Here is a 115,343-nt window from a genome sequence, read left to right on the forward strand (position 1 = left end):
CAAAGACTTGAGTTAGTGGTCACTCCACCTAAACTTCCGTCCCCCCCAAAGATCCCCACAGATAAACTCCACACAACGTCATAAAAGGAAAAAGGGTGCCTCATAATTTTGAGACACCCTCTTCCTATTATAAACCACAAGGTTTAACGCTGGCCGCATTTATCCTTGCCGCATGCAGGCGGACAAGGTTTCGGACAGGTCTTCGGGCAAGGCTTATCACAGTTTTTCTCCGTTTTCGCTTTGCTCCCCTTGTTTTTATGCTTATTGCCCTCATTGGCATAAGTAGCCACGCTGCTCATAAGCATAGCAATGGTAGCCAATAGAAAAATCTTTTTCATATTGTTCTAATTAAATAATGAAAGTAAAATTGAATTAACCAGGCTGCTATATCCTAAGCAGCATTAGGAGGCTTCCAGTTAGAAGTATAATAGAGAAAGAAATAATCGGAATGATAGCGTGGAAACTCATTCTTGAAAACGGTCGATTCCTTTTTGTCCGGACCACTTACTGCCGTTAATGTCACCACATAACAGATCGGACAATTTAAACTACAATCAGCAGTTCGGTTGCTTTCCTTGCCCAATGGCGCCTTCCTTTTACAAGAAGAAGAGGACGAAGAAGATGAACCGCATTGGCTGGCTGCTTTGGCGCACCCGCCTTCCTTCGTCAGGGGAGCATCACAATACATGGGCAAAGCTGCCAGCTCTGCAAGGTAGACCAGCAAACACAAAAACAGTATGGTCGCTTTGAGCTTCAGAAAATGTAGATAGTTACAACCCTAATATACGGAAAATCCGCCTGAAACAGCCCCTTTTATCTTCGTCGTCACCGCATCATCGGCTCTCGTGGTGCGGTTTTGGTGCCGATAATCCTAAGCACTTCATCTTCGGAGCGCCAGCTAACACAACAGTATGGAAAACAGGACCATTATCGTTATAGGAGCTTCAGCAGGCGGGTTCAATGCAATAAAAACAGTGGTGAGCAACATACCCGTCGGCCTGCAGGCAGCCATATTTGTTGTGTGGCATATGTCGCCCGAAGTAAACAGCATCCTGCCCGAGGCGCTAACAAAATTAAATACCCTGCCCGCCACCAACGCCGAAGACGGAGAGCCCGTTAAAATGGGGCATATCTACATCGCGCCTCCCGATCATCACCTGCTGGTAGAAGAAGGGCAGGTGCGCATAACGCGGGGACCAAAAGAAAACCGCTTTCGCCCGGCCATCGATCCATTATTTCGCTCTGCCGCCTACACCTACGGAGCACGGGTCATCGGCGTCATCCTCTCGGGTGCACTCGACGATGGCGCAGCCGGCCTCTGGACCATCAAGCAACACGGCGGCCTGGCCATCGTGCAGGACCCCAATGATGCGGAAGTATCAGGCATGCCCGAAAATGCCCTTCGAACAGTAGAGGCCGATCATAAACTACCGGCATCGGAGATAGGCGCGTTGCTGGCAAACCTGGTAACACAACCGTTAACGCATAAAACCGAACCGGATATGCAAGAGCAGGAAAAGGAAAAACGCGAAGTACACATCGCCCTTGGCCGCGAGCCCCTGCAGGAGAACATTACTGCATATGGCGAATTATCGCCCTTTACCTGCCCTGAATGCCATGGGGTATTGACCAGGCTGAAAGAAGGCGACCTGGTAAGGTTCCGCTGCCACACCGGCCATGCCTTCTCGGTCGATAGCCTGCTGGCTTCCCTCACGGAGAACATAGAAGCGAATCTATGGACCGCCATCCGGAGCATACAGGAAAGCATCATCCTCCTCAACCATATGGGCGATCACTATGCCGAAGCCAATCATCCAAAGTTCGCGGCCTCATTTTTTAAGAAATCGCAGGAAGCCCAAAAGCGCGCAGGCCAGGTGCGGAAGATAGTTTTTACCCACGAGCAGCTCACCGCAGAAGGCCTCCGCCGCCAAACCGGTCAGGATGAAGCAAGGACACCTGCGGGTTAATAACATTCCGCCACCACCCGCGCGCTATACAGGGGGTTACCGTAACTTGCGCTTATGATCGAACAAAGGGAACAATCCAACTTCATGGTGGTAGGCCTGGGGGCCTCTGCAGGGGGTGTACAGGCGCTGCAGCAGTTTTTTGCCCACGTGCCTGCAGAATCAGGCATGGCCTATGTCGTCATCCTGCACCTTTCCCCCGATCATGATAGTGAGCTGGCAGGTGTGCTGCAGGTGGTGTCCAGTATACCGGTAGTGCAGGTACACGAACGGGTACAGGTGCGGCCCGATTGCGTGTACGTCGTATCCCCCAATCATCACCTAACGATGGAACAGGGCGAGCTGGCAGTTTCGGTCAATATTCATGTTGAAGAGCGTCGGGCGCCGGTCGACATCTTTTTCCGTACGCTGGCGGAAGCACAGGGTGCAAACGCCGTGTGCGTCGTGCTCTCGGGCTCCGGGGCCAACGGCTCCATGGGCTTGAAGCGCATCAAGGAAAAAGGCGGTGCTGCCTTTGTACAAAATCCGCGCGAAGCAGAGTTCAACGAAATGCCCCGCAATGCCATCGCAACCGACCTGGTAGATGAAGTACTGCCCGTGGCAGAGATCCCCGCCAAGATCATTGCCTACCAAAAAAGCATGGGCACCTTGCATATACCATTGGAGGCAGAGCAGCGGCCGGAAGATCAGCAACATGCCCTCCGCGAAATATTCACGCAGCTGCGGATACGCACCGGGCACGATTTCAGCACCTACAAACGCCCTACCCTGCTGCGCCGCATCGAGCGCCGCATCAACATCCGCAACCTGCCCAATTTAACGACCTATTCCCTGTTTATCCAGCAAAACCCTGACGAGATCAATGCCTTGCTGAAAGACTTGCTTATATCGGTTACCAATTTCTTTCGGGATAAGCGATCCTTCGATTTTATCAGCCAGGAAGTGCTGCCAGCCATCCTGCAGGATAAAAGAGCGGAAGACCAGGTGCGGCTCTGGGTGGCAGGCTGCGCCACGGGCGAAGAAGCTTATTCCCTCGCCATGCTGCTGGCAGAGCAAACACTAAGTGTCATAGACGCACCAAAGATCCAGATCTTTGCCACCGACATCGACGAGACAGCCATCAGCATTGCCCGCGAAGGTTACTACACGGTCAATGATGCGGCCGACGTTTCGCCCGAAAGGCTAAGGCGATTTTTCAATAAAGAGGGGGAAGGCTACCGCATACGGCGCGAGATCCGGGAGTTGATCCTCTTCGCGAACCACAACTTCATAAAAGACCCGCCGTTCAGCCACCTCGACATGGTCAGTTGCCGCAATGTACTGATCTACCTCAACAGGTCGGCGCAGGAGCGCGTCATGGAAACATTTCACTTCGCGTTGAATGCTGGCGGATACCTGTTTCTCGGCTCCTCCGAATCGGCCGATGGCTCCAGCGACCTGTACACCAGCTTTAACCGCGAAGAGCATATATTTCAGAGCCGCAAAAAACTGATACGCACATTTCCAGTACCAGAGTCGGTGCCCACCTTCCGCATCGAGCAGCCCAGGCTGTCGTCAACCATAGAGCAGGAGCACCTGGCAATAGAACGCATCACCTTCGGCGACCTGCACCAACGGCTCATCGAAGAGTATGCACCGCCATCCCTGGTCATCAACGAAGAGTACGATATCGTTCACCTCTCGGAGCGGGCAGGCCGCTACCTGCAGATTGCCGGCGGCGAATTGTCGCAAAACCTGTTGAAACTGGTAAGGCAGGAGCTGCGGCTCGAATTGCGCTCAGCCCTCTACCAGGCCCTGCAACGGCAAACGGCCATCGAGATCCGCGGACTCAAAGTACTCATGGAAGACCATACGGAAACCGTCAATATACACATCCGTCCCGTGCTCCAGGAAGGCGATCTGGCCAAGGGATATTTCCTCATCGTGTTCGAACCTTCTGCACAGGACGAAACGATCCAGGAAGTGGTATTGATGCAGGATGAACCGGTGGCGCGCCACCTCGAAGAAGAATTACTGCGGCTGAAAGCACAACTGCGCGCCTCCATCGAGCAACACGAATTCCATGCAGAAGAACTCAAAGCTTCTAACGAAGAGCTCCAGGCCATGAACGAAGAGCTGCGGTCCGCAGCCGAAGAACTGGAAACCAGCAAGGAAGAACTGCAAAGCATCAACGAAGAGCTGCGCACGGTAAATCAGGAGCTGAAGGTGAAAATAGAAGAAACCAGCCTCACCAGCAACAACCTGCAAAACCTCATCAACTCGGCCAGCATAGGCACTATTTTCCTCGACCGCAGCTTTCGCATAGCCCTGTTTACACCGGCCGTACGCGATATCTTCAATTTAATACCGGCCGACTATGGCCGTCCTTTGTCCGATATAACCCACCGGTTAGACTACCACGGCCTGCTCACCGATGCAGAAGCCGTATTGGAGAAACTACATACCATCGAACGTGAAGTAAGCACCACCGACGATCGGCATTTCATGATGCGGGTACTACCCTACCGCACGGCCGAAGATCATATCAACGGCGTGGTGATCACTTTCTTCGACATCACCACCCGCAAGAGAACGGAAGAATCCCTGCTGTTGTCGGAAGAACGCTACCGCGTAGCCCTGTCGTCGGCAGGCATGGCCGCCTGGGATTGGAATATTACACAAGACAGTATCGTGTGGAATGAACAACACTATACCCTCCTCGGGCTCAAGCCCGACAAGAGCGCAAAAACATCCGGATTCTTTGTACAGTTCGTACACCCCGAAGACAAAGCGATGGTTACGCAGGCGCTTCAAACAGCCATTGACAGCACAGGCGTATACCGTGCGGAATTCCGCATCATACACGCAGATGATGGACAAACATACTGGATGAGCGGTTATGGCCGGGTGGTAGAAAAGATCAATGGCCAGGCATCCCGGATGATCGGGGTCATGTACGATATATCGGAACACAAACAACTGGAAAAACAGAAAGATGAGTTTCTGGGAATAGCCAGCCATGAGCTCAAAACACCGGTAACCGGCATCAAGGCTTATACAGAACTATTGCTGAACATCTTCGAGAAAGCAGGCAATGAGGAATACATAACGTTGATGCAAAAGTTGGATGGTCAGGTCGACCGCCTCACCGACCTCATCCGCGCCTTACTCGATGCTACCCGAATTGCAGAAGAGCAGCTTCCCCTTCGTGCGGAGAGCTTTAACATGAACGAAATGATTAAAGCCAACCTCGAAACCTTACAGCAACTAACTCCCAAACACCGCTTTGTATTTCATGCAGGGGAATTGAAGCCACTGGTGGCCGACCGCGAGCGCATCACGCAGGTACTCACCAATCTCGTATCCAATGCGATAAAATATTCGCCCGACGGAGGAGAAGTGACCATCACCTCTAAAGACGAGGGCGATAAAGTGACGGTTACCATACGCGACCGGGGCATAGGGATCCCCGAAGATATGCAGTACCTGGTATTCGAGCGTTTTTTCCGCATCGGCCATGCGCAGGTCAACACCTTTCCCGGCATCGGCCTGGGTCTCTATATCAGCGCTGGCATCGTACACCGCCATGGCGGCACCATTTGGGTCGAGAGTAAACATGGACAAGGCTCCCTCTTCAGTTTCAGCATCCCTTATGTGGCCATATTCCAATCATGACGTATGAAACGGATAGTGATAGTAGATGATGACCCGGCAATACTGGATGCATTTTCCCGCATGTTGCAAAATGCAGGATATGAGGTCACCGTGTATGCCAATGGCCAGCCCCTGCTGGCCGATGATTTTCCGCTACCGGATCTGCTGATACTCGACAAACAATTATCCGGAGCAGATGGACTCGATATCTGCCGTTACCTGAAACACCGGGAGCGTACCAAAGAATTGCCGGTGATCGTGTTATCAGCCAGTCCGCATATACAAATCCTGGCTATGCAGGCGGGGGCCAACGGTTTTCTGGAAAAACCGTTCAGGTACCGCGACCTGCTCAACCTATTAGAGCGCCATTTACCCTAACCAGCCAATCGCACAAAAAAAGCTGGCAGGAAAACCTGCCAGCTTAACACTGAAATTACCACTGCGGTAGTGGTATCCTTTGACGAAAAACCAATGAAGCCCCCAAGCTTCACGATTGTATGTCCCGATCTCTGCAAAAACTGTTGGTTGTATAGCAGGGCCATGCAGGGTAATAAAGTAATATTTTGTTAGAGGTACGTTACCCGCGTCAGCAATGATCGTGACTTACACGCGGTATGATATACCGGTAACATACCCGAAAGGATAGCCTGTACCAAAAAACATAAATTAATCGTGAAAATATTGACCAGGTATGGCCGAGGAGAAGATGTATAGACAACCAGTAAATGATCTGCTGGAAGTATAATGAAGGTAACTCATTTAGGATTACTAACCAAAAGTATTTACTGACTCGCAGTACGTGGAAAATAACAGTGAAAAGCCCCTCCTTCCCCAGGCTTTCCTTCGGCTTGTATATAACCGTCATGCGCCATCATGATCTTGCGACATATCGCCAGGCCCGCTCCCGAACTCATAGATTTCAAGGTTGATGTATTCACCATGAGGAAGATCTTTTCTGCCTCCTCCTGCTGAAAGCCGGTACCGTTATCCAAAAAACTGATCCTGGTGAAAGCCAGCTCCGCCGCGGTCGGTGCGCCGGCTCCCGAAAAATCAGCAAGCTGGCAATCAATAGTCAGTGTCAGCGCTTCATCATGCTTTCTAAACCGGATAGCATTGTCAATGAGGTGAAAGAAAAGTCGATTCAACAGTTCTGGATAGCCGATAACCGTCGGAAGTGCAGCCGCGACCACCTGAACGTTATTCGATTTGATCTTTTCCGCCAGTTTTTCGCTGGCCTGTTGCAAAACCTCATTGAGGTCGGTCATTTGTCCCGCTTCTCCGGGATAATGAATGCCCGAAAGTGCCAGGATATCATCCAGCAACAGGTTCATACGGTTGAGTGCAGCCTGCGTGCGGCGCAGGTTCGCTTTGCCACCGTCGGACATAACCCGACCTTCTGCCCGTACCAGCAATTCGATAGCCGAATATACCTGGCGCAAAGGCTCTTTGATATTGTTCGAGGTAATGTAGGTAATGGTAGCCAGCTCATCTGTCGCCCTTTCCAGTTGTTCGTATTTCTTTTTAAGGGCAATATTGAGCTGATAGAGTTGCTGTTCCGCCTTTATCCTGTGCGCCACATCGTGCATGATATTCATCACGCCAAACAGCCGGCCTTCCGTGTCCCTTAGTGGGATGAAATGATTTTCATAGTGCTGCCGGTTGAACAGCTCCTTATGGAAGGGAACAAAGCTTTTAAAGCCCGAAAAGGCAAGATCGATCGCTTTGAGCATTTCATCATCCTGGGCGTATGCCGGAAAAACGGCCAGCAATTTCTCGCCCAGGATATCCTGCTTACTGATACCGGAGAGAGCTTCGGCTGTATTATTCCAGGCGATGATCCGCCAATCCTTGTCAATAGCCATGATCCGGTCAATACTGCAATCATTGAGCAGATCGGCTAACCCTGTATAGGCAAGATCGGTGGGCTGGTTCATTACTCTAAATTTAACGAAAACTTGCAAAACCAGGACCAGTAATCGGTCCACCAGCCTTGCACAAGCCTATCGTTGACGTAATTGCCGGCTTGATGAGATCCTGTTCCGTCAATTCACGAGGCCGGTTACAGACTGGAATAATTCGTCTCTCGTAAAAGGCTTTTTCAGAAAAGCATCGGCGCCGTTTTCAAACGCAACATCCATAGCTGCGGCATCCACGCCCGAGATCATAATGACTTTTGTAGTAGGATATTGCTTTTTAATGGCGCCAATGAAATCGACGCCGAAACCATCGGGAAGGCGGTTGTCTAATAATACCAGAGCAGGCTCTTGTTGTAGAAGATATTCCGCAGCTTTTTCCAGCGATGGTACATGGTCAACATCCATCCCTTTACCATCCAGGAGAATATTCAACAATAGGCACAGATCGCCTTCGTCTTCAATGATCAATACTTTGCGGGTCTCGGTTTTAGTGGCCTTTGATTGCATAAAAAGAATGGTTTGCTGGTGAACCCCTTCCCATTAAAAAGGCGTGCCACTAACATTACACGCATAGAACGCATCAATTACCCGCCACCTCCATAACAGCCTCCGCAAACGCCTGGTCGCCGGGCAATATTTACAACAAGTCGGGAAAAATGAGCATTCCGATGGCGGCAATTACAAGCCAACTTTGTCTTATCAAACAATCATCAACCATCAAAAAAAACAAGTAAAATGAAAACTTCCATCAAAAACGTAGTACTGGTGCATGGCGCATTTGCCGACGGTTCCGGTTGGAAAGCCCTTTATCAGGTGTTGACGCAAAAAGGTTATAATGTTACAATTGTGCAGAATCCCCTCAGCTCCCTCGAAGATGACGTAGCCGCCACACACGTAGTGCTGGATAAGCAGGACGGCCCCACGGTACTGGTCGGTCACTCCTGGGGCGGAGCTGTGATCACCGAAGCCGGCAATCACCCCAAAGTGGCATCGCTGGTCTATGTCGCAGCGTTCCAGCCCGACAAGGGCGAATCGGCTCTGCAATGGTTGCAAACAGCGCCTCCTGCTCCGGAGAACGGCGTATTGCCCCCTGATGAGAAAGGCATCGTGTATTATGACAAGGCAAAATACCATGCAGGGTTCTGTGCAGACATTCCCGCAGACGAAGCCGAGTTTATGTACGCCTCACAGGGGGCCTTCTTTGCAAAAGGATTCATTACCCCCATCACCCAGGCAGCCTGGAGAGACAAGCCAGTGTATGCCTGCGTAGCCACCGAAGACAAAAGTATCGCACCGGAAATACAAAGGGCCATGTACAAACGCTCCAACACCCAGGTCACCGACGTAAAAGGCAGCCATGTCATTTTTATGTCGCAACCCGAAGCGGTAGCGAAAGTAATCGACGCAGCTGCCAATTAAAACTGTTGGATCAACAAGCCAGGCTGATCATAACTGACTCAGTATTGGCGGCAACAAAAAGTCGCATGTCTATTAAAGGGCTCCGGCCCTTTTCTCTAATAAATAGCCAGCCGCCCCATCACCAAATCATTCAACGTCATTACATTTTTAAACGCATCACCAATAGTATTGTTGAAGTAAACATACACGTCTTTACCTTCCTCACGCCAACTTGAAATTTGTGCTGCCTGTTGCTTCAAATAGAAGTCTGGGTACCCACCCCGGTAATCACCCGCTGGTCCGTGAAAGCGGAGGTATACGAACGCTGCTTTATCATTAAGCCGCCGGTTGGCAGACTTCGGGATATCATGCAAAACAACACTACAGCCATATTCATCGGCCAGTTCATATACTTCCTCGATATACCACGAAGCATGCCTGAATTCGAGGGCCACCTTCCACCCATGCGCCGGAATGCCTTGAATAATACCCAGCAATGCTTCCAGCTGCCCATACTTGTCTACGGTAACAGAAGGGGGCAATTGAACGAGCAGGCATCCTTTCTTAGAGCCAGCCTGCGCTATCACCTCCATAAACCGCAGCACATCTTCCTCTTTATACGCAAACCCTTTAACATGGGTAATTTCCTGCCATAGTTTAAACGTAAAGGCAAAATCGACTGGCACAATTTCCGCCCATTTCTGAACGGTTTCCGCTTGGGGCACCTTATAAAATGAACTGTTTACCTCCAGGCTATTCAATAGGGAACTATAATAAGCAAGCCGGCTCTTGCCCCTGAACTCCAGGGGGAAAGCCTCTTTGTTAGGCACAGGCAATACCAGGCCACTGGTGCCGGCCTTGAATGACCCGGTGGTGGATGCTAAGGTTCTTTTCATTTGCGGTAACACCAGCAAAAATGCCACCACGCCTATCCCTTGTAGCAAAACACGAGGACCTATCTACCCGCCCCGGTATCTCCCACAGGCATGGTCTTTGAAAAGACTTCCGTATTATTTAACTGTTTAAACGATTCTCAATGGCAAATACGAAAACAAAGGACGGAGCTGCAAAAAAACAAGCAGTATCCGGTGCAGCAAAGAGTTCATCACCGTCGGGTGCAGCAAAAGGAAACACACAACTTGAAAAATTCTTCGAAGATTCGCTGAAAGACATTTACTGGGCAGAAAAAGCCCTCACCAAGGCCCTCCCAAAGATGCAGAAAGCGGCGACCACAGAGCAACTGCAGTCGGCCATCGAACACCACCTGGGGCAAACACAGGAACAAGTGAGCCGCCTGGAAGAAGTGTTTCAGCTATTGGGTAAAAAAGCACAGGCAAAGAAATGCGACGCCATGGAAGGTTTGCTCAAAGAAGGCGAAAGCATCGTTGAAGAAACGGAAGATGGTAGCATGACCCGCGACGTCGGCATCATTGTCGCCTCTCAAAAGGTGGAGCACTATGAGATCGCTACATATGGAAGCCTGGTTCAACTGGCACGGACCATGGGCAATGACGAAGTAGCAGAATTACTGGAAGCTACCCTGGAAGAGGAAAAAGAAACCGACCAGGCCCTTACCGATATCGCTAAAAACGATATCAACTGGGAAGCTGAGCAGGAAGACAGTAACAGAGAAGAATAACGAATCACGAATCACTAACCAATTGCAAAGGCCAGGCATTCTAAATACCTGGCCTTTTTTTATCTATATTAAAAAAACCCGGATGGAGATCCGGGTCAACTACTATCTGGAGTCTCTGAAAAACCAGGATAGAATGCAAAGCATTACAGGCAAAATGTCTTACCCGCTCATGGCAACACCCCGTAAGAAAGCCGAAAGTTTAACAGCGAGCGAGGCAATATTGTCGCCCTTTTGAATACAACCAACTGCGCCTCTTTCTCTGGCATTGGTGATGGTGCTATCATTGATAGCGGTCGAATAAATGATCTTGGGAATATTGGTCAATGCCCGTTTTTTCTGAAGTTCCTGCAAACAGCTAAGTCCATCCATACCCGGCATATTGATGTCGATGAAAATATAGTCGGGAGTCATATGATTCAATAATTGAATCGCATGTTCTCCCCCTTCCGCCCAAACGCAGGTAGCCTGGATATTCCCCAGCGAGAGCGCCTCATTCAGGATCTCCAATTCTTCCCCGTCGTCGTCAATCAACATAATGAGTTTTTCCATCAGAAGGATTTTATAGTTAAAAGGTTAGTCAACACATCGCCTGCTACTAGTGGATGTGCATAACAAAGAAGCATGATTCCTTGTGAAAAAACTGCACTTTGTTGTGTGGTAGATCGATAACAGGTGGGAAACTGAAACTGCCTCATGGACAGTCATTAAGAAATATGTAAGAACAGACGGCTAAATAGAGCGCCATTAGTTTTATAAATATACGCTTATAATCGCAGTACACCAATTAATTTAAACAACCCAACGTCTGCAGCCATTACTCGCAGCAATAACACGTTGAGTTTCCCCCGTGGCAATAACTCCCCGTAGCTATTACGGCTCTATTTATCCCCAGTTTATATCAATACTGTCCGGTTAGGGCTGGGCACACTTTTGCTGCATCTATAATATGATCCTTCCCGAATATACTCACCTATAACTTCGACTATATGTACCCGGATATAATTTGTTTCAGCCACCTCCGGTGGAATTTCGTATACCAACGCCCGCAACACCTGCTTAGTCGTTTTGCCAGGCTGGGACGCGTATATTATATAGAAGAGGCTGTTTTTGATGCAGCGCCTGGTGCTGGCTACTATCATATCACCAACGATCCGGTATTGAACCTGTCGGTCATTGAACCGCATATAGAGCCGGGCTTGTCCGGCCGTGAGATGGTAGCCGTTCAGCGCCAGCTGCTCGACAACTTTAAGAACGAACAGCACATCGACGCATTCATTGCCTGGTATTATTCACCCATGGCCATGACCTTTAGCAGTCACCTGCATCCACAGGTTACGCTCTATGATTGTATGGACGAGTTATCCGCATTTCTGAATGCACCACCGGCCATCAAAGAGCAGGAAAACCTGTTAATGCAAAGGGCTGATCTGGTCTTCACAGGCGGCAAAAGTTTGTATGAAGCTAAAAAACACCTGCACCCGCACATATATCCTTTTCCAAGTAGTATAGACCACGCACATTTTAGCAAAGCCCGGGAGCCATTGGCCGAACCTGCCGATCAGTCATCCATCCCCCACCCGCGCATCGGGTTTTACGGGGTCATAGATGAGCGGCTGCATATTTCACTACTCAGGCGCCTGGCCCAGCATCGTCCCAACTGGCATTTTATCCTGATTGGCCCCACCGTAAAGATCGATCCTGCTACACTTCCCCGGGCCGACAACCTGCACTACCTGGGCGGTAAACAATATTTGGAATTACCCGCTTATTTGAGCGGTTGGGATATAGCCATGCTGCCATTTGCCCACAATGAGGCAACGCGCTTCATCAGTCCAACGAAAACACCTGAATACCTGGCGGGCGGCAAACCCGTCATTTCTACGTCCATTCGCGATGTGGTAGATCCTTATGAACAACTCGGCCTGGTAGAGATCGCCGATACCACCGATGAGTTCATTGCCCGTGCAGAAGCGCTGCTCTCGCAAACGGATAACAGCGCCTGGCTGGCAAAAGCGGATGAATTCCTCGCCCATACCTCCTGGGATAAGACCTGGCTCGAAATGAGATCCCTGATGGAACCCCTGCTGAGTAATAAAATCAATAATAGAAAAAAAGAGGAAGCAAATGTTTGATTATTTAATTGTGGGAGCCGGCTTTGCCGGGGCAGTCATGGCCGAACGGTTGGCATCCTGCGCCGGTAAAAAAGTGCTGATAGTAGACAAGAGAAACCATATTGGTGGCAACACCTTCGACTATTATGATACAGCTGGCATACTGGTTCATAAATACGGTCCGCATATATTCCATACGAACAGCAAAGACGTATACGACTACCTCGGCAAATTCACCGAGTGGCGCCCCTATGAACACCGGGTGCTTGCCAGCGTAGATGGAATGCTGGTACCAATACCGATCAACCTCAATACACTGAACGAATTGTATGGGCTTCACCTCCAGGCCAGTGAAGTAGAAGCTTACCTGCACCTGCAGGCAGAAGAAAAAGCCATTATTAAGACGTCGGAAGATGTAGTGCTAAGCACGGTCGGCAGAGACCTCTACCAAAAGTTTTTCCGGGGGTATACCAAAAAGCAATGGGACCTCGACCCCTCCGAACTGGATGCATCGGTAACGGCACGTATACCCGTCCGCTTCAACCGCGACAACCGTTATTTCACCGATACCTATCAGGCAATGCCTGCACAGGGCTACACGAAACTATTTGAGCAACTATTGAATCATCCTAATATCAAAGTCATGACAAATGCCGACTATAAAGAAATTGAAGACAGCATCGGGTATAAAAAAATGATCTACACCGGGCCGGTGGATTACTACTTCGACTATTGTTATGGCAAGCTGCCTTACCGGTCGATCGAATTCCGGTTCACGACATTCGATATGCCCGTGTTTCAGCAAACGGGCACCATCAATTACCCGAACGAACACCCGTATACCCGCGTTACGGAATTTAAATACCTGAGCGGACAGGTGCATCCAAAAACCTCAGTGGTCTATGAATTCCCGCAAGCGGAGGGCGATCCTTATTATCCCGTGCCGCGCCCCGAAAATGCGGAATTGTACCGCAAATACCAGTTGCTGACCCGCGAACTGCCCGATGTTTATTTCACCGGCCGGTTGGCAACCTATAAGTATTACAATATGGACCAGGTGGTGGCACAATCCCTTTCCCTGTTTAAAAAGATAATGGCACAGGCAGAAGCACCTGTTACGAACGCAATTAATACCATCCGCTTTCCATCGACTAATGGCAAGGGATAGCTAACACGCTTCCACAAACACCAGCTATGGCAGGAACCAAGTTTATGTTCACGACGGGTATCGAGAACAGTTACCCCACCATTTTATTACCAAATGGAGAAACCAAAAGGGTCGACGAAATGGAAAAGACCAGTCATTATCAACACTGGGAGCTGGATTTTCAACGGGTCAATGAAATGGGGATCGAATTTCTGCGGTACGGCCCACCTTATTTCGCCACGCACATCGGCCCGGGCCGGTACGACTGGAACTTTACCGATATCACATTCCAACGACTGAACGAACTGAACATCACCCCGATCGTAGACCTTTGCCATTTCGGCGTACCGGATTGGATGGGTAATTTTCAAAACCCGGAATTCCCCTACTGGTTTGCTGAATATGCTGGCGCATTTGCCCGGCGCTTCCCTGCACTACAATTGTACACGCCAATCAATGAGATATTTATAACGGCCTTATTTTCCGCGCAATTCGGTTGGTGGAATGAACGCCTCCGGACCGATGCAACCTTTGTCAACGCGTTAAAGCTGATTTGCAAGGCCAATGTGATGGCCATGCAGGCCATTCTGAAGGTACAACCGCTGGCCACCTTTATCCAGAGTGAATCGGCAGAATGTTTTCACGCAGCCGATCCGGCGGCCGTCGTACACGCACGCTTCCTCAACCAGAAAAGGTTTCTTTCATTCGATCTTACCTATGGCTATCCGCTCAATGTGGGCATGTATGAATACCTGTTGGAAAATGGGATGACCAAACAGGAATACCGATGGTTTGTGCACAACCAGGTGAAGGCGAGATGTGTAATGGGAAATGACTATTATGTCACGAACGAACACCTCGTACATGCGGATGGATCCACGCAGGCATCCGGTGAGATATTCGGTTATTATGTAATTACAAGGCAATATTACAAACGCTATAGATTACCCATCATGCATACGGAAACCAATATCCGGATGCCTGCCTGCAAAGAATGGCTGTTGAAACAATGGGCCAATGTGCAAAGGCTCAAACACGATGGCGTGCCCATCATAGGATTTACCTGGTACAGCCTGTTGCACCAGGTCGACTGGGATTCTGCACTGCGCAATGACGACGGACAGGTAAATGAATTGGGTTTGTACGACCTGAACCGGCAACAAATGCCGGTGGGAGCAGCGTATCAGGAACTGATCAGGAACTGGAAGGACATCATTACAGAAGAAAGCTATGGTCTGGTGTTTCACAACTGGTAAGCGGCCCTACCGCACAAAAGGGGCATTTTGCAGGATGATGGTAGCGGTAAACAAGGTGAAAAGTTCATGCGCAGGAATACGTTTATCTTTTTCGGGAAGAGAAAGACACATAGGTGGTTGGGGTATACCCTCCGCAGGGTGTCTCTTTTCAGGGTCAACATAGGTAATAAGAACAGTTTTGACAGGCATAGTAATCATTTTACATAAACTAATAACAATTTGGTGCCAGGCTGCCATATCCATTATACTACCCTCTATGATGAACAATCCGTTTCATAGTTTCTGGATGGCTGGTTATGAGTGCGCCGATCAGATCAATACCCATCACCACCGGGTTGATCTTTTATCGGTCACCGGCCACCTCGCCATGATGGAAGCCGATTACCTCGGCCTGGCGGCATTTAATATCCGCACGGTGCGGGAAGGAATTCGTTGGAGCAAGGTGGAACAAAGGCCCAACCAATACAACTGGAGCGCTGTAACTGCTACGATACGCCAGGGCGGAAAGCTCGGCATACAACAGGCATGGGATATCTGTCACTTCGGTTTTCCCGATAACCTCACACCATTACACCCTCACTTTGCACGGCGCTTTGTACAGATCTGCCGTTCTTTTGTATTGCATTACCGCACCATCGAGCCAGACGCCCGGCTGATTGTAACGCCTGTCAACGAGGTTAGCTTTTTGTCCTGGCTGGGGGGCGAAGTACGTGGCACGGTACCATTTTGCGTGGCGAAGGGATGGGAAGTAAAGTACGCACTGATGCGCGCATATATTGAGGGCATATACGCCATGCGTGAGGTAGACCCCAGCCTCCTGATCATGACCACCGAGCCACTGATCAATATCGTAGCACCTGAGCAGGCAACCGGCAACCAGCTGCTCCAGGCGGCCCTGGAGCATGACGGGCAATTTCAATCCGTCGATATGCTCACAGGAAAGATCTGTCCCGAACTCGGTGGCGCACCGCAGTTGGTGGATATGCTGGGCTTTAATTATTACTACAACAATCAGTGGGTTGCTGGCGAGGGCAGAGGGCTCTCCTGGACCAATATCCCACCCGATACACGGTGGCGCTCATTGAGCAGCTTATTGGAGCAAGCCTGGCTACGTTATCGACTACCCTTTGTAGTGAGCGAAACCAGCCACCCCGGTATCGACCGTCCTTGTTGGATACGGCACATCGGCCAACAGGTGCAGATAATGCTGCAACAGGGAATGCCCCTATGGGGCGTATGTCTCTATCCGATCATTGACCGGCCCGATTGGGATAATATCGCTCACTGGCATCATGCCGGCCTATGGGATGCACAACCGGAAGCCAACAAGCCGCACGCCCGGGTACTGTACGAACCATATGCAGCAGCCTTACGCGAAGTACAGGAGTTGATCGCCCGCAGATGACTCAATTTTTGAAACAAATAGGCTAACTTCAATAGATCAGCCTATCGTGCTGAGGTCACCCAAAACCATTATTCCTGCCGATGATGAACAAAGCCATCACCCGCACTGTCTGGATATTGTCGTTGGTAAGCCTGTTCACAGACACAGCCAGTGAAATGCTGTACCCCGTCATGCCGCTTTACCTGAAAAGTATTGGCTTTTCGATTATCCTCATCGGCATCCTCGAAGGCATCGCGGAAGCAGTAGCAGGATTAAGCAAAGGATATTTCGGTAAACTATCCGATCACACTGGTAAGCGAATGCCCTTCGTCCAGTGGGGCTACGCATTCAGTGCCTTATCCAAGCCCTTGATGGCAGCATTTGTATACCCACTATGGATATTCTTTGCACGAACACTCGACAGGATGGGAAAAGGAATCAGGACCGGTGCCAGAGATGCGGTCCTCTCAAGCCAGGCAACGCCTCAAACGAAAGGGATGATCTTCGGTTTTCACCGGTCAATGGATACACTCGGAGCAGTCATCGGTCCCTTGCTGGCATTACTGTACCTGCAATGGTATCCGGAAGATTACCGCACGCTGTTCTTCATAGCTTTTGTCCCTGGCTTATTGGCCATAGGATGTTCAGGGTTGCTGAAAGACAGGCAGGTCGTTCCCAAACCAGCCACAGGATCTCCACGTTTTTTTTCTTTCCTCGGCTACTGGAAAACCAGTCCCACGAAATACAAACGTCTGGTGATAGGCTTGTTACTGTTTACCCTCTTTAATAGCTCCGATGTATTCCTGCTGCTCAAAGCCCGGCAGGCAGGTATGAATGACCAAAACGTGATCATGGTATACATATTCTACAACCTGGTGTATGCCTTATTTGCATTTCCGCTGGGAGCATTGGCCGATAAAGTGGGATTGAAACGGATGTTCATAGTGGGCTTAATGGTATTCACCATAGTCTATGGAGGAATGGCTTCAGCAACTGATAAATACCTGATCTATGGTTTGTTCTTCTTGTATGGTATTTATGCCGCCGCCACGGAGGGAGTCTCAAAGGCATGGATAAGCAATTTAGTTGACAACAAGGATACTGCCACTGCCATAGGAACATTCACTGCCTTCCAAAGTATTTGTACCTTGCTGGCCAGTTCAATGGCAGGCCTGCTATGGTACTATTACGGTGCCAATATTATATTTTGGTCAACAGCTGCCGCCGCCCTCCTGCTGCAATTTTATTTCGCACGTGTAGTAGATGAATAAATAAAACCGATGTTTCAGGCGTATTGGCCCCTCATCACCGGGCATCCTGTCTGCCCAATCTTCTCCGCCTCACCCATAGCAAATTTGCTTAAATTTGAATATATGACTGTAGGGAATTATTCTGCCGCTCATTTTCATTTCCTCGAAGGAGGAGGCGAAATGGGCCAGGTAACCAGAACCTTCGACTGGTCGGCCACATCCCTACGCTCGCCCAACCACTGGCCGCAAAGCCTTCGCACGGCCGTCAGTATCGTGCTGAACGCAAGATTTCCTATGTTTCTCTGGTGGGGGCCCGACCTTATTTGTTTTTATAACGATGCTTACCGCCCCAGCCTCGGCAATGAAGGAAAACATCCCGGCATACTGGGCATGAAAGCCATCGATGCCTGGCCGGAGATTTGGCATATTATCCAACCCCTTATTAATCAAGTCCTAGAGGAAGGAAAGTCGGTCTGGTTCGAAGATCAGCTGGTGCCCATTTTCAGGAATGGTCAAATCGAAAATGTCTATTGGACGTTTAGCTATAGCCGCGTTAGTGATGAAAATTCCGCAGCCGCGGGAGTCCTCGTCACCTGCACCGAGACCACCGATAAGGTAGTAACAGCGGCTAATCTCCGAAAAAACGAGGAAAGGTTGCGGTTTTCCTTAACAGCAGGCAACCTGGGATCCTGGACCCTCCATTTGCCTACACTCGAAATGGAGGCATCTAACATCTGCAAACAGAACTTCGGCCGGCCCGTCGACAAACCATTTACCTATCAAAATCTACAGGAGGCTATCCATCCCGAAGATCTTCTCCGGATGCAGGCAACGGTGCAGCAGGTGCTGGAATCCGGTACAGACTACTATATTGAATACAGGGTTATTTGGCCAGACAAAACAGTCCATTGGGTAAACCTTACCGGTAGGCTACGTTACGACAATGACGGCAAACCAATTGAGATGCTGGGAATTTCCCAGGAAATTACAGAACGCAAACTGGTTGAAAGTGTATTGCAGGAAAGCGAGCAGCGGTTTCGCGCCATGGCCGAAAGCAGTCCAATTTACATTGCCATGGCAGATGTTACTTCGGATGCCATTTATTTCAACAAAGCCTGGTGTGAGCTGAGCGGACGGAGCATGTCCCAGTTAGTGGCCTTTAAATGGGCCGAATTGCTGCACCCGGACGACAAAGATCAGTACCTAAATACCTATCTTGAAGCATTTGGCGAGCGAAAGCCCTATACGGCCGAATTGCGGGTGCAGAGAGCGGATGGAGAATACAGGTGGCTGCTGGCGCACGTTACACCGCGTTTTAACATGGATGCAACCTTTGCCGGATATATCAGCGCCTGCGTGGACATTACAGATCGCAAATCCATCGAAACCGAAAAAGAAAAAGCTACCGCCGAATTGGAACGCGCCCTTGAGCAAGCCCGGCTGGCCAAGGAAGCCGCAGATCTGGGCACGTTTGACTTGGATCTCCTCGCCGGCACGATGGTGTGGGACAAGCGTTGCAGAATACTTTTCGGTATCAGCCATGACAACCCCGTCAGCTATGAGCATGATTTTGTCCTTGGGTTGCACCCCCACGACCGGGAGAAGATCTTACGCATTATCGATGATGCCTTTACCAAATCCAGGACCAATGGCAATTACGATGTGCAATACCGGACAGTAGGTTTTGAAGATCAAAAAATAAGGTGGGTGAAAGCTAAAGGCAAAGTTTATTTTGATGAAGCCGAAAATCCGGTCCGTTTTATTGGCTCGGTGCTCGATATCACCGACCAGGTCAATCAACTCAAGCGCGTGGAAGAACTGGTAGCGGAACGTACGCAGGAACTCGCATTATTAAACATCGATCTGCAAAAAACCAATGCAGAGCTTGCGCAATTCGCGTACATCGCTTCCCACGACTTGCAGGAACCGCTTCGTAAGATCACCACTTTTCTCGGACTGCTTGCCCGTTCAATAGGCCCTGATATGAATGCCGACAGCAAAAATTACCTGGAGAGGATTCAAAACTCCGGCAGCAGGATGCAAAAGCTCATTCGGGATGTATTGGATTTTTCGCGTATTGCTCATGAACAGGAAGTTTTTGATAGTGTTGATCTCAATTCAGTATTACAGGATGTGCTGGGCAATTACGATCTGCTTATTGAGGAAACGGGCGCATCCATAATAGCCGACAAGCTGCCTGTAATTACGGCCAATCCGCTTCATATGTATCAGCTATTCTCTAATCTTATTGGCAACGCATTAAAATTCAGAAAAGAGGACACCCATCCTATCATAAGCATAATCAGCATGCAAGCCTCCAGGCAAGAGGTCGGCAAGCATGGCCTTGATCAGGATAAAGAATATCACCGTATTGAGATGAGAGACAACGGCATCGGAATATCTCCCGTGTTTGCGGAGAAGATATTCCTCATCTTTCAGCGTTTACACAACAGGAACGAGTATGACGGCACAGGAATCGGATTGGCGATGTGCCGCAAAATCGTAAGCAACCATCAGGGAGCTATAACAGCGGAAGGAAGCGAACTGGGCAAAGCCATAATAACAATCTTCTTACCAGCACATATTGAAGTTGAGGCATTCCTTCCCGGTTAAAGCGGAATCCCTTTCCTACTGCCGCCATTTTGCTTATCAACACACCCATAAAAAATAGCGCTGGCCCCCTCCCAACACCTCATTATCAAACAGGAGTGTATGCCCAACGCTTTGGGTCGTCGATCTCCATTTGAACCTCATAATAATTCCGGGCATAAGAATTATGACAAGTTCTAAAAATACTTATCTATGCCATCAAAGAAGGCCAAAGCACCCGCCAATACCACCAATAAGAAGATCAACGAACTTGCGCCGGATACAGAGAACAGTCAGGACGAATTCATGTCCACCAATACCGGTGTCCGCATCAACGACGACCAAAACTCGCTCAAAGCAGGCGATCGTGGCCCCACCCTCCTGGAAGATTTCATCTTCCGCGAAAAAATGACGCATTTCGATCATGAACGTATACCCGAACGGATCGTACATGCTCGCGGTAGCGCAGCCCATGGCGTATTCAGGTTATATGAACCCATGAGCAAATACACCAAAGCTTCATTCCTCAATGATACAAAGACGGAAACGCCGGTATTCGTCCGCTTTTCCACCGTCGCCGGTTCGCGCGGCTCAAGCGACCTCGCCCGCGATGTGCGCGGCTTCGCCGTGAAGTTTTATACCCAGGAAGGAAACTTTGACCTCGTCGGCAACAACATGCCGGTATTCTTCATTCAGGATGCGATGAAGTTTCCAGATCTCATACACGCCGTAAAGCCCGAACCCCACCATGAAATACCGCAGGCCGCGTCGGCCCACGATACCTTCTGGGATTTCATTTCCCTCATGCCCGAGTCAACCCATATGATCATGTGGGCCATGAGCGACCGTGCCATTCCCCGCAGCCTGCGGATGATGGAAGGGTTTGGCGTACACACCTTCCGTTTCATCAATGATCAGGGCAAAGCCAGCTTCGTGAAATTCCACTGGAAGCCCCTGCTGGGCGTTCACTCCGTAGCCTGGGACGAAGCGCAGAAAATATCCGGCAAGGATCCCGACTTTCACCGGCGCGACCTTTGGGAGGCCATTGAAAGCGGCGCCTTTCCCGAATGGGAACTGGGCGTGCAAATAGTAGCGGAGAAGGATGAGTTTGCCTTCGAATTCGACCTGCTCGATCCTACCAAGATCATCCCCGAAGAAATAGTACCTGTGCAGCGCATTGGTAAAATGACACTTAACCGTAACCCCGATAATTTCTTTGCAGAGACGGAACAAGTGGCCTTTCACGTAGGTCATATCGTACCCGGCATCGACTTCACCAATGATCCCTTGCTCCAGGGTCGATTGTTCTCCTACACCGATACGCAGTTGATCCGCCTGGGTGGACCCAACTTCCAGGAGATACCCATCAATCGCCCCATTGTGCCCGTGCACAACAACCAGCGTGATGGGTACATGCGCCAAACGATCAACCAGGGGCGCACCAGTTACAACCCCAATTCATTGGGTGGAGGCTGTCCATTTCAGGCTAAATGGTCCGAAGGAGGATTCGCCTCTTACACGGAAAAGATCGATGCAAAGAAAGTAAGAGAACGCAGCCGCAGCTTTTTCGATCACTTTAGCCAGGCTACCCTGTTTTACAACAGCCAGTCTGAACCCGAAAAAGCACACATCGCAAAAGCATTCAGTTTCGAGCTGGGCAAAGTAGAAACCGTTGCCATTCGCCAGCGAATGTTGGGCATACTTACGCAGGTAGATCGCAACCTGGCCGCTCAGGTGGCCATAAACCTCGGTTTAAAAGTGCCTGCCAAACCCGAACAGCCTATCAACCACAGCATACCCGCCGACGGCAATCCGAAAAGGTTTCAGCCGGTGAAAATTGAATCCACCCTGCAGGAATCTCCGGCACTCAGCATGGCCAACACAATAAAAGGAAAGATACAAACGCGCAAAGTCGCCATACTCGCAGCTGATGGTGTTGAGCAGGAAGCGTTGAATACCGTGAAAAACGCACTGATCGCACAGGGAGCGATACCCGAAGTGATAGCACCCCGGCTAGGAATGCTCAAAGGCGCAACAAAGGGAGAAATAGCGATCGACAAAAGTCTGCTAACCGTTGCTTCTGTTTTGTACGATGCCGTGTATGTGCCGGGCGGCGTCAACAGCGTGGCCACCATCGCAGCAGATCCCGACGCCATCCATTTTCTCAATGAAGCTTACCGGCACTGTAAACCTATCGCATTCGACAAGGAGGCACAGCAAGTGTTGGAAAGCACGTTGTTTGGTAAGATGATACTGAAAGATCCCGCGGCCCAGGATATCCGGCAGGATGAGGGCATCGTGATAGAAGCCGACCCTAAAAAACTGTCAGGCTTATTCATTGCCGCCATCGGTCAGCACCGTTTTTGGGACCGCGAAACCTACCGGGATATACCGGCGTAATGGCAATTCGGCAACAATAACTACTCCCCGGTTTCATCTTGGGGGGCATCCACCGGCCTGGACTGTGTTGAACCCTTTTTGTCAAATGGCCTGCTAAACTAGTGAAACCTGCTTCATACGTTATCTGCTTGTTTAGAGATATCGTGAAATTCTCTATAAGCGCGCCAGCAAATTACGCAGCCGGTTATCCAAAGATGTGTATTTATTTACGCAATACGATGTTTAACAGGCCGGAATAGTGCATTACTTGCCTTTTTTTGTCAAAAAAGAATAGCGGGCATGGCAGGGTTTGGGTTTTGCTATAATCCGAAAAAAGTCCATGCAAAACGGTACAATGTTCCAGTATTTCCATTGGTACACCCCTGCCGATGGCAGTTTATGGACCCAGGTTGTCAAAGAAGCTGAACACTTAGCCCAATTAGGCGTCAACTCGGTATGGCTACCTCCCGCGTATAAGGGCAAAGAAGGGGCCAATGCCAGTGGCTACGATGTATACGATCTGTTTGACCTGGGAGAATTTGACCAAAAAGGATCCGTGCGTACAAAGTATGGCACAAAAGAGCAATTGCTGGAAGCTGTGCGGGCATTACAAAGCCACGGCATTCAGGTATATATCGATATCGTATTGAACCACAAAGGAGGCGCAGATGAAACAGAACGGATGATGGTGAGACGGGTGGACCCGGAAGACCGGAACCAATTTACCAGTGAGCCTTTTGAGATTGAGGCGTTCACCAAATTTACATTTCCCGGCAGGCAGGGTAAGTATTCCGATTTCATCTGGGACCACCGCTGCTTTACGGGAGTTGATTTTGCCTATAACCTGGGTGAGACAGGGATTTTTTCGATCCTCAATGAATATGGAGAAGGTTGGGAAGATGTGATCGATACGGAAAAAGGGAATTACGACTTTCTGATGTTTGCCGATATTGAGTTCCGCAATCCTGCGGTGAGGGAAGAATTGAAAAAATGGGGCGCCTGGTTATTACAGGAAACGGGCATCGACGGGGTGCGCATTGATGCCGTGAAACATATCTCGCCTGCTTTTTACAATGAATGGCTGGACCATCTACGAAGTATTAAACCCGACCTGTTTGCCGTTGGCGAATATTGGGCTCCTGGCGAGTTGACCTTGCTTGAGCGGTACATTGAGGCCACAGGAGGACGAATGTCGCTTTTTGACGCATCGCTGCACCATAATTTCTACCACGCTTCTCTGCAAGGTAAGAACTTTGATCTCACAACGCTCTTCCAGAACAGCCTGGTAGCTTCACAACCCACACTGGCAGTAACGGTGGTGGACAATCATGATACACAACCGCTTCAATCACTGGAAGCACCTGTGGAAAATTGGTTTAAACCGCATGCCTATGCCTCTATCCTGCTAAGAGAAGGTGGTTACCCCTGTATTTTTTATCCTGACCTATATGGAGCACACTATGTAGATAAGGGACAGGATGGCATGGATCATGAAATATTCCTCGACAAATGCGCGCACATAGAGCAATTGCTGGAAGCAAGAAAACGCTTTAGCTATGGTATGCAGCGGGACTATTTTGATCACCCGAACTGTGTAGGCTGGACCCGCGAGGGTCACCTGGATGTAGAAGGATCGGGGTGTGCCGTGTTATTGTCTAACAGCGAGGATGGATTTAAAGATATGGAAATGGGGGCTCAACATAAAGGCAAAGTGTTTATCGATTTCCTGGGCAAACATCCAGCGGAAGTAAATATCAATGACGATGGCTGGGGGCAGTTTCCCGTACCTGCAGGTTCTATTGCCGTATGGGTTGAAAAGAAATGAGGAGGCGTTTCCCGAACGTGTTTGCATGAAGAAAATCGCTCAAACTGTTACCCTTCAATATTTGAAGAATTCACAGGGCGTCCTTTGATTCAAAAGATTAGTAGCAACCATGATAAAACTTACTGCACTCCATGTACTCGGCACGGCTATAAGTGTCATTACCCTCCTATTTCTGGCTTATCAGCTCAGCATGGTGATCTTTCGGAAGTCTCTGGTCAATTACGACTGGGTGCTTGCCGCACTCTTAACTGAATCACTGGCTTGGACAAGTTATGCGATCATTGTAGGTCTAAAGCTGCTGTTGGTGTTGAACGTATTGGCAGCAACAATTAATTTCGCGCTGCTTTTTTCAAGCAGTGAGTATCCTAAAAAATACTTTAAGTCAAGCAACAAGTAAACGGCTTCCATGATGTAATCAATACATATCTTGCGATACGAAAATTTGACAATACCGGTCCGCATTCCTCGATTTGAACCGTTGCGGAACGCTTTCCAATATTTAATGTGGCACCATTCATCCATTTTTAGCTCAAAAATTCAAGCGCTATCTGGGGCAAAATACCTTAAAATTGGCTAAATTAGGTTCAGCTCAACAATCCCCAAAATCTGGTCTACTTATTGTTTTCGCTATCATAAACCGTAAAAGCTGTATGAAGAAATACGTCTTTTTGTTCCGGTTTGAAGAAGATTCTATAAGTGTCTATCGGCGAATAGATGTTGAAGGCCTTTCGCCCGCTTCCGCGCATGCAGCATTCCTTGAACGGGTCGAAGCGCTAAGCGCATTAGAAGGAGGCACATTTTCATTGATGGCCGAACAGGAGATGTTCGAAAACCTGATAATGGTATCCGAACTCATTGGCATAATAGACCATAACACAATGAGTCACCACACCCACTCCATCACCAAAACATCAAAAACCCGTCCCGCAAATTAATGCGGCATGCCGGCCCTGCCCCCCTCCCCTCCCCTCCCCTCCAGCCGCCAAAATGGCTCGGCATAAAGCTTCAGCAATACCAATTAACAGCATCGCCCGCACCAGCTATTACAAGCCAGTTATCTACATCCATCCGCGCATTTATTCCGCATTCCTTTTTTGCCTACGCCTATGCCGCATTGAAGCTGCGGCCAGCTTTTGCTGTTATTTTTAAATGTTTTGTTTATGAAGTATTATCTGGTGGCTTCCTTGCCTCGCTGTATGGTAGGTATTGAGCAGTGCGTCGTCTACATCGTTTGCCGGTCGCAGCAGGCAGCCTTCAAAAAGCAGTATGCCGGCCGGCACGCCCCGGTTGTGCCACCATAAAACGATGACTTAATAATTAATAATAAACCTGTTAATTCTAAAATCTCAAGAAACTGGAGGAGGAAATGTGACGACATGTAATAAATTAGTCTACCAAATGCATTATTGACATAGATCAAACCTATCATTCATATTCCGCTAACTGTCGGGATTCTACCTTAAATTGATGACATGAAAAATCATGATGCGTCCCGTTTGCATCATTAATCACATTTAATTTGTAACAACCCTTATCTATGAGAATGGGAATCAAATTGACCGACAACGATCGGGAGAAACTTGATTGGATAAAAAGGTCCATACTCCAGGACCTGGCAACACATCACACACTTGAAGACCTCTGCAAGCAGGATGGTATCAGTCCCCGAAAGCTACATAAAGGGTTCATCAAAATGTACGGAGACACCCCGTACAGCCTGCTCGCGCTACAGCGCCAGAAACTAAGTATCGAACTACTAACAACCACAACAATCCCAGTCCAGGACATAGCGGCACGTTGCGGCTATGTCCATACGACAGGCTTCATCCAGCTATTAAAAAACACTTTCAATACAACGCCGGAGCAGTACCGGGCTAAAAACACTGTGACCGATTTGGGTACGCGTGCGGCCAGGCTCATGGAAGACTCGCTGCACCTCCACCACACCTCCCTTATCCTCGCACTAATTAAAGAAGGATATACCCCGGATGCAATTGTCAATTAACTCGGGTATAAATCGGCAAGCGGCATTTATATTACGTTAAGACAGATATACAAAGAATCGTCTGCAGATTGGATTACTCCCAAGACTACCGCCAAGGCACATATGTCACAACTTGAAGTATAAATGCTTACACTTACACCCCAAAAAAATATCATACCAACTCGCAAATATTATTTTGATAGTCGTAGCTTAGCTTAATAGGCATTCTGTAACTCTCCATCATTCGACACTTTCGAAACTTTACTTACTCCTTTCAACGACTTAGTCGGTTCATTCGAGCCTGACATTAAATCAACTTGCCGTCATTCACCGTTCACTTGACAGTAGATCAAGTATGCGATGAAATGGATTGAAATTGCTTTAACATGTCAAAACTGCACAAATGAAAGCCATCTTATCCAACAGTGATCGCCTGAAGATCAGATCCATTGCCAACCTCATCGAAGCAAATCCAAGGTATCATTTAAGCATTCCTGAACTGGGAGAAAAAGTATATCTCAACGCCTCAAAGATTAAGTACGGATTCAAGACAGAGTTTGGCTTAGGCCCGTATGCTTATCTACAAAAAGTAAGGCTCACCATTGCAAAGGAAATGTTAATAGACGGTATGACTACAAAACATGTAGCCATTTCAGTTGGCTTTAAAGGCGCAAGTGCTGAAACAAACTTTGTGAAGTGGTTTAAGAAAAATGAAAAGGCCACTCCCGGCGCCTGGAAACAAAGCATGCAAAGCGCACAGGCCTCCTAGTTCGAAAAAGCCGAATGAACCATGGTTTATACCGAACACAGCATACTTTGAATATATCTTCGTTATCGCAACTCCCCTTCTAAATCGTTCCATAATACTCGATTCATTTCCTACAGATGATAGTAGTATTAACTTAAGTTCAAACCCTAAAGTAAAATAACTTATCATATGAATTTTTCGCAACCATATAAGATTCTTAACTGGCCTTCCGTTGTACTTAGTTTTCTGCTAGAAATCGCCTGTACATTTCTCACACTTCTAATGGCCTATGCGGGCCTTAGTAAATTAATGGATCGTCAGGTTTTCCAGGCTCAACTGAGCAAATCACCCTTTCTGACTGATTATGCAAATTATGTGTCCTGGGCACTACCAGTATTGGAAATACTTATCGCTGTACTATTGGTAATTAGGCAATCACGGCTAAGCGCACTTTATGCAACGCTCTTTATAATGGCAATGTTTACCTTTTACATTTATGCGATGTTTTTGTTCAGTTATGATTTGCCCTGCGCTTGTGGTGGCATACTTTCCGAGATGGGGTGGATTGAGCATCTATGGTTTAATATCGGAGTCGTCTGCTTGACAATAGCTTCAATTTTTTTGCAGATCTCAAAAGAAAGAAGATAGTTCCCTAAACGAAGCGTTTTATGCACAAAATGAAAAAGCATTCTTTATATATTCTGTTTACGCTAGTTTCGGCTGCAATACTTGTCGGAATACTGGCGGCAATTACAGTTAACCCTACTTTTCAAAGTAACGGTTTTAATAGGAAAGCTGATGCGTACAAATTAGAGGTATTAGCGTCTGGACATAGAAATGATGCCATCGAATTAATTCATACCACGCCCCGAAACCTATATTTTAAGACAACGACGCCCGGTAAAATACTAGTTACCGACTATCAGATTAAAGAAAGTCATTACTTAACTTATCCATTGCCTGAAAATGAGATTCGCGGAGGCTTCTATTATACATTTCTAAGTTCAACGGGTGTTCAGGTCCTTTCACCAAACGCAAGGTCGATGGTGTATTCTGACTCCACCACATCGCCCCAAACATATAGTTTTCCAAGGCAACCTTTTTCAAGAGTTGTAAAAATAGGTAACAGTAGCTTCATATTTAGAGGCTTTGACAGTGCAGTAAAAAACAAAGATCAAATATTCTACAAAGGAAATCCAATTTCCGGCGATGTTACCTTGGAACGAAATATATCAGAAATCCGCAACGACATGGGCCTGGGAAATGACGGTTATTTAACGTATGACACCTCCTCCAGGAAGATTGCATTTGTACATTTTTATAAGAATGAATTTTTCGTAGCTGATACGAATTTGAACATTCTCTACAGATCATATACTATAGATACATTAAAGTCTTCAGCTAATAAGAAATTGGCATTTGTCGAAACCAGCAAGAATGACAAACTTGTTACCAATGGCGCGCCAGACAGGATCGTAAATGGGCGAAGTGATGTATTTGAAGGGAAATTGTATAATCAATCCAAGCTAAAAGCGGACAATGAATCAAATGACCTGTTCGGAAGAAATATGGTCCTTGACATCTACTCATTAGACGATGGAAAATACCAACATAGTGTCTATATCCCAAACCACAGGTACGAAAAGGCAATCTCATTTAAAATACTGAAACAAAAGATAGTGGTAGTCTACCCCACAAATATAGTGGTGTATAGCTTACTATAAATGAATCATCCAATTCACGACGATATAAACATTACAATAAAATAGTTTTAGCCGGCTAAAAAAGGGGACGCTGAAAACCTTAAATAGAGTAGGCATTTTGTTAACCATTAATTTTAAAATCATGAAAAAAGTATCATTCCTGGGCCTGTTGGCTCTTGTTGTAGTTGCTGCTAGCTCATTTACAGCTTTAAAAAGAGTTCCTACAGATTCTTGGTTTCTCCTGAGCGGCCAACCAAACGTTTCTTCAGCAAGCTTCCAATCGAGCTACAGCGGAACTTACAATAAGGTTGCAGCTTATGACGCCACTAAGCGTACTCAGACAGATGTTCAAGCAATCTGCCTCTTGGGTTCTACCTATGTTTGTGCAGTACAAATCGACTACAGCAAATCTACACCTACTACTTCCTTGAATGGAACAGGAAATGGCGATTTCACTACTGGCGCAAGTGCATTTGCCACTGACATCATCGCAATTGAATTGAGGAACTAATCGTTACATACATAAGGCGACGGAAATTAATCCGCCGCCTTATTTCAATTTATTAACCCTCCTACACCTATTCTCTATCTTTTGTCTACGATCTACAGACACTGTCAACTACTAATGCATTTTGAAGATGAAACAAAGCCGCATTTCAACAAAAAGATTATGGACTGTAGCTACCGAAAACAGAAGGGTGCTCCCTAATATTTCGCTAGTCCTCGTTGTTTTATTGCTAGAATTAACTTTAGTGTCTAGCCGTGTCCGCCGCACACCTAACAATTCATGGTTTTTGTTGCAAAACCCCGTTCCTCAATCAACTTTTCACATACAATACACCTTGCACCCATTCAACAGATCGACCGCTTATCAATATAGCCAATTTAGCCAATCGGATGTACAAAGTATATGTTGGTTTGGGTCCTTATACATATGTGCAGTCCGTATAGACTATTCCAAATCGTACCCTTACTCACTATTAACCGACGCTGATTTTTCCAACTCATATGGTGTCGATATCATAGGTTATGAATACACTAATTAAAGCATAACCCACAAATCAATTTTTCTCTTTTCTTATAATAATCATATCTGCTTCGGTCTCTTTAGGAATTAACTTAAGATCATACTTCCACAGCTCCTTGTTGACTGCGTCTCTATCCCTTAAATCAGCATTTATTTCAATGTCTATCTCCCCGACATATTTTGTCTCATCAAAAATGGGCATTGCATTTTCACTGGAATAAAATGATTGAAGTTTAGCCACAAAGTCCGACATATGCCTCTTTCTTAAGCTAACATAGAATTGAGTAACTTCCTCGCTTTTCTCAGTCGCATTGGAGGCAACCTTGTCAATCTCAGATATTCGTACCAAAACTAGCGATTTAACTTTCCTTTTTTCTAATTGACCTTTAATACCTAAGTGTTTGAAATATCTATTTATATCATCCTGCATCATGGAGAAAAGCTTCCCGTGCCTGGTCTCAAGATTATCCTTTTGCTTATCAACAGGGACGACAAGCTCATAATTGTAGTATTGGTTTTGCTGTATGTCATTCCAACGCGCCATATTTTGTGGAGTAAATCTACCTATTAGAAAAGAGTCTTCTTCATTTTTGAACCCCTCGAGCACTACCCTGTTATTGTTGATAAAACTCATATCAAATTTTCCAAATGCCATTTTGTAAAGTAGAATAATAGGATGTCTTGTACATCTTATCCATCCCCAGCTGGTATCCCGGGAAACATTAGTAGAGTAACCCTGATTAAATTTTGTTAACACAGAATGAAACACTAAATCTTTTGCCGTCCATAGCTGGCTTTGAGAAAAGATCGGACCATATTCAGTTTTCCTTAATATTTTTTCATCGTCCTTGTTTGCCAAATTCAATCTTTCTCCACTCAAAAATGTCTCAATATTCCTATTTGTCAATTCTTCGCCTCCAGTAACTGCTTTAATTACACCATTTTTATCAAGCCATACATAATGGGGTATAATGGCTGGAATAAAGCTCAAAATCGAATCTTCGACAATGGAGGGTAAGGAAAAGTTAACCTTCCTACTGGATTCATAGGAACCGTATATCTTATTCACTGATTTCATAGACTCTCTTGTCACCAAAAGAATCTGCAATTTTTCATTGTACTTCTTTTGAATACTGTCTAGTTTAGGAAATGCAGCAATACAGGGACTACACCAGGGCGCCCAAAAATCTAGAATCACATTTCTCCCCTTAAAATCGGAAAGATTCATGCTCCCTTTTGAATAATTAACTGCAGCTTTAAACTGAATATTACGCAAAGTATCACCAACATTCATTTCATAAATCGGCGTGCGATAACTTATTTGTCGGGCAACTATTTGACCTTGCGCTGAAACAACACAAAAAAAGACCAAAAACAGATACACATTCAGCTTATTAAGCATAATATTTTATTTTTTAATGAATGGATTTGTCGAGCTGGCAATTGGCATTATCTGGGATTCTGAGGAACATCGCTGACAGTTATTTCGCTATTGGGGAGCGGATACACGTATCTATTATCTTTTGGAGCCAGCTTAAATTCGCTTCCCCCTATTAGCCTGGTCAGTGTACCTGGCCCTTCATTGATCTCATTAAGCCTTTTAATATCCACCCACCTAACACCTCTACACAATAACTCTTTCCTACGTTCCTTTAAAATTATGGATAGACTTTCCTTGGACGTCATCGTTGAAATCGGCTGGAATGATCCTGCTTCATACCTACTTGACAAAAGCTTATTCAAATCGCTCAAAGACTCACTATTCTTATCTGCCCTGGCTAGGCACTCAGCACGGATCAGATAGACTTCGTCAATTGCCAGCCCGTTAAAAAGCACAAAAAACAGAGAACTATAGCTGCCTTTAAATGTCATTCTGCCATTAACATTCCTGAAAAAAGCTCTCTTTCTCAGGTCCTTTTCACCGTAGCTTCTGAGAACCACGGTATCAACAAAACCGGTCCCGTTGGCAAGAGGAAATAGCGGACTATTCACCATTCGGCTGTAAAAGATCACTTCCTTTGTATAGAGCGGAGCAAATGGGGAGATCGCGTCTACTGCTACCGTGTTATAATCAAGTATTCCATCGGCCAGATTAATACACTCTGTAGAGGCTTTAAGCGCTTTTTCAAATTCACCGGTAAAGAGATAAACCCTCGCGAGCAATGCATATGCCGCTGCTTTTGTTGGACTTGTTTTTACAAGTACTTTATTGGGCAGAAGCGGTATTGCCTCAAGCAGATCGCTAATAATCCTGTCATAACTTTCCTTAACACTAGCTCGTTCGGCCTTGAGATTTATGTCCGACTCCAATCTTAGAATTATACCCAAATCACTAGCCGCAGAATTCTTATCATACGCTTTTGAATATATCGAAACGAGATTATAATTAGCGAATGACCGGAAAAATAAAGCACTCCCCTTTAAATTATTCCATCTTTCACTCCTATCGGGTTGTTTAACTTCTTGTAATCCTTCTAATATTCGGTTTGAATAAAATATCGCCAGGTAAACATTATCCCACTCAAATTTGGATGATTGTTCAGCATAAAAGTTGCTAGTGCCAGCCCAGGTATAGATATTCTTCTGTCCTTGGGTTTTATTACTTAAAGAAGAGCTGGTGTGATAATAATCATCGCACCCTAGTTCAAGTAAAGATGGCTGATTCTCATTGAAAACACTTGTATTTGCTAAAGCCGCTTCAAAATCATCTAGTGTCGTGGGAACAACAATGGATTGGTCGGATTTGGTATCCAACCAATCCTTCCTGCAGGCCCCAAATACTATAATAGTAAAAAATAGAAGTAATATATTATTGATGCGCATACGGTTTATATTAAAATGTTAAACGTGCTCCTATGGATGCCGATCTTGGAGTTTTATATCCATCTGTAAAATCGGGATCGATATTTTCTTTATTGGCAGTCCACAACAATCCCAAATTGTTGCAATAAATGTAGAATTGAACATTGCTTAAACCGGCCTTCTTTGAAACCCCGGAAGGCAAGTCATATGTCAGGGAAACATCCTGTAATCTAATGTGGTCTCCTTTTTCAACAAGAATACCTGAGAAATCATAGAAGGTGTTTCGCTCCGAAAATTGTGGGTAGTCGATATATACCATTGCGGGCACCTGAGTAATAACTTCATCTCCCGTTTTTTGCCATCTTCTTAGGAAATCTTCGTTCCCTACGCCCTGATTGTACAAGGATCCATAGTTAACAGAGGAACGTCTGAAAACATAACCAGCCTTGAAGATGATATTGGCCGAAATACTTACATTTTTCCATTGAAATGTATTTCGAAAGGACCCAAAATACCTGGGAGCCGTACTTCCACTATACTGCCACAGCGTAGGATCTGCGGAAGTATTTAATATGATCTGGGCGTAATCTTTACTTTCCTTTCCGTCAAGATACCCCACAGGATCACCAGATTCATCTAATTTAGCCCACTGGTAGCTATAAAGACTACTAACAGGATTGCCAACAACCAGACCGGTATTTCCTTCATTTCTGGTAACTCTATCCGTGGCATAACTGGTCATTACGATTGATTCATATCGGATTGGCCCAAAATTAAATCTGCCTTGCAGAGTAATATCTAACCCACTACCTTTCATACTCGAAAAGTTTCCTCGTGCTAGTAAAAAGCCCGTGCTCGAAGGAATAAATCTGTCACCAATTAAATTATTGCCTTCCCTTTTGAAAAATTCTATAGTACCACTTAAATTCTGGTGTTTGAAAACGTTGAAGTCTAACCCAATATTGAAAGAGCTCATTGTCTCCCACGTCAGTTGAGGATTTCCAGGAGAAACAATATCTAAGAATACTGAGTTATTTATTCCGCCATTTAGATATCTTGCTTTCGTGAGGGCTGTAACGGAACGATTTAGATTTCCGTTCTTTCCATAGGTGATTCGAAGAGCCAGCTTTTGAAAAATAGATCCCTGAAGGAAGGCCTCATTGGCGATGTCCCACTTAAGACCAGTGGACCATAAGGGCACCTGCTTTTGATTTGTTTTTACTCCGAATAAATTAGACTGATCAAGTCGTGCGCTAACAGTTGCAGTATAACGCCGATCGTATATATAGGAACCATTGAAAAAGAATGCCCGGTATTTATTGATAACTTCTGGAATAACCTGATTTAGGTCAGAAATATATGACCCATATCCAAAAGGATATAAGGTATATAACGTGTTATAATTGACCGATTGTGAGGCCCCCGACTGAGGGTTATAGCCATATACCCCCCCTTTCGTTCCTGATACCTTAGTTTCAGTAAAATCGCCACCGCCGAGAATAGAGATAGCTGAAGAAGAAAAATTATTATTATAACTAACTTGGATACGACCAGAATTAGCTACAGTATTTTGATTTACGTAAGACACTATTCCTCCCTTGGGAATAGGGAAATCAATAACGCTCCCCCCATCGACGGTAGCAAAACTGTTAATTAAATTCCTCGTAGAATATTGCTCAGCTGATTCATTGCTTTTTGCTTGGAAGTTTTCTCTTTGATACTGGTAAGATAGATCTAAACTTAGTGCCTTCACAATTGCGTACCTCAGATTTACCGAAATACGATTGCTGATATTTTTTTCATCATTATCAAATAGCCGTCGATCTTTTAGAGGGCTGTACGTCCAATCAAGTAATTCAGGAATTACATTTTCACTCACAAACGATGCACGATAGTCTTTTGTAATGGATAACTCATTCCCATCCTCATCCTTCAACCTCGCATATGGGTAAGTATTATTAGTGTACCGGCCACCAGAACTAACGCCCGTCAAACCATTTTTGGCTTCCGATGATTCCGCATAGATAATACGACCAGTAATTTCTAAATTTTGTACGGGCTTATAACTGGTCACTGAACTTAGCGTAACTCGCTTACCCTCATTGCCAACTACCTCTGATTGATCTTTATTATATCCAAGTGACAAGTAATAATTCATTTTATCGCTTCCACCACTCGCACTTAAGGCATATTGCTGCCGCGAAGCCGCCCTGTATAAATAGTCTGAATAATCCCGTCTGACATCCCGCTTTCGTAATTCCATCAGTTTTGCATTTCCAGCTTCCTGGGTAATTACACCGCTCCTCATTTGATCCAAAATTTCTACGGCAGGTGAAATGACAGGGAAAGTTGGATCCACTAAATCCGATTCATAGAATCCTGCATCAAAAAGACTTTTTTCTACATCAATAAAATCACCGGCATTCAAGAAACGTTTCGAGTAAAACAAATCTGGCTTGGCAACTATAGTGTAGTTTAAATTGGCATCGATACTTACCTTCTTATTGTAGCCACCCTTTTTGGTGGTTATTACCACTACGCCATTCCCTGAAAATGCACCCCATATCGAGGATGCAGCCGCATCTTTGAGCAGGGTAATGCTTTCAACATCATTGGGATTTATCGAATTGATGTCGCCGGTATACGGATAATTGTCAACGACTATAAGAGGTTGGGTACTTCCGTATATGGTGCTCTTTCCTCGTATTGTGATACCCAGCGGATTTCCTGCCGACGCTTTATCAAAGAGCATACCACTTGCAATTCCTTCTAGTCTGCTCAGTACATCTGTGGAGACCCGCCTGTTGAGCAACCCATTATTTATTTGAACAAAAGACCCAGTTGTTCTTTCCTTTGGTATATCCTGATATCCTGTTGATACCACCTTTACTTCTTCTAGGTCCAGAGACTTTATATCAAGCTGTATTACTAAATCTTGTGTCCCATTCAGCCTGATTTCTCTCGATTTATAATTGATACTCGTAATAATAATTACTCCTTTTTCATTTACGGGTAGTTGAAACTCCCCACGCTCATTGCTGATGGTAATTGTTGAACGGCCTTTTTCCTGAATGGTCGCCCCCACGACAGGTTCTTTTGCCGCATTTTCTAACTTTCCGTTTAGAATTACTCTGTTGGGCGCATTTATTGGGCTGGGGATGGTATCAGGTGTTATTCTCGAAATTTTGTAAACCCTTATTGAATTTCCATTCTTCACTTCATAGGTTAACGATTGCCCCTCTAATGCTTTATTTAGCACCAATTGGTAACTACTGTTGTTTAACTTTATCGTCACTTTTTTAGTGCCTTCCAAATCTTTATAGTCAAACAATACAATCATTGTCGTCTGTTTTTCTATTTCAGCAAAAACCTTATCGAGAGGGGCGTCTCTAAGGTTAATCGAAATTTGCGCAGATGAATTAGCGCTAACCTGAATACAGACGGAAGTTAATATCGTCACTAATAATTTCATTCGAAGCAGTTTTTTACCCAGGCAAGCGTCATGACGCCTAACCAATGTCTGGGAATGGGAAAATAGCTTTTTGAGGCTATGAAATACAGATTCCATAACTTTGATACGTTTTGGTTTTAGTAAACTCGGCTCTGGCAGAGACGAAGGCCAAAATATTTTCGCGAAAGCGGAATTACACCGAAAGTGTTCGAGCACTTTCGGTTTTTACTTTGGACATTGTCCGGGAATCGCCCGAGATTGACAATTCCTCATTTTGAAAAGGATAACGTTTTCAAATTATTCTATAGTGGGTCAGCCAGGCGAATACTACGGTTTAGAACACGTATCACTCAGCTATACAAAGCCATAAGAATTAATGGTTATACACTAGAAGAATAGATATCAAACATTCTCCACTGTTTTGGCTAGTTATTCACGGATTCCAGGTCGCAGAAATTCGTTTAAACCTAAACACCTGCATGGAGAAACTGGGGGAGCGAATGGATTCGTTGCTTTGATCATGTTCTATTTGTTTTGGTTGGTCGATATTGTTACCTAAATAGGGAACGAAAGACCCGGATTGAAATAGTATTTCCTCTCCGTAACGGGTCGGAGAATCCGGGGCTTCCTTGCATTCCCAATTCCTTTAGGCAAGCATTGCGTCTGTTTTTGCCAGCATTTTGTTGAAGGCTGTCCAGTCGGACATTAGAACAATTTCAAAGGAGGTTTAATGGAAGATCAGAAGTGCATTCTATCTTTTGCTTCGATAGATTTTCAGCACTTTGTTGTTTTGCATGGCGTATTCAATATTCGGTTCGTATTTTTTTAGAAGGGTCAATACTTCGCTCAATGGAATATTTCTACTTAAGCCTCCCTGTATCCGACGATCATCACCGACATTATCAACAAAATCGACTTGCACATCATACCATCTTGCAATTTGGCGCATGACTTCTTTCAGTGGGGCCTTTGAGAAATAAAAATACCCTTTAGTCCAATAAACGGAGGCATTTACGTTAGTTTGAGAAACAGTTAGCTTATAGCCTTTCTTGTTAAACGTCGCCTCATCACCTGGTACTAATTTTCTCTCTGCGGTTTTAGAGGTAACTATCACTGAACCTTCCAAAAGCGAAGTACGCTCCACAGGTTCATTATCGTAAGCATTTATATTAAATTTAGTCCCTGTCACCCTGATGGTGGTCCCATTGTCAGTTTCTACCAGGAACGGCTTCGCTGAATTTTTAGCTACTTCAAAATAGGCCTCACCAGATAGGAAAACCTTTCTTTCGGTAGCCGTAAATGCTGCCGGATACCTAAGCTTGGACCCGGCATTAATAATGCAACGGGTACCGTCTTCCAATAACAACACATAGTCCCCGCCGTTGGGCGTTTCCAGGGTATTCAAACCCGTGTTCAGTTTCTTACCTGAACCAATATACTGAATTGTGCCGTTTTCAGATTTACGTATAGAAATATTTCCTTGCTGGGCAATAGTTCCCGCGGCCGAGCTATCCAACAGTATGGTAGACTGATCAGCCAGGGTCAGCACCGCCCGGCGCCCACCGGGGGGAGCATCAGGTTGCCGCTGGTTGGTGGCCACCATCTTTTGTTCGGATATTGAATGAGACGGGCGTAAAAAATAATATATTGAACCAATAACTAAAAATAGAATGGCTGCAGCAGCAGCGTAGCGGAGGTAATTAATTCTATAGGAACGCGGTTTGTAGTGGCGAATTTCAAAAGCTGCGGGAAACCTTGGTTCGATCAACATCCAGGCCTTTTTCCTTTCTATCTCAAGTGCTCGCGCAAGCTCTAACCCATCATCGGCAGTCAATAAGGAGACCAGATCAGCATTACCTTGTGATCTGTCAATGAAATCATCAAGTTCCTTTTGCTCATCCGCCGAAATATCTCCCTGCGCCTTCATTTGGATCAGGTGGCGTAATCTTAATGCTTTATCGAACATGCTTTCCCTTTTGGACTTATTGTAGGATACAGAAATACCATTACATATATAAACAAGTTGGGACTCCAAACGCTGCCAGGAAATCCAACAATTTTTTATTATTATTTAAAAAAGACCCTGCTAGTGATTTTTCTATACAAAAAAGAAGGAAAACATGATCAATTCCATCAGAGGCTCTTTGCCCAAAATTTCGCGCAATTGAGAGATAGCTTTGGCTTTTGAAGATCGTACAGTGACGGTGGAAGTATTTAACTTGTTCGCGATCTCCTCGATGGTCATGGCGTCGAAATAAAAATGCTGCACAATAGCCCGCTTTTGATCCGGCAATTCTTCCATGGCAGTACGAACTGCCTCTATATATTCTTTGAAAATGATGTGGTCTAAAATGGGGTCAGTGAAACTATGATCCTGAACTAGTACTTGTATATCCTCTACAGCTAATTCCTTCTTATTCTTAAATCCGCTGCCATATTTTAAATAGTTATACGCTTTGTTCCGGCAGGCCACATACATGTAGGATAAGATATCATCCATTTGCTTGAAATTCCCTCGGATCTGCCAGCAGGCCGCAAACGTGTCACTGACGATATCTTTAGCAACTTCAGAATCCCTGATTAGCTTATTGGTAAATGAAAAGAAGTTCTCCCGGTTAGCATAATAGAACTGATCGAATGCCTCCTGCACCCCCAAAGTAATGGCGGCGGCAATATTGTCGTCTTTCTCTTTTTGGCTTTGAGGCATCTGGCCTGAACTTTATTTTTCCTTAACCAACAAGGCTTTCCCGGACAAATATATAGTAATATTTGTAGCACCTTGAAATACAATAATTAACAATGGGAATCCGAACAACTGGATGGTTTATTCGTAGGGGAATTCCGAAAATTGATTGACCGGGAAACTTAATTCTGGTGGCAAGGTATTAAAAGATCGTAAAATCCACAATACTGAATGTATTATTTCAACGATTATTTTATAGAAAAAATACGATAGTCAAATATTCATTGATCATATCAATCTGACTCAAATACTTCTAACGGTCGTTAGGACGAACAAACACAACCGCCTTTCGGTCGCACAATCCCTACCAACCCTTCCGCGCTCGCCTCCTCACCCAAACATCAAAAACCCATCCCGCATGAACGAAAAATTAATGTACACATAGCTCCAATGGCCTGTATCACCATGGTGATTAATAAAGAAGGTTATTTTGATGAAAACTTCAAACCTTTGCAAGTGCCTGCTTCTTAAGCATTCTATTAGAACGACGCATCATATAAATCTCCATCAGACTAAAGCTTTTTCAAAATTTGAGTACAGTAAACCTGGACTAAATGGGTCATTCCATATAATTGGCAAAACCATACCCTATCCTATTAATAACGCTGTAGTTACTGACCACTTTTTTGTCGCTATTCCTTGTCATCAACGCCTACTCCCCATACTTCCTGATCATCGCCCGCGCCTTGATCCCGGACGGCTTCAGGTCCTTCTCGGCCCAATTACCCGTTGAAGAAGCCGAAGGCAGCAACACCGAGCAGGTCTCGTTTTTATCGGCCACCGACCAGGTAACCCAGCTGATCTTATTCTTCTCGGCCCACTCGATCCAGGTCGTCCATTCCGCCTCATTGAGCGGACCGTTACCCGTTGCCTCCATACCCGCCGATTCGGAAATAAATAGCGGCAGGCCCTTCTTCAGGGCAAAGTCGGCCCGGTCGCGCAAATACTGCTTGTGCGTGGCCGCATAAAAGTGAAGTGTATACATCAGGTTCGTATAGCCTTTAATGGGATCATCGGCCGCCACATGCACATCCTGGTCCCAATGCGGCGAACCCACCAGGATCACATTATCAGGATCGATCGCACGGATCGTTTTGATCAGCTCGATGGAATAGGCTTTCACATCCGCCCACGACTGCTTTTCCGGCTCATTGAAGATCTCGTAAATGATATTCGGATACTTACCGTACGTAGTAGCGATCTCGGTAAAGAACTGCTGCGCTTCCTGTTGGCGGATAGTATGACTATGCCAGTCAACGATCACATAAATGCCCTCTTTAATAGCCGCATCGATCACCGCCTTGATCCGCTCCTTCGACCAATCCGGCTTATTGATATACCCCTGGTCAGGCTCAACGCCCATCGCTGCCCGCACCACCGTACAACCCCAATCATTCTTTAACCAGCTCACCGTACCGGCATTGTAAAACCGCGGCCACCAGTTATGCCACCCAAAACTCATACCGCGCAACACAACAGGTGCCCCTTTTTCATTAACAAGCTGCAAACCGGTCACTTTCAACCGGCCATTATCTTTCACCGGCTGGCCAAACCCCGGCGCAGTCGCAAAAACAACCAGCACTACTAAAAGGAAATATTTCATATAGGAAGACTTCTACAGCTAATATACGCAGATTGAAAAACTTACGGAACCGAGACAGGTTTAAGCACACACAACGAAGTGACTTCCATCCACAACACGCCATTCCACCCACCTCTCCCCCGCCCCTTTTTGCCTGCCGGAAAAAATATTCTCTCAAATCTTTTGCGCAACCAGGTATTTGCACATATATTTGCAACCAGATAGTAGCAAATACATCGATCATGGAAACAAGAAGAGACATATTCCAGGCAATTGCCGACCCCACCCGCCGCGCCATCATCGCATTGATAGCCCTGCAGGCTTTAACACCCAATGCCATCGCCGAACATTTCGATACCACCCGCCAGGCAGTATCCAAACACCTGCGCATCCTCACCGAATGCGAACTGGTAAAACAGGAATACAAAGGCCGGGAGATCTATTACCAACTCGAAATAGAAAAAATGAAAGAAATAGACAAATGGATTGAACAATTCCGCAAGATCTGGGAAACCCGTTTCAACCAGCTCGACAACGTACTGGCAACCATGAAAAAACAGAAAAAATGACCGGCATAACGGCAACACCTACATAAAGTGCAGCGTCAGCACTATAAACACCGACAGTATAGCCATGAGAAAAATAATCGTGCTCTCGATGATTACATTAGACGGGGTCATGCAGGCGCCCGGCGGACCGGAAGAAGACACATCAGGCAAATTCCACTATGGCGGCTGGGCCGCACCGTACGGCCATGAAGTCGGCCGTAAGATCGTACAACAGGAAATGAGACCAGCCGATTACCTCCTGGGCAGAAAGACTTTTGAGATCTTTGCCGGCTACTGGCCCCACCATGCCAACATTTGGCCTGCCATCAACGAAGGCACCAAATACGTCCTGTCCAACACCATGGGAAAGTCCGACTGGAAGAACACCGTATTCCTCCAAAACCTGGCCGACATCAAAAAGCTCAAAAAAACAGAAGGGTCTGACATCCAGGTCTGGGGTAGCTCCAAACTCATTCAGCTGCTGTTGGAGAATGATCTGGCAGATGAGCTACGCCTTAAGATCTACCCCCTCACACTGGGTGAAGGCAAAAAGCTATTCGACAATGGCGCAATACCCGCCTCATTTATGTTGGCAGAGACGGTGGCCACACCCACCGGAGTGATCATCGCCACCTACAAACGGGCCGGCAAAATAACTACAGGCACCATCGGCGCTTAAAGATCTTCAGTTCAAAGGCTGGTTGTTTCCCCGGAAACAACCAGCCTTATGCATTCAATAAGCCCGGCCGGCCCTACAGCTACCCAAAGCTGTAGCAAACACATCCTGTCCAAAACAACCCGCCATAAAGACCATATAGCACCCCCTCCGGCGTGCCGCTCCATTGTAGCTTTGAGTAGCTTAATGAAAACAAAAAAATGGAATAATTATGGAACGCAACAAAACGATCCGCATAACGGCATTACTCGCAGGTCTGTTATGCATATTTACAACAAGCGCACAAGACAAACAGAACACCATCCAGCCACTGCCAAAAGAAGTAGAGATCCGCCTGGCACTCAGCGCCCTTCCGCCCCACCTCCGCGACAGTGCAACGGTTTATGTCCTCGATCCGGCAAAGGGCTTTGAAATAGCCCGCAAAGGAAGCAACGGGTTTCACACTTTCGTAGCCCGTAACGGCGATGATGCCATGAGAGGAGACTGGCCATTGATAGAGTACAGGAACGATATCCTGTACCCGATCTCTTTTGATGAGGCAGGCGCCAAAACCATCATGCCCGTTTTCTTCGACATCGCAAAAATGCAGGCCAAAGGAACCCCGCCCGCCGAACTGAAAAAGACCATCCAGGACCGCTTCAAAAAGAAATACTACAAAGCACCGCAACGCGCCGGCATCTCTTATATGCTGTCGCCGATACTCAGAACCTACACCAATCCCGACGCAAACGACAACGTCATCACCGCCAGCGTGCCGCACGTCATGTATTATGCCCCCAATATCACCAACGATGAAGTAGGTGGCAGTAAACCTGCTCCGGGCGCAAAGTATCCGTTTGTTATACTTCCCGGCCCCCATGGATACAGCATACAGTTCCTCGGCCAGGCCGAAACAGAAGCCGTTAGAAAAGAATACAAATCCCTGCTGGAACAACTCTGCACCATCAACAAAGAATGGTGCCTGCCGGCAACGGAAGACCGGTCCGCAGCAACTCATCAGCATCATTAATTAAACCACAAACGATCATTCAATTAAAAGTACGACCATGACAACAACAGACTTTTTACTCACCCAAACCACCAAGCGCACACCGCAGGAAGTATACAACGCCATCCTCAACGTACGTGGCTGGTGGTCGGGATATTTTGCCGAAGAGATCATTGGCAATACCGATAAGCTCGGAGAAGAATTTACCTTTCGTGCCGGAGAAGGGGTTCATTATACCAAACAGAAACTGGTGGAACTCATCCCCAACAAAAGAGTGGTTTGGCTGGTAACGGAAAGCGCCCTCACCTTCGTAGATGAAATAGACGAGTGGACGGGCACCAAACTCATATTTGACATCACAGAAAAAAACGGAGTAACCGAATTCACCTTCACACACGAAGGATTGAACCCGGAATTTGAATGCTTCGAATCCTGTTCACCAGCCTGGACCGAATACCTCCGAAACAAATTATTACCCTTGATCAATTCGGGTAACAGCCTGGATATCACACACCAGGCCATATAACCGAAAGGTTACCGATACCGGTAGTAAATAAGCCCGTCGCCCGGTTGAATAGCATCCACTAAATTGAATAGGTAGCTCCGTAAAGGTGGCTACCTTTTTTCATTACCAAAACAAACCACCTATGCAAATGCATCCTTACAGGATTTTACTAACCTGCCTGGTCTTATTGTGCAGCTACACCTCGTTCACACAAAAAGTACCGGAATTCCCCAAAGCCGGCCTCTTCAACGCAAAGATCTCCCCCGATGGAAACTTAGAGATCTACGCATCAAAGACCTCTTCGCTGCACGACTTCGAGTTCCTCACCGGCAAATGGACCATGGAACACCAACGATTGAAAAAAAGACTGGTTGGCTCCACAGAATGGGAAAGCTTCCAATCCGAAGACGAGAACTTTGGCACCATGCTGAACGGACTCGGCAATACCGATATCTATAGAGCTACCCTCGATGGAAAACCATTCGAAGGCTTTACACTCCGCTTGTTCAATCCGGAAACCAAATTGTGGAGCCTTTATTGGGCACCCAGCACGACTGGCGTGCTCGACCCACCCGTGGTAGGCTCATTCGAAGGCAATATCGGGCACTTCTATTGTACGGATCTCTACGAAGGCAAGCGGGTCATCGTCATGTTCCGGTGGGATAAAACCGACAAAGAGCACCCCGTATGGAGCCAGGCCTTCTCACCCGATAACGGAGCAACCTGGGAGTGGAACTGGACAAACACCTCTTACCGCATCAAAACAAAACCCACCAAAAAATAACCCTGCCTTCAATAGAAAGCAGGGCTATCAAAAACTTCAACATTGAGCACAAAGCCTGTTGAGGCTTCACAAAGCAGTCATTACCAACATCGTAGCGCATAGGCGCAATAAAAAAGGTCGCCCCGGTTGATGGAGGCGACCATTTTCTATATAAAGACAAATAAATTAATACCTGTTCTTATTGTAGCTTTTGCTGTTGTTGTAACCACCGCTACCGCCACCGTTTTGACGGAAAGGGCTGGAACTGCGGGGCCTGTCTTCTTTAGGCTTGGCTTCCATTACTTTGATGGTCCGGCCTTCAACAGTAGCGCCGTCCAATTCAGTAATAGCTTTTTTCGCAGCGGCATCATCAGACATTTCAACAAATCCAAAGCCACGGGAATTACCGGTCTCCCGGTCGCTGATTACTTTGGCTGAAGCTACTTCTCCATAAGGAGCAAAAAAATCTCTCAAATCTTCATCCTGAACGTTGAAGCTGAGGTTCGAAACATAAATGTTCATTACTAAACGATTAAAATTTTAAAATACTGAGATAGCAAGGAGTAGGTAACTAATTAAAAATGCAGATTACTTAGCAGATAATTAACAATTACTAATGCAAAACTCAAATGAAGTGTGAAGGTAGGTCATTTATAATTGGTAACCAAATCTTTCTGATACACTTTAACAGATCGATAGAAAACGGTTCCTCAAAAACATAAAAACAATTACCCAAAAAGTGTACCTTTACCCCGCCTCAAAAATGCTACAACGCCTCGTACTGTCTCTGCACTCATTGTAGCTATAGTAGTTCAAGTTGAAAAATTGCCTCTCATTTTCTCAGATGGCCGGGTTTTAAGCACTGGCCGATGTTATTTGTTCAGCAAAAGGTTATTAGTAAATAATTTAAAACATTAACTGTTTAAAATGTTAACTATGAAGCTTTCTGATTTTATCCTATTGAATGAGGAGGAAAAGAAAATGACTGTTCTTCACCAGGGGGTACTCGTAGCCAAGAGAAGTAACTTCGACTTCATGGTATTCCTTTTTCAGATGGAAAACTATTACGTGGAGGCATACTGCAACCCCCAAAACAAAGCGATCGAAGAATACAGGGTATTTGATAATATCACCTTATTAAATCCCTATCTGGACACAATCCCTATCGATAATTTACTGAATTGAGGCAACAAACATACTCGCCTGGGGTATGTTTACGGGCCTCACTTTCACGAAAGACTGGCACGTTTATCTGAAGGGCAATGCATCCCATACAGCAGCATTGACCTTCACAACCGCTTTTGATGCATCATCATAAGCCTGCATACCCTTGTCAGATACCGGATGATTGGCAGCCATCATCCGCTTCGCTTCCATCAAGGCATTACTCAATAGATACTCATAGTAACTATTGGCGTCATACTGTTGAGGGCCATAAATCGCTGCACCCTGCTCCACCAGCCTTTTCCGCCTTTCATTCTCCTGTGCCAAAACGGCCAGGAACTGGCTATAATCATACCCCTTCAACAAACCTGCTTGTTGAAGTAACCTGATTTTCCCTTTTTCCTCCTTCAACTGTTCCACCGTTCTGTTTTTGATCCATTGAAGGGGCGTCGTACCGTCATAAACACGATCCCAGAAATGGCTATCCGTAAAAGAAGCATGGTAACGTTGCAGAAAAAAATCAAAGCACGCACTTCTCAAGCCATCCATGCGCCATATAAATTCCCTTTTCGACACTTTCATATCACCGATTTCAACAACCGTAACGGAATCATCATACGAGGAAACGGCGAATTGTTCATCCAATAAAACGATAGTGGGTGGCACCATAACTCCCGCACCGTTGTATGCCCCAATATTGGGGGCCTTAGTCCCCAAAACCGGGTTATCCCAATAATCCCTTCCTCCATTGCTTGGAATCAACTTGCCTGCGCCGATAGCAGGCGAACCGGATGTCAATTGATACCCATCCGCGTTGCCAAAGGAAATCATCCCGTTAACCAGTTTGCCGGTACCCCCGCCTCCAGGTGAAACGAGTTGCGGATCGCTGGTAAGATTATTGTGGCCGGCAGGCATACCCGAAGCATCACCAAACACGAGGTTATGATCAAAAACAGGGGTCGCAATATTGTTCCAGCCGAGCCACTTGCCGGCACTTGTCAGGTAAAATATATTATTATGAAAATAAGCACTTACGGGAAGTCCGTTCCAGGAGGAAACCGATACCGGAATGGTCTTTGAACCCGCGGGCAGGTACACGGTATTGTTATAGATCTGTACATTGGAAACTGGACCGTGCAGGGCAAAGAGCAGATGCTGGTCATTTTGACTGATATTATACCGTATGATCGCATTCGTATTGCCCCCCTTCACCTCGTTGCAGATCAGCATAAATCCGCCCTCGTTATCATGGCTGTAGTTATATTGAAAAATGGTACCGTCCTGTCCATAGTCCACATCGAACCCCTGACCGTCATTCGTCGACCTCACATTATAGGCTTCATTAAACTGAAACACATTGTGGTCCCCGTTCCAGCACCAAATACCAGCATTGGGAGTGCCTGAATTGACATTGGCGCCATTCACCAGGTTGTATTCAATCAGGCCGTGAACGGTATTGATGGGCACAATGCCATCCCCACCCGCATTTTCCACATAATTGCTCCTGATCTCTACATGGGTATGGGCAACATAACCCGATCCATCAGTACATCCCACAGACGGCCGGCACCACCACTCGGAAGCGGTACCGATGCCAGTCCTGTTCACAGTCTTTACAATATTATTTTCGATCTTCACAGAATCAAACCACGACAGCACCGGCTGGCTTCCTTTACGGGCAACCACCATAATCCCCATGCTCCCGTTTTCATCTTTTGTATTATCGCCCAAAACATCATGAACGAAATTATTACGGATATAAATATGGGTCAACTTTCCTCGATCCCTGTTCTCCACCTCGATACCTCTTTTCTTCTGGCCCGCCCTGGCCGTATTGAGGATTTCCAGGTTGGTAATCTCCCAATACTGTTGGTTGGATAGATAAACGACGCGTAAGGCGCCGTTACCATTAAAAATGGGTCTTGTAGCAGTGCCGCCATAACGACTGATCACAATAGGACTCCCCGCTTTACCAGAACCCTTCGGACTCAAAGTGCCAACCCACACACCATCACACTTAAATAAGATAGAATCGCCGGCGTTGAAAGTTGTATTGTTTACCTTATACAAGGATTGCCACGCCAAAGCCGCACTTTTTCCGTCATTGGCATCCCTGCCACCAATAGCATCGATATAGTAGGTCGTATTACCCGGTGAACCAGCCGACAGGGTAAATAGATTAAAATCCCTTCCATAAGCAGATCCCGTACTTGCCTTGTATAAAAAAACAGTTACCTGGGTAACCGTGTCACCAGTAGTAAAACTTGTCTGATATTTTTTGTAGGCAGTATCGGTAACAATCACTTCACCGGCTTTGTAATTTTTAACACCCAGGATCACGGATTCACCGGGAGCGCCTGCCTTGATCCATCCTTCAAAAGTATAAGTAGTATGCGGATGAAGGTTGTAGATAACCTGCTCCAAACTCGTTTCACCGCCCGATTGAACTACAGCATAACCATCCCCGCCAGCGGTCTCGCGCTTTACAGTAGTATTGCCCGAAGGCTGCCAGCTATACCACGGCAACAAACTACCTGTTTCGAAAGCTGGGTTAATAAGAAGATTCGGGGATTGGACCACCAAATTGAAATCATCACCATAAGCAGCACCCGTAGTTGGTTTGTACAAAAAGACGGTAGCTTGGGTATTGGTGGCGCCGGTCGTAAAACTGACCTGGTATTTTGAATAAGTAGTGGCAGTAGCGCTAACAGTCACCGCCGTATTACCGTAGTTCTTGACGCCCAGCATGGCAGACTGACCGGGGGCAACTACCTTTATCCAACCTTCAAAAATATAAGTAGTATTGGGCTCCAGGTTAGCAATCAACTGTTCTATACTTGTTTCACCACCCGATTCATAGACAGCATAATTACCACTATGCGCGTTGCCACTGATGATTGTTGAAGTACCGGAAGGATTCCAGGCGTACCAGGGAGAAGTGCCGGAAAGATGCCAGGCAAACCACGCATGCAAGCTGTCTGTCTCAAAACCGGCATTGTTGATAGATTGGGTTTTCCCGGTAGAAAAGAAAAAAAGGCATACCAGCAAGCATTTAATTTCCCTCATACAAATGAATCTGAAAAGGATGAGTAAATATTATTGTGGTTAACTGGCCTTAGAGGAAGAGGAATTTAGGGGAGATACCCCTAATGTATACTTTATCATCGAAAACACAGTGCTCATTCGAGCCCAGCCGCACCCTGGCCAGGCAGCGGATACATCCATGCAAAACCACCGCAGCCGCAGTTCCAGGACGATGAGAATGAATTTATGTGTCAATAACTACCCATTTTGAGTCACTGGATTAGGTGAAAGGCATGGCCGGGAATTACCTGTATTTACAGATTGAAAACCCCTTAAGAGATCAGTTATGGAAACTTACACGCGGAAACAAGAGGTTGTCAATGCCCTCATACACGGTATTGGTATGCTGTTTGGTGTGAGCGGGCTACCGGTCCTGGTGGCCATCGGAACGGTAAACGGCAATACCCCGGGCATTATCGGTTCAGGAATTTACGGTTTTTGCTTTCTGATGCTTTTTACATCCTCCACCATCTACCACATTACGCTCGAACCGGCCACCAGGCGGCTTTTTAAAACACTTGACCACATCAGCATTTATTTCCTCATTGCCGGCACCTATACCCCCCTATTGCTGATCTTTCTGAACAATCAATTTGGGGTAACCCTGCTGGTTGTTTTATGGAGTTTAACACTACTGGGCATATTCTTCAAAATCCGTTATACGGGCCGTTTTGAGATCGTGTCTACCATCGTTTACCTGCTGATGGGCTGGATCATGCTGGCAGGCGGACGCAGGTTTTTTACCGCGATGCCTGCCGATGTGATCGTAATGATCTGTATTGGCGGAGGTCTCTTTAGCGTCGGAGTAATATTTTACCTGTGGGACAAATATCTGTACACCCATGCCGTGTGGCATGGATTTGTACTGGCAGGTGCCATTTGCCATTATGTAGCCGTATTGCTTTCGCTTTGATGGCTACATTAACGACAGCTTAAATACTTGAACGACTTGAAGCTATTCATTAAAAATATGGTATGTATTCGCTGCAAAATAGTAGTGAAAGATGAGTTGACGAAACTCGGGCTGCATTGCATCGTGGTAGACCTGGGCGAAGTGGAAATCGCCGAGACAATTACGGCCGAACAGCGCGACCAGGTGCAGATCGCCTTGTTACGCTCGGGGCTGGAGCTCATGGACGATAAAAGGAGTATGCTTATTCAGCGCATAAAGCAGGTCATCATCGAACTCGTGCACTATTCCGAAGAACCATTGCGTGTCAAGTTCTCCGAATACCTAAGCCAGAAGCTTAACTACGATTATACCTACCTGGCCAATATTTTTTCGGAGGTACAGGGCATCACCATCGAAAAATTCATCATCTCCCACAAAATTGAACGGGTAAAGGAGTTACTGGTCTACGATCAGCTGACCCTGTCCGAAATAGCATTCCTGATGCACTACAGCAGTGTATCCCACCTATCGGCTCAATTTAAAAAGGTCACCGGCCTTACCCCCTCCCACTTCAAGCAGATCAAATCCCAAAGGCGCAGTATGTTGGATGACCTGTAGGGAACCGACGGAAAAGTGTGAATCATGTGATTTAATCCCGGAATCATATAACCCTCATTTGGATTAATTGTACCATCTTTAGGGAGTATCATATTGCTTATTCAACACCTTCAAAGCGCATGTCCAGGGTAACCTTCAACAATAGCAGCCGGTTATTTTACCAGGCCGTTAAAAAGTCAGTGGATGACTATTTCGAGAACAATCGCCTCCAAAAGACCGGCAATTGGAATCTTTATGTGAAAGCAGTCATCCTGATACCGGTTGCGCTGGCCCTGTATGGCTTCCTGGTATGGGGGAGCTATCATTGGCTCACCGGCGTGCTGCTGGCGGCTTTGTTGGGACTGTCATTGGTATGCATTGCATTCAATATAATGCACGACGCCTGCCATGGCAGCTATTCCCGCAAAAAATGGGTGAATGAGCTCATGGGCCTTAGCATGAATGCCCTGGGCAGCAATGCTTTTATATGGAAGATCAAGCACAATATCATCCACCACACCTATACCAACATCGATGGCATTGATGATGACCTGGCCAACAGTTCCCTGTTAAGAATGTGCAACACCCAGCAATGGAGGCCCATGCACCGGTTCCAGTTCATTTACATGTATCTGCTGTACGCCATCAGCACCCTCGCCTGGATGTGGGGCACCGATTTTGCTAAATACTTCTCCAGGAAGATCCACAATACACCGATCAGGAAAATTAACCTCCACCAGCATATCGTCTTCTGGACCAGCAAGCTGTTGTATATGTTCGTGTATGTTGCGGTGCCTGTTTATTTTGTAGGGTGGCAGCCATGGTTAATAGGCTTCCTCGTAATTCATGCAGTAATGGGCCTTGCTTTATCCATCGTATTTCAACTGGCGCATGTGGTAGAGAAAACTACCTTTGAGGCCATTGCAGATAAACCCAAAGTAATAGCGTCTGAATGGGCTGTACACGAAGTGAGCACCACGGCCAACTTTGCTCCTGAAAACAAGCTGATCAGCTGGCTGGTGGGTGGCTTGAACTTCCAGATAGAACACCACCTATTCCCGCAGATCAGTCATGTACATTATCCGGCATTGAGTAAAATAGTCCGGCAGCAATGCGAACTGTTTGACCTTCCTTATAACTACTATCCCACCATGCACCAGGCCATATACTCTCATATACGCCTCATGAAGCAACTGGGGCGTCCTGACGCTTCCTGATGAAATCTTCCGTTATTGCTTAAGAGCCTTTTCTTTTGGCTGTTGAAACGCCAGTTCTTCGCCCTGAATGCTGAAGAACAGGTTTTGCAATTGGTGCAAATGGGTCATATGCTGAACAATCGGCTGACGGGAAAAATCCAGCGGGAAATAATCGTTGTCCAACTCGATAGAATAGGTCCTCTCGGGCCGGGGATGTTGCCATACCTTAAAATGGGGATGAAAAGTGAACCCCATGCCTGTCAGCAACTGGTTTGTTATCCGCACGCTTTCCAGCCGATCGGAGGACGCACTTTCAAATTTAACTTCGCCATCTATTTCATACCCGACCAGGTGCTCCTCAGTACGCCCATTATTATTCAGGCTGCATACCGTACAGAGTTTCTTGTCGACCAGCACATAATTGCCGATCCGGAATTGTTCTATATTGATCATAATATGCGTTTTACTGTTTATTTAAAACAACAACTGCCCAGCGTTCGCGTGAGCAGTTGCTCGTTCATCATGGCAGATATTGAAGTAATTGCTGAGGGAGACCGCGAAACGTCGCCCTTTATTCGTAGCCGCTTTTAATGGTTGTTAAGATCATCTTAAATCGTCCATTGGGATTGATATAGTGAGAAGCATGTGCAGGGATAATGATCCCCTGGCCCGTCTGCAATTGGCTGGTGTGTTCACCGATCACAACCTCTGCCTGCCCTTCAACGATCTGAACAAAGGTTTCGAAAGGGCTCGTTTTTTCTACCAGCCCCTCGCCATAATCAAATGACATCATACTCACGTTGCCGGTCGACTTTTTAATAATAGTTTTTATAACCACCGAATTAGGTACGTATTCGAGGATCTCAACAATGATATGAACTTTGGATCTCTCCAGTTCCTCATTGGCCGGCAACCTGTTATTCAGTGAGCTATCCATATTATTTATGTTATTACTGCTTTTTAATGGTGGAAGTAAAGAAAGAAGAAAGGGGCCAGGATAGAGATCCAGCCCGTTTTTTTAATCCAATATCCTATGAAAACGAATTTAAAGGTAGGAGCTTCTGTACTGGTACTTGTTATTGAATCCCATATTCGTTTTGTATAATTCACACATCCCCGCGGACACAGCGCCGCTTCACCTGCCGCATTACCGGTTATCGCTCTTCGATAGGGAAGGCTGATCTGTTCTGCCCTTGTATCCCGCGAATTTTGCCCTGTACATTTTAGCATTACGGTATGGCTTTGGATCATTGATTACCACTTTATAGCCGCTGAAACGGTCATAATGCTGAAACTGCTTAGGAAAGTCAGTGGTAAAGATCCACCGCCCGCGATGCCTGTAAATGTAGGTTCGTTTGGGAACGTAGTAGAAGGCGTCTATATCGGGCATGTAATAATAGTTTGCGTGATCATATCCTGCCGGCCCCCAAACAGGTTGATCGCCGGTGTTGCCAGGCAGGCTTAACCGGATCTGCGCGGTGATACGATCACCCATAAAACAACTTATCATTATGGATGCCAGAACAACTAGCTTTTTCATGATTCATATAGTTTGAGAAGCAGCGTTCCTGGATAGCTAAAGGTAATCTTATTAGCGCTGGCTATCATTATACAACTCTCCGTTATAATTGCATAATTCACACATCTGCAGACTGAATGGAGGGTCAACAAGAAAAGGATCGGCGCTACCTGGGTAATGACTGCTCAAACTGAAGTTCATCAATATCCATTTCTCTTTCTACTTGTTTTACGGCTTCCTCACTGAATTTTCCTTCCTTATGGAGTTGCAATAACAGGTCACGTTGAAATAAGCCGATATTTATCCGTGCATCCTGCATTTTCGTGATAGATCTTACCGGCAACCGCTCTTCACGCACTTCGTTCCGGGTATGAAGAATGATTTCTTCCCGAAGGTTTTCCATCAATTGTTCATACCTGTTTTTCAAAGGAAGAATGATGGCGGCTTCAGACTGGGGAGTCATCACCCGCTCAATGTATTCAAGCGTATGAAGCACCACAAGCAGCTGAAGCTCTCTTACCTCCTTCTCTTCGTTGCTGGAAGGCTTGATGCCTAATAGGCGTATCAGGAGCGGCAGGGAAAAACCCTGCACCACCAGGGTCATAAATATCACCACAAAACATACGAACAGGATGAGGTGTCGTTGCGGAAAAGCTTGTCCGCTGGGCAGACTTAGCGGCAGAGCCAGCGCAGCAGCCATGGAAATAACGCCCCGCGTACCGGTCCAGGAAACAATAAGGACGTTTTTCCAGCTATCTCCAATCGCTTCGTTTGCATGGGCTGCGGGATTCCGCTTTTTTAACCTGGTTGACAATTTTAAAGAATAAGCGCCAGCAAAAACCCATACAACCCGCACCAGGATGGTCGCCAGGCTAATGATCAGTCCATAGCCAATGAGCGAAAAAATACTGTATTCGCTCAATTGCCCCAAAATGACCGGCAATTGAAGACCTATCAATATGAACAGAAATCCATTCATCAAAAACGTGATCGTGTCCCAGACAGCTCTTGTTCGCATTCTGGTTTGATAAGAGAATATCTCCTGCGCTCTCCACGACACCATCAGGCCGGTACATACCACTGCCAGAATGCCCGATGTATGCAGCTCTTCAGCCAGCAAATAGGAAATAAAGGGGGATAATAAGGTAAGGCTTGTTTCTACCAACGAATGGTTGGTGATTTTTTTATGCAGAAATATCAGCAGGTACCCAACGGCCAACCCCACTAAAACGCCACCACCAGCAACCACGAGGAATTGCAGCCCAGCCTGCCATATTACAAAAACGCCGGTAATGCTGGCCGTCAGGGCGTAGCGGTAGGCAATTAAAGCTGCGGCGTCGTTGACCAGGCTTTCACCTTCGAGTATACTGATCAGTCGTTTGCTCAATCCCAGGCCCTTAATGATGCCTGCTGCGGCCGTGGCATCGGGAGGTGAAACTATAGCGCCCAACAGGAAAGCCAGTGGCCAGGTAAATTGTGGAAGGCAATAATAGGCTGTAATGGCTACAACGATCGTGGTGCAAAACACAAGACTTATACCGAGGGCGCTGATCGGACGAATATTTTTCCTGAATTCGCGCCACGAAGTGCGCAAGGCAGCGTCATACAGCAAAGGGGGCAGAAAAACCAGGAAAATGATGTCCGGATTGGGCGTAAGGGGCGGCAGCGGAATAAATCCGATCACCAATCCCGTTAAAACCAACAATACAGGGTAAGGCATCTTGAGTTTATCGATAAATGCCGATAAACTGATCAAAACAGCCATAATAAATATGATAAGCTTAAAATTGTCCATATACGCCTCTCACCATTACTTACACTTGCAGGTAGCTGTAAACTACGATTAATAGCGCATAGAGCCCGGAATGTGTGAATGTTACAACTTATTAAGATAGTTGTATAACAGCAGTGCAGATAAATGAACAGACCTTTGCACCAGGAATGAAAGTAAAAAAATAAATGTATGAAAAAGGTTTTGGGCATCACCCTGTTATTAATCGTTGCGACATTTTGTTCGGTAAACGCACAAAGCAAAACAAAGAAAGATACGACAGGCGGTAAGAACGCTGTTGAGAAAGCGGCGAATAAAACAGCAGAAGTGGCTGTTAAGGGAAAGGCAACCGTTGTAGACAAGGTGTATAAGGATAAGGTGGGACCTGATGGGCAAACCATTTACATCGACCGCCATTCCAAATATTATTGGGTCGATAAAAAGGGCCATAACGTATATGTAGAAAAAAGCCAACTTAGACCTAAACAAAGCTAATCGGACTATTAAACACCACTTTAAAATGAAACAAAAACAAATAGTGCTGCTTTTAGCAGCAGCATGCTTCTCGGCCCTGACGGGTCTGGCGCAGGTCAGCGAAACTTCCTTAATAATTGATAAAGAAAACCGGCACGCAGTAATGTTGCCTGTTCAACAGCCGGAGAAAGAAACCAGGGAAGCGTTGAGACTACGGCTGAAAAGATCAGGGCTCAATGAAAAGATGTCTGGCAATGTAGCAAGGTATAAAGGCGTTACATTTTCGGAGATCAGTCCCGACAAGATTGATATCTATACAAAAGTAGAGCCTGGTCCAAACAATAGCAGTCTCGTGTACATGGCCGTTTCCAGGGGCTATAATAACTTTACCTCTAGCGGATCGGATAGTCTCCTTACAGAAAACGTAAAATTATTCCTGCAATCCTTTACGGTCGATGCCAGCAACCACGCTGATGATATTGATATTACCAACCAACTGGATGATATCAGTAAAGAAGAAAAGAGTTATCAGGCGTTACTCGATGAACAGGTCGATCTGCAAAAGAAAAGGTCGGCTATCGATACCAAACTTTTGGATATCCAGAATAACCTGAACCTGAAAAGAGAAACGATAGACAAAAAGAAATTAGACGTGGAGAAAGCGAAAAGCAAACACGCAAAACTGTAACAAGTTCAATAGAGATACCCTCCGTGCTGAAGGCTTATGAAATCAAAAATTAAGGCCCCAGGAAGTTGGCACCCACCCAACTCCTGGAGGTCTTAATTTTTTAAGTATAGCCCCTAATGGCAGCCAGTTACCAACTGGAAAAAATCGCCTATCCCTTCAATGAAAGCAACAGCATTTCCCGAAGGACGAAAGTGCCGTTGAAACGCCAACCAGTCCGGCTTTAACGAATGAATGAAAATCGGTAACTTTAATACTATTGTTGATCAAAATCTTCTATCATGAAAAAGTGGCAATCGCTTGTAGCCCTTTCGATACTCCTGCTGGCAGTATCATTCAGGCCGTTCCATCATGGCTGGGCCAATTACGATCAGACAAAAACACTCGACTACACAGGAACAGTGGAAGAGTTTAAGTTGGAGAACCCGCATGCCAGTGCAAGGGTAACGGATAAAAACAAAACATGGTTGGTAATACTGGCGCCTACGAGCCGGATGGAATCGAGAGGGGTACCTACAGACAAGATCGTAAAAGGAAGTAAACTCCGCGTCGTAGGTTATCCGCATAAAACGACCAAGGATGAAATGCGGGCAGAAAGGATCTACGTGGACAACGTCAAATATGAATTGCGATAACTGTGGTAGTTAAATGGATCGAAGCATCCTCGCTGGCAGAAGCCATACGGCAATCGACATGGTTGTATCCTTTTATTGAGATCATTCACATACTGGGGATCGTGCTCGTGGCTGGCGGTGCGATCCTTTTTGACATACGATTATTGTCAAACAGGAAGGCAATTATAGAGAACAGGTATTTATTGTCCTGGTCAAAGCTGGGGCTGATACTCGTCATACCATCTGGCCTGCTCTTGTTTTCGACCAATGCGATGGCATTGTCACGTGATCCTGTCTTCGGATTGAAATTAGGGTTACTGCTGCTGGCGGCTATCAATGCCTGGGTATTCCACGTGAGGGTCTTTCTGCCGGCAAATTATACTACTGCCCGATTTCATGCGATCGCCTCGGTCATACTATGGATAAGCATCATATCCTGTGGCAGACTCCTCGCCTACTAACCACCTCAAGCCCCTTTCACCCCCGCAGAAAGTCGCATTCCCCACCCAGGCGTTCAGCAAGAGCACAATACATTTAGGATACAAATCCTTAACCAGTAAACTAATTCATGATATGAACGTGCAGGAACAGGTTAAAAAGTATATAGCTGGACAGCCGGAGCCAAAACGCAGTGAACTGCAGGACTTGCACCAGCGCACCCTTCAGGCGTTAGCCGGAGGGAAATTATGGTTCGAAGATGGCAAAGACGCAAACAATAAAACCGTTGCCAACCCCACTATAGGATATGGACTGCAAACCATAAAATATGCCAATGGCAAAACCAAAGAATTTTTCCGGATCGGTATAAGTGCCAACACCACCGGGATTTCTGTCTATATCCTGGGCATCGAGGATAAGAAGTACCTGGCCCAAACCTATGGAAAGGATTTAGGCAAGGCAAGTGTCACCGGGTATTGCATTAAGTTTAAAACGCTAAAGGATATAAACCTGGATATTCTGGAGGAGGCAATACGATATGGGTTGGAGCTGCCCCATTAAGACCAGGGGCAAATGCTTTCAGGCTTCAGCTATTATCTTCGTCCCAGGCTTCTTATTATTAGAAAAAGGCAGCTTATGAACACTATTAAGTAAATAATGGCTAACCCGTTATGCTCAAATCGCAGAGTCTTAAAGTCGAATTTTTTGTATAGTGTTACCCCTAAAATGATGGTTACAATGCTTAAAGTAAACGGTATTGCTTTTTTCTTTTCCATAATCAGGTTGTTTTTGATCAGGTTAATGGACGTTGCTGAAAGTATTTCCTTCAAAAATCAAGGTAAAAAGTTTGTAAATGCCTACACCGGGGTGTAAATTTAGTCTCCTATAAAAGGTGTACATGAAGCACAACGCCGGTTCTAGCCTGCTGACCACGAACAAGCTGGGCGACGTTACGGAAACCAACCAGCATTACCTGGAAGCAATAAAGGCCTTTGCCCGCCTGAGCTACGAGAGTATATATGTGATCGACTACAAAGACATGTCTTTCGAATACGTATCAGATAATCCGCTTTTCCTATGCGGATATAGTGCAGCCGAGGTATTACAACTGGGATATGAATTCTACTTCCGGCAGGTCCCGGCACAAGACCTGGAATTATTATCACAACTCAACGAAGCAGGCTTTGATTTCTACGCGCAACTTCCCGTGAACGAGCGGACGCTTTACAGTATTACCTATGATTTTCACCTGACTCATAAAAATGGCAAACAGATCCTCATCAATCATAAGCTAACCCCGCTCTTTCTGACACCAGAGGGGAAGATGTGGAAGTCTATGTGCATAGTATCCTTATCACGGCAGCAGGCTGCCGGGAATGTGAGCATCCACCGACAGGGAAGCAACGAGGTCTGGGACCTGGTCATCGGAAAAAAGGTCTGGCGAAAATCGGTAAAGCCATCGCTCACCGAAAGAGAACTGGAGGTATTGCGGATGCATGCCCAGGGGTATTCAATCGATCAGATTGCGGAGAAGCTGTTTGTTGCGCCAGACACGGTGAAATATTACCGTAGAAGGATCTTTGAACGGCTGGAGGTGAGCAATGTAATGGATGCCTTGTCGTTAGCAGTGGCTAGTAAGTTGATTTGAGGGCCAGCTAAAAAAAGACACTACTAGAACCACCACCAAACAAGCACCACCGGCCTGTGTCTTTTCAGCAGTTCTCACACCATGTATAATTTCTTGCTATGAACTATAAGGATACTGTTTTTAATAAAGAAACATTAGCAGAGATGTTCGGGCATTTTAAATTAAAGAAAGTAAAGCGCAACAATATCCTTCTGCACGAAGGTGAGATTTGCAAAACTTTTAACTTTGTTAAAAAAGGCTGCATTCGAAATTATTTCATTGATAAAAAGGGGAACGACAAAACGAGATCAGTTACGTTGGAAGGAAATGTCGGAACCGGATTATCAAGTTTTATTGCTGAACAACCATCCACTGAATTCATTGACACGCTTGAAGATTCTGAATTGTTAACAATCAGCCGGAACGATTTTTTTCAACTGACCACTACCCGGGAAAACTGGAAACAATTGTATCAACAGTTTTTGGAAACTACTTACCTGCATCAAAGTAGAAAAATTGAGGCGCTAATGACCCTGAATGCGCAACAGCGATTCCAGAAATTAATGCACGGTAACCCGCTTTTAATACAGCGCCTGTCCAATAAAGTGCTTGCCTCGTATCTCGATATGCGGGAAGAAACCTTAAGCAGAATTAAGTCGCAGTAATTCGATTTTGATCTATATCAATGCCTGCCTGGCAGATTGTCACCAATTTTGCGCTATCACTAAATTATACTTTTATGAAAAGAGCATTTGTAGTGCAATCAATGGTGGCAGCAGTTATTTTCTCATTGCCTTATACTGTTAATCCACAGTCCCACGGAAAAGACAAAATAACTAAACAAATGGATACCAATAAAAATCAACAACACATGGATTACAAGGTAAACATTGGAAGAATTGATGTACCAAAAGCCTCCATCGAAGATTTCAAAAAGCAGTCAGCCATGGCACCAAGGTACCTGAAATCGCTGCCCGGTTATATAAAAGGCGATTACTTCGAAATGACAGACGAGTCCGGCGATCTTCATATGATATCTGTTGTTACCTGGCAGAATAAAGAATTCTACGAAAATGCCCAAATAACATTGAAAAAGCATTATGAAGAAATAGGGTTTAATCGCATGGAATTTGTTCAACGGTTGAATCTAAAAATAAAATACGAAGCCTATTCCTTGCTGGAAATAAACTAATGCTTTAAACCTCCACAAAATGAAAAATGGATCGCATTGCTGCGATCCTTCTCAATAACCTTGCTACACCAAAAACTATTCAAACTTTATCCAGTCTACCGATAAAGGTGTATCGCCCCTGAACACCACAAAAATGTTCTGTACGCCCGATGGAGATGTTGACACAGGGGCTTTTATCATATTCCATTCACCGCTTTTTATAGTATTGACTCGGGCGATAAGAGGGCCAGTAATGCTTCCGCTGTGAAGCTCAAGCGTATTAGCGCCTTCACCCATGACTTTTACCCGAACCGACCGGAACGACTTCTTGCCAAAATCAACGCTGTTGTATTGTACCCAGGCACCGGCTTCTGTAAAGTCCGCTTTCCAGCCTTTGAACCGGTCGGCGGTATCCAGGAATGCGATGGATGCGCCCCGGTCGCTGATGGCCGTATACCGGTCTACCTGTATGTCGCTGGCAGCGCTGGTGATGCCGATGCCCCGCAGCGTAGGGGTCACCTTTTTTATGGTGCCATCTGCATTGAATACGAGACTGTCGGCCATTATTGACCTTGCTTTATCAAAACGGGGTGAATAATCGTTGTGGTGATAGAACAGGTACCATTGGTTCTTTAACTGAATAACTGAATGATGATTCGTCCAGCAGCCTGAAGCAGATTCATCCATGATCACCCCTGTCATTTTAAAGGGGCCTAATGGGCTATTGCCGATGGCATATTCCAGTCGTTCGGTTTTATTTTCAACATGCGGGAAGGTGAGGTAATAAAGGCCATTTCGTTCAAACACATAGGGGCCTTCTTTCAACCCTTTATTGGGAAGATCCTGGAATATGACCGGGTCGGATGCCAGCTCCAGCATGTTATCCTGCAGCTTTGCTCCGTAGATATTTCCCTGCGACCAATAGAGATAGGCCTGTCCATCTTTGTCAATAAACACATTGGGATCTATTCCATGTACTTTTTTAATGGGTGTTGGCTGAGGCATAAATGGTCCCCCCGGTTTATCGGCCACGGCCACACCGATGGCAAACCCTCTTCCGTATATCGAATCGGGGGTGGCAGGAAAATAGAAATAATACTTTCCATTCCGGTATATGCAATCCGGCGCCCACATGCTGTATCCATCGGGCTTTGCCCAAGGCACGGAAGTTTGGGTCACGATGACGCCATGGTCTTTCCAATCGGCAAGGTCCTTTGAAGCATAGACATGGTAGTCTTCCATGCAAAACCACCCAACGCGCCCGTGGCCGGGCGTGGCCAGTATGTCATGTGATGGATATACATAAACGCTGTCGCCAAATACCCGGGCCGAAGGGTCTGCCGAATACATATTCCTGATCAGCGGGTTCTGGGCGATCGCCCCCAGCACCATTAGCATCATTATGCCTGTTGCCAATATTTTTTTATAAAGGATGTCTTTCATACGGGTAACTATATTATTTAAATAGCCTGGGCGCAAAATCATTGAGCGCCCTGCGCCAGGTGAGCCATTCGTGCGCAGTGCCGGGCGATTCATGATATACCAGGTTTTTGATGCCATGGCTTTTTAACGTCTCGTAGGTTTGTTTGGCGCCCTGGCCTTCTTCGGTGCCAATGCTGATGAACAATAGTTTCATTTTTTTATTGAAGACTTCTGCGTCTTTAAATGCCCCGTTATAACCTGTTTCAATGGTGGTGGGCGGGGCGTTACGGTTAAAAGGGTTGGGCCCAAACCGGCCTGAGCCACTAAAGCCACCCATCCAGGCAAACTTGTCCATATTGTTCAGCACGGCATTCCATGTTTGAGCGCCGCCTCTCGATAAACCAGCCATGGCTCTGTGGTCGCGATCGGTGTACGTGCGGAAAGTTTTATCTACATACGGTATGAGGTCTTTGATCAGAATGTCGGTGATATCACCGGATGCTTTGCGCACATCCGAGTTTGTTTTGATGTCTCCGCTCGGCATGACGATGATCATGGGGACAGATTTGCCGGTTGCTATCAATCCATCCATAATATTGGCAACATGCCCCTGGACCGACCACCCGTTCTCATCTTCGCCCCAACCATGCACCAGGTAAAGGACCGGGTATTTTTTCTTTGGATTCTTTTCATATTCAGCAGGTACATACACATTGACATGACGTTCTAATCCATTTATGTCGGACCAATGGTACAAGGAGCGAATTTCTCCGTGGGGTATATTCTTATTGAATCTGTAATAATCTCCTTCGGGCCCCTCCGGAATTTCAATAGCTGCAGATTCCCAGTTGCTGCCAAAATAAGCCTCGCTTCCCCTGTCCATGACCGGAACACTATCTATCATCACTGCATAATAATGAAAGCCGACCACCAGGGGAGTGGTCGTGTACCACCAAACTCCTTTTTCATCTTTTGCCATAGCGTGTTTCCCCCCCAGCTGCAGGGTTACATTTTGCGCATAGGGCGCCACCACCCGAAAGGTGGCCTGGCGGGTTTCGGGATTGACGGCCGGATACTGCGATAAAAACGTGTTGGTAGATGCCGGCTTAAAGCCTGCCGCCAGTGGCTGTTCCTGGTTGTTCTGTATACCCGCGAACTGGGCCAACAGCCTGCCACAGGCCATTACAGCCATCAGTATAAATGCAATCTTTTTCATGATTGGTAGATTAATTAATAGGATTTGTGTCTGCCTCTTTATAATGCTTTAAGTAAACATGAAACTACCTTAGTGCGTATAAAAAGCCTTTGTCGTCGTTTCTCCGCGGGGGGAGTTAGTATACGTTACTATGGACAGCGTTCCATCCTTTATGGTCCAGGTTTCAGTTGATTTAAATTCATTGGTTTGTCCATCCATGTCAAATTTTATCGTATTATCAACTGTCAGTGCCGAGCCATCGCCGGACCATTTTGCCGTTGTTTTCCGCTTTGACCCGCCAAATCCTTCCGTCTCGGTGATCTTGCCATCATAGCTTACAGTCAGTGTACTGGTGACCGGATCCCCTCCATTAAAACCAGGGATTGTTCTGGTAATGGTAATTGCATTGTCTTTTTGTTCCACTTTGAGCGTGCGGGCAACAAAACCGCCAAACTCGCCCAGTTCACTTTTTGATTCATTCAGCTTCCAGTCTCCGGAAAAATTAGCACGATCTCTGATGGTCGTAAAAGAGAGTAAAACCGCAGCGGGTATCAATAAGGAATAGATTGCTTTTCCGATAAGTTTTTTCATAACAACTACTTTTTTATTTAATAAAAGGTAAAAAGGTGACTGGTTCGTTGTGCTTAATCAGGAAGGAACATGGCGCCGATGACGCCATGTGCCTTCCTGTCAATTTTGTAAGCCATTAAAGTTTTAATACCCGGGGGTTTGTACCAGTTTATTATTCTGTGCCAGCGCCGACTGAGGTATGGGATGCATGTACTGTTTCAGTTTGAATGCATGGGGATGGTTCAATCCTACCGGTGTATACACCCAGGTGCCGCTGTTATCCGGCTTTGTATTTTCGATCTTCATGCCATGCAGATCGACCGTGAGTACCTGGTCGGCAATCTTCCAGCGGATGATATCCTGGAAACGTTTGTTCTCAAAACACAGCTCTACCCTTCTTTCCTGGCGGATCGCATCCCGCATCTGGCTCTGACTCAATCCTGCGGGCAAACCGGGCAGGTTTACCCGGGCCCTGATCGCATTGATGGCGTCGTATACGGAAGCATCCGGACCTACGGCCTCATTTTGCGCTTCGGCATATCCCAGCAATACTTCTGCATACCGGAAATAAACGTAGTTGGCCCCACTCAATCCTGTTGCCGGACGGTTCTTCGGATTTAATTTCTTCTTGAAGTAATACCCCGTATTGCTTACATCCGTGCTCGCGAAATCTATCTGGTTCGGCGAAGGCCTTACCTTATCGATGCGCGTGTAAACAGTATCCTGTGCACTCATCCAGTCCATTTTATAAGGAGCCCCATCGTACACGATCCACTTATAGAACCTGCGTTCGCGGCCCACATAAGGACGTTGGGGATCATAGCCGGATGTGGGGTCGGTGATGGGTTTACCATTTGCCATGAAGAATTGATCGACCAGCTCCTGGGTTGGGTTATAATTACCCCAGGTATAGTAAGAGCCGAGCACATAAACCGGGCCGCCGTATTGTTCATAGTTGGAGCCCTTCACGTTGGCCACGTGCTGCCTGTCCCAGATCACCTCTGTATTGTACTCATTGTCCTCATACCAAAGCGTAGAGTCTTCCGCAAACAGACCATAAGTCTTTCCGGCGCCCCAATCGTCCATGAACTTTTTAAAGGAAACAGCTGCCGTAGCCCAACGCGCAACATCCGCATTGCCAAATCCGGCTATCTTATTAGGATCGGCGCCTCCTATATACGTTGCTGCATTGTAGGTAGGGCTTGCGGCCACCAACTGCAGATAGGCTTTCAACATCAAAGCAGCGCCCAGCGTAGCCCTGCCGGCATCCGGATTCCCTTTGTTGTATTTAACTGCCAGGAATTTATTGTTCAGTATCGTATCCAGGGTTTTGGTGAGGAAGTCGAGCGTCTCTGCGTAGGTGCTTCTTTTTACAAACAGGTTAGCACTGTCTGCACGTACCTGTGGGTTTAAAATAATGGGCACACCACCCCAGTTGAGAAAAAGAATGCTGTAGTGAAAGGCCCTGTTGAACCGCGCTTCATCGATACGCTTATTGTACCAGGCAGCGGTGTAATTTTCCTTATGCGCATTTACCTGTTGTATAAACGTATTGCATTTGCGGATGGAAGTATAGAGCGCCGGCCAGTTGTGCCTGCTAACGGTTTGAATGCCGGTAGCTCCACCGCCAAAAAGCCCGTAGTTGGTTGAAGCGGGATCCAGGTTCCCATCTTTAAACTTCCAGGAATTGTAATAAAAGCCGGCATCATTGTCGTCGGTGAAATTGTCCAGGTTTTCCGGTTGGGAATACATGTCGGGCACCTGATCATATACGTCGTTCAGGAAAATATCGGCATTGGACTCTGTGGCCCATTGCGTATTGTCGTCGAGGCTTACCTTCTGCTGGTTGTCCAGGTCCTTGTCGCAGGCCGACAAACCCAGCAACCCTGCGAACAGGCAACTGTAAAGTATATATGTTTTTACTGGTCTCATCTTTTTATTGTTTAATGGTTAGAAAGTGGCATTGAAACCCACCAGGATTGTTTTCTGGATCGGGTAACCTTGTTCGCCGGTTGTTTCAGGATCTGTAAACTTGAGGTCTCCGTGCGTCCATAAGTTCTGCCCCGTTACGTAGATCCGAAAATTCTTCAACTTCGCTTTTGAAGTGATGCTGGCAGGGATCGTATACCCCAGGGAAGCCGTTTTTAACCGCAGATAGGAGCTGTTGACAAACCAGAAATCAGAAGTTTGTCCGTTGTTGTTGGTAGGCGCCGAATAGGCCCTTGGATATTTTGAATTTTGGTTATTGGGGGTCCACCTGTTGTTGTAATACTCGTAAGAGGAGTTACTATTGTTGTTGAAGTGAGCTACGGTCATAAAGCCATACACATTAAAGCTCGACATGCCCGAACCCTGGAAGAGCATCGAAAGATCAAATCCCTTCCAGCTGGCGTTTACGTTAACGCCGTAAATGATGGCCGGTGTTTGAGGACGGGCGATGACGGCTTCATCATAAGAGTCGATCTTGCCGTCGGGTGCTCCATTGGGGCCACCCAGATCTGCATACCGGATGTCGCCGGGACGCAGCGTACCGAATTGGGTGATCGTATATCCATCCGAACTGTTAATGACTCCATCGCTGTTCTTATCATCGGCCGTCGTGAACAGGCCCAATGACTTATAGCCGAACACCGTATTATATTGGCGGCCCGTTCTGCTGCGCCTTGGGTCGTTTTTGGTGACCGGCGATTCGTACAACTGTATCACCTTATTCTTTGCATACGTAAAGTTTCCATCGACCGATACCTGCAGGCCATTGTTGAATTTTTTGGTGGTACCGAGGGTTAGCTCGAATCCACGGTTGTCCATGATACCTGCATTTTCCTGGGCCAGCTGCAGTCCGTATTCTTGTGGCACCACTATATTGGGAGATAACAACATCCCGGTTCTTCTTTCATAGAAATAATCAGCCTCCAATCTTAAAAGGCCTTTCCACAAGGTTGCCTCTACGGCTACGTCTGTTTTTTTGCTGATCTCCCAGGTAATATTGGGGTTGTTTTCTATCGACACGTAAGATCCCTGTACGAGGGCGCCGTCGCCAAACGCGTAGGCATTTCCCCTCAGCGGATAGCTGCTCAGGAATTGAAACCCGGTACTGGTAAGGTTGCCGGATTTTCCCCATGATCCCCGAAGCTTGAGAAAATCCACAAAGGTCGCGGTACTGAGGAAGTTCTCATTGGAGAGTATCCAGCCCACTGAAAATGCGGGGAGATAGACCCATCTTTTGCCGGGAGCGAAATAGTAATGACCATCGTACCGGCCTGATGCCTCGAGCAGGTAACGCCTGTCGTACGCATAGCTTGCGCGGTACACATACCCCACCTGGCTGCCGGTACCTGATCCGCCGGCTATATCAAAGTCATTTTTATTAGAGCTGCCCAGTGACAGTTCGTCGATATTGACCGCATAGTTGTTGATCCTTGCCCTGAAATCATTTTGCTTGTTATTCCTTTTTTCTGCCACTACCAACCCGGTAATGTCATGTTTGCCGAAGGTGTTGTGGTAGTTCAGGTAGCCCTGCCAGGTGATGGTGTTGTTTTGCCAGTATTGCTGGTTCAACCAACCAAAAGTGGTGGCACTGGTTTCCTGGGTAGAAAAAGCAGACGTATAAGTATAAGGAGGAGCCGCACCGCTGCGCGTATAGTAAATAAATGGCCGGTGCCATTGTTTTTGGGTATAATAATAAGGATCATAACTAAACGATCCTTTTATACTGAGCCCTTTTACGAAGGGCAGCTTTTGCTCGAGGGTAACGGTACTCAGTAAATTGGTGGTATTTTGCCGGAAATAACCTTCTGAGTTAATGACGCCGATCGGTGCATTGCCCGAACTTTCGCCCCACAATCCATTGCTAAACCTAAGCGGAGCAACCGGTATAAATTTATAAACGCCCCTGAACAACTGGCCGGTGCCGCCATCCACATCCGTGGTTTTTTGTATGGCGCCATTTAAGGTAACCGCTGCCGTGGTGGTGGGCGTGATATTTACATCCAGGTTCACACTATAATTGTAGCGCTCATAACCCGACCTGTCGAACATACCGTCCTGTTTAAAGTAACCGAGGCCGGCGTAATACTTGATCGTGGAGGAACCACCGCGAACGGAGAAATTACCCTGGTAAATGGGCGAATGCTTTTTTACCACATCATTCAGGGCATCTGAGATGGGGTACAGGTCAGGGTCTTTGGCGTGATTGGATTGATATGCGTCGATGTAAGCCTGGCTATAGGTGGGATTTGTACCTGTTGGGTTTTCGGTTACATAGGCTTCCAGTTTCAGCTTCATATAATCTTCCGCACTGAGCATTTTGGGCAGGTAGGTAGGCTGCTGATCGCCATAATAGCCACCGAAGCTCAGCACCGGTGCACCGGTAACACCTCTTTTGGTGGTAATCAGTACCACGCCGTTGGCCCCTCCCAATCCATAAGAGGCTACCGCGGCAGCATCTTTCAACACCGATACGCTTTCGATGTTATTGGGGTCTACTTCATTGATGTTGTTACGGATCACGCCATCTACTACAATCAAGGGGGTTGTATTATAGGTAACACCATTGACCGTGGTGCCGGTGGTGGCAATCCCCCTGACGTATATAGTAGCATTGTCGGCACCAGGTCGCCCGCCATTGGCACGCGTGATGACGCCGGTTGCCCTTCCTGCCAGTGAGTTCGAAATATTGGCAGCAGGCACCACAGCCAGTTGCTCCCCTTTTACCCTTGCCACGGAAGCTGTCGATAACTGCTTTTTTTGCGTGCCGTATCCGATTACGACTACGTCATCCAGTGAATTGAGACCCGGGCTGAGGGCTATTTCCAGCGCGGCCGTTGCGGTCTTTACAGCCACCTCCTTCAACAGGAAGCCAACATAAGAAACGACCAGCACTGCTGAGCTTTGCTGGATGGTAAGGGTAAAACTTCCATCTGCAGCGGTGGTGGTTGCGTTGGAGAAGCCTTTTTGGGTAATGGATGCCCCTGCGAGGGCATTGCCCTTGTCGTCGAACACTTTTCCACTGACGGTAAAACTAATGGGCAATGGCGGGCGGCCTCTGTGACCGGGATCATGGGCAAACGAGGTTGCCCGGAACATTATAAAAGCAAGAAAAAACCATAATTTGACATGGCAATCAATTCGTTTCATACAATTAGTGATTTTTGGTGAATAATGAACCAGTCTCACCAGGTACGGCATCGGTAACTGATTGTTCAGCTTTAGGTTATGATAGCACCAGGGAGTACACAATGGGAAAGGAAGGTGGAGGAGGAACGGGCCAGGCCCGCGGAATGGTAAATTTGTTCATACTGGCAGCAGTTTGGTCATTGCAACAAGGCAACTTGTTGAAACGGTGTAAGACAATCAGTTAGCAAATGAATCGCCGGTTTCTGGGTGAACCGGCTCGTGTATAAAATTCGAGTAATTGGCCATCGATGAAGGGGACATTTGTTGGATATACTGTCAATAATGTTCGGAATTGTTGTCAAGCCTACAATTAATTGCATTTTGCACATACGTGCTATCCTATACATTGCCTGTCATGAAACATATACCCTTCTTTATCCTTTGCCTGGCTGCCTGGGGTAGCTATGCGCAGCCAAAACATATTGATTTCACCTCCATAACGGTCAAAGACGGCCTATTATCCAACTCCATATTTGCCATACTGAAAGACAGGCATGGATTGATGTGGTTTGCCACCACCGACGGGCTCAATAAATATGACGGAACCAACTTTACCGTTTACCGGAATATTCCGGACGACAGTACCAGCCTGCGGGCCAATGAGATACTGGCTTTACACGAAGACAAGGCGGGCAAATTGTGGCTGGGCACCGGGGGAGGCGGTTTGAGCCTGTATAACCGGCAAAAAAATACCTTCGAGCACTTTACCTTCAATGCTGCCGGACTAACCAGCAATGCCGTAATTAAAAGCATTTGCAGTGATTACCGGGGCAGGTTGTGGATAGCAGCGTACGCAAGATTATATGTAATGGACACCGCACTCAGGTCGGTGTCGGAAGTATTTCTTCCCGATGCCAACGGAAACCCTTTAAAAACAGTCGTGGAATCCGTTTTTGAAGACAGTAAGCACCGCATCTGGATCGGCACCTACCATGGCCTCTTTCGCTATTCCATGGAAACTAATTCGTTCAGGCGTTTTATACACCAGGAGGGAGATGCTTCCAGCCTGGGTGATCAGCATGTACGCGTTATAGCAGAAGACAAGTCAGGAACTATCTGGGTGGGCACAGTAAACGGACTGAGCAAACTGCTGCCGGATGAACAACACTTTTTCACTTACCGTCATATACCCGGCAATGCTGCCTCCCTGACCGACAACGGGGTCAATTGCATTACCGCAGATGATGATGGCCTTTTATGGATAGGGACCAGGAACGGGCTGAATGCGCTCCATATCGCTACCGGAAAATTGTCTACGTATACTAAGGACGACGGAAATATTTACAGCTTCACCGGCAAATCGATCAGCTGTGCCTGGTTCGACAAAGAGGGCATTTACTGGTTCGGTACGTTCATGCGGGGTATCAACAAATATGATAAAAACATCAACCTGTTTGGCCTGAAACTCTCCGGCACCTTCAATAAGAACGGCGGAGCCTCTCTGATCGTCACGGGTTTTGCGGAGGACACACAAGGAAAAGTGTATGTGGCTACTTATGATGGCGGATTGTACGAATTCGACCACCGGACCGGCCGGGTGCGGCCGATCGAAATAAAATTGAATGGAAAACCGGCAGGGCCACTCACCATCATGGCGCTGCACAGGGGACCTGCCAACCGGTTATTGATCGGTACGTATGGAAAAGGCGTGATCGTTCTAAATACCAACACCGGCCAAACCATGCAAATAATGGCGGGCAATGCATCCGCAAGTCTGTATGCCCATGATGTTCACTGTATCGGGGAAGATAGCAAAGGCAACACCTGGATAGGCACCAATGGTGCGGGTATACATGTTGTGCATGATGATAAAGTGGTGGTTACCTATAGCCCTACCCCTTCGGGCCCGCGCGAACGCCTGTTGCCCATCAACGGTTATATAAGGGCTATCGTGGAGGATACTGATAAAAATATCTGGATCGGTACGCATGGAGGCGGACTGGCCATTTATCACCCCGTTACCGACACCTGGACGATCTACAGTCAAAGCAATAGCCAGCTGCCCAGTAACAAAATACAATCGCTGCTTTGCGACAGGCGCGGAACCATGTGGGTAGGGACAGACGGAGGAGGATTGTCATTCTTCGACAAACAACGCCAGCAATTTACCCGCTACACGGAAAAAGACGGACTTCAAAACACGACCATCTATCAGCTCGTTGAAGACATGCGCGGGCAACTTTGGCTCAGCACCAATACCGGCATTAGCAGTATGGATCCGGTAGCCCGGAGGTTCAGGAATTTTACGCATCATAACGGCATTCAGCACAGCAACTTTTTTCATGGGTCCGGCATACGGTTGACCGATGGGGAAATGCTGTTTGGCGGACTGGAGGGTATCAATTATTTCCATCCCGACGCATTAACGATCAACCGCAACGTTCCTAAGGTGCTTTTAACCGACCTGAGAATTTCGAATAAATCGGTCATGGCGGAAACCGATGCCCCTATCAAAGAACATATTTCGATAGCGAATGAGATCAGGCTCGATTACAAGCAAAACTTTGCGCTCAGCTTTGTTGCACTGAACTATACGTTGGCCAAACAAAACCAGTACGCTTACCGGCTGGAAGGACTCGAAAAGGACTGGAACTACACGGGCACAAATAATACCGCTTCGTATACCAACCTGGACCCAGGCACTTATACATTCCACGTAAAAGCCAGTAATAATGATGGGGTGTGGAATACGGCCGAATCCCGGATCAAAATATATGTGAGGCCTCCATTCTGGCGCACCACGGCGGCCTATGTCTTTTACATCCTGGCCCTGGGCGGGCTGATATTGTATAGCCGTTATCGAGTTCTGACAGCGCTTCGAAAGAAACTTGCCCGCGAACAGGAAGCACAACAGTCAAAACGCCTGCAGGAACTGGACCGCCTCAAGCTGAAATTCCTCACCAACCTGAGCCATGACTTCAGGACGCCTATTTCTCTTATCTCGGGTCCCGTAGAACAATTGATCGATGCCGAAAAAACGACCGCCAAACTGGACAAGCTTTATCTTATCCGGCGAAATTCGAAAAGACTACTCAACCTCGTGAACCAGTTGCTGGATTTCAGAAAGCTGGAAGAGCAGGAACTGAAATTGCAGCTTGCACCCGGTGAGTTCGTTTCATTTGTTAAAGAAGTCTCGGAATCATTCCGGGACCTCTCTGAAAGAAAACATATTAACTTCTCGTTCAGCAGTACGCTGCAGCACGTCGAAGTGCTCTTTGATCATGACAAGGTAGAGCGCATTCTCTTCAATCTATTGTCCAATGCTTTTAAGTTTACCCTGGAGGGCGGTCATATCAGCGTAGTACTGGAAGAGGCCCCTGAACGGAATGATGGCAAGCATAAATGGGTAACGCTGAAAGTGACAGATTCCGGCATTGGCATGCCGAAAGAAACGTTTGACAAGATCTATGATCGCTTTTTTCAACATGATGCTTCCACGACTATTCTTAATTATGGTACCGGTATTGGCCTGTCCATCACCAGGGAGTTCGTCAACATGCACGGGGGGATCATTCACGTTGAAAGCGAGCCTGATCAGGGAAGCACTTTTACCATTCACCTTCCACTTATTATTGCCAGCGAAAGTATGGTAACCTCACCTCCACCCGCTCCGGCAGCCGGAAAAGCAGTTTCCCCTAAAAGCGTAAGTGAGCCGGCAAATAAAAAAGGTTTACCCATCATTTTGCTCGTAGAAGACAATGATGATTTCAGATTCTATTTAAAAGACAACCTGGCAGATGACCATATGGTGATTGAAGCAGAAAACGGGAAAGTGGGCTGGCAGAAAGCACTGGCACATCATCCCCAGCTGATCATTAGTGATATCAGCATGCCTAAAGTGAACGGCATTGAGATGGTCAACAAATTAAAGGCTGATAAAAGGACCAGCCATATCCCCATCATACTACTTACTGCGCTTAATGATCAGCAGCAACAGGTCAACGGGCTTGCAACCGGAGCCAATGACTATATTACCAAGCCGTTTGATTTCGAAGTACTCCAGGCCAAAATAAGGAGCCTCCTCGAACTGAACAGTGCTATGAAAAGCACTTATATTAAACAGATTTCGCTTAAAACACCGGACGTCCGGATCGATTCGTCGGACGAGATCATGCTGCAGAAGATAGTCCTGTTTCTCGAACAGAACATCAATAACCCGCAGCTTTCTGTAGAAGGCCTGAGCAAGCAGTTTGGTATGAGCAGAAGTACCCTGTACACAAAATTGCTTCAGATTACGGGTCAGACGCCCGTAGAATATATTCGTTCATTCCGGCTGGAAAAGGCGGCCGTTCTCATGGAGAAGAGCAATATGACCATTGCGGAGATTGCTTACCACGTAGGTTTTACGACGCCCAATTATTTTGCCCGGTCATTCAAACATAAATTCGGCATTCTGCCGTCTGAATATGTCGCCAGCCAGCGAAAAGAAAACCGGGGAGATAATGGAAAGGTGTATACCCGGGAATCTGAATAATGCAACGAATCTTTTAGGGCAGGCTGACAATTGCCCGTACACTGCTTCCGCTTTTATCAGCAGCAGGCGTTGGTTGCCGTCCACCAACAGCAAGTGTTGCTTTCCCTTTTGCCCGGAAAGGGTTTCCCTGGTCGTCAAGCAGGTACAAATCTTCGAGGCGAAGAGTAAACTGTACTTGTTTACGTTCTCCCTTTTTAAGAAAAATGCGTTGAAAGCCTTTCAAAGAGTGAAGCGGCGATCCATTGCCGGGCATGGTTACATACAACTGAACCACTTCCTCCCCATCCCTGTTGCCCGTATTGGTAACGGTTGCCGAAACCGTCATCGTTTGCTTCCAGGTTACCTTTATTTGCTGGTAGCGGAACGTTGTATAACTGAGGCCATACCCAAATTCGTATAATGGTTTTCCCTTGAAATACCGGTAAGTGCGTCCTTTCATCGAGTAATCTCCGAAGGGCGGCAGATCGCTATCGTTGTTGTAAAAAGTAACAGGCAAGCGGCCAGCGGGATTGTAGTCACCAAACAATACGTCGGCGATAGCCGTACCCGCCGATTGACCGCCGTACCAGGCATTGAGGATGGCAGGCAGGTTTGCTGCTTCCCAGGGTATGGCGATAGCGCTGCCCGTCATCATCGCAAAGATCACGGGCTTACCGGTTGATCGAAGCGATTTGAGCAAGGCGGTTTGCACGGATGGTAATGCGATGGTTGTTCTGTCACCTCCCAGGAAACCCGGGTAATCTACGCGCATTTCCTCCCCTTCCAGTTGGGGCGATATGCCGCCGGCAAATACAATGACGTCTGCGTCCTTCACCCGGTCGGCCAGCGCCTGGAAGTCTGTCTTGGCAAAATGACCTGCTTTTAACTGCACGGATGCTTTTCCGCCGATCTGATGATACTCAACCACCAGGCGGTAAGTTGTGTTGGCCGTGGTGGATAGTTTATAGGTTCGGGCGCCCCACCTGTTACGTGTCCACGCGTTGATGACTTCCCGTCCGTCCACCAGAAAGCGGTATCCGTCGTCGGCATTCAATTCAAAAGTGATCTCGCCGGTCTCCAGCGCTTTGAAGTCGGTGCTATACCTGGCCGAAAAATCGTAGGCTTTCAATGTATCGATCACGAGCTGTCCTTCCTGCCAGCTGTTATCAATACTTTTTTCTAGTCTCGTGGCTATCGGGGTTCCTTTTAATTCTTTGTTGGTGAAGTATTCCGCAAAGAAACCTGCCTGACCCCGCCAGCTGCACTGCGCGTCGACATTGCTGTATTGCAGCAGCGTATCATTGGTAAAGTTGATCGCCTTTTCATACACGACCTGGGTTTGGCTGCCTGCTTTGCTCCTGATGCCCTGCAGCATGGTAACCGTTTCCGAAGGAGTTCCGTTATAGTTGCCCAGTACTGCAATGGCATTGTCGGCATTGGGGCCTATAACAGCAATCTTGCGAAGGTCTTTTTTCAAGGGCAACAGGTTGTTCTCATTCCTGAGCAACACAACAGATTGCTGTGCCATTTTGAGCGCATGCGCCTTGTGCGCTGCCTGCTCAAGAACAGTGACCGGCGTTTGGGCATATTTTACCATAGCAGGCGGGTCGAACATACCCAGGCGGAAGCGGATCAGGAAAAGTCGTTTCACAGACAGATCTATCTGTCCTTCGCTGATCTTTCCATGTTTCACCGCCTGCACCAGCGATTGATAGGCGTCGGTGCCGCATTCCACATCCGTTCCATGCAATACGGCGTCGGCGGAGGCATCTTCCGCATCCTTGTGCGTCTTGTGATTTTTGAAGAAGTCGTCGATGGCCCAGCAGTCGGAGGTGACGTAGCCGGTAAAGTTCCATTGCTTGCGCAGGATATCGATCATCAACTGGTCGCTGCCGCAACAGGGTTGTGTTTTGAATGCGTTATAGGCACACATCACGCCGGCTACGCCGGTTTGGGTAACGAGTTGCTTAAAAGCTGGCAAATAAGTATTCCAAAGATCATGATCACTGGGCGAGAAATTATCAACATGCCGGGACGGCTCGGGACCACTGTGTACGGCATAATGCTTGGCGCAGGCTGCCGCCTTCAGGTAATGCGGATCGTTGCCCTGTAGTCCACGCACAAAGGCTGTTCCCATCATGGCAGTGAGAAAAGGATCTTCGCCATAGGTCTCCTGGCCCCTCCCCCATCGGGGATCGCGAAAGATATTGATATTGGGCGTCCAGTAGGTTAAGCCCACATAACGTTGTCCTGTTTGACCTCTCTCATTAGCCAGGTTGTAAACAGCCCTGCCTTCATCGGCCGCGTAGCCGGCCATTAATTTGATAGACGTGGTATCGAAGGTGGCTGCCATACCGATGGCCTGCGGGAATACCGTTACCCGGTAGGGAGTTCTGGCTACGCCGTGCAGCACTTCGTTCCACCAGTCGTATGCCGGGATACCCAGCCTGGGGATGGCGGGTGCGGCGTTCAGCATTTGCCCCACCTTTTCTTCGAGGGTAAGGCGGCTTACGAGGTCGTTGACCCGTTCTTCGAAGGGGCGGGCCGTGTTCTGGAAAGGGTACCGGGCTTGTGAATATGCCGGCGAAATAGAAAAGATGCAAACGACCAGTAATAGGATTGTGATCCCTTGTTTCATTATGATGGTTTTAACGGGGGAAGAAGCTGGTGATTATTTGCCTATGTTTTCAGGGAGCCGGAGCGGCATTTGAATGGATATCGATGGTGAATGTAAAGGTTAATCCGACATTTAACAGGCATTATTTAAATATTTCCTGGAGCGTCGTGGCAAGGAATTGCTTACAATTCATCCAGGTATGTCCGCCCGGAACGATATAACTTTTTACACGGATATGCTTCTCATTGAACAAGGCGATATTCTTTTTCACGCTTTCAAATAAAAAATCTTCCGTCCCAACGCTGATGGTAAAAAGCCTGAGCTGCTTATTGACCCTCTCAACGGGAGGCGACCAGTTGAAAAAATTCCGTTGAAACTCTTCCGTAGCGGTGTAGGGCGCATAAGCGGCTATATAAGCGAACTTATCGGTATTGGTGAGGCCAATATTCAGTGTTTGCCCGCCACCAACGGAGAAGCCGGCAATGGCCCGTCCCCGGCTATCAGCCTGCACCGGATAATTTGACTCGATAAAGGGAATAATATCATTGATCATGTCTTTCGTAAATTCAGGCATAGGCCGGGGCCTCACATTGGCATAAGGCATCACGATGATCATGGGTTCTGCCAGTTTACGCGCAATAAGGTTGTCTGCTATGAAATGAGCCTTTCCTACTTTGGTCCAGGTTTCCTCTGTATCAGACCCTCCGTGGATTAAATAGAGCACTGGATATTTTTTAGCGCCAGTACGATTGAACCCCGGCGGGGTATATACAAGAAGCGTACGCGTACTGTCAAGGGTTTTTGACCGGTAATAACGATAGCTTACTTTTCCGTGCGGCACATTTTCCATAGCATGGATCAACGGCTGGTCTCCGGGAACGTCAACAATACTGCGCTTGAATCGCTCGTTGGCAAACAGGTAGACATTATTGGGATCTGCCAGTTCAACCTGATCCACTACAAAACTATAAGGATAAATATCCGGCTTTACCGGTGCAACGGTCACACTCCATATACCCGCAGTATCTTTAGTCATAACAACCGGCGATGTCAGAAATTCCCCTTTCACCAAAACCGACTGTGCGTTGCGCGAATAATACCGGAACGTGATGCTGTGGTCGGCATTCACTTCCGGCGATTGAAGAGAAGGCGGCCTTTGGGCGGATGCAGAGATAACCGCCAACAGCAAGCCCGGCAATAAGTAAAACCATAGTTTCATAGTATAGGTTTTATTGAAACAGTAATTGTGCAGTGGCAATAAGATACTTACGAGTATTCATCCAGGTATGCCCACCATCGGTAATCAGGCTGTTAAAGCGAACATTTTTTGATCGCAGGAAATCCATGAATCCGATGGTCGGCTTGTACAGGAAATCGTCTGTGCCCACACTGATCCAAAACAATTTCAGCATCCTGTTCGTATTATCGGGCGTTTCATAAATGGATGGAAAGCTACGTTCCATTTCGGGTGTCGACAAGTAGGATGCATAAGAACATACCCAGGCAAACTGATCCAGATTTCCAAAGGCAGTTCTCAACGTTTGCCCCCCGCCGCGCGAAAAGCCACCAATTGCCCTGTTGTTCCTGCCTGGAATGGTGCGATAGTTACTTTCTACATACGGGATCACTTGCTTCATCAGATCGTTCTCGAAATTCTTTGCCCGTACGATCGCGTCTGCCCCTTCCCTATTGGAAGGGTCGGCCGGTTTGATGCCGCCTTTTTGCTCAGCCATCCTGGCTTCTATATTGCCGTAAGGCATTACAACGATCATGGGTTTCGCCTTGCCTGCAGCGATCAGGTTATCGAGGATAAAATTTGCCCTCCCCACCTTAAACCAGGTTTCTTCCGTATCGGTCGTCCCACTGATCAGGTAATACACTGGAAAATGAACAGCGGTTTGCTTATCGTATCCGGGGGGAGTATAGATGACCAGGGTACCGGTAGTGCCGGCCAGAGAAGGATAATATTCATACGTAACAGCACCATGCGGCACGTCGCGCAGGGAATGTATCAAAGCCGTATCGCCGGGAATGTCCACGAGGCTGGCTTTAAATCGCTCGTTTGGGAAAAAAGAAACATTGGCCGGATCCATCACAGTAATACCGTCCACTAAAAAACTATACGGATAGATATCAGGAGAAACCGGGCCAACCCTCACCCGCCAGATGCCCGAACTGTCTTTTACCATGGGCACGGGCGCCTTTTCAAATTGCGCACTTAACTTAACCTCTTTGGCGGCAGGGGCGAGATAGCGAAAGGTGACGCTTTTATCAGCATGTATGTCGGGCGATATCACCAATGGCCCCCTGGGTGGCTGGCCTGCAACGCTCCCGCAAAAGCTCAGTATTACACTGTTCATCAGCAGAAGAGAAAGTAATCTTTTAAACATGATGCGTTAGTTTTAGTTTAGTGGCAACAGCGATGCCGCAAGGCCGTATATTGCTCATTGATCAATAAAGGCTTCCCTGTCTTCAGCAACAACAGGTTGTTGGAAAAATCCTGGTCATTGCGCACGAGGCCCACATCGATGCGCGGAACTGCTTCTACTTTCTGGTTGTCTGCCAGGTATATTAACTTCAGATACCAGGCACCTGTGTTGGCCGCTTAATCGGCCGTTATCGTTGTTATTCTCATATATTGCTCTCCCCTACTTTGACGGTTCTATAAGCTGGTATTTTCCGCTCAGGTGCAGCAGACTGAACAAATACAGTAGTCCATCATAATAAGGATCGAAATAGCCGTCTTCGTATGGCTCCAGTTTGGCATTCCAGATGGCTTGCACAAAATCCCAGCTGTTTTTTTCCCTGTTGATCAGCGAGGCAGTTGCTGCCGTGGATACCAAACCAATAGAATGCCTGAGCTTTTTTACACTGCCTGCCTGGAGGATAAAATCTGGTCTTGTGCCATCTACATTAAACTGATCTTCGTAGCTGTCGATACCTTTAGAGCGGAGAAAATCCTGAAAGCGCCTGGCGTAATCTTCCTGCCAGCGCTTATCCTTACCAAACCATACATAGTCCATGGCGATGTTCATAGGCACCCGCCAGGAGTCGTACCGGAAACCAGGCGGCATCCAGGGCGTGGGATGCGGCTCGCCGCTGAACTCAGTATAATCTGAAGTAAGTCCGGTAACCGGATGACAGGCCCTGCGCAAAAACGCCCGTGAAGTATCTGCACAGTCCTTGTAGAACTGCTCATGGCCGTCTTTGGCATACAGGGCCCATACTTCATAGAAGGCTGGTAAATGATAAGAAGGGTCCGTCCAGGTATAGTTGCGCCCTTCGGGCACAAAAGTGATTTGCTTGTATTCGGTATTGATGAGCGGGTAAATATTGCCGGTTCCGTCTTTTTTCCACATGGCATCCAATATCCTCCTGGCCTCGTTATAATAATGAATGCCGGTATTGTTGCCCCACCGATTAGCCGCAAATAAAAGACTGGTGATATAATACAGCTCCCCATCCGACGCCGAGCCTTCTGAATTCTTTTTGAGCGTTTGCGGGTTGATGCTCCAGGCAAAATAACCTTCGCGTGGGCCAGACTGGTGCTGCAGGTATTTTTTAGACCAGCGCCAGATGCGGTCAAATACTTCTTTCTTGTTCAATTGTAAGGCGATCATCATTCCATAGGAAAGTCCTTCCGTTCTGGCGTCATGGTTTTTCACATCGGATACATAGCCCATGGAATCACCTGCTTCAAAGTATACCCTTTTGGGACCTTCGAATATATCGTAATAAGCTGTCTCAATTTTCTTGTCAATGGCGGCCTGTCCATACCCCGCTTCCCGGAAGAGGTTGCGATAAGTGACAGACTTCAAGGCTCGTTGCTGTGAGGCCCCGTTGGGCTTTTGGGATGGCCCCTTCAGCGTATTAGGCCCCAGGGCAAACAGCACCAGTAAAATGGGCACGCATGTTACCAAACGATCCCCGGAGGGGAATAGTAAATACTTCATTGCTAATTGATCATTAAAATAAAATGATGCCTTCACTAAAAATACTTTCTATTTAATACAATCATTACACGTAGGTTCAATTTGAGACAATTGGAACAAGGACAGGGAGCAAACAAAACCTACGGTTCATGGCGATACAGGCGGAAGTATAAGCTCCCGCCTGTTTATTTCCCCTTCTCCAACGACTTGATCCATTGGGCGATTTGTGTTAAGTCACTTACCGGCACATGCGTCATGGGAGGCATTTTGGTATCATAGCCAGGCCAGTTGGCCGGGTTGGGCTTTTGGATCAGTTGCATAATTTGCGCTACAGAGTATTTCCTGGTAGCTACTTCCTGGTAAGAGGGCCCAACCAATTTATTGGAGGATTGATGACAGGCAAGGCAGGTATATTTTTGCAATAGCGGTGCCACTGATGCATAATCAGCCTTTTTGGCCTGAACGGTTGTTTTACCGGCAGGCTTTTTACCGCTTACCATAGCGGCTTTTCCAGGGGGTGCGGCAGTAACTTTAGTAGAAGCGGCGCTATCTGCCACCGGCTTTGCCATGGCGGCAGTTGGTTTGCCGGTTTCCAGTTCTTCCAATGTCCATAGGGCTGTTCTATTTTCATATTGTTTTCGAATCATAGCCACTTCAGGAATAGAAACAAAGGGCGATGTTGTATCTCCCGGCCTGCGGAAACGGCGGCCAGCGTTTCCAAACTCATAACGTACATAGTTTACTACAGAAGCCACCCAATCATCTGAATTGGCGCTCAGTGAGGGCATCACGGATGGGTATTCTTTTCCTTCAACAGGTCCCTGCAAACCATGCAATATGATCTTTACCAGCAGTGCTTTCTCTGCGTTCATTCTCTTGGAATCGGTGAGAACCGGCGCAGCCAGGGCGCTGGAGCCTGCTACTGCTAATCCTTTGCCACCTGCACCATGGCAGGTAACGCACAGGGTGTTAAATACACTTGAACCGGCTAAGATCGATTTTCTTTCCTCCACAGGCAGGGTTCCCAGCCTGTTTCCATAGGTCCTGATATCATTATTCCGGTCCATCGCCTTTTGTGCAGCGGGGAATAGATCATTGGATGTATTGGCAGCCAGCAACTCCCCTGCAAGCGATGCGCTCCTGGCGGTTTTAGTGTTATAAGTCGATAAGAATAATTGTAAGCGTACATCATACGAAGGGTCGCCCTTTAGCGCGGCGAGCGTTGCGATCACCTCGTCTTCCTCCTTTCTAAGGTATGGTTCGCTTAAAATAACAGCAGCTTTCCTCATTTGTGGATGCTCATCCTTCAATGCTGTATAAATAATATCACGATCGATTGCATCCAGGCCTTCCAGTGTCCATAGGGCATGCAAGCGGGCAAGGTGTGAAGGTTTTGCCCCCAACGATCCCTGCTCCCCTTGTACAATTTGTTTTAATGCGGGTACAACAGATTGATCACCCAGCAAAACGATCTGCTTTTGTGCATTATCTCTCCACCAGCCATTCTTATGATCAAGGTAGGTGACCAGTTTAGCGGCAGGTTCATCCAGCATATGCGGCTTTTCAGTCTGGGTATAGCCATCATAAACCAGCCGGTAGATCCTGCCGTGCCCGGTATTTTTTGCCATTCCCATAGCATCTATTTTCTTGCGGAGAAATGACCCGGGCCTCGTCCAGTTACCTTGCTGAATGATGCCGCGATGCATATCGACGATATACAGGTTCCCATCAGGTCCTGTATAAGAATTCACCGGCCTGAAGTTCATATCTGTAGAAGCGATAAACTCCTGGCGGTAATAGGCATTTTGCACCATGATCTTTCCTTTTACGTCCATGACCTTTGCACGGCGGATGATCCTGGCTACCGGCTCGCAAAGTATATAATCGCCCGGGAGGTCCTGCGGCAGTTTGTTTCCCCGGTAAATGGATTGTCCGCATACGCCGGTAAAGTGATTTAGCGTGCTATCGGCCCGTAAGCGCATTAAACCTCCCTGCACATCGGGTGTTGAAATAATGGGCCACACCTGCTGAAATTCATTGCTGAACTGATCGGGCATATCCAGTGCGCCATAGGTTGGATTCATCTGTACCCGTACAAGGGGCGATTCACCGCCGGCGCTGGTGAGAAATAACCGGCCATAGTTATCATGCGTTACCCCCCACTGCCCGCCGGGGCCCGAATACAGGGTGTCGGCCTCCAGCATGCCATTCCTATACCGAAAACGTACCGGATCGTATGTCAGGTATATGTAGTTGTCAAGGTTCCAGTCGAGCCCACTACGCTGATGTTCCATGTTGGCATCCAACAGCCGGTAACCTACTTGTTGAAATACTGTCCTTTTCTGATCGGCTTTCCCGTCTCCATCCGTATCCTTATAGGCATTGATGGTGATGGTATTTGTTTCGTTGACGAGCAATTCGTGGTTCACGCAAAGGATCATCCTTGGCAGCAATAAGCTATCGATGAATACGCTACTCTTATCCATTTTGCCATCATTGTTGGTATCCTCGAGTAAGGAAATACGGCTCACATTTATCTGTTCACCTTTAGCATCGGCATCCAACATATAGGTGAGCATTTCGGCTACATACATTTTTGCATTGCCATCCCAGGCAATGGCTACAGGCTCTTTGATCATCGGTTCACTCGCTACCAGTTCGAGATGGTAGCCGGCAGGGAGGTTAAATGTTTTTAAACTCGCTGCAGGGTCCAGATAATCAACGGACGGAGTGGAATCAAAAAAGCGGGTAGGATAAGGATTAGTTGCCAGCGTTTGAAGGGAGCTTTTTGATACGCCACAATTGTATATGATCACACTTGCCAGCAGCAAACCGGAAATGATATACGTTTTTTTCATAGTAACAATAAATGAATATTCAATTATTTTGTGGCCATCACATATTTAATGGCTCCCAATACATGTTGCAGGTATAAAGGGTCCTCCCACGATTTATTGTCGTGCCCCAAAGCGGTATAAAAACTTCTTCCGCCATCAAAATCATGATACCACGCCATCGGGTGATTGTCTCCATGGCCTCCACCCGTATAGGTGCTTTCGTCGATGGTAATTAGCATATGCAGATCTGTCCCGATCCATTTAAAATTATACAGTTCGTCAAAGCGTTTCCACGCTTTTGGGAGATGCGCCGTAGCTATATTAGTAGTATCCACCACGTTGAATACAGCCTCCTGTGGCCTGGGGTGATTTTTAAAATAGGCGCCGTTCAGTTCTCCAAACCATGGCCAGTCATATTCTGTATCTGCTGATGAATGCAATCCCAGGTAGCCGCCACCTCCCTGTATAAACTGTTTAAATGCCTGCTGTTGCTGTTCGTTCAGCACATTGCCGGTTGTACACAAAAAGACCACCGCAGCATATTGCTGCAGGTTTTCCGCGGTATAGACGTCTGCATTTTCCGTGGTATCTACACCAAACCTGTTTCTTTTGCCCAGCTCGATTATCCATTTTTTCCCTGCTTCAATAGAAGAGGTATGGCGGAAGCCAGCGGTTTTACTGAAAACCAGTATTTTCTTTTGTTTCTGCACGTTATAGCCGCTCAAACTGACTACTGCCGGCAGCAATAAAAAAAGGAATAATGATGATTTGAACTTATTCATTGAATGCAATCGTTAAAAATTGATGTGGAAGGAGAATGGCAGAATAAATATCTGGTAAAAACAGATCAACTCTTAGTAGGCGGAGTGCTGATAAACATTTGTACTATACATTCCGTCATTTGTTCCATCGCCCTACTAACAAGCTGCCCCACCTATGGACAACATTTGAGCTCTTTTTTTGGAGTTAACTGCAGGATTTCGTATATTTTAATAGGTGTTTTCTACTCCACGATATGTTTTTTGCACGGGCGCTTCTGCCCATTCTCCACTACGGTTGAATCGGTTTTGAGGTACGGTCGGGCTACCCTCCTGGTACGGTTGTGATACGGTCATGATACGGTCGGGACCACTCCTTACCCACGACTTTATCAGGGCCAGATCAGGGCCAGCTATGGGGTTGAGCAGGGAATGATCCGGACGGGATCAGACAGCTTATAGGGAAATAGCTTTACCCGTAACCAGTTTATGCCGGGACAACTTTACAGCCGGCATTGCCGGAAGCTGTCGCATGGGCGGCGCATGCAGGTTCAACCGCCAGAATACGGCCTCCATAGAGACTACGGCTTGTCAATGAAAAGACAGGTGTTTTAGGCAATATCCAGGTAGTGGATAAGGTATTTTCCGAGCTGGCTTATTGAGCCGCTAATGCGCTTGCAGGGAATGGTATCACACGGGGCACCAAATATCCCAAAACGGGAATAAAAGGTGGCCGCTACTTGCTCGTTAGTGTATTGGTATCTTGGGAAGTTTAAATGAAAATGATCGACACCGGCATTCTGACGTTAGACTAACTATCAACGCCACAAGTAGCCAATCATTCACAGTATTGCGGCTATAATTCATTTACGCCAACGGCTGATATGACTTAAATTTAATCCATTGTACATCCATTGCAATCAAACCTTACCTATGGCAAAGTTTCATTTAATATCCTTGCTATTGTGCGTAGCTCTCCAGGACGTTTACAGCCAACAACTCGACAGCCTATCGGGATGGAGAATCTACAAACTTGTAGATCGGAAGGCCAATGAATCTTCGGAGGATACGCTAACACACCTATGCAGCCGCCCCCTTCCCTATCAAATGGTGAATAGTTTTGTAAGTAAAATGAATACGCTAAAAACAGATAAACCCTTACCTCTAATAAGCGCGTTTCTATTAAGTTTCCAAGACGCTAATGGCAAGCCAGTGAAAGTAATAGTAAGTGGAGGCGGGGATTATATTTTTGTCAGACGATTTCAAAAATATTATGCTATTCCGGGATCCATTCGACAGGACTGGTACTAACCATTGCAGAATTGGTAAAAGCAAGCCATTTGAAGGCCGCGGCTCTTTGATGACCACCGAAACCGTCTACTGGTGGGAACTTGCAAAAGGAACGCCATTAATTACCAAAACCGCTACTTATAGCATCCCATAATTTTATACGATGCAACAGGGCATTCTTTACCGCATCAGTTGACTCTTGCCATTTTGCAGATTCAGTTCCATTAAGTTCTTCCGTCATTTTATAAGCTAGCTGAGAATGGTGCTCACCATCAACTTCGATATGTCGTTCAAGGTAATACTTTAACGTGCCAAAACGGTCGCTGGATTGTTTGTTCAATTCACGTACGAAAGTTATGAACATACCAGGAATGAGATCCTCTCTTCCAAAAGTAAAAACAGCTGCCTGAACATGGGGCTTATTATTATTTACTACAGCAAAAGTACTTTTAACGAAGCCAGCTGCAGCCAGTGGAACATTTGAAACACGAAGGCTTTCTACCACAGGTTCCTTTTCTTTCAAACAATCAACAAACTTATTGATAACATTAAGGTTGCACCCTATTTCATGCATGGCTTGCAAGTATAACTCAAAATGACTCGTACGATTTCCTCCTTCGTCAATATCAGATTCTTCACCCAGTACAATTTCATTGATAAGGTATCTTGTTTGTGGGTTCCCTGTCGGAATCCAAGGAAGTTCTATGCAGGTAAGATTACGCTGAAGTACTTTTAGCAGGGACATAAAATCCCAAACAGCAAAAACATGGTACTCCATGAATGTTTTCAGCCGTTCAACGGTGTTGACTTTAGCATATACGGGATGTTCAATAAGCTGTTGGCGTATGGGTTCAATTTCACGCCTCATTAGGTTCAGGTATTCGCTCATGAATTATATTAAAGTCGGCAAAGATATCTAATAATTGCCCACATTCACTCTCTTTTCGACCACATCGGCAGTTACAATTCCCCAAAATGTTAGCACCAATGTTATGTGAACTGTTATAATTAATGAAATTTAGATTCGAACATTGCAAATCCTTTTTAGTTTGTGTGCAATAAATATTAAAGCTTCTGTTGCGTTTTATACAAGGTACTCATATAACAATCAGCAATTCATCGAACTGGATACTACGTACTACTATGGCACCGATATCAATAATCCTGCATCCTTTTATTTGTGGGCGATTACTAAATACACTTATGATTCAAAGGAACGGGTTATTAAGACCGAAACATTATACAGTAATGATCAAACCCAGTCGTGGTACACGGTAACCTCCCTATGACGACAATGACAAAAAGATGAGGGGCAGTCCTTGAAACTATTGCCCAGATTTTCGAAGTTTCAAATCAGCCAGCAATTTTTCATCCTCCGCGATTCGTTTCTTTATTTGTTTGATGTCGTCTTCTACCCCCTCAAGATTGTTGGAAACTCGCCTGGCCTTTTTGGCATCCCGCCTTGCATCGTCAGACTGCTTTTCTGCTCTTTTTGCCTTTTTCTTGTCCTGAGGATCGTTGCTTAATTTGACAGCAGCCCGCTTGTTTTTATCAGCGGACTCCTGTACCTCATTAACTGCTCTTTCTTTCTTATTGGTTTGTTCTAAAAATTCGTTTTCCAATACCACCAGTTTCTGTTTACGATTATCAAGCCGCTTTGTGATTTCCGCTATACGCTGCTGTTCTTTACCCTTGTTAATGGAATCGGCAGGCAATGACTGGGCATTTGTTATTGTGGCTGTTACCATCACAATCAACAATGCTAGCATCAATGAATTTTTCATATCAGTTGCTTTCTTAATAATTCTCCAAATCATATGCCTTGGAATTTGTAACAGCAGATATATGTATACCGGGTGTTTTACAACAACTTGCGAAGGCCTATTAAATTCATAGATTAGGCTGGGGAATTATTACCCCGCAGCCCATGGATCCAATACCACCTTTACACAGTTGTCTTCTTTTTTCTTGAACATCGAATAGCCATCCGCAATTTTGGAAAGCGGTAACCGGTGCGTGATCACATCCTCCAGCACCACCTTTCCTTGCACCACATACTCCAGCAGTTCATCGATGTATTTGTGGGCCGGCGCTTGTCCGCCTTTTAAGGTGATGCCCTTGTCGAAGAACTGCCCAATAGGGAAATTGTCATAAGTTGTAGGGTATACACCCAATACCGAAACGATACCGCCTCTTCTCACAGCGCTCATGCACGCTTCCAATACTTTTACGGAGCCTTTCTCCAGGTTAAGGGCCGATTTGGCCCGGTCGATAAAACTCCTGTCTGGTTCAAACCCTACGGCGTCGATACATACATCCGTGCCTCTTCCATAAGTGACTGAACGGATTTGCTCGATCACATTTTTGCCATCACCTTCCCATAAGATGGTTTCACAATTGGCGGAGGCCGCCGCTTTCGACAGCCTGTACGCCAGGGTGTCTACGATCAGCACACGTCCGGCCCCTCGAAGCCAGGCGCTCTTAGCGGCCATGATGCCCACGGGGCCCGCACCAAAAATGGCGACCGACTCACCACCTTTCACCCCGGCCCAGTCCACCCCGGTATAACCCGTGGGGGATAGGGAATGGCACCACCACCCGGTCCCCCTTTTTTAAATTGGTAACGGAGTTGCCCGTTTCCTCCACAATTCCCATAAACTCGTGACCCAGCACCATCGGCCTGGGCTGCGGTATACCACCCGAATAGATGTGGAGGTCCGATCCGCAGATCGCAGTGGCGGTCACTTTCAGGATAATGTCCCGCGCATCTTTGATAGTGGGGTCATCAACCGAGTCATAGGTGATCTTACCGGGTCCATGTATAACGGCTGCTTTCATGATCTTACATTTATTGAGTACAAGTTTAGAGAGGCGGGCAGCGATAACTGTGCCCATGGAATCGCGGCATCTTCTACACAACACAGGCAACACGCATGGCATGCGAATTGAAGCCACAGCTGGCATACCCTCCATCGTGATCGCGCACATCGAATACATTCCAGGAAATTACCCATTCAAAAAGTCGCCAGATGAGCAGCTCCATCCAACACAAAACGATCGTGGTTACCGGCGCCTCCAGCGGGGTGGGCAAAGCCATCGCCTTACAGCTGGCCACCAAAGGTGCCACGCTGATATTGGCGGCTCGCCGGGAAGCTGCCCTGCAGGAAACAGCCGCTGCCTGTATGGCGTCAGGCAGCAAAGTATTGGTAGTGACGGTTAATATGCAGAACGTAGAGGAGATCAGGGTACTGGCCGAAAAGGCCTATCAGTTTGGCGGAGCCATCGATGTGTGGATCAACAACGCCGGGGTACTGGCCGCAGGCCCGTTAGAAGAAGTGCCGCCCGAAGTAAGCGAAGCAGTCATCAAAACCAACCTGCTCGGTTACATGCACAGTGCCCATGTCGTGATCCCCTATTTTAAAAAACAAACGCAGGGCATCCTCATCAACAATATATCTGTTGGCGGCTGGTTTCCTACGCCGTACGCCACAGCCTACACCGCCAGCAAGTTTGGCTTGCGGGGATTTTCTGAAGCGCTGAAAGGTGAACTCATCGGATGGCGCGATATACATGTTTGCGATCTTTATCCCGGCTTTCTCGATACGCCAGGCATGCAACATGCCGCTAACTATACCGGCAAGTCGCTTAAACCTGCGCCGCCGGTATACAACCCCTGGCAGGTAGCCAGGGCGGTAGTACGGGTCATAGAGAATCCGGTGGACACCACGACCATCGGGTTGGGAGCAGCCTTGCTGCGCATCGCCTGGAATTATCTTCCGGTTATCAGTCGTCTTGCCACCGTGCTGCTTATACGTTCCTATCTCAAACAGGCGCCCACCCTGGCCGCAACCAGCGGCAACGTGCTGGGTCCGGTGCACTATGGCACTAGTGTAGACGGAGGCTGGCAGCTGGCCCCGGCCACAAAAAAGAAAGCCATGATATGGGCCGCCGCCGGAATCGTTGGCGTGCTGGCCGGGTTGATCATCAACAGCAAAAAAGCAGGCGCTCATCGTTGAAAACTGGCATGCATCATACATGTACATGTACCAAACATCATTCTTGCGTAAATCCAGGCTGGTGCATATTCACTTGCTTTGGCCATCCACACACCGGCTTATTCACCCCTTTCATCCTCTACCTCGTATCGGCCCATGGAATAATTATTGCTGCCTTCGTCATAAACTGATAACTATGTCAGACAGTAATCCAAAACTCAGCAAACAGGACGACATTCGGGTAAACCCGAAAGATCCTTCTGAAGTTGAATATTTTCAACGTAAGTTTCCCGACAAGACCTACGATGAGGTTGCAGAAGCAATAAAGGCGGCCGGCCCACTTCGCGCAGATATTGAAACCTATTTGCGAAAAGGGCACACAGGATTATAGTTCAATAAAATATAAGAATTTATCTGGAGTTTCAGTGTTAGGTTAGGGCTTTGGTAGCCTTCGCAGAATCACCCGGCTCAAATCGGCTGGGTTTTATTTTTCTTTTTCCTCCCACGGCATTGGATCCCTCCTTACTGGCGTTGGCATGTCTAATTGCGTAACATCCATCGTAACGATTTATCCTTGTACATTTATTCCTTGAGCAGGATCCAGGCAGGTGCATGGTCGCTAGCTTTGGGCCACCCACGCACGGACTTATCAACGCCGGCACTATGAAGCCGCGGCAACAGGTGCGGACTTAATAAAAAATGATCGAGCCGCAATCCTGCATTTCGCTCCCAGGCATAGTCCCACTATGTATCCATTCGATGTCCATGAATTTCCACGCTTAATGAATTCCAACAACTGAAGGAGCCCTTACCAATGCGCCACCCGATGGCATAAGCTTTGAATTGACAAATGTTAAATAATCCCTTTCTCCACCAGGAAAATTAGCTATACATATGACAACCTTTACTGTAAACCGCCCTCATAAGCTCAGGCTTAAATCTATAATTGTGTTGGAAAGAACAATTCCTATGCGTCTGCGCCCATTCGTGCCACCCACCCAGCCCCAAAGATTATCCTATAAAATGCCACCGCAGCCGCAGGGCTACCTCAAAGGAAAAGATAACGACTGCCTTTAGCAAAATAACCGCACACAAACCGATCACAATGGCAAATGATAAACAGGATAAGTCTACCAGCGACAAAAGCCAGGTTCCTCCTGAAGAAAATTATGAATTATATTATCTGGAAGAAAAATTAGGTGTGACCCGCGATGAGATTTTGGCAGCGATTAAGACGGTAGGTCGCGATCGTCATCTGGTAGAAGGATATCTTCGAACACATAAAAAAGACGACTGAACATACCACGGCAAGATAATTAAAGCCCTGCTCCTGGCATAAGAATTATGCCTTGATTCACATGCCGTCTACGGTCATAGCACATATACAATACCTACCAGCAACCGAAGTTTTAAGGATTGCATTTAACTCGGGCGCCATCTATGACTACCTCGAGGTCCCCGAGTCGGTTTACAAAGACATGAAGCAATATCGCGAGAAGGGAGTCTTCCTCAACAAGTACATTAAAGGGAAATACCATTTCAAAAAAGTCACCAACGGCTAGCGTATAGCCCTATGGAAACCACACAACTCATAGGTATTGCCGCCAGCATAGGAACAGGAATCTCACTATTGCCACAATTGATCAAGATCGTCCCGAAACAGCAGGTAGCCTCCAGTCTGTGTAATCCGGAAATGATTTTTGCGGCCAAAGCTATTTTAGTCATTGGACGACCTGCGCACACATAATTGACAAATGAGCCGATCCAAGTTTCGATAGTACTGACCTGCAGGAATATCGCAGGCATCAACTTTGTAACAGCTTCTCTATTATTAACAATAAATCTCCCATCTATGCTACGGTATTCAATCATTTTCCTCGTAATCGCTGTCATTGCCGCGATTTTCGGTTTCGGCGGAATAGCCGCAGGCGCTGCAGGCATTGCCAAAGTTTTATTTTATATTTTTCTGGCAGTCTTCGTAATCTCCTTGTTCTTCGGCAGAAAAAAAGCCTAACAGCATCTTCTTTAATGAAGACTATCTGGAATGTAGATTGCGTTATAGTCAAAAAGCTAAACCCTGTCCTGTGAAACAATAATAGCTTGACTTTTTGATAGTTGCCAGGTAGGGTATGCCAGGACCGGCGTCATAACGATTGTTCTATTCTTCAGTCGTCATTAGTGGCAATGTCGTCGACCAGTTGGTCCTCGCATATCTATATTCGTAGAGTTAAGACCGAACAGTTCGGCATAAAGGAGTGTACAAGGTAAAGAGACTAACCTATTACCGTCCGTATTATTGAAGAATAATTGGCTCGGCGCCCTGTGGTATTTTTAAAGTGAGGTATCTACCTTTAGGATCATAAGAATACCGGCAAAATTGACCATCTATGGTCAATTTTAGTTGCTCAGTCATCGGATCAAACTGTACGCTCCAACAATGAGTTGATTTCTCTTCCCATTCCAGCATGTCATTACAAATACTGATCGTTAATTTCATTTCATCTTTCGAAATATGTATTTGTTCATCTCCCGGCATACAGCCGGCTACCGGAACTTTGCCTGTTTTGTACCAGGTTTTATGGGTTCCGTTCGTAAGCAGTTGGATAATATATTCCCTTGTATGAGCCATATCAGTAGATTGTTATTATGCCTCCAAACTAGCCGACCATCATGGCAAACACTGATCCGAAGTCCGGGCACAAAAATTATGGCGAGTTTATAGATATCCCATTTACTCATTAAAACGTTTGTTATGCCTGACAATAAAATGAATACCGGAAAACAAGACGATATAAGGGTTGATAGCAAAGACCCATCTGAAATAGAATACCTGCACCAGCAATATCCGTCCAAAACGCACGAAGAGATAGTTGAAGCAATCCAAAAAGCCGGCCCAATGAGGTCGGACATCATTAAATACCTCGAGCGGGGAAAAAATTAAACATTTTCAGGTCTTCAGTTCATACTTAACGCAAAACGCGGTAGTTCATCTTTGGTGAATTACCGCAGATAAGCTATGTACCGGAACAACTCTATCATCTATGAAAAAAACACCGCAAAAGCGATCAAAAGCAGCCGGAGGCAATCCCATAACAAAATACCCCAAGCCCCCCTTTAAAGAGCAATTACAACCCTGGCCGGGCCTGGCCGCCAAAATGAAACCCCGGCCCGATCATGGTGAGAAAAGTTATATCGGCTCTGGTCGCCTGGCTGGCCGCAAAGCGCTCATCACGGGAGGCGATTCGGGTTTGGGACGCGCCGCAGCAATAGCCTATGCCCGTGAGGGAGCCGATGTGGCCATCAATTACCTGCCCCAGGAAGAGGCAGATGCCAAAGAAGTGATACAACTCATCAAAGCAGCAGGCAGAAAAGCAGTGGCCATTCCCGGAGATCTGCGCACGCCGGATTTCTGCCGGCAGATGGTAGAGGAAGCAGTCAAACAACTAGGCGGCCTCGATATACTGGTCAACAATGCCGCCAGGCAACAAACCCAGGCATCTATACTCGATATCACCGATGAGGAGTTTGATGCCACCATGAAAACAAATATCTACGCTCCCTTTTGGACTATCAAAGCAGCCCTGCCACACCTGAAGGCCGGATCAGTCATCATAGCCACCTCCAGCGTGCAAGCCTACGATCCCTCGGGTGAGTTGTACGACTATGCACAAACCAAAGCAGCCACCACCAGTTATGTAAAATCCCTGGCCGAGCAGCTGGCCCCCAAAGGCATTCGGGTCAACGGCGTAGCCCCGGGCCCCATCTGGACACCTTTACAGGTAAGCGGTGGTGCCACCATGAAGAAACTGAAGAACTTCGGCGCACATACCCCCTTTAAACGTCCCGGCCAACCGGCCGAGCTGGCAGGCATCTATGTATTGCTCGCCGCGAGTGAGGGCAGCTATGCCACCGGCCAGGTCTACGGATCGTCGGGCGGTTATGGTCAACCGTAACTCCCTGAAACGAAACAAACACTACTCTCCGGTCTCATCATGTGGCGCGTCCACCGGCTTGGACTGTGGCGAACCCTTTTGCCGCAAAAAAATGGACAATACCACGATGGCAAATACAGATAAAAATTCACTTTGCCAGTTCTGAAAAGATTCAAACCAAAACCGGCTATCCGCGAGGTAGGTTCCCAATGATTCCTTTGGCATTCCTTTGCTGGCCAAAAGCTCGTTTTCGTCTTTCAGGCTACCGTATAAGTGCAGCACGAATGAAAGGAGGAAAAGAACGAGTAAGGCAATGGTCAGGGAGTGTTTGTACAAGGTTAAGATCCACCCGCCCTTCCGCACTGGCCAGGGTGCACCAGGGCGTGCCGGCGACGGCTCCCGGTCAACTTCTTCTTCCCCTTCAAATGTCTTTGATTCAGAAGATCCTTTTTGATAAAGAAAGATGGTCAGCAAAACAAACAAAGCCATCTGCAGAAATTCACTTTCCCAGTTCTCGAAGGTCGCTTGAATAAAATGGCCCGACCTGATATATTGCGCCGCCCCTACCTTGGGTTGTCCATCTTCTGCCAACTCCTTATTGTGCTCTTTGAGCCCCGTAAAAAACTGACCTATGAGCGCTAACAAAAAAAGAAACAGGAAGGTTATGGAAAGGCCATTGTTTCGTAATGCTTTTATCATATACCAGCTTGATAGCTGGGAACTGCGAAAAGCATACCAGCCATTTTGTCAAATGGCCTGCTCATAACCCTACGCCGAAAATTGCAACAATCCTTTCGTGAGGCTTTTCCATTGTAAGGCTGACAACCCAAGCCGGGCGCCCAGGTAAACGAGCCAGTTGCGCAGACGGGTAATCAAATTTCCTGAATTAAAATTAGGGCGTTCATTGCGACCATACACAGCGGCGATGAGTGTGTCATTTTCCAGGTAAACCAAAAAAGTGGAGGTAGCCTTACGCTCGAAAAAATGGGCAGCATTGTCGACCTGCTTCAGCGGGCTGAGCGCTGCCCTTACTGTCAGGAAGGTTAGGCGATGGTGTGCCGTGCTACGCTCGCCTACGTCCTCCACTTGCACCCAATCGTCGCCTTTTCCATCGGGATTAGCGGGTGCGGGAATGTCAATGCGTAAATAATCGCCCTTCTTTGCAGCCCTGTTTTGTTCCTGGCCCTTTGCATCCACCAGTTGAAAAACAGCAGTCGCTTTTCCTGCCCATCTTTGCCAATGGTTCACTTCCAGCAACCTGCGTGCAGCTATGGTAAAGTACTGCTCTGCCACTATTCGGCTGCCGACCCTGCACTGGCTGTAAGTAACCGTACTATGCCCCGTTACCTGAGCTGGAAGGATAGATTGTAACCAGGCAGTGTAGACTGGTGAAACATGCTTCATGCGTTATCGGCGTGTTTAGACATCCTGAAATTCTCTAAAAGCGCGCCAGCAAATTACGAAGCCGGTTATCCAAATATGTGTATCTATTTACGCAATAAATGTTTAACAGCCTGCGACGCAGGTCCAAGACATACAGCACACACCACACCATTATTCTCATAGACTCTGGCAGCGGTACTTGCTAGTTCAGTATTGGTAGCAAAACCCACATCGTGTCCGACCAATAACTTCTATACAGCCGACCTCTTAATTCATGCTAAATACATACAACTGCATTCAATCCACCACTATGATTGACGTAAATAGTATACCTGTACAAAACACGAAGCGGGCCGAGCAATTTAATATCTCCGTTTCTCAAAATGGCTTTCACCTGTTCAGTACTTCACTCATTACCAGGTCGTCCCTCGGCTGGCTGCTGAAGGTCCATCAGGTCTTCTACGAGAAGTTCCCGCCCAGCGAAGGGTACAAGATTAAAATAAAGGTAAAGATTGAAAATACCGGAGAAGTGGCCTATGAAGATGCGTTTACCGATGCTCATCTATCGCAGGCAGATTGTCGGAAGGATTAACGAATTAACCAGGTAAGCAATTTATGTGTACCCGAAACATGTCACCACCGGATAGTTCACTTTGGCTTATCCAGCTTAAACAACGGCGAATCAAAAAACTCTTTTAAGCTAATGCCTATATGGATGCAATAATTGCGCACCACATACATGGAGGCTCCCCCACCCGTTTCGTATCGGCTTACCGCTTGTGAGTCAACCCCCAGCTCATACGAGAATTGGGTTTGATCCATGTCTGCTTTTTCCCGCACTTCCCGTAAACGCTGAGCGATGAGGTCCCGGAAATCAATTTCCTCGCAAAAAAAATTTAAGTGAGAGTTCTAAAGTTAGTAAGCATGCGCACTTAACCATTAATGCCAAACCTGCATAAAATAAAAAGGATCGCAGCGCAGCGATCCTTTTTATTATTTATAGCTATTGTTTTACCAGCCTCATCGGGGCTTCGTTAACCCTGCCAGTCCGCACAAAATATACACCGGCCGGTATCGCACTGATATCTAACCTTACAGGGCCATCCTGCGTGCCTGCCTTTTTCCGCAGCACTTCCTGTCCCTGGGTATTATATATTGCAATCACCGACCTGGCCGGCACATAACTAAGAACTAACACATTGGAAGCCGGATTGGGGAATAGCTGAAGCCGCTTGCCCCCGCTGATTTATCGACCTGCACATTCCCGGTGACATTTGTTGCCGAGGTTAATGGCGCTGCGGTTGTGGCCACCACCTCCAGCGATGAGACCTGATCGTTCCAGCCATTGTCTACCAGGCAACCATCATCAGCTGTCAGCGTCAAACTGCTGCCGGTATAGTTGTCATCCCAATACACAATAACCCGGTAACCCGCCGCCACCCGTATAGAAGAAATATCATCATTCTTGACGCCTGCTGCAATGAGGTCATTCAGCGTGTACCGGCCCAGCCTCAAGGGCACTCCTCCTCCTGTATAATTGCAATTCTTATACACGGTAGCATATTGATTGGTCGTAGCCGTATAGGGGGTGTTGATCAGCAGGGAAACTGCCGTAGAAGCATTGAAGCCCGCGTAATAGGTACCCTGGGCAGCCCGTGTGCCCCACAGTGTCCGGATGATATTTTCAGTGTTGCGGTTATTGTACGCCACCCGCCCATTCAATTGCAGCCAGGATATGAAGTCGGGCCGGTTACAATCGACAATGTACCGGCGGGCATACCGTGGGAAGATGCCTTTGAAGCCATTCAGGTCCGGACCTTCTTCATTGTTGATGACGCCCGAATTGTACATAGTCACCTTCGTATACTGCGCAATATTGATCGCGTTGGTTAGATACGAAGCATCATTGGTGTGGTTGTACAACATCACAGAGGCGCCGAGGTAAGTGCCCTGGTTGTAGGTAGAGCTCCAGTAGTTGATGGTGCCGTTATTGTTGTTGTCATACACTTTGCCCGTGGCCGGTTCAAACAAGTTGTTCTTCGACCAGTTGTATAAGGTAACCGCTTTATTCACGTAGGTAATATCATTGAATGCCTGGTACAGGTACATACAGGCCACCATGGCCGGGCCATTGATACAGGAGTTGGTTCCAGGTGTACCCTGTTTCCATACCAGCCAGTTGCCATTGTCGCGCGTAGCACGGGCATACATTTTATCAAACTGATCTTTCGCTTTATTGAGATAGGTTTGGTTGCTGTTCCTCAAACCCATGCGAACGCAGGCCAGCACCATCCAGGTAATATCATCATTGTATTCATTCCACATCCAGTCCTGCCCTTCCTTGGCGATGAACAGGCCATACATCTCATCGAAGAGGGTCTTGTACTTGACCTGGCCTGTTACCTCGTAGGCATCCACGACGATCTCCATCATCTCGGCTACGCCCCAGAAGCCTTCATTGGGGATGATCTGGTTGCCGGTACGCGCATCGTAGTATTTTGTTTTCCAGGCGGCAAATACAGCATCAGCAATGGCGGCGGTTGGTGCAGCAGGCCGGTCTGTTACCTTTTCAAATCCCCATCGCTGGTTGCTGTTGGTATGGTTGGTCCACAAAGCTACATCCGTACCATCAGCAGCGCCGCTGGCTACCACATCCGCCGAAAAGCCGGTATTGGCAGCTGCACGGAGACTGAAGGAAGCATCCCCGTTGTTGACGATATTCCAGCGAACCTGGTTGTTGTTGCTGTTATCCCCCTGGTCAACATTGACCGAATTGGCCGGCGTGGCATTGGCCAGGTGCAGGTATTTTTCCGTGCCTATGTTTTGAAGGGTATAGTTGTTGCCGCTCACGTGCACCACCCGCCATCTTTCGGCATCGCTGTCGGTATCGGTCCAGATATCGACGTTGGCGCCATTGGCCAGCGAGGAGTTGCTGACATTTAGCAATTTGTTGTTGGCTTTCGAGCGGATCTTGTAAATAGCGCCGGATTCGATACCGGCTGTTTGGGCCCGTACTGCTGCCGCATCTATCATCAGCAGCAATACCGTGCCAACACATAGGAAAAGGTTTGTCAATTTCATGTGGCAATTATTGTTTGGTTATAAAATACAGCAATCATTTATCCGGTGCAGCCGTCGTATCCGAAGAGAGCGAATACGGATAAGCAGCACTGGTGGTGCCCCGGGTTTTATTGGGCGTATTGCCCAGTGAAAACTCGAAACGACCGCCTGCCCGGATGGCATCATAACCGATCCAATTGTTCTTATATTCCTTTCCGTTGAGCTTTATGCCTTGTATATACTTGTTGTCATCGTTGTTGGCAGCAGCCGTGATCGTAAACTGCTTTCCCTTACCCAGGTGCAGGATCACCTTCCTGAACAAGGGTGACCCCAATACGTACTGGTCCGACGCAGGACATACCGGGTAGAAACCAAGGGCCGAGAATACATACCAGGCAGAGGTCTGCCCGTTGTCCTCATCCCCGCAATAACCGTCGGGCGTAGGCTTGTACAACCTGTTCATGGCTTCCCGCACCCAGTACTGCGCTTTCCAGGGTTGGCCGGCGTAGTTGTACAGGTAGATCATGTGTTGAATGGGTTGGTTGCCGTGGGCATACTGGCCCATCTGCACGATCTGCATCTCTCGCATTTCGTGCACGAGGTCTCCCGCTTTCTCCTTGCTCCCAAATGAGGGCGGCTGGGAAAATACAGAGTCGAGCAGGTTGGTAAACACCCTTTCATTGCCCATGAGGTCGATCAGGCCTTTAACATCATGGAATACCGACCAGGTATAATGCCAACTGTTGCCTTCTGTAAATGCATCCCACCAACTGACCGGTTTGAAGTTTACCGGGAACGAACCGTCTTCGTTCCTGCCGCTCATCATGTTGAATGACTTATTGAAGGTTTTGCGATAGTTGAGGCTTCGCTGGCGGTACAAGGCAAGCTCGGCTGGCGGGCGCTTGAGCTTTTTGCCCATCTGATAAATACACCAGTCGTCATAGGCATATTCCAGTGTCCTGGAAGCATTGTCGCGTATTTTGACATTGTAAGGCACATACCCTAGCCTGTTGTAATAATCGTATCCCAAACGACCGGAAGAAGGAACGGTGGGATGCACCGCATTGGCCCCGTGCAACAACCCTTCATACATTTTCACGGCATCGGCTTTGGTGATGCCTTTGAGGAAGGCATCCGCGACCACGGAAGCCGTTGCATTGCCCACCATACTTTCGCGATGACCAGGGCTGGCCCATTCGGGATAGAAACCGCTTTCGAGGTATGCATTGAGCAAACCTTCCTGTATCTTCTCCGTCATGTCGGGATACACCAGGTTCACATAGGGCATCAACGCGCGGAAGGTATCCCAGAAACCCATATCGGTAAATAAATAGCCGGGAAGCACTTTGCCATTGAAGGGACTGTAGTGAACGGTCTGGCCACGTTCATCGATCTCATAAAACTTGCGGGGAAACAACAAGGTGCGGTATTGGCAGGAATAAAACGTGCGCAGGTTATCGAGGTTGCTGTCCTGCACTTCGATCCTTCCCAGCGCATCGTTCCAGCTCTTTTTACCCTGTGCCTTATTGGCTTCGAAGGTTGGCTGCAGCTCTTTCAGGTTGAGCAGGGCCTGGTCGGCACTGATGAAAGAGGAGGCTACGCGGGCATGCACTTGCTCCCCCTGGCTGGTAGCAAAACCGATGATGGCACCGGAATGCCCCGAGGTACTTTCGAGGCTTCCCTCCTTTATTTCCCGGTCGGCCACCGCCGCTGTATAAGTAAAAGGTTTGTCAAACTCGATCACAAAATAATTGCGGAAGTTATCCGGTACGCCGCCGCTGTTCCTGGTCGTATACCCCACAATCCTGCGCTCGCCGGGGAGGATCTTTACAAAAGACCCCTTATCAAAAGCATCAACGACGATATAGGCCTGCTGCTCAGCTGCAAAGGTAAACCGGAACATGGCCGCCCTTTCGGTAGGCGCAATTTCCGTGGTCAGGTTATAGTCGGCCAGGTACACCTTATAATAATAGGGCTTGGCCACTTCAGCTTTGTGGCTGAACCAGCTCGCTCTTTTATCCTGATCAAACTCGGGTTTACCCGTCACCGGCATAATGGAAAACTGACCATAATCGTTGATCCATGGACTGGGCTGGTGAGTTTGTTTGAAACCCCGGATCTTATCGGCTGCATAGGTATAGGCCCATCCATCGCCCATCTTTCCGGTCTGCGGCATCCAGCAGTTCATGCCCCAGGGCATAGCAATGGCAGGATAGGTGTTCCCATTCGACAAAAGATATTTGGAGTCCGTTCCCATCAAGGGATTTACATACTCTACCGGGTCGACTGCTGTTGCTGGGGGCTGGGCGATACTGAAAAAGGGAACGGCTCCCATCATCCACATCAATAAATACTTAGATACTAGGCTACAATTTCTTTTCATCTGGTGATTTACGAATTTATCCAACGTTGTTGCTGCCATTGCAGCACATAGCGTGAATAAGACGTTCAAGACGGCCGCTACCGTTACTAATGTGGAAAATAAACAAGGATGTCAATTTCTTGCTAAATTGTTATAGTTAGCGCCTTTGCAGAATATTGGGTATAAACAGGTTGCCAACATTTAACCGCAGATTGGTGGTCATCCAATCTTCTTTGATTAGCTTTTTTTAAGCGGATCTTTACTGGCTTGGATTGCAATGATGCATCCAGTAATCCCCCACCCTGCAGCCAGATAAAGACGATCGGCAAGGCCCCACCAGTGAATAAACCTGTTGGCAGGATGAGAAAATGCCAGCGTATAGAATTGTTGTGCAAACTACGACTGGGCAGTTTCCGTCCAGACGCCGGTACACCAGTCGGGTTTTCTGTGGAACGGTAGTTGTGAAATTAAACGATGCTAGATTACTAGCAGAAACTGAACTAACTTATGAGTTGGCTTTTAACTATTCAGTGATGTTACGTAGGGCCTGGTTGTACTACAACCGGGTTTCTTATGCATATTCTCCTGATCGCATTTAGATATGGGAACTAAATGGTTGAATACACAATTTCGTTTATTAGGGTAGAGCTCAGTTGACTTCGATTGAAGAAATGGAAAGAGAGTTAAAAAATAGGATAGTATGACACAATCTTTCATAACTCTAACGTTTTTGAATAACCTGCTAAATCTCCATTCACCACGCTGTCGCGTGCTGAGTCTTTTTTGTTTCTCCGCATTTGAAAGCAAACTTTCAACGCTGCAAAACAAAAAAGCCTCCCGGCGAACGCCGGGAGGCTTTGTGACCCCGTCTGGATTCAAACCCGTACAACCATAAGTTTGAAATCCAATTCGTTATAAGTCATTTATGAAGAACGGTCACCAAATTGGTCACCAGTAGAATGGCATTGACCTTACTCCGTTTAACTTCTTGAACCGTCTAAAGCAGCAGCAAATAAACCTATGAAAGAGCGTTTTTCGAGTCCAAATTTAACCTAATCGATTCAAATTAAACACAACTCCCAGCTTAATAAATTAGCATAAACGAATGATAAAATACTAACCAAAATTCAAAAATTAGTCCAAATATGTCGACCATACAAAACCCGAACTATCCCAGCCAGTATTAGACTCGGATGCTCTCCAGGGCTGTTGGCTTCTCGCATTCTATGAAAACCTAAAAAAGCCTGGAGCAAAGTGCTCCGAGCTTGAGCAAATTGCCTCAAACAGAATCTAACCACGAGCGGAATTCGGTCTAGCAATCAGCTTTAACGCAAAACTACCAACCACAATAATTAATACAATGTATGGAGCAGCTATCCGCTGATTATAAGATTTCATGAATTTCTTGTCTTTAAGGCAATTACTGGCCGTTGTGCGACTTTGGGTGATGGCGCGACATGATTAAGATCGCAAATTGAGCCGGATTTTTAAAAAATTAGTGCTCAGTGAGTGATTTTGTATTAAATTATCGACTACTAAACAAGGTTACATTCCATGCATAACAATTCCTTTGTCAAGAGACTTATCACTTGCATCCTTGCAGGATTGGTAATTGGCGCATCTGCTTTCCGCATAAGTATTACTTACTTTAGAACGTGGGGGACTATCGGCGGCTTTTCCATCATTCCCTTCGCCACGGTAATAACCGCTGTTGTTTACGCTTTAATATGGCAGGCCCGTAAAACAAATAATCCATCTACGCTTGCTTTCTGGCAAGGTCTTATTCGTTATGGGGTTGCATTTGACCTGGCAGAATTCGGATGGGCAAAAATCTGTCATCTGCAGTTGGAAATGCCAATGAGTAAGCTTGATCTTCCATATAACGTTTTTTCGCCCTCGGATTTGTTCTGGAATTTTTTTAGCTTCTCTTACCTGTTTGGATGTATCATAGCTGCACTGCAAATTGTAGGTGCCATGCTGCTGTTATTTCACAGAACAAGACTCGTAGGGGCATTTATATTGTTGCCATTGCTAGCCAACATCTTACTGATGGATATTTTTTACCAAATCGGCTACAGTGTCGTTGTCCATGCCTCCATCATGATGGCAGGAATCTTATATTTCCTGGTTATAGAATTCAAACGCCTGAGGGAGTTTTTCTTTGCGGCGACTAATCGATTACCCGAGCTGCATTTTTCCAAATATGTGAAATTAATTATACGTCTTTCTATTATTTATATTCCGCTGCTATTAATAGCCATATATGGGAAAGTAGATAAGTATCCGGGGCTCACCGGAAAGTACGAAGTAAAACAGTTAAGCGTAAATCATCAATTGCTACATCAGAATACCTGTGCGGACAGCATACTTACAGTGGTATATTTTGATATTAAAAATGGTTGTGTATTTCAATTCAATACACCGGCTAAAAGATGGAACGGTACTTTTTCAAAGGACAGCAATCGCCTCAAAATAAACTGGTTTTCGCCGGTAGATAAGCCTGTTTTCAATGGGACGATGTCTATTCCGAATGACTCAGGAAAATTAATGCTGACAGGAATGCTTGGGAAAGATTCGATGGAGATAATACTACAGAAGCTAAATAATTGAGTGCTGCTGCGAGTTATTCCTTTGCATTTTGCCCCCATCAGTTCGAACCTGGTTCCTGGATCGCTGCCATAGCTGCCGGGCTCACCCACCCCTCTTCAATCAGCGGGTAAATAAATCAAGGTTAACCGTGGCACCCGAACAGCAACAAACTGGTTGAAAAAAAAGATGTTATTAGCTTCATGTAAATGTGTCAATAGAAAGTATAGAATACTAAGAGAGGGTATTGTTTTGCTTCTCATAAGTTTACTTTCTTTCACCGGCTATCCTCAGTCATCTTGCGGCCCTAGAATATCAATTCAATGTAATCCCAATTTCCTAAAATGGTCACGCAATATGCGGTCCTGTATATTCGAACCGGTATGGCCTATTAGTTTCAAATAGGTCATCTCTTTTCTCCCTGAATCAGGATTTCTATGCTTGAAGAAAATGTACCTTACCCTCCGGAGTCCGTTATAGGAATATACCTCCGACGACAAGAACTGGATACAATTTCTAAAGACCTCCATATCCAATTGCTTGTGATAACTTCGAATGATCGATGATAGCTTGCTAATGGCAGCTTTCTCATTATTACAGAGAAAAATATTACAATCCAGTGCAATTTCGTACAGTTCGCAGGCTACTAGATTAATATGGTACCTAGGCGGCCTTTTCAAGCTAGCTCTAAATTTAAGTAACCTGTTTACTTCTGAATGATTTAACAAATTAAGCCTTAAGGCAATTGAAGTATTGACAAAAGCAGAAATAAACTTTTGTTCCGTACAAACATGATTTTCATCATAATAGAATTCAAAATACCATTCATCTCTAGATCCATATGCCAAATAAGGGAGGGAGGGAAAATTCCGCGGTATTTCCATATACTTCATGAAAGAACCCATACATTCATTGTAGGCGATGTTGTCCGGACTGCTGGTGCATCCGACTAAACTGTCACTGCTCAACCTATCCACCTTTACAAGCATATTTGTCTTTTGGGAGCTAACGAATTTAACACTAGTGATCCCCGTTAAATGAGATGGATTCAAGAAAATTCCATTCAGCAAGAAAATTACGATGTCCTCGCAATCCAAAAATTGACAATTATCACTTTTTCAAGTGACAAAATTGTGCTGTAAGCCGTTTGTATTGCGAATACCTTTACCGAATGGCTTTAGGAAATACGCAAAAAAGGGTTTTGTACTATACGAAAGACCATGAATGGATTGATTTTCAGGGATCTGTCGCATATGTAGGTGTATCTACATTTAAATTAAAAGGCATTCTGCAAGTGGAACAACTCTCTTTCGCTGACGCCGAAGGTTTAAAAAAGAAAGGAGACACCATAGCTAAGATCACCTATGATGATTACGAAATGGCTATCCAAATGCCGGTAGATGGCAAGGTGATTAGCCTTAATGATGCGCTACTTAACGGCAGCCAGAATCTGTTATTACAGCAACCTGAAACTACCGGTTGGATTGCATTGATCGTGCCCGATAAACCCTATGAACGGGAAGAGTTAATAGTCCAGGAACAATATCAACAATACACCAAAGGATAATACCGAATGCAAAGCCCCCTCACCGATCCGCCATTGCGCAAAGCAACCTGGTTTAAATCAGACGAGCAATTTCAGCTTCTATACCCATTGGCCATGCAAAAACTTGCACGTCGACACTGGACTTCCCTCGCCATTACAAAAATGGTTAGTAAGTTCGTCACACCTTCATCGGGTGTGAAGGTGCTTGATATTGGCAGCGGCGTGGGGAAATTCTGTCTTGCCAGCGCGTATCATGAACCTTCCTCCCATTTCTTCGGCATTGAACAGCGTGAAGACCTGGTAGCACATGCCAACACCGCAAAGGATATTTTGGGATTACAAAACGCGCATTTCATACACGGCAACTTTACCCAGCTTGATTTCAGTCAGTATGATCACTTCTACTTTTACAATGCCTTCTATGAGCACCTTACGGATACGGATAAAATAGATAACAATATTACTTTTTCGACGGCCCTATATAACTATTATAACCGCTATCTCTATAAAAAATTAGATGCCATGCCGGCCGGTACACGGCTGGCCACTTTTCACACACTGGAAGACAGGGTGCCGCCCGGTTATTACCTGGCCGAATCGCATGTGGGTACCTTGTTGAAGTTTTGGATAAAAACTTAACCGTGCCAATTGGCTGATACTAACCATATAATACATTAAGATGACAACCGCCAACATAGATATAGATTATGAAAACAGCCAGATTACAGAAGCGCTTAAAAAGGTGAGCGGGTACCTGGACTGTGAAAAGGTAATTATCAAGCACATCCACAGGCTTATGGAAAATGGCCAAAATGATATTCGAATTGAGCAATATCTCAAAACAGTAATCATGCACCTGGAGAATAATATTGAAGCAACATTGGATGCCAATGAACAGATGAATCACCGGTTTGTCATTGGCTTTATTCATACACTGTTAAGGACACCAGCTTGGAAAAGCTGGATGCAATCCATTCAGCAATAATTGACAAGATGGAATCCCAAGAAAGCAACAGACAGGTATTACCAGAGCAGAAAGCGGGCTATATATGGAGCTTGATAAATCATAAGTGCGCTCGATGCAGACAAGGAAATATGTTCCAAAGCAGTAATGCTTACAACCTGTCACAATGCATGAAAATGAATAACAATTGTCCGGTTTGCCATCAACGCATGGAGATAGAAGTGGGGTTTTACTATGGGACCAGCTATGTCAGTTATGCGTTGACAGTGGCACTATCAGTTGCCTCCTTTGTCGCCTGGTGGGTGCTAATTGGCTTTTCAACGAATGACAACCGCTTTTTCTGGTGGTTGGGAATAAATATAGTTATGCTCATTCTGCTTCAACCTTACCTGATGCGGTTGTCCCGTGCTATATGGTTGTCCTTTTTTGTACGTTATAACCCAAACTGGAAAATAGAAAAAACAGATAGCAGGGAACGCAGTTAATAAGAATCAGGTTCCTGCCAAAAAAAATACCTTGTATGCTTCTCACTCCTGACGCCGGCTTTTTAAGTAATTATTTTGCAGAAGAGTCAAACTTCCGAACTCTTTTCCCCCTCCATTTGCAAAAAATGGATGCATTGCATTGGTCTCCCTTACCAGTAATCGGCAAAGCTGTTCAGTTCCTTGTACAGGATGAAGTTGTCAGTGTGCTCGATATAGGGAGTGGTATTGGCAAGTTTTGTCTGGCTGGGGCTTTTTACCGGCCTGCTGCTCATTATTATGGAGTTGAGCAGCGTGAACAACTCGTGACGCAGGCAGCCATTGTAAGGGGCAGGCTTGGGTTGAATAACGTGCATTTCATCCATGGCAACTTTACACAACTTGACCTGAAGCAATATGACCATTTCTATTTCTATAATTCTTTTTTTGAAAACCTTTCCACAAGCGACAGAATAGACGATAGCATTGCGTATTCCAGGGAGTTGTATAACTATTACAGTCATTACCTCTACAATCAGCTGGAAGAAAAGCCGGCTGGCACCCGCATCGTGACTTACTGTAGCTGGGGCGATGAAATACCCAACGGGTATAAATTGATCGAATCACACTTCGACAGCCTATTAAAGTGTTGGATAAAAGAACGCCAGTTATAGCACCCGAAAAACCACACGTCATGAACGCTACTATGGAAGATTATTGCTACAAGCTAATTAACAAGGTCTTGTTTGCAAATTCGCAAGATGAGGTAAAACGGTATATTGATGCAGCCATCAAAAGTATGCAAACGCATAATATTAACGGCCATATCATTGCGAGATTTGTAGACAAGGCACTCATGCATTTAAATCAGTTCAGCCCGATGGATTTTAATGCAGTGCAATGGATCAATATTAAAATGGCTATTCTACAATTTAATCAGCTTAAGCGCTCGTTAAATAGCGGGAACAAGCCTGCAAATTAACGGTCATGTTCAGACCCAAACTGGTTGATACACTAAAAGACTACAGTACTGCCCAGTTCGGCAAAGACCTGTTGGCCGGTATCATTGTGGGTATTGTCGCCTTGCCATTGGCCATTGCTTTTTCCATCGCTTCCGGGGTTTCGCCGGAAAAAGGATTGTACACGGCTGTTATAGCCGGCTTCATCATTTCTGCCCTGGGAGGAAGCCGCGTACAGATCGGTGGCCCCACCGGCGCTTTTATCGTAATTGTCTATGGCATTGTGCAACAAAATGGGATCAATGGGCTGATCATCGCAACTTTCATGGCGGGCATTATACTGGTAATGATGGGCGCAGTCGGGCTGGGGAAGGCAATACAATATATTCCATATCCTTTAATCGTTGGATTTACCAGCGGTATTGCCCTGCTCATATTTTCCTCGCAAATAAAAGACTTCTTCGGCTTGCAAATGGGGCCAGTACCGGCCGACTTTATAGAAAAGTGGAAAGGCTATGCAAGCCACCTTGCAACAGTAAACTGGTATGCCTTCCTAATAGCGGGAGGCAACGTATTTATTATAGTATTTTGGCCCCGGATTACACATAAAGTACCTGGTTCACTGATCGCCCTATTAATTTCTACCGCTGTTGTATCCCTACTACACTTACCTGTAGAAACCATTGGAGCCCGTTTTGGCGACATTCCGTCCTCACTACCGGCTCCTGCCATACCGGCGCTTGATTTTACTACTATCAAAAACATGGTACAACCGGCTTTTACTATTGCCCTCCTGGGTGGCATTGAATCGCTTCTGTCGGCTGTAGTAGCCGATGGAATGACGGGAGGACGGCACCGCTCCAATATGGAATTGGTGGCACAGGGCATAGCCAATATCGGCTCATCTGTTTTTGGCGGTATCCCTGCAACAGGCGCCATCGCGCGTACCGCTACCAATATTAAAAATGGCGCCCGGACGCCGGTGGCCGGTATTGTACATGCCACCACACTGCTATTGATCATGTTGTTTGCGGGTAAATGGGCAGCCCTGATCCCCATGCCTGCACTAGCCGGCATCCTGGTTGTAGTGGCGTACAACATGAGTGAATGGCATAGTTTCCGGGCAGTATTGAAAGGGCCGCACAGTGATATATCTGTGTTGCTTACAACTTTTTTATTAACGGTACTCATTGATCTTACCGTAGCTATCGAAATCGGCATAGTGCTGGCCGCCTTCCTGTTCATGAGGAAAATGATACAAACCTCTGGTGTTAATATCCTCACCAGCCGGCAGAATGAACGGGGATCAGACAATGGAACTTTTAGCAGGCACGACATTCCTAAAGGAGTGGAAGTTTTTGAGATCACCGGCCCTTTATTCTTCGGCGCTACCTATAAATTCAAGGATGCTATGCGGGTTATTGAAAAGCCACCCAAAGTGTTGATCATCCGTATGGGACAGGTACCTATCATTGACGCAACCGGTATTAAGGCCATACAGGAAGTATACACCGCTTCGAAACTGCAGCATACAAAGCTCATATTGTCAGAGGTAGATAGCATTCAGGTGCTGAAGGCGTTGAGAGATGCCCGCCTATTGTTTGCCATCGGCAAAGGTAACGTAACCACCTCCTTTGAAGCGGCCTTGGCAAGGAGTAAAACTATATTGCACCAACAATGTACTAGCGAGGCATTAAATTCCTGAATAATATCGGGTAACCATGGCCATTCGCTGTTTATTTGAGAAAGTTATTACACAGGCTCAATTAGGTGGTATATATCATTTGTAATTAGCGATCCTAATTAACGTCAATACGTCTTTTACTACAATTTTTCGTCCCTTTGTCTCCACAATCCCTCGCCCCTTAAAATCACCTAGGATTCGGACAATATTTTCACGCGTCGTGCCTACCAAATTTGCCAGATCTTCCCGCGTCATATTTATTTCCACCTGCATGCCTTCACTAAAGTTCTCCTTGTATTTTTCACGCAATACGATCAGTTGAAGGGCAAATCTTTCTCGAACGGATCGCTGAGTAATCAGTAGCATCCGGCCGCCATCGAGCGGAAAAGCAGGTATAAGATTGAATAGCGCCAGCAACAGGTTGACGGTACCCAGATCGGCCAGGGAGGTTGACCCCACGGTGGCGCCGTAACGGAATGGAGAACCAAAAAATGTAGCACCTGCCGGCATCAACCCGTAAATAACCACAGCAATCAGCAGATTAATAAGCGGGCCGGCTACACCAATCGCCAATTCCTGTGCGGGGTTCCCTGGAAATTTTTCTATACTGGCAATGCCCCCAATGGGAAGTATTACAATATCCTTCGCATTGATCCCAAAGCGAGCCGCCACCAGCGCATGCGCCAGTTCATGCAAAATGATGCTCGTTAGCACAGCCAGTATGAACAACAAAGACCAACTCAATTGCAAAATGTCGTTACCCATCCGGGCGTTCACCAGGGCAATCCAGCCAATGGGAATGAACAGTGTCCAGTGCAGGTGCAGGGTAATGCCCCGGAATGTGTCAAATTTGATACTTCCACGCATAATAATTGATTTAAGTGGATGATCAAGAAACACCGCAAAATAGAATATACCTTCACCTGTTCCTACGACCGCCATCAGCCAGGACGTTGACATTGGTCAACCTATACAATCCACAGCAGGTATGTTGACATCAATCATGGCTATCACTGATGCAGATTCTTCATAACTGCACTGTATCGAACTACCTTCATTCAACCTTTGGTGACCGCCAGGCCATGAAAATCCGGACATTACAGAAATCGATAACAAACTCGAAATGCCAGGAGACGAATTGGCATTCTGAAACGTCAATACTGGTGAGGCCTGCATCACCAGTAGTCATATGCAGTGAATCGGCAGGAACCAAAACCGGAAGGCAATGGCAAACCATTGGCCTTCCGGCTCATTTATTGAGGTACGCGATTGATCCCCCTCTTGATCTATTGGATGGCCCGTTGCCAGCGTTTCAGATCGGGTAGCCGCTCCACCGCAGCTTCAATGATATCTTCCGGAACCTTTTGTTCATTCATTTTTTTTACTACGAGTTCCTTCATTTCATCCAGCGTCATCGAAGGCTGAATGAACATCCCATGCGCATAACAATATTTACAATACTCTTCGCTGGGCGCCCCATCGAACTCAGTACCTCGAAGCGCTACATCATCGATGGGCATACTGCAACTTTGACAAAACTTCATCGATTCCATAACTGTTGATTAAATGAGCTAATGAGAATAAGACCGGATACATCAGGTCGTGCGCTTCACGCCGACCCCACGAATACTCCTGTATCCGATTCATTTGAAGATACGCCTGTCAAATACCTGCAATCAATGACGATGGTCAGACTCTTGGTTGATCTTTGGATGTTAACATCCGGCGACCTGCTATCTTGTCTCCTTGTGAATGGAGAGGTTGATATCCAATAATACGGGATCAAAGTAAACGTCATGGATCCTTACAAGCCAGTCCAGGCTAAGAATTAACACCCAAGCCGATCTAGAAATACCACCATCCCTCTTTGTTTTTTGCTACATGCATGGCAATCAACGGAACGTGGTTGTGCAATACGAAGTAACGTGAATGGCTTCGTTGAACTAGTACTTCAATAAAACGGTGCCGCTTTGGTAATATGACCAGGAGGTCTGTGTCATTATGTTGTGCAAAATCAAGAATGCCCTGATCTACGTCTTCCTGGTGAATAAAAGAAAATGGGGATTGGCTTCATGTTATCACGGAGTACACCGGCGCCGAATACCGCCTCCCGGCTGAAAGCGCCCTTGTCACCCATTAAATAGTCCCTGAACTCTTAGAATGCGTATACAAAAAGACAGGTTATTTAAATTAGAAAATATTTGTCCGGTTGATGTGGTTCCGGAACATCAGAATCTCCAATTAGATGCTTTATACCGATCTCTATATTTGTTGCTATGGCTGTCATGGGTGTATCTGTTGGTTTATTGCTGAACGGATCTTGCAAATGCGTGGCCGTACGTTCCAGCAAAAAGAAAAAGCTTGCTATAAGTAATAATAGGGGGATTTCAAAGTAACCCGCTGTTTTCCGTAGGGCGATGGATAATGTGATAATGAATACATAAATGATCAGGTGCAGGAATAGCCGGTAAGTAACGGGAAAAATGGTGCCTTTAATTCGTTCGGCCATGCCCATTGCGTTGACCAGGTTAACCATTGTATTATTGAGTTGAACATGATTATAGCTATCTATATGGCCGTTATTCCTTAACATGGCAATATCCTGATTGTTCAGTTGCAGTATAGCCAATGCCTTGTTGGTATGTTGATCCAACACCTTATGATCTTCTACGGTAAAATAAGGTTCCAGGTTTGACAAGGGATTCAGGCCACGCAGATACCTTCCTAACGCATAACACCAGGCAATCTGTCGATATGCAATTCTGTTAATGGTTACACTATTATTGTTCACGAACGCCTGTAACTGCAAGATGAGATTGCGGGAATCATTCACGATGGCTCCCCATATTTTTCGCGCCTCCCACCACCGGTCATAGGACTGTGATAACTTAAAGGACAGGATCACGGAAATTGCCGTACCGAGAAACGTAGGAATAGCAAGAGGAATTTCCGGTATAAGATGTTCGAACCTGGAGGTAAGGAAGTATACCACCAGTGTTGTAATGGATACATAGATCAACTCTTGCTTTACTTTGTTGAAAATGTACTTCAAAGGTGGTCGTTTATCCAGCAGCATAATATATCCGGTTTTTTAAATTAAACACCTTGTTTTTCCGCTTCACAACTGCCATGCCACTGGTTTCAGAAATACATTTTGTCATTTTCACTGGCAATTTTTCCAGGACAAACTTAAATTTTGACATACCGTTATCCCCTTTATGCAGAAATATTCTAAACTGTCTCCTGATTATATTCTAAGAGAAATGGCATCACAAAACGGACTTGCATTTTATTGAGGTGGCTGCTTGGTACTGGCACCACAGATGCAGCAATGTTCAAATGAGTTCTTTATTTTTGCAACATTTTTGCATCATTGATTACTCCCACTTACCTCCGTACGTTTATAACCTTGCTCCGTTTAGGATTACCTTTAAAAACTGAAAATATTTCAGTCTGACTTGTCGGAAAGGCAGGAGAAATGTCAAAAAAACCATTTGACACTAATTGGCATTTTGGTTGATCTGGCATTTTAGAACCCAAAAAAAGGAGGAAATTATGTCTAACATCATGAAAAAAGCAAATGGCCAGACGGCTACTGTTGGAAGTGTGGTGGATCAAATCTTCCAAAACAACTTGTCCCGATTCTTTGATGACGATTTTTGGGGTACTGGCCGAACAGCCACCAGGCAGGAGATTCCTCTCAATCTCCGGGAGACTGACACAACTTACGAAATGGAACTGGTTGCTCCGGGGCTGAACAAACAGGACTTTCAACTGCAGGTTACAGGGGATACCTTGACCGTATCCTTTGAACACAAAGAAGAGCAGCAGCAGAAAGACAACAACAATGGATGGCTCAAAAGAGAGTATCGTCAGCAGTCGTTCACCCGCAGTTTTAACCTCGATGACAGCGTGGATGCTGAAAATCTAAAGGCCCGCTATGAAAGCGGTATTCTACACATTACCCTTCCCAAAAAGGAGAATGCAAAAAAAACATCCCGTACTATTTCAGTTAGCTAATGTGATCAATCTTGGGATGTGTAATTAAAGGCGGGAATTGATCCCGCCTTCTTTACATAAGCGTCTAATAGTCATAGATATGCATAATCTGCTCTTTTCTATTAGCATAACATGCCTTGTCATCCTGCTCCTGATGTTTGTGCTGAAAAAGTTCAGTCAACCACACCTGGTCGCTTATATAATCGCAGGTATCTTCCTTGGCCCGCATGTCACCGGCGTACTGACTGACGGGGCATATATACGGAGCCTCGGAGAATTGGGCATTTTGTTTTTGATGTTCTTTCTCGGTATGGATATCCATATCCCTGACAGTAAAAGCCTACTTCTGAAACCGCTCATTGTACAAGCTATGAAGACGGTGGTAAGCGTTGTCTTTGTGTTGCTGATGGGCAAATGGCAAGGCTGGAATATGGGAAGCATTATGGTTATTACTGCACTATTAATTTTCAATAGTACGGCTGTGGTATCAGAGTTCATGCGAAAAAAAGGTGAACTCTATTCGGAAAGTAGCAAAATCGTACTGAATACTTTGCTCCTGCAGGATATTATGCTGGCCCCGGTACTGACGCTATTTCAATTTGCAGGAAACCGGCATCTGAATGTACAAAAACTATTATTATCAGTTGTCGGTTGTTGGCTGATCTTTTTATTACTCAGAGCCATCCGGAATAGAAATCTTTTTCAGATACCTGTCATCCGGGAAATGGAGCGTGATCATGAATTGCAGGTTTTTGCCGGTTTACTGATCTGTGTGGGATTTGCGGAGGTCGCTTCTCTGGCTGGTCTAACGGGTACTATTGGCAGCTTTGCGGCAGGCATGTTTATTGGCCGCACAAAGGCATTCCATTGGCTGGAAAACGTGCTCAAGACCTTTAACATTTTCTTTGTCTCCCTGTTTTTTGTCTCGGTAGGCCTGTCGCTGGATCTGCATTATTTGAAGGATAACTACCCCATAATAATGCTTATTACCGTGATGGTCTTCATCATCAATAACCTGGCTTCTGCTATCGCCTTCCGGCTGCTTAGACATGGGTGGCGGGAAAGCATTTACGTGGGCGGGCTATTGTCTCAGGCCGGTGAATTTGGTATAGTGGCCTGTTCGTTGGCTTATGAGATGGGCATCATCCCTATGAATTTATTCAAAGCAGGTCTTACCATCACCAGCCTTTCTTTATTATGTTCTACACTTTGGATCTCAATAGCACGAAAATTTATCTATTATCCCGTTCGTATTAATGTTTAAAGTCAAGATCATGAAAACAACCTTTTATTTATTGATTACCCTAAAGACCGCGGATGGCCACGAAAGTTTTGGAAAGTTCTTTCTTGGCGAGGACGAAGCGGTAGCGCGTCAGACTTTCAGTCTGCTGAAAGGAACTGCGGATGTGGGCGAAACTCAGGTATTGCTATTTGAATTGATGGAAACCCGTCAAGGATTGCCCTTTAATCTAAACGTCTTGGGATGCACACTGTCAGAACTGGGAGAAAATTGTAAGATTATCGCTATGGAAACGTTTAAAGCAATAAACCTAAAAGAACTTTAAATTAAAATGTCAGCTGTCCTCATCGGCTCAACCTGCAATTCACGTTAGTTTTATCAGTTTGAATATTCAGTTCATTAGTATTTCCCTTTTTACTCAAAATGTAAGTAGCAAATATTTATCATTACTAAATGGCCACTTCAAATGGCGTAGGCGTACTGCCAAACCATTTTGTTATGATAGAGTGATATTTCGCTAAACTCTTGCGTGAATAATAAGGCGAGTCGATGCTTCGGACGCGAGCAACTCACGTAGAATAAGTTTCGATTTCGTTCGAAAGTGTCCTGTTTGTCAGCAGGAATGCCATCATGTGCCCATTCAAGCATTTGTTTCCAGTTATAGTGATTCCAACCCCTGCAGAGTACTATTAGGACATTATCAAATTGAGTTCCTTTAACTCTATGTTTTGTTGAGAAGCGCGTATTATCATTGCGCAATTGACCAGCAAGCGAATTATTCAATTGCCTGGCATTTCCAAAAGACGACGTTAGATTATCCTTAATATATAAGCCTTCCTTGTCCCAACAAGAAATCGGTATCTCAATTTTGGTATCGAGAAATGTCTTCTGCTCACTGTTGTAACAATACTGAACGTGGATGATGCTGGTGCCATCTTTGCGAGGCCTGAAACAACCAGCAATGATGAATTTTCAACAGGTATCCAATTCAATCCGGATCACTGGGACCAGAAATTTCAACAGGTCAGCAAAGTCGAACCTCGATTCCAGACCATCAACAAAGGCCTCAAACAATTTAATACACCCCCCGGCGGCCATTTTGGAAAACTTGCCGGAACACACGAATTAGTTACCCCCCAACTTGTCATCGAAGCCTATAGGCGCCCGGCTCCAGCCCCCCAAGGCAAAAGCAGTACGTCTTTCCACAGGATGTCCTTCGCCGGAGGCAAGTGGATTGTACCTATAAACTGAAAGCCCGGCGTTCATCGTGCCGGGCTTTCACAAATTTTTGGGTACACAGTATTTGCTAAGGATTGATTCGAACAATACGCACTTTATTGTCTTCTCCATAACCTGCCACTACATAACCTCCATCGGAGGTTGCCACGGCATCTATTATCCTTTCCAAAAACATGGCATCGAAGCTCAATTCCTTCTTGGGAACCTGTAGCAGGTTTTTATCCAATCGGGTCGTGAAGCCTCTATCTTGATTCTCTCCTGTTGAGCCCGATATAGCAAAGCCACCATTTCCTAATGGAATGGTTACCCTGGCAACGACTCCAACAGCTCTATCGATCATTACGTCTTTACCCGCCATAGGCTTCAACTCTGTATCCAACATCATGCAATGTATATCAAAGTTCGCTCCATTGTTTTTTACCCCGGTTACCATATATCCATTATTCGAAACGACAATCGATGCAAAGCCGGCATCTTGTCCATAATGGTAATCCGTTACATTCAGATCCCTATCGTATTTGTAGGCAGTGGCATTGCTAAATGAACCAACCGCCAGGATCGATCCGTCGGGCGCAACGGTAAGGTCACTCACTTGATTAATGAGTCCCCGATTTGGCACAACCACGGTAAGGTCCTGATTAAGCTTTGTGATATTCATGGAGTGGCTGCTATTATCAGAGCTACTAAACGCCAATACAAAACCGTCATTAGTGCTGCGAATCAAGTGCGGCAATTCGCGGTTGTTGGTGCCATAGTCGATCATCTTTTCCTTGATGATTTCAAAATTGGGGGACAATTTAGCCAAATACGCACTCAAATTGTTTTCTCCGTAAGTCCCTATTTTTGATGCATTGACAGCAATTACATACCCTCCTCCGGCAATTGTATCCATGCTTACGATATTACCCGTTGTATATGCATTGGGTTCGATCGTTTTTTGCAGAAGGATGGATTTTCCATCCTTTGTTACCTTAATGAAGCTAACTTTCCCATCAATTTCTCCCGCAAGCACATATCCATCAGTGACTTCTGCGAAATCCCTAAATTCAAAATTGCTGAATTCCTTAGACCAATCTACGAGGCCTTTCTGATTGATAGTCACTGTTACATCGGGAATTCCGGTGGCATTTAACACCAAAGAAGCTGTCCTGGCAGTTTGTGCAGCATTAGTATCCACCATTAATTTAATGGTTGTCTGGCCGGTACCCTCGGCTGCACTTGCCTTCACCCAATCGGGCAAACCACTTAGTTTCCAGGTAGTATTGCTGGTAATTGTCAATGGAGAGTCGCCACCAGAGGTTTGTATTTCAAAAACGGCTTTGTCGATAGAGACGGCTGGAGGTTCGCCAGGTTTCTTATTGCAGGCAAACAGCATTCCGAAGTAGGTAAAGATCAGTCCAATTTTTAGGCGGTTTGAGGTCATTTGTTCCATAGGTTTACTTTTCAACCTCCAGAAACGAGCAAGCAGCTGTAAAACGGCAAACAACCTGCATCAGTGGTTTAACTTCCAGCATAAGCCGCGACAATCGGCTCATGAATGCCTCCACTTGTTTGCAGAAGTAACATTTAAGGCGTGGCGGTAAATCTGAAGCATATGCTTCCTCGATAGATCTTCGATAGTTAAAATCCTATAGGTAGCCAAGGACTAAGGTCCACGACCTTTAAGCTGAAATAGATTAAGCCCCGGGACGAAATTAGCAGTCCAAAAAGGTATAGCCCATGTTCGTAGGACAATCCCAATACCTATTATAAAAGCGACAAATATCAAGAAAACTACTAGTCGGAACCATAATGGTTCGTTTGTGAAGTTGAACTTCCCTTTAAAGAAATCGTACTGCGAAGGTTCGCTTTTCTTTTTCATTTCCATTTATGATTTTATTGGATTCAAGTGCAATTACTTTCAATCCCATCCACCACCCAAAATGTACTTCACTACTTTTTACTTTCTGGTAAATTCTCTATTCTTAGAGGTGCTAGTAGCCGCAAATTCAATCAAACAACACTTGCCTATAGTGGCAACTTTGTTACCTTTTACATTCTAATAAACTTTCATTCCATTGCACCAATGCAAGGAAATGAATTCAGTCAATTCGGGAAAGGACAAGAGACGTTTGCGAGTGAAGTACAAACTGTCATATTTAACTGATTATTAATTCACTTTAAATGACAATTACCTTCCATAAAATGAAAGACCAGGATTATACAGCCAAGTAAGAGATACAAATACCTTACAATCAATTGACTAACTGGAAAAAATCGAGGGGACAAAATTTGCCAAAATGCATGCAAATCTTACTAACATTATTTCACCGATTCCATTGGCCATCCGACAAAGATGTAAAAAACAGGATCCATCATATCTCTTAGGCAGGTTTCAAATCCGCATAAGTGTCAAGACTCCTTCAACTAAAAAATACGTAAATATATTCCCTATTCCACTT

104 protein-coding genes are annotated in these 115,343 nt (G+C 46.3%); 59 read left to right on the top strand and 45 right to left on the bottom strand.

All coding sequences use genetic code 11. The features are described 5' to 3' along the window. Positions 1-143 precede the first annotated feature (143 nt). Both P2H89_RS22355 and P2H89_RS22360 read right to left on the bottom strand, forming a co-directional pair. A complete protein-coding gene (locus tag P2H89_RS22355) occupies positions 144-338 on the bottom strand; it encodes a hypothetical protein (protein ID WP_275831093.1) in 195 nt (64 codons plus the stop codon). Between the two features lie 53 nt (positions 339-391). Further along, positions 392-526 carry a hypothetical protein gene (locus P2H89_RS22360; RefSeq protein WP_275831095.1) on the bottom strand — a complete coding sequence of 45 codons (135 nt, stop codon included), beginning with the start codon at positions 524-526 and terminating at the stop codon, positions 392-394. A gap of 385 nt (positions 527-911) precedes the next feature. Between P2H89_RS22360 and P2H89_RS22365 the strand changes: the two genes are divergently transcribed. Genes P2H89_RS22365 through P2H89_RS22375 form a run of 3 tightly spaced genes read left to right on the top strand, consistent with a single transcriptional unit; the run spans position 912 to position 5,975 of the window. Next, positions 912-1,967, top strand: a complete 1,056-nt coding sequence (locus P2H89_RS22365; RefSeq protein WP_275831098.1) for a chemotaxis protein CheB — start codon at positions 912-914, stop codon at positions 1,965-1,967. Between the two features lie 54 nt (positions 1,968-2,021). Continuing rightward, positions 2,022-5,618, top strand: coding sequence for a CheR family methyltransferase (locus P2H89_RS22370; protein WP_275831100.1), 3,597 nt, complete (start codon positions 2,022-2,024; stop codon positions 5,616-5,618). A 3-nt stretch (positions 5,619-5,621) separates the two neighbouring features. Next, complete coding sequence (locus tag P2H89_RS22375; protein ID WP_275831102.1) at positions 5,622-5,975, top strand: response regulator; 354 nt, start codon at positions 5,622-5,624, stop codon at positions 5,973-5,975. Between the two features lie 404 nt (positions 5,976-6,379). On the opposite strand, the gene P2H89_RS22380 is transcribed toward P2H89_RS22375, so the two are convergent. Next, a complete protein-coding gene (locus P2H89_RS22380; protein WP_275831104.1) occupies positions 6,380-7,531 on the bottom strand; it encodes an ATP-binding protein in 1,152 nt (383 codons plus the stop codon). Between the two features lie 108 nt (positions 7,532-7,639). Further along, on the bottom strand, positions 7,640-8,020 hold the full coding sequence (locus tag P2H89_RS22385) for a response regulator (protein ID WP_275831106.1): 381 nt from the start codon (positions 8,018-8,020) through the stop codon (positions 7,640-7,642). A 228-nt stretch (positions 8,021-8,248) separates the two neighbouring features. Between P2H89_RS22385 and P2H89_RS22390 the strand changes: the two genes are divergently transcribed. Beyond that, complete coding sequence (locus P2H89_RS22390) at positions 8,249-8,932, top strand: alpha/beta hydrolase (RefSeq protein ID WP_275831108.1); 684 nt, start codon at positions 8,249-8,251, stop codon at positions 8,930-8,932. 95 nt (positions 8,933-9,027) lie between these two features. On the opposite strand, the gene P2H89_RS22395 is transcribed toward P2H89_RS22390, so the two are convergent. Beyond that, positions 9,028-9,807 carry a DUF72 domain-containing protein gene (locus P2H89_RS22395; protein WP_275831110.1) on the bottom strand — a complete coding sequence of 260 codons (780 nt, stop codon included), beginning with the start codon at positions 9,805-9,807 and terminating at the stop codon, positions 9,028-9,030. Between the two features lie 140 nt (positions 9,808-9,947). Here P2H89_RS22395 and P2H89_RS22400 point away from each other — a divergent pair, with 140 nt between their 5' ends. Beyond that, positions 9,948-10,550 (top strand): ferritin-like domain-containing protein, encoded by a 603-nt coding sequence (locus tag P2H89_RS22400; RefSeq protein WP_275831112.1) that lies wholly within the window; start codon positions 9,948-9,950, stop codon positions 10,548-10,550. Positions 10,551-10,709: 159 nt separating this feature from the next. On the opposite strand, the gene P2H89_RS22405 is transcribed toward P2H89_RS22400, so the two are convergent. Continuing rightward, a complete protein-coding gene (locus tag P2H89_RS22405) occupies positions 10,710-11,099 on the bottom strand; it encodes a response regulator (RefSeq protein WP_275831114.1) in 390 nt (129 codons plus the stop codon). A 437-nt stretch (positions 11,100-11,536) separates the two neighbouring features. On the opposite strand from P2H89_RS22405, the gene P2H89_RS22410 reads away from it, so the two are divergent. The 16 genes from P2H89_RS22410 to P2H89_RS22485 all read left to right on the top strand — a co-directional run bounded on the left by P2H89_RS22410 (position 11,537) and on the right by P2H89_RS22485 (position 29,437). Further along, positions 11,537-12,682, top strand: coding sequence for a glycosyltransferase family 1 protein (locus P2H89_RS22410; protein WP_275831116.1), 1,146 nt, complete (start codon positions 11,537-11,539; stop codon positions 12,680-12,682). Next, positions 12,675-13,829 (top strand): UDP-galactopyranose mutase, encoded by a 1,155-nt coding sequence (gene glf / locus P2H89_RS22415; RefSeq protein ID WP_275831118.1) that lies wholly within the window; start codon positions 12,675-12,677, stop codon positions 13,827-13,829. The genes P2H89_RS22410 and glf overlap by 8 nt, the downstream gene beginning before the upstream one ends. A gap of 26 nt (positions 13,830-13,855) precedes the next feature. After that, positions 13,856-15,064 carry a family 1 glycosylhydrolase gene (locus P2H89_RS22420; protein WP_275831120.1) on the top strand — a complete coding sequence of 403 codons (1,209 nt, stop codon included), beginning with the start codon at positions 13,856-13,858 and terminating at the stop codon, positions 15,062-15,064. Between the two features lie 256 nt (positions 15,065-15,320). Continuing rightward, complete coding sequence (locus P2H89_RS22425) at positions 15,321-16,469, top strand: amine oxidase (RefSeq protein ID WP_275831122.1); 1,149 nt, start codon at positions 15,321-15,323, stop codon at positions 16,467-16,469. Between the two features lie 80 nt (positions 16,470-16,549). Continuing rightward, a complete protein-coding gene (locus tag P2H89_RS22430) occupies positions 16,550-17,719 on the top strand; it encodes an MFS transporter (RefSeq protein WP_275831124.1) in 1,170 nt (389 codons plus the stop codon). Between the two features lie 9 nt (positions 17,720-17,728). After that, complete coding sequence (locus P2H89_RS22435; protein WP_275831126.1) at positions 17,729-20,311, top strand: PAS domain-containing protein; 2,583 nt, start codon at positions 17,729-17,731, stop codon at positions 20,309-20,311. 189 nt (positions 20,312-20,500) lie between these two features. Next, a complete protein-coding gene (locus P2H89_RS22440) occupies positions 20,501-22,687 on the top strand; it encodes a catalase (protein WP_275831128.1) in 2,187 nt (728 codons plus the stop codon). Positions 22,688-23,006: 319 nt separating this feature from the next. After that, positions 23,007-24,491: an alpha-amylase gene (locus tag P2H89_RS22445; RefSeq protein ID WP_275831130.1), complete on the top strand. Its 1,485-nt coding sequence runs from the start codon at positions 23,007-23,009 to the stop codon at positions 24,489-24,491. A 109-nt stretch (positions 24,492-24,600) separates the two neighbouring features. Next, positions 24,601-24,888 carry a hypothetical protein gene (locus tag P2H89_RS22450; protein WP_275831132.1) on the top strand — a complete coding sequence of 96 codons (288 nt, stop codon included), beginning with the start codon at positions 24,601-24,603 and terminating at the stop codon, positions 24,886-24,888. 253 nt (positions 24,889-25,141) lie between these two features. Then, on the top strand, positions 25,142-25,426 hold the full coding sequence (locus P2H89_RS22455; protein WP_275831134.1) for a hypothetical protein: 285 nt from the start codon (positions 25,142-25,144) through the stop codon (positions 25,424-25,426). A gap of 225 nt (positions 25,427-25,651) precedes the next feature. Then, a complete protein-coding gene (locus P2H89_RS22460; protein ID WP_275831135.1) occupies positions 25,652-25,792 on the top strand; it encodes a hypothetical protein in 141 nt (46 codons plus the stop codon). Between the two features lie 236 nt (positions 25,793-26,028). Next, entirely contained in the window at positions 26,029-26,496 is a 468-nt protein-coding gene (locus P2H89_RS22465; RefSeq protein WP_275831137.1) for an AraC family transcriptional regulator, read from the top strand. A 382-nt stretch (positions 26,497-26,878) separates the two neighbouring features. Further along, positions 26,879-27,244: an AraC family transcriptional regulator gene (locus P2H89_RS22470; RefSeq protein WP_275831139.1), complete on the top strand. Its 366-nt coding sequence runs from the start codon at positions 26,879-26,881 to the stop codon at positions 27,242-27,244. A 168-nt stretch (positions 27,245-27,412) separates the two neighbouring features. Beyond that, positions 27,413-27,871, top strand: coding sequence for a MauE/DoxX family redox-associated membrane protein (locus P2H89_RS22475; protein ID WP_275831141.1), 459 nt, complete (start codon positions 27,413-27,415; stop codon positions 27,869-27,871). Positions 27,872-27,891: 20 nt separating this feature from the next. Further along, positions 27,892-28,947 carry a hypothetical protein gene (locus tag P2H89_RS22480; protein ID WP_275831143.1) on the top strand — a complete coding sequence of 352 codons (1,056 nt, stop codon included), beginning with the start codon at positions 27,892-27,894 and terminating at the stop codon, positions 28,945-28,947. A gap of 121 nt (positions 28,948-29,068) precedes the next feature. Next, positions 29,069-29,437 (top strand): hypothetical protein, encoded by a 369-nt coding sequence (locus tag P2H89_RS22485; RefSeq protein WP_275831145.1) that lies wholly within the window; start codon positions 29,069-29,071, stop codon positions 29,435-29,437. Between the two features lie 550 nt (positions 29,438-29,987). On the opposite strand, the gene P2H89_RS22490 is transcribed toward P2H89_RS22485, so the two are convergent. From P2H89_RS22490 to P2H89_RS22515, 6 genes are all read right to left on the bottom strand, one after another. Continuing rightward, a complete protein-coding gene (locus tag P2H89_RS22490) occupies positions 29,988-31,355 on the bottom strand; it encodes a TlpA disulfide reductase family protein (RefSeq protein WP_275831147.1) in 1,368 nt (455 codons plus the stop codon). A 47-nt stretch (positions 31,356-31,402) separates the two neighbouring features. After that, on the bottom strand, positions 31,403-32,776 hold the full coding sequence (locus P2H89_RS22495; protein WP_275831149.1) for a RagB/SusD family nutrient uptake outer membrane protein: 1,374 nt from the start codon (positions 32,774-32,776) through the stop codon (positions 31,403-31,405). Between the two features lie 10 nt (positions 32,777-32,786). Further along, the gene (locus P2H89_RS22500) at positions 32,787-36,227 is read right to left on the bottom strand and encodes a SusC/RagA family TonB-linked outer membrane protein (RefSeq protein WP_275831151.1); all 3,441 of its coding nucleotides are present in this window, start codon (positions 36,225-36,227) and stop codon (positions 32,787-32,789) included. 730 nt (positions 36,228-36,957) lie between these two features. After that, the gene (locus P2H89_RS22505; protein ID WP_275831153.1) at positions 36,958-38,172 is read right to left on the bottom strand and encodes a FecR domain-containing protein; all 1,215 of its coding nucleotides are present in this window, start codon (positions 38,170-38,172) and stop codon (positions 36,958-36,960) included. A gap of 132 nt (positions 38,173-38,304) precedes the next feature. After that, complete coding sequence (locus P2H89_RS22510; protein ID WP_275831155.1) at positions 38,305-38,913, bottom strand: sigma-70 family RNA polymerase sigma factor; 609 nt, start codon at positions 38,911-38,913, stop codon at positions 38,305-38,307. 688 nt (positions 38,914-39,601) lie between these two features. Beyond that, the gene (locus P2H89_RS22515) at positions 39,602-40,552 is read right to left on the bottom strand and encodes a glycoside hydrolase family 5 protein (protein WP_275831157.1); all 951 of its coding nucleotides are present in this window, start codon (positions 40,550-40,552) and stop codon (positions 39,602-39,604) included. A 221-nt stretch (positions 40,553-40,773) separates the two neighbouring features. Here P2H89_RS22515 and P2H89_RS22520 point away from each other — a divergent pair, with 221 nt between their 5' ends. The 5 genes from P2H89_RS22520 to P2H89_RS22540 all read left to right on the top strand — a co-directional run bounded on the left by P2H89_RS22520 (position 40,774) and on the right by P2H89_RS22540 (position 44,032). Next, complete coding sequence (locus tag P2H89_RS22520; protein WP_275831159.1) at positions 40,774-41,100, top strand: metalloregulator ArsR/SmtB family transcription factor; 327 nt, start codon at positions 40,774-40,776, stop codon at positions 41,098-41,100. 64 nt (positions 41,101-41,164) lie between these two features. Further along, positions 41,165-41,758: a dihydrofolate reductase family protein gene (locus tag P2H89_RS22525; RefSeq protein ID WP_275831161.1), complete on the top strand. Its 594-nt coding sequence runs from the start codon at positions 41,165-41,167 to the stop codon at positions 41,756-41,758. Between the two features lie 208 nt (positions 41,759-41,966). Continuing rightward, positions 41,967-42,764, top strand: coding sequence for a hypothetical protein (locus tag P2H89_RS22530; protein ID WP_275831163.1), 798 nt, complete (start codon positions 41,967-41,969; stop codon positions 42,762-42,764). Between the two features lie 37 nt (positions 42,765-42,801). Beyond that, positions 42,802-43,269 carry an SRPBCC domain-containing protein gene (locus P2H89_RS22535; protein WP_275831165.1) on the top strand — a complete coding sequence of 156 codons (468 nt, stop codon included), beginning with the start codon at positions 42,802-42,804 and terminating at the stop codon, positions 43,267-43,269. A gap of 121 nt (positions 43,270-43,390) precedes the next feature. After that, on the top strand, positions 43,391-44,032 hold the full coding sequence (locus P2H89_RS22540) for a hypothetical protein (protein WP_275831167.1): 642 nt from the start codon (positions 43,391-43,393) through the stop codon (positions 44,030-44,032). 165 nt (positions 44,033-44,197) lie between these two features. Here P2H89_RS22540 and P2H89_RS22545 read toward each other — a convergent pair whose 3' ends face one another. Continuing rightward, on the bottom strand, positions 44,198-44,533 hold the full coding sequence (locus P2H89_RS22545; protein WP_275831169.1) for an RNA-binding protein: 336 nt from the start codon (positions 44,531-44,533) through the stop codon (positions 44,198-44,200). Positions 44,534-44,947: 414 nt separating this feature from the next. Between P2H89_RS22545 and P2H89_RS22550 the strand changes: the two genes are divergently transcribed. After that, a complete protein-coding gene (locus P2H89_RS22550; RefSeq protein WP_275831171.1) occupies positions 44,948-45,196 on the top strand; it encodes a hypothetical protein in 249 nt (82 codons plus the stop codon). 63 nt (positions 45,197-45,259) lie between these two features. Here the strand turns inward: P2H89_RS22550 and P2H89_RS22555 are convergent, their stop codons facing one another. Next, on the bottom strand, positions 45,260-48,241 hold the full coding sequence (locus tag P2H89_RS22555; protein ID WP_275831172.1) for a carbohydrate binding domain-containing protein: 2,982 nt from the start codon (positions 48,239-48,241) through the stop codon (positions 45,260-45,262). A 304-nt stretch (positions 48,242-48,545) separates the two neighbouring features. Between P2H89_RS22555 and P2H89_RS22560 the strand changes: the two genes are divergently transcribed. From P2H89_RS22560 to P2H89_RS22570, 3 genes are all read left to right on the top strand, one after another. After that, on the top strand, positions 48,546-49,172 hold the full coding sequence (locus tag P2H89_RS22560) for a hemolysin III family protein (RefSeq protein WP_275831175.1): 627 nt from the start codon (positions 48,546-48,548) through the stop codon (positions 49,170-49,172). A gap of 36 nt (positions 49,173-49,208) precedes the next feature. Then, the gene (locus P2H89_RS22565; protein ID WP_275831177.1) at positions 49,209-49,769 is read left to right on the top strand and encodes an AraC family transcriptional regulator; all 561 of its coding nucleotides are present in this window, start codon (positions 49,209-49,211) and stop codon (positions 49,767-49,769) included. Positions 49,770-49,888: 119 nt separating this feature from the next. Beyond that, complete coding sequence (locus tag P2H89_RS22570; RefSeq protein WP_275831179.1) at positions 49,889-50,965, top strand: acyl-CoA desaturase; 1,077 nt, start codon at positions 49,889-49,891, stop codon at positions 50,963-50,965. Positions 50,966-50,977: 12 nt separating this feature from the next. Here the strand turns inward: P2H89_RS22570 and P2H89_RS22575 are convergent, their stop codons facing one another. The 4 genes from P2H89_RS22575 to P2H89_RS22590 form a co-directional block, all read right to left on the bottom strand. Beyond that, positions 50,978-51,397, bottom strand: a complete 420-nt coding sequence (locus tag P2H89_RS22575) for a hypothetical protein (RefSeq protein WP_275831181.1) — start codon at positions 51,395-51,397, stop codon at positions 50,978-50,980. A 118-nt stretch (positions 51,398-51,515) separates the two neighbouring features. Continuing rightward, complete coding sequence (locus P2H89_RS22580) at positions 51,516-51,881, bottom strand: cupin domain-containing protein (RefSeq protein WP_275831183.1); 366 nt, start codon at positions 51,879-51,881, stop codon at positions 51,516-51,518. Positions 51,882-52,091: 210 nt separating this feature from the next. Then, positions 52,092-52,484, bottom strand: coding sequence for a hypothetical protein (locus tag P2H89_RS22585; RefSeq protein ID WP_275831185.1), 393 nt, complete (start codon positions 52,482-52,484; stop codon positions 52,092-52,094). Positions 52,485-52,629: 145 nt separating this feature from the next. Next, positions 52,630-54,228 (bottom strand): Na+/H+ antiporter, encoded by a 1,599-nt coding sequence (locus P2H89_RS22590; RefSeq protein WP_275831187.1) that lies wholly within the window; start codon positions 54,226-54,228, stop codon positions 52,630-52,632. Positions 54,229-54,426: 198 nt separating this feature from the next. On the opposite strand from P2H89_RS22590, the gene P2H89_RS22595 reads away from it, so the two are divergent. The 8 genes from P2H89_RS22595 to P2H89_RS22630 all read left to right on the top strand — a co-directional run bounded on the left by P2H89_RS22595 (position 54,427) and on the right by P2H89_RS22630 (position 59,264). Next, positions 54,427-54,729 (top strand): hypothetical protein, encoded by a 303-nt coding sequence (locus P2H89_RS22595; RefSeq protein ID WP_275831189.1) that lies wholly within the window; start codon positions 54,427-54,429, stop codon positions 54,727-54,729. 25 nt (positions 54,730-54,754) lie between these two features. Beyond that, positions 54,755-55,396 (top strand): hypothetical protein, encoded by a 642-nt coding sequence (locus tag P2H89_RS22600; protein WP_275831191.1) that lies wholly within the window; start codon positions 54,755-54,757, stop codon positions 55,394-55,396. A gap of 278 nt (positions 55,397-55,674) precedes the next feature. Beyond that, complete coding sequence (locus P2H89_RS22605) at positions 55,675-56,028, top strand: DUF6152 family protein (RefSeq protein ID WP_275831193.1); 354 nt, start codon at positions 55,675-55,677, stop codon at positions 56,026-56,028. A gap of 2 nt (positions 56,029-56,030) precedes the next feature. Further along, positions 56,031-56,468, top strand: coding sequence for a hypothetical protein (locus P2H89_RS22610; protein ID WP_275831195.1), 438 nt, complete (start codon positions 56,031-56,033; stop codon positions 56,466-56,468). 112 nt (positions 56,469-56,580) lie between these two features. Then, positions 56,581-57,006: a DUF1801 domain-containing protein gene (locus P2H89_RS22615; protein ID WP_275831196.1), complete on the top strand. Its 426-nt coding sequence runs from the start codon at positions 56,581-56,583 to the stop codon at positions 57,004-57,006. A gap of 337 nt (positions 57,007-57,343) precedes the next feature. Further along, positions 57,344-58,093 carry a helix-turn-helix transcriptional regulator gene (locus tag P2H89_RS22620; protein ID WP_275831198.1) on the top strand — a complete coding sequence of 250 codons (750 nt, stop codon included), beginning with the start codon at positions 57,344-57,346 and terminating at the stop codon, positions 58,091-58,093. A gap of 98 nt (positions 58,094-58,191) precedes the next feature. Continuing rightward, positions 58,192-58,737: a Crp/Fnr family transcriptional regulator gene (locus tag P2H89_RS22625; RefSeq protein WP_275831200.1), complete on the top strand. Its 546-nt coding sequence runs from the start codon at positions 58,192-58,194 to the stop codon at positions 58,735-58,737. Between the two features lie 74 nt (positions 58,738-58,811). Further along, positions 58,812-59,264 carry a hypothetical protein gene (locus P2H89_RS22630; RefSeq protein ID WP_275831202.1) on the top strand — a complete coding sequence of 151 codons (453 nt, stop codon included), beginning with the start codon at positions 58,812-58,814 and terminating at the stop codon, positions 59,262-59,264. 75 nt (positions 59,265-59,339) lie between these two features. On the opposite strand, the gene P2H89_RS22635 is transcribed toward P2H89_RS22630, so the two are convergent. The 5 genes from P2H89_RS22635 to P2H89_RS22655 form a co-directional block, all read right to left on the bottom strand. Next, the gene (locus tag P2H89_RS22635) at positions 59,340-60,686 is read right to left on the bottom strand and encodes a family 43 glycosylhydrolase (protein ID WP_275831204.1); all 1,347 of its coding nucleotides are present in this window, start codon (positions 60,684-60,686) and stop codon (positions 59,340-59,342) included. A 13-nt stretch (positions 60,687-60,699) separates the two neighbouring features. Further along, a complete protein-coding gene (locus P2H89_RS22640; protein ID WP_275831206.1) occupies positions 60,700-61,881 on the bottom strand; it encodes an alpha/beta hydrolase-fold protein in 1,182 nt (393 codons plus the stop codon). A gap of 69 nt (positions 61,882-61,950) precedes the next feature. Further along, positions 61,951-62,451: a hypothetical protein gene (locus P2H89_RS22645; protein WP_275831208.1), complete on the bottom strand. Its 501-nt coding sequence runs from the start codon at positions 62,449-62,451 to the stop codon at positions 61,951-61,953. A 123-nt stretch (positions 62,452-62,574) separates the two neighbouring features. Further along, positions 62,575-64,362, bottom strand: coding sequence for a RagB/SusD family nutrient uptake outer membrane protein (locus tag P2H89_RS22650; RefSeq protein WP_275831209.1), 1,788 nt, complete (start codon positions 64,360-64,362; stop codon positions 62,575-62,577). 18 nt (positions 64,363-64,380) lie between these two features. Then, entirely contained in the window at positions 64,381-67,566 is a 3,186-nt protein-coding gene (locus tag P2H89_RS22655; protein ID WP_275831211.1) for a TonB-dependent receptor, read from the bottom strand. 394 nt (positions 67,567-67,960) lie between these two features. Here P2H89_RS22655 and P2H89_RS22660 point away from each other — a divergent pair, with 394 nt between their 5' ends. Further along, on the top strand, positions 67,961-72,079 hold the full coding sequence (locus tag P2H89_RS22660; protein WP_275831214.1) for a hybrid sensor histidine kinase/response regulator transcription factor: 4,119 nt from the start codon (positions 67,961-67,963) through the stop codon (positions 72,077-72,079). Positions 72,080-72,092: 13 nt separating this feature from the next. On the opposite strand, the gene P2H89_RS22665 is transcribed toward P2H89_RS22660, so the two are convergent. The 10 genes from P2H89_RS22665 to P2H89_RS22710 form a co-directional block, all read right to left on the bottom strand. After that, positions 72,093-74,696, bottom strand: coding sequence for a beta-glucosidase (locus tag P2H89_RS22665; protein ID WP_275831216.1), 2,604 nt, complete (start codon positions 74,694-74,696; stop codon positions 72,093-72,095). A gap of 121 nt (positions 74,697-74,817) precedes the next feature. Then, a complete protein-coding gene (locus P2H89_RS22670) occupies positions 74,818-75,894 on the bottom strand; it encodes an esterase (protein WP_275831218.1) in 1,077 nt (358 codons plus the stop codon). Between the two features lie 10 nt (positions 75,895-75,904). Further along, a complete protein-coding gene (locus P2H89_RS22675; RefSeq protein WP_275831221.1) occupies positions 75,905-77,065 on the bottom strand; it encodes an esterase in 1,161 nt (386 codons plus the stop codon). Positions 77,066-77,323: 258 nt separating this feature from the next. After that, the gene (locus P2H89_RS22680) at positions 77,324-78,628 is read right to left on the bottom strand and encodes a glycosyl hydrolase family 8 (protein WP_275831223.1); all 1,305 of its coding nucleotides are present in this window, start codon (positions 78,626-78,628) and stop codon (positions 77,324-77,326) included. A 164-nt stretch (positions 78,629-78,792) separates the two neighbouring features. After that, entirely contained in the window at positions 78,793-81,465 is a 2,673-nt protein-coding gene (locus P2H89_RS22685) for a c-type cytochrome (RefSeq protein WP_275831225.1), read from the bottom strand. A gap of 23 nt (positions 81,466-81,488) precedes the next feature. After that, positions 81,489-82,226, bottom strand: a complete 738-nt coding sequence (locus P2H89_RS22690; RefSeq protein ID WP_275831227.1) for a ThuA domain-containing protein — start codon at positions 82,224-82,226, stop codon at positions 81,489-81,491. Positions 82,227-83,610: 1,384 nt separating this feature from the next. Then, entirely contained in the window at positions 83,611-84,381 is a 771-nt protein-coding gene (locus tag P2H89_RS22695) for a DUF3050 domain-containing protein (protein WP_275831228.1), read from the bottom strand. A gap of 436 nt (positions 84,382-84,817) precedes the next feature. Then, positions 84,818-85,276: a hypothetical protein gene (locus tag P2H89_RS22700; protein ID WP_275831230.1), complete on the bottom strand. Its 459-nt coding sequence runs from the start codon at positions 85,274-85,276 to the stop codon at positions 84,818-84,820. Between the two features lie 129 nt (positions 85,277-85,405). Beyond that, positions 85,406-86,050 carry a hypothetical protein gene (locus P2H89_RS22705; RefSeq protein WP_275831232.1) on the bottom strand — a complete coding sequence of 215 codons (645 nt, stop codon included), beginning with the start codon at positions 86,048-86,050 and terminating at the stop codon, positions 85,406-85,408. Then, positions 86,022-86,330 carry an alcohol dehydrogenase catalytic domain-containing protein gene (locus tag P2H89_RS22710; RefSeq protein ID WP_275831234.1) on the bottom strand — a complete coding sequence of 103 codons (309 nt, stop codon included), beginning with the start codon at positions 86,328-86,330 and terminating at the stop codon, positions 86,022-86,024. Before P2H89_RS22710 ends, P2H89_RS22705 begins: the two co-directional genes overlap by 29 nt. A gap of 191 nt (positions 86,331-86,521) precedes the next feature. On the opposite strand from P2H89_RS22710, the gene P2H89_RS22715 reads away from it, so the two are divergent. The 4 genes from P2H89_RS22715 (at position 86,522) to P2H89_RS22730 (ending at position 89,049) form a co-directional block, all read left to right on the top strand. Next, on the top strand, positions 86,522-87,508 hold the full coding sequence (locus P2H89_RS22715; RefSeq protein ID WP_275831236.1) for an SDR family oxidoreductase: 987 nt from the start codon (positions 86,522-86,524) through the stop codon (positions 87,506-87,508). A gap of 175 nt (positions 87,509-87,683) precedes the next feature. Further along, the gene (locus P2H89_RS22720) at positions 87,684-87,878 is read left to right on the top strand and encodes a DUF3606 domain-containing protein (RefSeq protein WP_275831238.1); all 195 of its coding nucleotides are present in this window, start codon (positions 87,684-87,686) and stop codon (positions 87,876-87,878) included. Positions 87,879-88,592: 714 nt separating this feature from the next. After that, a complete protein-coding gene (locus tag P2H89_RS22725) occupies positions 88,593-88,784 on the top strand; it encodes a DUF3606 domain-containing protein (RefSeq protein ID WP_275831240.1) in 192 nt (63 codons plus the stop codon). Between the two features lie 61 nt (positions 88,785-88,845). Continuing rightward, positions 88,846-89,049 carry a KTSC domain-containing protein gene (locus P2H89_RS22730; RefSeq protein ID WP_275831242.1) on the top strand — a complete coding sequence of 68 codons (204 nt, stop codon included), beginning with the start codon at positions 88,846-88,848 and terminating at the stop codon, positions 89,047-89,049. Here the strand turns inward: P2H89_RS22730 and P2H89_RS22735 are convergent. Further along, entirely contained in the window at positions 89,036-89,428 is a 393-nt protein-coding gene (locus tag P2H89_RS22735; protein WP_275832099.1) for a hypothetical protein, read from the bottom strand. The two genes, P2H89_RS22730 and P2H89_RS22735, sit on opposite strands and share 14 nt — an antisense overlap. On the opposite strand from P2H89_RS22735, the gene P2H89_RS22740 reads away from it, so the two are divergent. Beyond that, entirely contained in the window at positions 89,379-89,501 is a 123-nt protein-coding gene (locus tag P2H89_RS22740; RefSeq protein WP_275832088.1) for a DUF1328 family protein, read from the top strand. The genes P2H89_RS22735 and P2H89_RS22740 overlap by 50 nt on opposite strands. 279 nt (positions 89,502-89,780) lie before the next feature. On the opposite strand, the gene P2H89_RS22745 is transcribed toward P2H89_RS22740, so the two are convergent. Continuing rightward, a complete protein-coding gene (locus P2H89_RS22745; protein WP_275831244.1) occupies positions 89,781-90,116 on the bottom strand; it encodes a hypothetical protein in 336 nt (111 codons plus the stop codon). 123 nt (positions 90,117-90,239) lie between these two features. Here P2H89_RS22745 and P2H89_RS22750 point away from each other — a divergent pair, with 123 nt between their 5' ends. Together P2H89_RS22750 and P2H89_RS22755 are read left to right on the top strand one after the other, a co-directional pair. Further along, positions 90,240-90,428: a DUF3606 domain-containing protein gene (locus P2H89_RS22750; RefSeq protein WP_275831246.1), complete on the top strand. Its 189-nt coding sequence runs from the start codon at positions 90,240-90,242 to the stop codon at positions 90,426-90,428. A gap of 100 nt (positions 90,429-90,528) precedes the next feature. Next, positions 90,529-91,440 (top strand): SDR family oxidoreductase, encoded by a 912-nt coding sequence (locus P2H89_RS22755; RefSeq protein ID WP_275831248.1) that lies wholly within the window; start codon positions 90,529-90,531, stop codon positions 91,438-91,440. 21 nt (positions 91,441-91,461) lie between these two features. Here P2H89_RS22755 and P2H89_RS22760 read toward each other — a convergent pair whose 3' ends face one another. Further along, the gene (locus P2H89_RS22760) at positions 91,462-92,118 is read right to left on the bottom strand and encodes a DUF6766 family protein (protein ID WP_275831250.1); all 657 of its coding nucleotides are present in this window, start codon (positions 92,116-92,118) and stop codon (positions 91,462-91,464) included. A gap of 69 nt (positions 92,119-92,187) precedes the next feature. Next, complete coding sequence (locus P2H89_RS22765) at positions 92,188-92,823, bottom strand: hypothetical protein (protein ID WP_275831252.1); 636 nt, start codon at positions 92,821-92,823, stop codon at positions 92,188-92,190. Between the two features lie 289 nt (positions 92,824-93,112). Between P2H89_RS22765 and P2H89_RS22770 the strand changes: the two genes are divergently transcribed. Next, positions 93,113-93,394 carry a hypothetical protein gene (locus P2H89_RS22770; protein WP_275831254.1) on the top strand — a complete coding sequence of 94 codons (282 nt, stop codon included), beginning with the start codon at positions 93,113-93,115 and terminating at the stop codon, positions 93,392-93,394. Between the two features lie 56 nt (positions 93,395-93,450). On the opposite strand, the gene P2H89_RS22775 is transcribed toward P2H89_RS22770, so the two are convergent. The 3 genes from P2H89_RS22775 to P2H89_RS22785 form a co-directional block, all read right to left on the bottom strand. Continuing rightward, positions 93,451-93,681: a helix-turn-helix transcriptional regulator gene (locus P2H89_RS22775; RefSeq protein WP_345799377.1), complete on the bottom strand. Its 231-nt coding sequence runs from the start codon at positions 93,679-93,681 to the stop codon at positions 93,451-93,453. 312 nt (positions 93,682-93,993) lie between these two features. Next, on the bottom strand, positions 93,994-95,883 hold the full coding sequence (locus P2H89_RS22780) for a glycoside hydrolase family 76 protein (protein WP_275831257.1): 1,890 nt from the start codon (positions 95,881-95,883) through the stop codon (positions 93,994-93,996). A 34-nt stretch (positions 95,884-95,917) separates the two neighbouring features. Further along, positions 95,918-98,245 carry a GH92 family glycosyl hydrolase gene (locus P2H89_RS22785; protein ID WP_275831259.1) on the bottom strand — a complete coding sequence of 776 codons (2,328 nt, stop codon included), beginning with the start codon at positions 98,243-98,245 and terminating at the stop codon, positions 95,918-95,920. Positions 98,246-99,778: 1,533 nt separating this feature from the next. Between P2H89_RS22785 and P2H89_RS22790 the strand changes: the two genes are divergently transcribed. The 8 genes from P2H89_RS22790 (at position 99,779) to P2H89_RS22825 (ending at position 106,445) form a co-directional block, all read left to right on the top strand. Continuing rightward, complete coding sequence (locus P2H89_RS22790) at positions 99,779-100,834, top strand: hypothetical protein (protein ID WP_275831261.1); 1,056 nt, start codon at positions 99,779-99,781, stop codon at positions 100,832-100,834. Positions 100,835-101,981: 1,147 nt separating this feature from the next. Beyond that, a complete protein-coding gene (locus P2H89_RS22795) occupies positions 101,982-102,377 on the top strand; it encodes a hypothetical protein (RefSeq protein ID WP_275831263.1) in 396 nt (131 codons plus the stop codon). Between the two features lie 93 nt (positions 102,378-102,470). Then, complete coding sequence (locus P2H89_RS22800; protein ID WP_275831265.1) at positions 102,471-102,995, top strand: methyltransferase domain-containing protein; 525 nt, start codon at positions 102,471-102,473, stop codon at positions 102,993-102,995. A gap of 40 nt (positions 102,996-103,035) precedes the next feature. After that, positions 103,036-103,341: a hypothetical protein gene (locus tag P2H89_RS22805; RefSeq protein ID WP_275831267.1), complete on the top strand. Its 306-nt coding sequence runs from the start codon at positions 103,036-103,038 to the stop codon at positions 103,339-103,341. A gap of 8 nt (positions 103,342-103,349) precedes the next feature. Then, positions 103,350-103,805 carry a DUF983 domain-containing protein gene (locus tag P2H89_RS22810; protein ID WP_275832090.1) on the top strand — a complete coding sequence of 152 codons (456 nt, stop codon included), beginning with the start codon at positions 103,350-103,352 and terminating at the stop codon, positions 103,803-103,805. Between the two features lie 35 nt (positions 103,806-103,840). Then, complete coding sequence (locus P2H89_RS22815; protein ID WP_275831269.1) at positions 103,841-104,455, top strand: methyltransferase domain-containing protein; 615 nt, start codon at positions 103,841-103,843, stop codon at positions 104,453-104,455. 20 nt (positions 104,456-104,475) lie between these two features. After that, on the top strand, positions 104,476-104,763 hold the full coding sequence (locus tag P2H89_RS22820) for a hypothetical protein (RefSeq protein WP_275831271.1): 288 nt from the start codon (positions 104,476-104,478) through the stop codon (positions 104,761-104,763). 5 nt (positions 104,764-104,768) lie between these two features. Continuing rightward, positions 104,769-106,445 carry a SulP family inorganic anion transporter gene (locus tag P2H89_RS22825; RefSeq protein ID WP_275831273.1) on the top strand — a complete coding sequence of 559 codons (1,677 nt, stop codon included), beginning with the start codon at positions 104,769-104,771 and terminating at the stop codon, positions 106,443-106,445. A gap of 75 nt (positions 106,446-106,520) precedes the next feature. On the opposite strand, the gene P2H89_RS22830 is transcribed toward P2H89_RS22825, so the two are convergent. The 3 genes from P2H89_RS22830 to P2H89_RS22840 all read right to left on the bottom strand — a co-directional run bounded on the left by P2H89_RS22830 (position 106,521) and on the right by P2H89_RS22840 (position 109,476). After that, positions 106,521-107,384 (bottom strand): site-2 protease family protein, encoded by an 864-nt coding sequence (locus P2H89_RS22830; protein WP_275831275.1) that lies wholly within the window; start codon positions 107,382-107,384, stop codon positions 106,521-106,523. Positions 107,385-107,710: 326 nt separating this feature from the next. Continuing rightward, positions 107,711-107,977 (bottom strand): zinc ribbon domain-containing protein, encoded by a 267-nt coding sequence (locus tag P2H89_RS22835; protein ID WP_275831278.1) that lies wholly within the window; start codon positions 107,975-107,977, stop codon positions 107,711-107,713. A 632-nt stretch (positions 107,978-108,609) separates the two neighbouring features. After that, positions 108,610-109,476, bottom strand: coding sequence for a bestrophin family ion channel (locus tag P2H89_RS22840; RefSeq protein WP_275831280.1), 867 nt, complete (start codon positions 109,474-109,476; stop codon positions 108,610-108,612). A 503-nt stretch (positions 109,477-109,979) separates the two neighbouring features. Between P2H89_RS22840 and P2H89_RS22845 the strand changes: the two genes are divergently transcribed. The 3 genes from P2H89_RS22845 to P2H89_RS22855 all read left to right on the top strand — a co-directional run bounded on the left by P2H89_RS22845 (position 109,980) and on the right by P2H89_RS22855 (position 111,988). Continuing rightward, positions 109,980-110,444 carry an Hsp20/alpha crystallin family protein gene (locus P2H89_RS22845; RefSeq protein WP_275831282.1) on the top strand — a complete coding sequence of 155 codons (465 nt, stop codon included), beginning with the start codon at positions 109,980-109,982 and terminating at the stop codon, positions 110,442-110,444. Between the two features lie 79 nt (positions 110,445-110,523). Beyond that, positions 110,524-111,687 carry a cation:proton antiporter gene (locus P2H89_RS22850; RefSeq protein WP_275831284.1) on the top strand — a complete coding sequence of 388 codons (1,164 nt, stop codon included), beginning with the start codon at positions 110,524-110,526 and terminating at the stop codon, positions 111,685-111,687. Between the two features lie 10 nt (positions 111,688-111,697). Next, the gene (locus P2H89_RS22855; RefSeq protein WP_275831286.1) at positions 111,698-111,988 is read left to right on the top strand and encodes a hypothetical protein; all 291 of its coding nucleotides are present in this window, start codon (positions 111,698-111,700) and stop codon (positions 111,986-111,988) included. A 137-nt stretch (positions 111,989-112,125) separates the two neighbouring features. On the opposite strand, the gene P2H89_RS35430 is transcribed toward P2H89_RS22855, so the two are convergent. After that, a complete protein-coding gene (locus tag P2H89_RS35430; protein WP_345799373.1) occupies positions 112,126-112,446 on the bottom strand; it encodes a 3'-5' exonuclease in 321 nt (106 codons plus the stop codon). Between the two features lie 132 nt (positions 112,447-112,578). Between P2H89_RS35430 and P2H89_RS22860 the strand changes: the two genes are divergently transcribed. Next, a complete protein-coding gene (locus P2H89_RS22860; protein ID WP_275831288.1) occupies positions 112,579-112,914 on the top strand; it encodes a hypothetical protein in 336 nt (111 codons plus the stop codon). Positions 112,915-112,969: 55 nt separating this feature from the next. Here P2H89_RS22860 and P2H89_RS22865 read toward each other — a convergent pair whose 3' ends face one another. Continuing rightward, positions 112,970-114,334, bottom strand: coding sequence for a BACON domain-containing protein (locus P2H89_RS22865; RefSeq protein ID WP_275831290.1), 1,365 nt, complete (start codon positions 114,332-114,334; stop codon positions 112,970-112,972). Positions 114,335-115,343 lie beyond the last annotated feature (1,009 nt).

This window comes from Paraflavitalea sp. CAU 1676 (assembly GCF_029223285.1).
In the GTDB taxonomy this organism is placed as follows: domain Bacteria; phylum Bacteroidota; class Bacteroidia; order Chitinophagales; family Chitinophagaceae; genus Paraflavitalea.

What these genes read in the sequence shown, in the direction of transcription:
- P2H89_RS22435 (WP_275831126.1), top strand. Translation starts at nt 17,729, where the DNA reads ATGTTTCAGGCGTATTGGCCCCTCATCACCGGGCATCCTGTCTGCCCA.
- P2H89_RS22470 (WP_275831139.1), top strand. Translation starts at nt 26,879, where the DNA reads ATGAAAGCCATCTTATCCAACAGTGATCGCCTGAAGATCAGATCCATT.
- P2H89_RS22620 (WP_275831198.1), top strand. Translation starts at nt 57,344, where the DNA reads ATGAAGCACAACGCCGGTTCTAGCCTGCTGACCACGAACAAGCTGGGC.
- P2H89_RS22655 (WP_275831211.1), bottom strand. Translation starts at nt 67,566, where the DNA reads ATGAAACGAATTGATTGCCATGTCAAATTATGGTTTTTTCTTGCTTTT.
- P2H89_RS22355 (WP_275831093.1), bottom strand. Translation starts at nt 338, where the DNA reads ATGAAAAAGATTTTTCTATTGGCTACCATTGCTATGCTTATGAGCAGC.
- P2H89_RS22605 (WP_275831193.1), top strand. Translation starts at nt 55,675, where the DNA reads ATGAAAAAGTGGCAATCGCTTGTAGCCCTTTCGATACTCCTGCTGGCA.
- P2H89_RS22445 (WP_275831130.1), top strand. Translation starts at nt 23,007, where the DNA reads ATGCAAAACGGTACAATGTTCCAGTATTTCCATTGGTACACCCCTGCC.
- P2H89_RS22365 (WP_275831098.1), top strand. Translation starts at nt 912, where the DNA reads ATGGAAAACAGGACCATTATCGTTATAGGAGCTTCAGCAGGCGGGTTC.
- P2H89_RS22810 (WP_275832090.1), top strand. Translation starts at nt 103,350, where the DNA reads ATGGAATCCCAAGAAAGCAACAGACAGGTATTACCAGAGCAGAAAGCG.
- glf (WP_275831118.1), top strand. Translation starts at nt 12,675, where the DNA reads ATGTTTGATTATTTAATTGTGGGAGCCGGCTTTGCCGGGGCAGTCATG.
- P2H89_RS22425 (WP_275831122.1), top strand. Translation starts at nt 15,321, where the DNA reads ATGATGAACAATCCGTTTCATAGTTTCTGGATGGCTGGTTATGAGTGC.
- P2H89_RS22710 (WP_275831234.1), bottom strand. Translation starts at nt 86,330, where the DNA reads ATGAAAGCAGCCGTTATACATGGACCCGGTAAGATCACCTATGACTCG.
- P2H89_RS22550 (WP_275831171.1), top strand. Translation starts at nt 44,948, where the DNA reads ATGAAGCTTTCTGATTTTATCCTATTGAATGAGGAGGAAAAGAAAATG.
- P2H89_RS22410 (WP_275831116.1), top strand. Translation starts at nt 11,537, where the DNA reads ATGTACCCGGATATAATTTGTTTCAGCCACCTCCGGTGGAATTTCGTA.
- P2H89_RS22725 (WP_275831240.1), top strand. Translation starts at nt 88,593, where the DNA reads ATGGCAAATGATAAACAGGATAAGTCTACCAGCGACAAAAGCCAGGTT.
- P2H89_RS22685 (WP_275831225.1), bottom strand. Translation starts at nt 81,465, where the DNA reads ATGAAAAAAACGTATATCATTTCCGGTTTGCTGCTGGCAAGTGTGATC.
- P2H89_RS22400 (WP_275831112.1), top strand. Translation starts at nt 9,948, where the DNA reads ATGGCAAATACGAAAACAAAGGACGGAGCTGCAAAAAAACAAGCAGTA.
- P2H89_RS22730 (WP_275831242.1), top strand. Translation starts at nt 88,846, where the DNA reads ATGCCGTCTACGGTCATAGCACATATACAATACCTACCAGCAACCGAA.
- P2H89_RS22450 (WP_275831132.1), top strand. Translation starts at nt 24,601, where the DNA reads ATGATAAAACTTACTGCACTCCATGTACTCGGCACGGCTATAAGTGTC.
- P2H89_RS22375 (WP_275831102.1), top strand. Translation starts at nt 5,622, where the DNA reads ATGAAACGGATAGTGATAGTAGATGATGACCCGGCAATACTGGATGCA.
- P2H89_RS22825 (WP_275831273.1), top strand. Translation starts at nt 104,769, where the DNA reads ATGTTCAGACCCAAACTGGTTGATACACTAAAAGACTACAGTACTGCC.
- P2H89_RS22675 (WP_275831221.1), bottom strand. Translation starts at nt 77,065, where the DNA reads ATGTTTAAAAGATTACTTTCTCTTCTGCTGATGAACAGTGTAATACTG.
- P2H89_RS22420 (WP_275831120.1), top strand. Translation starts at nt 13,856, where the DNA reads ATGGCAGGAACCAAGTTTATGTTCACGACGGGTATCGAGAACAGTTAC.
- P2H89_RS22790 (WP_275831261.1), top strand. Translation starts at nt 99,779, where the DNA reads ATGCATAACAATTCCTTTGTCAAGAGACTTATCACTTGCATCCTTGCA.
- P2H89_RS22505 (WP_275831153.1), bottom strand. Translation starts at nt 38,172, where the DNA reads ATGTTCGATAAAGCATTAAGATTACGCCACCTGATCCAAATGAAGGCG.
- P2H89_RS22635 (WP_275831204.1), bottom strand. Translation starts at nt 60,686, where the DNA reads ATGAAAGACATCCTTTATAAAAAAATATTGGCAACAGGCATAATGATG.
- P2H89_RS22830 (WP_275831275.1), bottom strand. Translation starts at nt 107,384, where the DNA reads ATGTCAACGTCCTGGCTGATGGCGGTCGTAGGAACAGGTGAAGGTATA.
- P2H89_RS22525 (WP_275831161.1), top strand. Translation starts at nt 41,165, where the DNA reads ATGAGAAAAATAATCGTGCTCTCGATGATTACATTAGACGGGGTCATG.
- P2H89_RS22535 (WP_275831165.1), top strand. Translation starts at nt 42,802, where the DNA reads ATGACAACAACAGACTTTTTACTCACCCAAACCACCAAGCGCACACCG.
- P2H89_RS22500 (WP_275831151.1), bottom strand. Translation starts at nt 36,227, where the DNA reads ATGAAATTATTAGTGACGATATTAACTTCCGTCTGTATTCAGGTTAGC.
- P2H89_RS22800 (WP_275831265.1), top strand. Translation starts at nt 102,471, where the DNA reads ATGCAAAAACTTGCACGTCGACACTGGACTTCCCTCGCCATTACAAAA.
- P2H89_RS22370 (WP_275831100.1), top strand. Translation starts at nt 2,022, where the DNA reads ATGATCGAACAAAGGGAACAATCCAACTTCATGGTGGTAGGCCTGGGG.
- P2H89_RS22570 (WP_275831179.1), top strand. Translation starts at nt 49,889, where the DNA reads ATGTCCAGGGTAACCTTCAACAATAGCAGCCGGTTATTTTACCAGGCC.
- P2H89_RS22455 (WP_275831134.1), top strand. Translation starts at nt 25,142, where the DNA reads ATGAAGAAATACGTCTTTTTGTTCCGGTTTGAAGAAGATTCTATAAGT.
- P2H89_RS22835 (WP_275831278.1), bottom strand. Translation starts at nt 107,977, where the DNA reads ATGGAATCGATGAAGTTTTGTCAAAGTTGCAGTATGCCCATCGATGAT.
- P2H89_RS22785 (WP_275831259.1), bottom strand. Translation starts at nt 98,245, where the DNA reads ATGAAAAGAAATTGTAGCCTAGTATCTAAGTATTTATTGATGTGGATG.
- P2H89_RS22385 (WP_275831106.1), bottom strand. Translation starts at nt 8,020, where the DNA reads ATGCAATCAAAGGCCACTAAAACCGAGACCCGCAAAGTATTGATCATT.
- P2H89_RS22460 (WP_275831135.1), top strand. Translation starts at nt 25,652, where the DNA reads ATGAAGTATTATCTGGTGGCTTCCTTGCCTCGCTGTATGGTAGGTATT.
- P2H89_RS22750 (WP_275831246.1), top strand. Translation starts at nt 90,240, where the DNA reads ATGCCTGACAATAAAATGAATACCGGAAAACAAGACGATATAAGGGTT.
- P2H89_RS22715 (WP_275831236.1), top strand. Translation starts at nt 86,522, where the DNA reads ATGAGCAGCTCCATCCAACACAAAACGATCGTGGTTACCGGCGCCTCC.
- P2H89_RS22855 (WP_275831286.1), top strand. Translation starts at nt 111,698, where the DNA reads ATGAAAACAACCTTTTATTTATTGATTACCCTAAAGACCGCGGATGGC.
- P2H89_RS22660 (WP_275831214.1), top strand. Translation starts at nt 67,961, where the DNA reads ATGAAACATATACCCTTCTTTATCCTTTGCCTGGCTGCCTGGGGTAGC.
- P2H89_RS22665 (WP_275831216.1), bottom strand. Translation starts at nt 74,696, where the DNA reads ATGAAACAAGGGATCACAATCCTATTACTGGTCGTTTGCATCTTTTCT.
- P2H89_RS22845 (WP_275831282.1), top strand. Translation starts at nt 109,980, where the DNA reads ATGTCTAACATCATGAAAAAAGCAAATGGCCAGACGGCTACTGTTGGA.
- P2H89_RS22850 (WP_275831284.1), top strand. Translation starts at nt 110,524, where the DNA reads ATGCATAATCTGCTCTTTTCTATTAGCATAACATGCCTTGTCATCCTG.
- P2H89_RS22795 (WP_275831263.1), top strand. Translation starts at nt 101,982, where the DNA reads ATGGCTTTAGGAAATACGCAAAAAAGGGTTTTGTACTATACGAAAGAC.
- P2H89_RS22755 (WP_275831248.1), top strand. Translation starts at nt 90,529, where the DNA reads ATGAAAAAAACACCGCAAAAGCGATCAAAAGCAGCCGGAGGCAATCCC.
- P2H89_RS22820 (WP_275831271.1), top strand. Translation starts at nt 104,476, where the DNA reads ATGAACGCTACTATGGAAGATTATTGCTACAAGCTAATTAACAAGGTC.
- P2H89_RS22680 (WP_275831223.1), bottom strand. Translation starts at nt 78,628, where the DNA reads ATGAAGTATTTACTATTCCCCTCCGGGGATCGTTTGGTAACATGCGTG.
- P2H89_RS22650 (WP_275831209.1), bottom strand. Translation starts at nt 64,362, where the DNA reads ATGAGACCAGTAAAAACATATATACTTTACAGTTGCCTGTTCGCAGGG.
- P2H89_RS22580 (WP_275831183.1), bottom strand. Translation starts at nt 51,881, where the DNA reads ATGGATAGCTCACTGAATAACAGGTTGCCGGCCAATGAGGAACTGGAG.
- P2H89_RS22640 (WP_275831206.1), bottom strand. Translation starts at nt 61,881, where the DNA reads ATGAAAAAGATTGCATTTATACTGATGGCTGTAATGGCCTGTGGCAGG.
- P2H89_RS22615 (WP_275831196.1), top strand. Translation starts at nt 56,581, where the DNA reads ATGAACGTGCAGGAACAGGTTAAAAAGTATATAGCTGGACAGCCGGAG.
- P2H89_RS22670 (WP_275831218.1), bottom strand. Translation starts at nt 75,894, where the DNA reads ATGAAACTATGGTTTTACTTATTGCCGGGCTTGCTGTTGGCGGTTATC.
- P2H89_RS22515 (WP_275831157.1), bottom strand. Translation starts at nt 40,552, where the DNA reads ATGAAATATTTCCTTTTAGTAGTGCTGGTTGTTTTTGCGACTGCGCCG.
- P2H89_RS22695 (WP_275831228.1), bottom strand. Translation starts at nt 84,381, where the DNA reads ATGAGCGAATACCTGAACCTAATGAGGCGTGAAATTGAACCCATACGC.
- P2H89_RS22770 (WP_275831254.1), top strand. Translation starts at nt 93,113, where the DNA reads ATGATTGACGTAAATAGTATACCTGTACAAAACACGAAGCGGGCCGAG.
- P2H89_RS22380 (WP_275831104.1), bottom strand. Translation starts at nt 7,531, where the DNA reads ATGAACCAGCCCACCGATCTTGCCTATACAGGGTTAGCCGATCTGCTC.
- P2H89_RS22540 (WP_275831167.1), top strand. Translation starts at nt 43,391, where the DNA reads ATGCAAATGCATCCTTACAGGATTTTACTAACCTGCCTGGTCTTATTG.
- P2H89_RS22480 (WP_275831143.1), top strand. Translation starts at nt 27,892, where the DNA reads ATGCACAAAATGAAAAAGCATTCTTTATATATTCTGTTTACGCTAGTT.
- P2H89_RS22545 (WP_275831169.1), bottom strand. Translation starts at nt 44,533, where the DNA reads ATGAACATTTATGTTTCGAACCTCAGCTTCAACGTTCAGGATGAAGAT.
- P2H89_RS22520 (WP_275831159.1), top strand. Translation starts at nt 40,774, where the DNA reads ATGGAAACAAGAAGAGACATATTCCAGGCAATTGCCGACCCCACCCGC.
- P2H89_RS22765 (WP_275831252.1), bottom strand. Translation starts at nt 92,823, where the DNA reads ATGAAGCATGTTTCACCAGTCTACACTGCCTGGTTACAATCTATCCTT.
- P2H89_RS22625 (WP_275831200.1), top strand. Translation starts at nt 58,192, where the DNA reads ATGAACTATAAGGATACTGTTTTTAATAAAGAAACATTAGCAGAGATG.
- P2H89_RS22745 (WP_275831244.1), bottom strand. Translation starts at nt 90,116, where the DNA reads ATGGCTCATACAAGGGAATATATTATCCAACTGCTTACGAACGGAACC.
- P2H89_RS22815 (WP_275831269.1), top strand. Translation starts at nt 103,841, where the DNA reads ATGCTTCTCACTCCTGACGCCGGCTTTTTAAGTAATTATTTTGCAGAA.
- P2H89_RS22485 (WP_275831145.1), top strand. Translation starts at nt 29,069, where the DNA reads ATGAAAAAAGTATCATTCCTGGGCCTGTTGGCTCTTGTTGTAGTTGCT.
- P2H89_RS22865 (WP_275831290.1), bottom strand. Translation starts at nt 114,334, where the DNA reads ATGGAACAAATGACCTCAAACCGCCTAAAAATTGGACTGATCTTTACC.
- P2H89_RS22700 (WP_275831230.1), bottom strand. Translation starts at nt 85,276, where the DNA reads ATGAAAAATTCATTGATGCTAGCATTGTTGATTGTGATGGTAACAGCC.
- P2H89_RS22600 (WP_275831191.1), top strand. Translation starts at nt 54,755, where the DNA reads ATGAAACAAAAACAAATAGTGCTGCTTTTAGCAGCAGCATGCTTCTCG.
- P2H89_RS22510 (WP_275831155.1), bottom strand. Translation starts at nt 38,913, where the DNA reads ATGCCTCAAAGCCAAAAAGAGAAAGACGACAATATTGCCGCCGCCATT.
- P2H89_RS22760 (WP_275831250.1), bottom strand. Translation starts at nt 92,118, where the DNA reads ATGATAAAAGCATTACGAAACAATGGCCTTTCCATAACCTTCCTGTTT.
- P2H89_RS22465 (WP_275831137.1), top strand. Translation starts at nt 26,029, where the DNA reads ATGAGAATGGGAATCAAATTGACCGACAACGATCGGGAGAAACTTGAT.
- P2H89_RS22585 (WP_275831185.1), bottom strand. Translation starts at nt 52,484, where the DNA reads ATGAAAAAGCTAGTTGTTCTGGCATCCATAATGATAAGTTGTTTTATG.
- P2H89_RS22805 (WP_275831267.1), top strand. Translation starts at nt 103,036, where the DNA reads ATGACAACCGCCAACATAGATATAGATTATGAAAACAGCCAGATTACA.
- P2H89_RS22575 (WP_275831181.1), bottom strand. Translation starts at nt 51,397, where the DNA reads ATGATCAATATAGAACAATTCCGGATCGGCAATTATGTGCTGGTCGAC.
- P2H89_RS22780 (WP_275831257.1), bottom strand. Translation starts at nt 95,883, where the DNA reads ATGAAATTGACAAACCTTTTCCTATGTGTTGGCACGGTATTGCTGCTG.
- P2H89_RS22645 (WP_275831208.1), bottom strand. Translation starts at nt 62,451, where the DNA reads ATGAAAAAACTTATCGGAAAAGCAATCTATTCCTTATTGATACCCGCT.
- P2H89_RS22495 (WP_275831149.1), bottom strand. Translation starts at nt 32,776, where the DNA reads ATGCGCATCAATAATATATTACTTCTATTTTTTACTATTATAGTATTT.
- P2H89_RS22690 (WP_275831227.1), bottom strand. Translation starts at nt 82,226, where the DNA reads ATGAATAAGTTCAAATCATCATTATTCCTTTTTTTATTGCTGCCGGCA.
- P2H89_RS22475 (WP_275831141.1), top strand. Translation starts at nt 27,413, where the DNA reads ATGAATTTTTCGCAACCATATAAGATTCTTAACTGGCCTTCCGTTGTA.
- P2H89_RS22595 (WP_275831189.1), top strand. Translation starts at nt 54,427, where the DNA reads ATGAAAAAGGTTTTGGGCATCACCCTGTTATTAATCGTTGCGACATTT.
- P2H89_RS22720 (WP_275831238.1), top strand. Translation starts at nt 87,684, where the DNA reads ATGTCAGACAGTAATCCAAAACTCAGCAAACAGGACGACATTCGGGTA.
- P2H89_RS22390 (WP_275831108.1), top strand. Translation starts at nt 8,249, where the DNA reads ATGAAAACTTCCATCAAAAACGTAGTACTGGTGCATGGCGCATTTGCC.
- P2H89_RS22490 (WP_275831147.1), bottom strand. Translation starts at nt 31,355, where the DNA reads ATGCTTAATAAGCTGAATGTGTATCTGTTTTTGGTCTTTTTTTGTGTT.
- P2H89_RS22555 (WP_275831172.1), bottom strand. Translation starts at nt 48,241, where the DNA reads ATGAGGGAAATTAAATGCTTGCTGGTATGCCTTTTTTTCTTTTCTACC.
- P2H89_RS22430 (WP_275831124.1), top strand. Translation starts at nt 16,550, where the DNA reads ATGATGAACAAAGCCATCACCCGCACTGTCTGGATATTGTCGTTGGTA.
- P2H89_RS22560 (WP_275831175.1), top strand. Translation starts at nt 48,546, where the DNA reads ATGGAAACTTACACGCGGAAACAAGAGGTTGTCAATGCCCTCATACAC.
- P2H89_RS22440 (WP_275831128.1), top strand. Translation starts at nt 20,501, where the DNA reads ATGCCATCAAAGAAGGCCAAAGCACCCGCCAATACCACCAATAAGAAG.
- P2H89_RS22405 (WP_275831114.1), bottom strand. Translation starts at nt 11,099, where the DNA reads ATGGAAAAACTCATTATGTTGATTGACGACGACGGGGAAGAATTGGAG.
- P2H89_RS22395 (WP_275831110.1), bottom strand. Translation starts at nt 9,807, where the DNA reads ATGAAAAGAACCTTAGCATCCACCACCGGGTCATTCAAGGCCGGCACC.
- P2H89_RS22630 (WP_275831202.1), top strand. Translation starts at nt 58,812, where the DNA reads ATGAAAAGAGCATTTGTAGTGCAATCAATGGTGGCAGCAGTTATTTTC.
- P2H89_RS22530 (WP_275831163.1), top strand. Translation starts at nt 41,967, where the DNA reads ATGGAACGCAACAAAACGATCCGCATAACGGCATTACTCGCAGGTCTG.
- P2H89_RS22735 (WP_275832099.1), bottom strand. Translation starts at nt 89,428, where the DNA reads ATGCCTGCAGCGCCTGCGGCTATTCCGCCGAAACCGAAAATCGCGGCA.
- P2H89_RS22590 (WP_275831187.1), bottom strand. Translation starts at nt 54,228, where the DNA reads ATGGCTGTTTTGATCAGTTTATCGGCATTTATCGATAAACTCAAGATG.